Source organism: Planktotalea sp. (genome assembly GCF_050633725.1).
In the GTDB taxonomy this organism is placed as follows: Bacteria; Pseudomonadota; Alphaproteobacteria; order Rhodobacterales; family Rhodobacteraceae; genus Planktotalea.
This window is the reverse complement of the sequence record NZ_JBOEHB010000028.1, coordinates 1-93,533: the sequence shown is the minus strand read 5'-3', so window position 1 is coordinate 93,533 and position 93,533 is coordinate 1. Positions and strand designations below refer to the sequence as shown.

Annotated in this window: 78 protein-coding genes, 1 tRNA gene, 1 other RNA gene and 1 pseudogene; 16 read left to right on the top strand and 65 right to left on the bottom strand. The window is 54.0% G+C overall.

Features of this window, described 5'->3' with window-relative positions; translation table 11 throughout:
• The 16 genes and pseudogenes from ACRBCU_RS17495 to ACRBCU_RS17420 form a co-directional block, all read right to left on the bottom strand.
• Positions 1 to 3,102, bottom strand: a pseudogene (locus ACRBCU_RS17495) (hypothetical protein); the annotation flags it as partial.
• A gap of 3 nt (positions 3,103 to 3,105) precedes the next feature.
• Complete coding sequence (locus ACRBCU_RS17490; RefSeq protein WP_431366677.1) at positions 3,106 to 4,335, bottom strand: hypothetical protein; 1,230 nt, start codon at positions 4,333 to 4,335, stop codon at positions 3,106 to 3,108.
• A gap of 220 nt (positions 4,336 to 4,555) precedes the next feature.
• A complete protein-coding gene (locus ACRBCU_RS17485) occupies positions 4,556 to 5,536 on the bottom strand; it encodes a murein L,D-transpeptidase catalytic domain-containing protein (RefSeq protein ID WP_431366676.1) in 981 nt (326 codons plus the stop codon).
• A 232-nt stretch (positions 5,537 to 5,768) separates the two neighbouring features.
• Positions 5,769 to 9,476: a calcium-binding protein gene (locus ACRBCU_RS17480; protein WP_431366675.1), complete on the bottom strand. Its 3,708-nt coding sequence runs from the start codon at positions 9,474 to 9,476 to the stop codon at positions 5,769 to 5,771.
• Positions 9,477 to 9,770: 294 nt separating this feature from the next.
• The gene (locus ACRBCU_RS17475) at positions 9,771 to 11,603 is read right to left on the bottom strand and encodes a calcium-binding protein (RefSeq protein ID WP_431366674.1); all 1,833 of its coding nucleotides are present in this window, start codon (positions 11,601 to 11,603) and stop codon (positions 9,771 to 9,773) included.
• Positions 11,604 to 11,728: 125 nt separating this feature from the next.
• Positions 11,729 to 12,406: an O-methyltransferase gene (locus ACRBCU_RS17470; protein ID WP_431366673.1), complete on the bottom strand. Its 678-nt coding sequence runs from the start codon at positions 12,404 to 12,406 to the stop codon at positions 11,729 to 11,731.
• A 68-nt stretch (positions 12,407 to 12,474) separates the two neighbouring features.
• Positions 12,475 to 13,563, bottom strand: coding sequence for a calcium-binding protein (locus ACRBCU_RS17465; RefSeq protein ID WP_431366672.1), 1,089 nt, complete (start codon positions 13,561 to 13,563; stop codon positions 12,475 to 12,477).
• Positions 13,564 to 13,692: 129 nt separating this feature from the next.
• Positions 13,693 to 17,571: a hypothetical protein gene (locus tag ACRBCU_RS17460; protein WP_431366671.1), complete on the bottom strand. Its 3,879-nt coding sequence runs from the start codon at positions 17,569 to 17,571 to the stop codon at positions 13,693 to 13,695.
• 401 nt (positions 17,572 to 17,972) lie between these two features.
• On the bottom strand, positions 17,973 to 19,001 hold the full coding sequence (locus ACRBCU_RS17455; RefSeq protein WP_431366670.1) for a DUF1036 domain-containing protein: 1,029 nt from the start codon (positions 18,999 to 19,001) through the stop codon (positions 17,973 to 17,975).
• Positions 19,002 to 19,130: 129 nt separating this feature from the next.
• Positions 19,131 to 20,312 (bottom strand): mannonate dehydratase, encoded by a 1,182-nt coding sequence (gene uxuA / locus ACRBCU_RS17450; protein ID WP_431366669.1) that lies wholly within the window; start codon positions 20,310 to 20,312, stop codon positions 19,131 to 19,133.
• Between the two features lie 198 nt (positions 20,313 to 20,510).
• Positions 20,511 to 20,572, bottom strand: a tRNA-OTHER gene (locus tag ACRBCU_RS17445).
• A gap of 87 nt (positions 20,573 to 20,659) precedes the next feature.
• Complete coding sequence (locus ACRBCU_RS17440) at positions 20,660 to 21,031, bottom strand: hypothetical protein (RefSeq protein ID WP_431366668.1); 372 nt, start codon at positions 21,029 to 21,031, stop codon at positions 20,660 to 20,662.
• A 10-nt stretch (positions 21,032 to 21,041) separates the two neighbouring features.
• Complete coding sequence (locus tag ACRBCU_RS17435; RefSeq protein WP_431366667.1) at positions 21,042 to 21,770, bottom strand: alanyl-tRNA editing protein; 729 nt, start codon at positions 21,768 to 21,770, stop codon at positions 21,042 to 21,044.
• Positions 21,767 to 24,112 (bottom strand): DUF3772 domain-containing protein, encoded by a 2,346-nt coding sequence (locus ACRBCU_RS17430; protein ID WP_431366666.1) that lies wholly within the window; start codon positions 24,110 to 24,112, stop codon positions 21,767 to 21,769. The genes ACRBCU_RS17435 and ACRBCU_RS17430 overlap by 4 nt, the downstream gene beginning before the upstream one ends.
• Entirely contained in the window at positions 24,112 to 25,149 is a 1,038-nt protein-coding gene (locus tag ACRBCU_RS17425) for a cysteine synthase A (protein ID WP_431366665.1), read from the bottom strand. Before ACRBCU_RS17425 ends, ACRBCU_RS17430 begins: the two co-directional genes overlap by 1 nt.
• A gap of 68 nt (positions 25,150 to 25,217) precedes the next feature.
• Positions 25,218 to 25,958 (bottom strand): helix-turn-helix domain-containing protein, encoded by a 741-nt coding sequence (locus ACRBCU_RS17420; protein WP_431366664.1) that lies wholly within the window; start codon positions 25,956 to 25,958, stop codon positions 25,218 to 25,220.
• A gap of 112 nt (positions 25,959 to 26,070) precedes the next feature.
• Here ACRBCU_RS17420 and ACRBCU_RS17415 point away from each other — a divergent pair, with 112 nt between their 5' ends.
• Positions 26,071 to 26,409: a hypothetical protein gene (locus ACRBCU_RS17415; RefSeq protein WP_431366663.1), complete on the top strand. Its 339-nt coding sequence runs from the start codon at positions 26,071 to 26,073 to the stop codon at positions 26,407 to 26,409.
• A 72-nt stretch (positions 26,410 to 26,481) separates the two neighbouring features.
• On the opposite strand, the gene ACRBCU_RS17410 is transcribed toward ACRBCU_RS17415, so the two are convergent.
• From ACRBCU_RS17410 to ACRBCU_RS17400, 3 genes are all read right to left on the bottom strand, one after another.
• Positions 26,482 to 27,612 carry an NUDIX domain-containing protein gene (locus ACRBCU_RS17410; RefSeq protein ID WP_431366662.1) on the bottom strand — a complete coding sequence of 377 codons (1,131 nt, stop codon included), beginning with the start codon at positions 27,610 to 27,612 and terminating at the stop codon, positions 26,482 to 26,484.
• Positions 27,609 to 28,049, bottom strand: a complete 441-nt coding sequence (locus ACRBCU_RS17405; protein WP_431366661.1) for a TrgA family protein — start codon at positions 28,047 to 28,049, stop codon at positions 27,609 to 27,611. The genes ACRBCU_RS17410 and ACRBCU_RS17405 overlap by 4 nt, the downstream gene beginning before the upstream one ends.
• 177 nt (positions 28,050 to 28,226) lie before the next feature.
• Positions 28,227 to 29,447, bottom strand: coding sequence for an aminotransferase class V-fold PLP-dependent enzyme (locus ACRBCU_RS17400; RefSeq protein ID WP_431366660.1), 1,221 nt, complete (start codon positions 29,445 to 29,447; stop codon positions 28,227 to 28,229).
• A gap of 205 nt (positions 29,448 to 29,652) precedes the next feature.
• Between ACRBCU_RS17400 and ACRBCU_RS17395 the strand changes: the two genes are divergently transcribed.
• Positions 29,653 to 31,446, top strand: coding sequence for a BCCT family transporter (locus tag ACRBCU_RS17395; protein ID WP_431366659.1), 1,794 nt, complete (start codon positions 29,653 to 29,655; stop codon positions 31,444 to 31,446).
• A 92-nt stretch (positions 31,447 to 31,538) separates the two neighbouring features.
• On the opposite strand, the gene ACRBCU_RS17390 is transcribed toward ACRBCU_RS17395, so the two are convergent.
• The 7 genes from ACRBCU_RS17390 to ACRBCU_RS17360 all read right to left on the bottom strand — a co-directional run bounded on the left by ACRBCU_RS17390 (position 31,539) and on the right by ACRBCU_RS17360 (position 36,745).
• The gene (locus ACRBCU_RS17390) at positions 31,539 to 31,955 is read right to left on the bottom strand and encodes an HIT family protein (RefSeq protein ID WP_431366658.1); all 417 of its coding nucleotides are present in this window, start codon (positions 31,953 to 31,955) and stop codon (positions 31,539 to 31,541) included.
• A 36-nt stretch (positions 31,956 to 31,991) separates the two neighbouring features.
• Positions 31,992 to 32,474 carry an N-acetyltransferase family protein gene (locus ACRBCU_RS17385; protein ID WP_431366657.1) on the bottom strand — a complete coding sequence of 161 codons (483 nt, stop codon included), beginning with the start codon at positions 32,472 to 32,474 and terminating at the stop codon, positions 31,992 to 31,994.
• Between the two features lie 214 nt (positions 32,475 to 32,688).
• Complete coding sequence (acuI, locus tag ACRBCU_RS17380; RefSeq protein WP_431366656.1) at positions 32,689 to 33,672, bottom strand: acryloyl-CoA reductase; 984 nt, start codon at positions 33,670 to 33,672, stop codon at positions 32,689 to 32,691.
• 64 nt (positions 33,673 to 33,736) lie between these two features.
• Positions 33,737 to 34,840, bottom strand: a complete 1,104-nt coding sequence (locus ACRBCU_RS17375) for a dimethylsulfoniopropionate demethylase (RefSeq protein WP_431366655.1) — start codon at positions 34,838 to 34,840, stop codon at positions 33,737 to 33,739.
• A gap of 5 nt (positions 34,841 to 34,845) precedes the next feature.
• Positions 34,846 to 35,355, bottom strand: coding sequence for a DinB family protein (locus ACRBCU_RS17370; RefSeq protein ID WP_431366654.1), 510 nt, complete (start codon positions 35,353 to 35,355; stop codon positions 34,846 to 34,848).
• Complete coding sequence (locus tag ACRBCU_RS17365) at positions 35,355 to 35,993, bottom strand: DUF1326 domain-containing protein (protein WP_431366653.1); 639 nt, start codon at positions 35,991 to 35,993, stop codon at positions 35,355 to 35,357. Before ACRBCU_RS17365 ends, ACRBCU_RS17370 begins: the two co-directional genes overlap by 1 nt.
• 14 nt (positions 35,994 to 36,007) lie before the next feature.
• On the bottom strand, positions 36,008 to 36,745 hold the full coding sequence (locus ACRBCU_RS17360; protein ID WP_431366683.1) for a DUF2182 domain-containing protein: 738 nt from the start codon (positions 36,743 to 36,745) through the stop codon (positions 36,008 to 36,010).
• A gap of 84 nt (positions 36,746 to 36,829) precedes the next feature.
• Between ACRBCU_RS17360 and ACRBCU_RS17355 the strand changes: the two genes are divergently transcribed.
• Both ACRBCU_RS17355 and ssrA read left to right on the top strand, forming a co-directional pair.
• Positions 36,830 to 37,558: a FadR/GntR family transcriptional regulator gene (locus tag ACRBCU_RS17355; RefSeq protein ID WP_431366652.1), complete on the top strand. Its 729-nt coding sequence runs from the start codon at positions 36,830 to 36,832 to the stop codon at positions 37,556 to 37,558.
• Positions 37,559 to 37,608: 50 nt separating this feature from the next.
• Positions 37,609 to 37,959, top strand: a transfer-messenger RNA (tmRNA) gene (ssrA, locus tag ACRBCU_RS17350).
• Positions 37,960 to 38,049: 90 nt separating this feature from the next.
• Here ssrA and ACRBCU_RS17345 read toward each other — a convergent pair.
• The 10 genes from ACRBCU_RS17345 to ACRBCU_RS17300 all read right to left on the bottom strand — a co-directional run bounded on the left by ACRBCU_RS17345 (position 38,050) and on the right by ACRBCU_RS17300 (position 49,349).
• Positions 38,050 to 38,826: an enoyl-CoA hydratase-related protein gene (locus tag ACRBCU_RS17345; RefSeq protein ID WP_431366651.1), complete on the bottom strand. Its 777-nt coding sequence runs from the start codon at positions 38,824 to 38,826 to the stop codon at positions 38,050 to 38,052.
• Between the two features lie 31 nt (positions 38,827 to 38,857).
• Complete coding sequence (locus tag ACRBCU_RS17340) at positions 38,858 to 39,316, bottom strand: cytochrome c-type biogenesis protein (protein ID WP_431366682.1); 459 nt, start codon at positions 39,314 to 39,316, stop codon at positions 38,858 to 38,860.
• Complete coding sequence (locus tag ACRBCU_RS17335; RefSeq protein WP_431366650.1) at positions 39,316 to 41,274, bottom strand: heme lyase CcmF/NrfE family subunit; 1,959 nt, start codon at positions 41,272 to 41,274, stop codon at positions 39,316 to 39,318. The genes ACRBCU_RS17340 and ACRBCU_RS17335 overlap by 1 nt, the downstream gene beginning before the upstream one ends.
• A 75-nt stretch (positions 41,275 to 41,349) precedes the next feature.
• Positions 41,350 to 41,925 (bottom strand): holin family protein, encoded by a 576-nt coding sequence (locus ACRBCU_RS17330; protein ID WP_431366649.1) that lies wholly within the window; start codon positions 41,923 to 41,925, stop codon positions 41,350 to 41,352.
• Positions 41,916 to 42,536, bottom strand: a complete 621-nt coding sequence (locus tag ACRBCU_RS17325; RefSeq protein ID WP_431366648.1) for a holin-associated N-acetylmuramidase — start codon at positions 42,534 to 42,536, stop codon at positions 41,916 to 41,918. The genes ACRBCU_RS17330 and ACRBCU_RS17325 overlap by 10 nt, the downstream gene beginning before the upstream one ends.
• A gap of 74 nt (positions 42,537 to 42,610) precedes the next feature.
• Positions 42,611 to 43,054, bottom strand: coding sequence for a cytochrome c maturation protein CcmE (gene ccmE, locus ACRBCU_RS17320; RefSeq protein WP_431366681.1), 444 nt, complete (start codon positions 43,052 to 43,054; stop codon positions 42,611 to 42,613).
• Positions 43,055 to 43,078: 24 nt separating this feature from the next.
• The gene (argC, locus tag ACRBCU_RS17315) at positions 43,079 to 44,107 is read right to left on the bottom strand and encodes an N-acetyl-gamma-glutamyl-phosphate reductase (RefSeq protein ID WP_431366647.1); all 1,029 of its coding nucleotides are present in this window, start codon (positions 44,105 to 44,107) and stop codon (positions 43,079 to 43,081) included.
• A gap of 33 nt (positions 44,108 to 44,140) precedes the next feature.
• Positions 44,141 to 44,953, bottom strand: a complete 813-nt coding sequence (locus tag ACRBCU_RS17310) for a glutamate racemase (RefSeq protein WP_431366646.1) — start codon at positions 44,951 to 44,953, stop codon at positions 44,141 to 44,143.
• 30 nt (positions 44,954 to 44,983) lie between these two features.
• Positions 44,984 to 45,862: a lysophospholipid acyltransferase family protein gene (locus tag ACRBCU_RS17305; RefSeq protein ID WP_431366645.1), complete on the bottom strand. Its 879-nt coding sequence runs from the start codon at positions 45,860 to 45,862 to the stop codon at positions 44,984 to 44,986.
• Positions 45,863 to 45,947: 85 nt separating this feature from the next.
• Complete coding sequence (locus tag ACRBCU_RS17300) at positions 45,948 to 49,349, bottom strand: indolepyruvate ferredoxin oxidoreductase family protein (RefSeq protein WP_431366644.1); 3,402 nt, start codon at positions 49,347 to 49,349, stop codon at positions 45,948 to 45,950.
• Between the two features lie 168 nt (positions 49,350 to 49,517).
• Between ACRBCU_RS17300 and ACRBCU_RS17295 the strand changes: the two genes are divergently transcribed.
• Positions 49,518 to 50,420: a LysR family transcriptional regulator gene (locus ACRBCU_RS17295; protein WP_431366643.1), complete on the top strand. Its 903-nt coding sequence runs from the start codon at positions 49,518 to 49,520 to the stop codon at positions 50,418 to 50,420.
• 166 nt (positions 50,421 to 50,586) lie between these two features.
• On the top strand, positions 50,587 to 51,879 hold the full coding sequence (gene serS, locus ACRBCU_RS17290) for a serine--tRNA ligase (protein WP_431366642.1): 1,293 nt from the start codon (positions 50,587 to 50,589) through the stop codon (positions 51,877 to 51,879).
• Here the strand turns inward: serS and ACRBCU_RS17285 are convergent.
• The 4 genes from ACRBCU_RS17285 to ACRBCU_RS17270 form a co-directional block, all read right to left on the bottom strand.
• Positions 51,876 to 53,090 carry a DUF2235 domain-containing protein gene (locus ACRBCU_RS17285; RefSeq protein ID WP_431366641.1) on the bottom strand — a complete coding sequence of 405 codons (1,215 nt, stop codon included), beginning with the start codon at positions 53,088 to 53,090 and terminating at the stop codon, positions 51,876 to 51,878. The two genes, serS and ACRBCU_RS17285, sit on opposite strands and share 4 nt — an antisense overlap.
• A gap of 84 nt (positions 53,091 to 53,174) precedes the next feature.
• Positions 53,175 to 54,641, bottom strand: a complete 1,467-nt coding sequence (gene der, locus ACRBCU_RS17280) for a ribosome biogenesis GTPase Der (RefSeq protein ID WP_431366640.1) — start codon at positions 54,639 to 54,641, stop codon at positions 53,175 to 53,177.
• 95 nt (positions 54,642 to 54,736) lie between these two features.
• Positions 54,737 to 56,059: a PQQ-binding-like beta-propeller repeat protein gene (locus ACRBCU_RS17275; protein WP_431366639.1), complete on the bottom strand. Its 1,323-nt coding sequence runs from the start codon at positions 56,057 to 56,059 to the stop codon at positions 54,737 to 54,739.
• A 58-nt stretch (positions 56,060 to 56,117) separates the two neighbouring features.
• The gene (locus tag ACRBCU_RS17270) at positions 56,118 to 56,792 is read right to left on the bottom strand and encodes a tetratricopeptide repeat protein (RefSeq protein ID WP_431366638.1); all 675 of its coding nucleotides are present in this window, start codon (positions 56,790 to 56,792) and stop codon (positions 56,118 to 56,120) included.
• A gap of 254 nt (positions 56,793 to 57,046) precedes the next feature.
• Here ACRBCU_RS17270 and ACRBCU_RS17265 point away from each other — a divergent pair, with 254 nt between their 5' ends.
• Both ACRBCU_RS17265 and ACRBCU_RS17260 read left to right on the top strand, forming a co-directional pair.
• On the top strand, positions 57,047 to 58,282 hold the full coding sequence (locus ACRBCU_RS17265) for an efflux RND transporter periplasmic adaptor subunit (protein WP_431366637.1): 1,236 nt from the start codon (positions 57,047 to 57,049) through the stop codon (positions 58,280 to 58,282).
• Positions 58,279 to 61,878, top strand: coding sequence for an efflux RND transporter permease subunit (locus ACRBCU_RS17260; protein ID WP_431366636.1), 3,600 nt, complete (start codon positions 58,279 to 58,281; stop codon positions 61,876 to 61,878). The genes ACRBCU_RS17265 and ACRBCU_RS17260 overlap by 4 nt, the downstream gene beginning before the upstream one ends.
• A 168-nt stretch (positions 61,879 to 62,046) precedes the next feature.
• Here the strand turns inward: ACRBCU_RS17260 and ACRBCU_RS17255 are convergent, their stop codons facing one another.
• Positions 62,047 to 63,861, bottom strand: coding sequence for an ABCB family ABC transporter ATP-binding protein/permease (locus ACRBCU_RS17255; protein ID WP_431366635.1), 1,815 nt, complete (start codon positions 63,859 to 63,861; stop codon positions 62,047 to 62,049).
• Between the two features lie 64 nt (positions 63,862 to 63,925).
• Positions 63,926 to 65,152 (bottom strand): LysM peptidoglycan-binding domain-containing protein, encoded by a 1,227-nt coding sequence (locus ACRBCU_RS17250; RefSeq protein WP_431366634.1) that lies wholly within the window; start codon positions 65,150 to 65,152, stop codon positions 63,926 to 63,928.
• Between the two features lie 99 nt (positions 65,153 to 65,251).
• Between ACRBCU_RS17250 and ACRBCU_RS17245 the strand changes: the two genes are divergently transcribed.
• Positions 65,252 to 65,791: a TIGR00730 family Rossman fold protein gene (locus tag ACRBCU_RS17245; protein ID WP_431366633.1), complete on the top strand. Its 540-nt coding sequence runs from the start codon at positions 65,252 to 65,254 to the stop codon at positions 65,789 to 65,791.
• A gap of 130 nt (positions 65,792 to 65,921) precedes the next feature.
• On the opposite strand, the gene ACRBCU_RS17240 is transcribed toward ACRBCU_RS17245, so the two are convergent.
• The 5 genes from ACRBCU_RS17240 to ACRBCU_RS17220 all read right to left on the bottom strand — a co-directional run bounded on the left by ACRBCU_RS17240 (position 65,922) and on the right by ACRBCU_RS17220 (position 71,050).
• Positions 65,922 to 66,521 (bottom strand): superoxide dismutase, encoded by a 600-nt coding sequence (locus ACRBCU_RS17240; protein WP_431366632.1) that lies wholly within the window; start codon positions 66,519 to 66,521, stop codon positions 65,922 to 65,924.
• A gap of 142 nt (positions 66,522 to 66,663) precedes the next feature.
• On the bottom strand, positions 66,664 to 67,074 hold the full coding sequence (locus ACRBCU_RS17235) for a hypothetical protein (protein WP_431366631.1): 411 nt from the start codon (positions 67,072 to 67,074) through the stop codon (positions 66,664 to 66,666).
• A 73-nt stretch (positions 67,075 to 67,147) separates the two neighbouring features.
• A complete protein-coding gene (locus ACRBCU_RS17230) occupies positions 67,148 to 67,714 on the bottom strand; it encodes a sarcosine oxidase subunit gamma (protein ID WP_431366630.1) in 567 nt (188 codons plus the stop codon).
• The gene (locus ACRBCU_RS17225) at positions 67,707 to 70,724 is read right to left on the bottom strand and encodes a sarcosine oxidase subunit alpha family protein (RefSeq protein ID WP_431366629.1); all 3,018 of its coding nucleotides are present in this window, start codon (positions 70,722 to 70,724) and stop codon (positions 67,707 to 67,709) included. Before ACRBCU_RS17225 ends, ACRBCU_RS17230 begins: the two co-directional genes overlap by 8 nt.
• Positions 70,721 to 71,050 carry a sarcosine oxidase subunit delta gene (locus ACRBCU_RS17220; RefSeq protein WP_431366628.1) on the bottom strand — a complete coding sequence of 110 codons (330 nt, stop codon included), beginning with the start codon at positions 71,048 to 71,050 and terminating at the stop codon, positions 70,721 to 70,723. Before ACRBCU_RS17220 ends, ACRBCU_RS17225 begins: the two co-directional genes overlap by 4 nt.
• Before the next feature lie 336 nt (positions 71,051 to 71,386).
• On the opposite strand from ACRBCU_RS17220, the gene ACRBCU_RS17215 reads away from it, so the two are divergent.
• On the top strand, positions 71,387 to 71,596 hold the full coding sequence (locus ACRBCU_RS17215; protein WP_431366627.1) for a hypothetical protein: 210 nt from the start codon (positions 71,387 to 71,389) through the stop codon (positions 71,594 to 71,596).
• Between the two features lie 8 nt (positions 71,597 to 71,604).
• On the opposite strand, the gene ACRBCU_RS17210 is transcribed toward ACRBCU_RS17215, so the two are convergent.
• Entirely contained in the window at positions 71,605 to 72,849 is a 1,245-nt protein-coding gene (locus tag ACRBCU_RS17210; protein ID WP_431366626.1) for a sarcosine oxidase subunit beta family protein, read from the bottom strand.
• 273 nt (positions 72,850 to 73,122) lie between these two features.
• On the opposite strand from ACRBCU_RS17210, the gene ccmI reads away from it, so the two are divergent.
• Genes ccmI through ACRBCU_RS17195 form a run of 3 tightly spaced genes read left to right on the top strand, consistent with a single transcriptional unit; the run spans position 73,123 to position 75,067 of the window.
• Entirely contained in the window at positions 73,123 to 74,355 is a 1,233-nt protein-coding gene (gene ccmI, locus ACRBCU_RS17205; protein WP_431366680.1) for a c-type cytochrome biogenesis protein CcmI, read from the top strand.
• Positions 74,352 to 74,825 (top strand): Holliday junction resolvase RuvX, encoded by a 474-nt coding sequence (gene ruvX / locus ACRBCU_RS17200; RefSeq protein WP_431366625.1) that lies wholly within the window; start codon positions 74,352 to 74,354, stop codon positions 74,823 to 74,825. Before ccmI ends, ruvX begins: the two co-directional genes overlap by 4 nt.
• Before the next feature lie 11 nt (positions 74,826 to 74,836).
• A complete protein-coding gene (locus ACRBCU_RS17195) occupies positions 74,837 to 75,067 on the top strand; it encodes a DUF1289 domain-containing protein (protein ID WP_431366624.1) in 231 nt (76 codons plus the stop codon).
• 13 nt (positions 75,068 to 75,080) lie between these two features.
• Here the strand turns inward: ACRBCU_RS17195 and ACRBCU_RS17190 are convergent, their stop codons facing one another.
• From ACRBCU_RS17190 to ACRBCU_RS17160, 7 genes are all read right to left on the bottom strand, one after another.
• The gene (locus tag ACRBCU_RS17190) at positions 75,081 to 75,233 is read right to left on the bottom strand and encodes a hypothetical protein (RefSeq protein ID WP_431366623.1); all 153 of its coding nucleotides are present in this window, start codon (positions 75,231 to 75,233) and stop codon (positions 75,081 to 75,083) included.
• Between the two features lie 72 nt (positions 75,234 to 75,305).
• Positions 75,306 to 75,899 carry an SMC-Scp complex subunit ScpB gene (scpB, locus tag ACRBCU_RS17185; protein WP_431366679.1) on the bottom strand — a complete coding sequence of 198 codons (594 nt, stop codon included), beginning with the start codon at positions 75,897 to 75,899 and terminating at the stop codon, positions 75,306 to 75,308.
• Between the two features lie 46 nt (positions 75,900 to 75,945).
• Positions 75,946 to 76,764 carry a segregation and condensation protein A gene (locus tag ACRBCU_RS17180; protein WP_431366622.1) on the bottom strand — a complete coding sequence of 273 codons (819 nt, stop codon included), beginning with the start codon at positions 76,762 to 76,764 and terminating at the stop codon, positions 75,946 to 75,948.
• The gene (nagZ, locus tag ACRBCU_RS17175) at positions 76,754 to 77,761 is read right to left on the bottom strand and encodes a beta-N-acetylhexosaminidase (protein ID WP_431366621.1); all 1,008 of its coding nucleotides are present in this window, start codon (positions 77,759 to 77,761) and stop codon (positions 76,754 to 76,756) included. The genes ACRBCU_RS17180 and nagZ overlap by 11 nt, the downstream gene beginning before the upstream one ends.
• The gene (locus ACRBCU_RS17170) at positions 77,761 to 78,828 is read right to left on the bottom strand and encodes an SPOR domain-containing protein (protein ID WP_431366620.1); all 1,068 of its coding nucleotides are present in this window, start codon (positions 78,826 to 78,828) and stop codon (positions 77,761 to 77,763) included. The genes nagZ and ACRBCU_RS17170 overlap by 1 nt, the downstream gene beginning before the upstream one ends.
• An 80-nt stretch (positions 78,829 to 78,908) precedes the next feature.
• Entirely contained in the window at positions 78,909 to 80,642 is a 1,734-nt protein-coding gene (argS, locus tag ACRBCU_RS17165) for an arginine--tRNA ligase (RefSeq protein ID WP_431366619.1), read from the bottom strand.
• A gap of 74 nt (positions 80,643 to 80,716) precedes the next feature.
• Positions 80,717 to 81,853: a deoxyguanosinetriphosphate triphosphohydrolase gene (locus ACRBCU_RS17160; protein ID WP_431366618.1), complete on the bottom strand. Its 1,137-nt coding sequence runs from the start codon at positions 81,851 to 81,853 to the stop codon at positions 80,717 to 80,719.
• A gap of 79 nt (positions 81,854 to 81,932) precedes the next feature.
• On the opposite strand from ACRBCU_RS17160, the gene ACRBCU_RS17155 reads away from it, so the two are divergent.
• Positions 81,933 to 82,256, top strand: a complete 324-nt coding sequence (locus ACRBCU_RS17155) for a HesB/IscA family protein (RefSeq protein ID WP_431366617.1) — start codon at positions 81,933 to 81,935, stop codon at positions 82,254 to 82,256.
• A 14-nt stretch (positions 82,257 to 82,270) separates the two neighbouring features.
• Here the strand turns inward: ACRBCU_RS17155 and ACRBCU_RS17150 are convergent, their stop codons facing one another.
• The 4 genes from ACRBCU_RS17150 to ACRBCU_RS17135 form a co-directional block, all read right to left on the bottom strand.
• Positions 82,271 to 83,257: a DMT family transporter gene (locus ACRBCU_RS17150; RefSeq protein ID WP_431366616.1), complete on the bottom strand. Its 987-nt coding sequence runs from the start codon at positions 83,255 to 83,257 to the stop codon at positions 82,271 to 82,273.
• A 1-nt stretch (position 83,258) separates the two neighbouring features.
• Entirely contained in the window at positions 83,259 to 84,359 is a 1,101-nt protein-coding gene (locus ACRBCU_RS17145; RefSeq protein ID WP_431366615.1) for a DUF6902 family protein, read from the bottom strand.
• A 61-nt stretch (positions 84,360 to 84,420) separates the two neighbouring features.
• Positions 84,421 to 84,690 carry a hypothetical protein gene (locus tag ACRBCU_RS17140; RefSeq protein WP_431366614.1) on the bottom strand — a complete coding sequence of 90 codons (270 nt, stop codon included), beginning with the start codon at positions 84,688 to 84,690 and terminating at the stop codon, positions 84,421 to 84,423.
• Positions 84,691 to 84,952: 262 nt separating this feature from the next.
• The gene (locus ACRBCU_RS17135) at positions 84,953 to 85,258 is read right to left on the bottom strand and encodes a hypothetical protein (RefSeq protein WP_431366613.1); all 306 of its coding nucleotides are present in this window, start codon (positions 85,256 to 85,258) and stop codon (positions 84,953 to 84,955) included.
• 154 nt (positions 85,259 to 85,412) lie between these two features.
• Between ACRBCU_RS17135 and xth the strand changes: the two genes are divergently transcribed.
• Positions 85,413 to 86,192, top strand: a complete 780-nt coding sequence (gene xth / locus ACRBCU_RS17130) for an exodeoxyribonuclease III (protein WP_431366612.1) — start codon at positions 85,413 to 85,415, stop codon at positions 86,190 to 86,192.
• 32 nt (positions 86,193 to 86,224) lie between these two features.
• Here xth and ACRBCU_RS17125 read toward each other — a convergent pair whose 3' ends face one another.
• Entirely contained in the window at positions 86,225 to 87,376 is a 1,152-nt protein-coding gene (locus ACRBCU_RS17125) for a pyridoxal phosphate-dependent aminotransferase (protein WP_431366611.1), read from the bottom strand.
• Between the two features lie 171 nt (positions 87,377 to 87,547).
• Between ACRBCU_RS17125 and ACRBCU_RS17120 the strand changes: the two genes are divergently transcribed.
• A complete protein-coding gene (locus tag ACRBCU_RS17120; RefSeq protein WP_431366610.1) occupies positions 87,548 to 88,294 on the top strand; it encodes a DsbA family protein in 747 nt (248 codons plus the stop codon).
• 7 nt (positions 88,295 to 88,301) lie between these two features.
• Here ACRBCU_RS17120 and ACRBCU_RS17115 read toward each other — a convergent pair whose 3' ends face one another.
• From ACRBCU_RS17115 to hemA, 5 genes are all read right to left on the bottom strand, one after another.
• Positions 88,302 to 88,841: a GIY-YIG nuclease family protein gene (locus tag ACRBCU_RS17115; protein WP_431366609.1), complete on the bottom strand. Its 540-nt coding sequence runs from the start codon at positions 88,839 to 88,841 to the stop codon at positions 88,302 to 88,304.
• Positions 88,838 to 89,998, bottom strand: a complete 1,161-nt coding sequence (locus ACRBCU_RS17110) for a DNA cytosine methyltransferase (protein WP_431366608.1) — start codon at positions 89,996 to 89,998, stop codon at positions 88,838 to 88,840. The genes ACRBCU_RS17115 and ACRBCU_RS17110 overlap by 4 nt, the downstream gene beginning before the upstream one ends.
• Positions 89,999 to 90,040: 42 nt before the next feature.
• A complete protein-coding gene (gene ispG / locus ACRBCU_RS17105; RefSeq protein WP_431366607.1) occupies positions 90,041 to 91,174 on the bottom strand; it encodes a flavodoxin-dependent (E)-4-hydroxy-3-methylbut-2-enyl-diphosphate synthase in 1,134 nt (377 codons plus the stop codon).
• An 85-nt stretch (positions 91,175 to 91,259) separates the two neighbouring features.
• Positions 91,260 to 92,501 (bottom strand): helix-turn-helix domain-containing protein, encoded by a 1,242-nt coding sequence (locus tag ACRBCU_RS17100; protein WP_431366678.1) that lies wholly within the window; start codon positions 92,499 to 92,501, stop codon positions 91,260 to 91,262.
• A 121-nt stretch (positions 92,502 to 92,622) separates the two neighbouring features.
• The coding region (hemA, locus tag ACRBCU_RS17095; protein WP_431366606.1) for a 5-aminolevulinate synthase at positions 92,623 to 93,533 on the bottom strand (911 nt) is incomplete at its 5' end.

The following is a 93,533-nucleotide window of genomic DNA, read 5'->3' as shown; positions in this document are numbered from 1 at the left end:
GGTCTGCGACGTGCGCAGGCCACTAGCATCATAGTCACGGTCTAGCACCCGACCGTCGTCATAGTTGAAGACTTGATCGGTCCGCGTCGCGCCATCTGCTGCAAAGGTCGTTGTGTAATCCGTCCAAGCATGGGCGTTATCCACGTCGCTCATGGTTTGCGAGCTACGCAGACCACTTGCGTCGAAGTCGCGATTCAGCACCCGACCATCATCATAGTTGAAGACTTGATCAGTTCGCGTCACGCCGTCCGCTGCAAAGGTCGTTGTATAACTCTCCCAAGATCTGGTTTCGCCAGTATCCAATACGGTGAGAGCAAGCCTGACACCTGCCGCAGAATTCTGAGTGATGGAGATCGTATCGACCCCTTCGACAATCTCTGCGCTATTGCCGTCCGCATAATCGAGTTGCTCGATATTGCTTAGCGTGTCGCTCCCTTCGTCTGATCCATCATTTCCGTTGGCGTCCGCGACCATTAGAGCACCGTCGAAAGAGAAGACAAATTCGTCCGCGGCCCCGGCAAGATAAACCGTATCCACACCTTCGCCGCCGTCATAGGCGTCGTTACCAGTGCCTGCAGCAAGGTAGTCGTCGCCCAAGCCGCCCATAACCGTATCGTCGCCCGCTGTGACGACATCTCCGTCAACGTCCGTATAGCTTGCGTCGATGATGTCGGCACCATCCGTCCCTGTTACAATGCCGTCACCCGTCGCAGTTTCAGGCAGGTCATCAAGGCTTAGCGTTGTGCCATCGTAGAAGACGATGTTGGCGACTTCATCCGTGTTGCCGTCGCTATAGACCCCTTCCAAAGTGAGCGTGCTGCTCGATCCGTCCGCGTTTGCGATTGTCAAAACGAGATCATCGCCCGCTTGGGCCTGAGACACATCAGCAGGTGCGATGCCTTCGCCAAAGATCACATCGAACTGCGCCTGTGTACCAACGAGCGTGTCCAAGAGAGAGCCAAGCGTGATAGCGGGCGTCACCTCAATCGGGCCAAACGGGCCATCGACAACAACTGCTGGCACCAGCTCAAGCCCGAGGTCCATTCCTACGAGGAAGGCAAGTGCCGCCGCGCCGGACAATCCTTGATAGGCTGGCTCTACGCGGTCTCCCGTACCTGCAAAGTAGCTGACTTCACCATTGAGTGCGTTGAACGCTGTTGCCAAATCCTGAAAGGCCGCCTGTAGAGAAATCAGGTCCGTCGCATTCGTCAGATCAGGCGCGGCAAAGACTGTGTCACCAAGCTGTGTTTCGAAATAGCTGTATAGCGCGCGGGTCTCGCCGCGCGTTGCTGGCGCATCCCCCGCCAAGCCCAGTACGTCATCAAACAGCACTTCTTCGAAGTCGTCGGAAATGCCGCTGTTGTTCCATGGATCAACGCCATCCGCGCTTGTGACGCCATCAGAGGCACCACTGGCAAAGGACTGGCTCAAGACGTCCTGAACCCGCTCGGCTAGATTGCCAGTCCCGCCCGTTGACAACGAATAGGTCTCGCCGTTGTCGAGATAGACGTTCGTTGACAGAACTTGCGTGTTCGCATTTCCAGCCGCATCGCGGATGCCTTCCATAACAACGACATCAAGATCGCCGTCACCATCGACATCTCTCAGCACTGCGACCTGTGTCAGATCATCATTTGATGCCAGAACAACATCGCCGTCTTCAATCTTGGACAGGATAGAGTCGTTGTGCACACGGATTTCACCAGCAACGTAGTTGTGGTGATCTCTGACCTCGAAGTTATAGGTTGCCCAACCTTCGCTGTCTTTTGCATATGACCCTCGCGCATTGCCATTCGCAGCGCGTGCGGACACCTCTGATTGCTCAAACATCGCAGCTGTTTCAGCGGAGTATTCGATCACTTCGGCTGATGCTGTGACAACGTTTCCGTCTGTATCAACCAACCGCACTGTGCCGCCGCCCAGCTTCAATAGCTGGCCGATTTCAACATAGAGACCCGTTTCCGTCATGAAGCTGTGGCCGGGCGTTGTCACCAACGGCGCGCGCGCGCTCTCAAAAGTGACTTCAACCAATTGACGCGTGGTATTGGTGAACAGCTTGTCAACGACGCCGGGCTTGCCCGTACCATGAGCATCGAACGTCAGAACCACATCCTCGCAGGTGATATCTTCGATCGCTTTGGTTTCGCCATTCCAAAGGGTAATCGGCGTGCCTGCAACAAAACAGCTTTGCTCTAGCGCTTGGACGAGGCGTTCACGCGCCTCAGATCCAAAAGTCGCCTCAAATTCGTTCAAAAACTCGTTTCGCGCGTTGGCTCGGTCATCCGGATAAAAGACGCCGACCCCCGGAAGTGCCACATGGCCAAGCAGGATTTGGTCAAAATGATGTGCCGCAGAGTTGATCAGATTTTGAGACGGTACAGTGGTCGCTCTGAATTCACTCAGAACCGAACCAATCTCGTCAATAAGACTAAAGCTGGCGCGCTGCGCATCACGAAGGTCATCGGGACGCACAATCAGTTCAATGTCTGCTTGCATACTTGCATCAGAGAGTTGGTACAGGGTGATCAACGATTGAACTTGCTCTGCCGAAGCTGCGTAGCCCTCTGCGCCCCATTCCATAATCGCAAGGCCAAGTTCGCGGATTTGCACCTCGTACCCAACCAATCCGTCACGAATTCCGAGCGCAGAAACAGCATCCGAGAAATCAGCGTCGATCTGAGCGCGCTCAAGCAAGAACTGTCTTACGGCTTCAAGTTCGGCAACGTAGTTGCCTCCTGAAGCGGCCAAAGCGTTGGTCAGGGTCGCTGAGGCTTGGAAAATCGATAGGTCATGTGTGCGGCCGATGGCGTCGAAAACGTCGCGTGCTGACACAAGGAACTCGCTCGGCGTAAAGTCTTGGTGGTTTGAGAAACGACCCGCGCCCGTTCCCGCGCCAACCCAGTTCCCCCAGCGAAACTCGCCCGTGAAACCGGCCTCAAATCCCGGCGTCAAGGACGGCGCAGGGTTTAGAAGGTAGTCATCAATGCTTGTGTCAAAGCTTAGCCCGGGAAAGCGGGTGATGTAGTCAAATACAAGCTGCCTTTGGGCAGAATCGTCGATGTGCGAAGTGAACTCATCAAATTGTTCTTGTAGTGTCGGCATGTCTTAGTGCTCTCCCATTTTAAACACACTTACTAATCTTGGCGCTCCCCAATCGGAAAACACGAAGGCGGAAACAGAGGCATCGGCCTCTTGAACAAATAAAGCGGCACTAGAGCCGGAAACTTCAAAATCAAGCGGAACCGATGTGAGATCGGGTAGCTGGTACAGGATCTGGGTGTCTGTCGGCGTGATCGACGCCAAAGCATTTCGTACGTTTGGATCAAGACTTTGAACGATGACGAACGCGCTGTTTGATTGCGGATCAGCGGCCGCAACATGCAAGCCAAGGCGCGCGGAAAGCACGGCCGAGACCTGCGGGTACTCATCTGCAAAAACAAGACGATCCCCCTCAACAAATATCAACGTATTAGCCGTTTCCCTGTCGCGAAAATCGCGGCGCGGTTTGCTGTAAAACACACGGTCCGCTGCCTTGATCAAACGCTCATCCGCCTTTGCGGCGTTGGAGCCGAGCAAGATTGGGCGGCTTGAAGGAACTTTGATGCGCGCTTTGACAGAGAGCTTGCCATCTGAAACCGAAAGAAGATCAACGGCATTCAAGGTTCCGATAGGATCGAAGATCGCCCCGTTTTCTGCCGAATAACTGCCCGATGGAAAGACCGCTTCGCTGGCGCGTTGATCGGTAATTTTGAACACTGCGGAAGGGCTGACAAGTCGGTCAATGTCCGAGCTTATCGTAGCGGAAACACCAACATAAAACACATCGCCCGTGACATCATCATATCGTGGTGTAACGCGCATAAGGTTGGTGTCAGGCTCGCTCAGTCGCGTGGACGTGCCCGTGTTCAACGCTAATTCAAAGATGTTCCATCCCGGCGCGTCGCCAGAGCAAGGCGCACCGATTGACGGGCAAAATCCAGCATAGACCAGCGAAGACCCATCTGTGTTGAACGAAGGATCGTAGGCGCGCACGCCTTCTGGCGTTTTGACGTCCTGCAACTCAGACAACGTTTCAAGCGAGCGCAAGCTAATGCCAGAGCCGTTTGCGCCGTCACTATAGGCGATTGCCACCTGACCCGAGACGGCATGAAGACCCGCGCCTGAAAAAGTTTTAGAAATGTTAGATGAGGTATCTGCGAAAGCTCCAATCGCGAGTGTTGGGAGCAAAAGAACAGAGGCAAGGCATTTAAAAACGCGGCGCGATGCGTGCCTATGACTTGCACCCAGCGGCTTCAAAGCACCCTTAACTTCTGCACCTGAACGATACGTTCTCATAGTCAATTACACATAACACACAACTTGGTTCACACAGAACGGCATCCCCACAATACCACCCAGAAGCGAAGTTGCTACGTTTTTCGCGTCACGTCAAGCCTATGATTTCTTTGCCCTTCATTAGATTTTCGATGGCTTTAGCACTGTTTTTTTGCGCGAACGGCTGGCGCAGTTCAAGCAGAATCAAAATGAGCAAAAACGTCGCCACTCAAAACCCTTTTTATTGGCAAAGCGGCAATTCTCGCGGGACCGAAGCAGGCAGCGAGCGGCGCCATTTTCTGATGACCGGCTCTAGTTTGCGTTTTGGCCAAAACTTTGGCGCGCCGATCTGTTTCAGGCACGACGCATTCCAGTACAAACCTTGGTTTGCGGGAGAAATGCCTTTGCCCACCGCTGCGGCAACCGCCTTGATATCGCGAGATTCTGGGTAGATGTAGAGCGTAGTTCGGTTGCCATCGACAAGAGAAAGGATGCGCTGGGTAGCGTCCTGTGACCACGTCGTGCATCCATTGCTGCGCCCGCTTGTATAGTCGATCAGTTTCCCATGCCGGATAAATCCCTGGTCATCTGCATATCGGTTATTTGGCGCCAACTTGCGGCACTGCCACCGAACGAACGCAGCCATATGCCCGCCAATTGCCCTGTCCCGCGCATTCGAGGTCTCGCCCATCCCTTCAAAGACAAGGAACGTGCGATTGAACGGAACAGATTGTCCAGATTGCCGGACATACCCCTTGTGAGAGGTTCGTGGTTCGGCGGTGAGATATTCGCCGCCCATAGTGAGTTTTGAATCGAGCGCATTGCTGAAGTGCCGGGCGCATTCCCTACCGTTTGCGAAGTTTGCCTGTGGCAGTTTGCGTCCGTTTCCAAATCCCGAAGACACCGCCCAAAACGATCTCTGGTTTTCACAAATGACATAGTAGCGTTTCGCGGGCTTGCCTGAACTTGACGTGCTTGGTCGCGTTGCATCCATTGCCATGTAGCACGGATTGCGCACTCGAGATTTGCGCACCTGTCTTTGGTGATGCGCGCGCGCTCTTGCGAGCACGACAGGCGCGATCTGCCCGTCCCCTGCCCCGACGTGCCGTTGCAACCATGCGGGAATGTCTCGTGATAACGTCGCGGCGCTTAGCGGCGCGCTCAGCCCAAGAGCCAAGACGCTCAAAAGAGCGAACTTTGAAAAATCCTTCCAACGTTTCATCGAGCACCTCGTCGCAATCATTCCAAACAAACCTGCCAAAAGAAAAACAGCTATCGCATTTTCTTGCAACTGGCCATTTTCGCAACAGCAAGTCATCGCCTGTCTGTGACGTTACACACGAAACGCATGCAGGTTATTCCGCAGATCTACGATCCGCCCCACCTTTCGACACCCGCAGACGACACAAAAAAGGCCGCGCAAAAAACGCGGCCTTTCAGAGTGAGAGCCCTATTTAGAACTGAAAATCTGCATTTCCGAGATCAGCCAGAGCAACATCGAGCAGCGTGATTGTCAAATTCACACCGTCATCGATCACAACATTCGCACCATCTTGCACCATATGATTGGCAGAAAGATCCGCGAAATCAACGATCTCGGAGACTGCCGACAAATCAATATCTTCGGCATTTGCTGTCGCGTTGAAGTCCTTGATCGTGTCGTTTCCATCACCGCTGACAAAGACGAAATAGTCCGCGCCGTCGCCACCGTTCAGGAAATCATCGCCCTTACCGCCATCCAGGGTATCATCGCCATTACCGCCGATAAGCGTGTCTGCGCCTTTACCGCCAAGGAGGATGTCTTCGCCCTTTTCGCCGTAGATTTTGTCATCGCCTTTTTCGCCAGACAACTGATCAAACCCTTTGCCGCCCTTGATCCTGTCGCCATAATCGCCGCCCAACACAGTATCTTCGCCGTTTCCGCCCAAGATCGTGTCTTTCCCATTTCCACCAGACAGATGGTCGGCACCTTTTTCACCAGACAGATGGTCCTTGCCTTTTCCACCAGACAATTGGTCCGCGCCCTCGCCCGCTTCAATCGTATCCGCGCCATCATTGCCAATCAGCACGTTTGCATCATTGCCGCCGCGCAGCAGATCGTTGCCAGAGCCAGCGATTAGGCTTTCAATATTGAGAAAGTTGGTTTCGTCACCGTTTGAGTTATATTCTTGCGTGCCATCAGCGATATCAAGACGCATGTTTTCGCTCGCAGCCGATGCATTGAACGTATCAATGCCATCGCCACCATCAATGCTGTCGATTTCATCGCCTGCTGCAAAGATGAACAAATCGTCACCTTCACCGCCGTCCAGATCATCGCGCCCTGTGCCGCCTGTCAGCGTGTCGTTGCCGCCACCACCGCTTAGCGTGTCATCACCAGCCATGCCTTCTAGCACGTTTTCCGCGATGGTTGAGGTCGACGAAAGATGGTTGTCTTCGCCATCACCGCGAATATCGACATCGCCATCCCCTTCGATGCGAATGTTCTCTATGTCGATCAACGTGCCTCTTACGAATCCGGCTGAGGAAATATCTCGCGTTCTCCATGTGCCATCGGTCAAATTGACAAACCGTTCAGATTCGATGTTCGCCATGACGAAAGTATCTATGTCCGCGCCGCCGTCATTGACATCGACATCATCATCACTCGAACCGTTTCGTGAATAAAGGATCGTGTCATTACCGTCGCCGCCGCGGATCGTATCGGTTCCTACGTTAATGTTTCCAGGCGCAGCTAAGTCACCTTGTAATGTGTCATCGCCTCCGCCGCCAATCAGTGAATCGTCGCCCCCGCCGCCAAATATGATGTCTGCGTCCGTGCCGCCATCCAGCGTGTCATTCCCGCCGTCACCATCCAGCGTGTCATTGCCCGCATTGGTTGAGATAATGTTGTTCTCGCCATTGCCGCCTACCCCATCAGCGCCTTGACCGGTGGCAACATTCTCCATGTTTACAAAAGTGGCGATGATCCCATTTGCGTTATGCACATGCAGATTGCTCGTCATATCGATTACTATGTTTTCAAGAGCATTCACCGCATTGAAAGTATCAACCCCATCCCCGCCATCTATGTCGTCAATGCCATCGCCAAAGCTAAAGGTGAACAGATCGTCATTGTCACCACCAGACAGGCTGTCACGTCCTGCGTTGCCCTCAAGCGTGTCATCGCCAGCGCCGCCGCGCAATGTGTCATCGCCAGAGCCGCCATCCAGCAGATCAGCGCCGCCCTGACCGTCAATGTCTTCAGCTTCTGAATTGTTGCCTGTGATGACATCATCTTCCTGCGAGCCGATCACGGTTTCTATGCTGGTGATCGTTTGTTCAGGGCCGCGTCCGTCCCATGTGCCAGCTTGCAAATCAATCACAACCGCATCACCGGACCCATCCAGATCAGACAGATCGAGCGTGTCATCATCCGCGCCGCCGTCGATAGCGTCAATGAAATGACCATCGCGTACAATAAATGTATCATCGCCGCTCCCTCCGAGCAGCGTATCGGAACCAAAGCCACCATCAAGCGTGTCGTTGCCGATGCCGCCTTCGAGGCGCTGAGCGCCGCTTTCGCCGACCAGAGTGTCATCGCCCGAGCCACCGATAACTGTTTCAATACGGCTCACATCAGCGGTACCATCGTCAGCGATATAAGTGCCGCGGTTCAAATCCAGATCAACGCCTTGCGAGAAATCTGACAAGTCCAGTGTGTCGACCCCGCCGCCGCCGTCTACGTCGACTGCAACCTCATTTCCATTGGTGATCTTGTCAGTAATGATAATCAGATCATCATCGCCGCCCGCGTCAACTGAGTCATTCCCTTCGGCCGAAATCACATCATCGCCGTCACCGCCGCGCAGGCTATCTGCGCCGCCGGCGCCATCAATTGTGTCATCGCCGTCGCCACCGATGATCGTATCCGCGCCACTATCGCCATTGATCACAGTGCCTTCGATGCGCCCCATGATCAGATCGCCCTCGACAAAGTTCGTGGATTGCCCTGACGGGTTATAGTCGATGGTGTTAATCACCCCATCGCGCGGGTCCATGATACCAGCAAAGATATTGCCGCCATTTGTGTAGGTATAAAGCAGGCGACCATCGACAGTAACGCCCAGTTCAGGGTTGGAAATCGCGCCGCTGTGAAGTGTGGCAACCGATCCGACCTTTGCCCCGTTATTGTCAAACACCTGCGCATAAAGCCCGTTGTTGGGCGAGGTTGAATTGTCCCAAGCAATAACAAAGCCGCCACCGGGCAGCGCAATCATAGCTGCGTTGTCTTCAACATCGGAAAGCGCCGCGACATTCGCTTCACTCGTCACAGCGTTTAGATTGCTGTCATAGACGCGATACTTGATATCGTAATCACCGCCGCCAAAGTCCTCGGCCCAAGCAACAGCGATAAACCCGTTAGAGAGCGTCACAACACGCGGATCGGCATTGTCATCAAGGCCGGAATCCACATCAACTGTGTGCTGCAAAACACCCGTAGCGGAATAGACATCAAGCTGCACATCCGTTGCCGCATCAATATATACCGAAACGATTTCTCCGTTGGTATTGAAAGCGATGGAGTTCTTGTTTTCATCGTTAAACGTAGAGTTTTCACCTAGATCAACAAAGGTAGCATTATCCAAGCTGCTGTTAAATAAGCGCCCCGAAATGTCTTCATTCAGGCCACTCCCAAATAAAGAGTCCTCGAGCGTGACGGTACCCACGGTTGTTTCAAGGTTCAGGTTAAATGCGATCTGAGGATTGAAGGCATCATTGTAGGAACCGAGCAGGGTGGTTTTAAAATCAATAGACGAGCCTGCCGCATTGTAGCGCTCTACAATCGTCTTAATCGTGCCAGTGCTTACTTCAGAGCGATAGGTCATAATAAAGCCGCCATCATCCGTTGCGACGACTTCGAAATCATCCTGCTCCCCGATTGTCTCAGAAGTATTTAGCTGGAACGCACTGCCGATCTTAAAACCGAATGAATCATAAAGCTGGCCAACAATATCTTCGCCCGAAGATGTCGCAACGCCTGAGGTGCCCTCTTCAACCCATGAGACAAGAAAATTGCCATTGGCAAGCCCTGTGATCTCGGACTGTTTGGTCGTCGGCGTACTTGCCGTGCCGGTGTTTGCTTGAAATGTATTGAGCCATTGAACAGGTGTGGTGGGCATGACAGCAGTCCTTTATTTGTATTGCAATGTTTTTTCAAAATCTGAGCAACCCTAGGGCAAGGTTAACATTCTGTTAACTACTTTTGCGCGAGGATCGGAGCTGCAAAGATCTTGGACTTGGGGTGTTCTTATTCCAGAAAACGCACCCGAACTGTGAACACGATCACAGGTACGCGAAATTCTTTTATGCGCAGGACGGCCCGCTGCGCGTTGCAACCAACGAAATAAGAACGCTCGCAGGCGCTACAAAGGGGGGGCTGCTGTCCCTCCCCGCTCTTGTTTGTTTACTCGTTGTTAGAAAATGAAATCCGCATTTCCAAGATCAACCAAGTTAACATTGAGCAAAGTGATGGTTAAGTTCACCCCGTCGTCAATCACCACGTTGGCGCCAACTTGCGTCATGTGATTGGCGCTCAGGTCAGTGAAATCAACGATCTCAGTGACCGCAGAGAGCTTGATCTGTTCCGCATTATCTGCCGCGTCAAAATCTTGGATCGTGTCATTCCCGCCGCCGCTTTGGAAGACAAATTGATCCTCCTCGGCTCCACCGATCAGAATATCATCGCCTTTGCCGCCAAGCAGGGTATCCTTGCCATTGTCGCCAAACAGGACGTCAAATCCTTTGCCGCCCTTCAATTTATCTCGCCCGTCGCCACCTTCTAACGTGTCTCCGCCTTCATTGCCCTGCAGCGTGTCACGGCCAGCGCCTCCTCGAAGATGATCAAGGCTTTTGCCACCGAAAAGCTTGTCCCGCCCCGCATCGCCCCAAAGCTGATCAATCTTGCGCCCACCGTACAAAGTGTCGTTACCGTTGCCGCCAGTGATTTCGTCATACCCGTCATTGCCCTCAATGACATCATCGCCGTCGTGGCCATCAATGAAGTCATCAGCGCCCAAGCCAAAGATGCAGTCATCGTCAGAGGTGCCGGAAATGCTATTGCTCGCGCCGTCCCCCATGATCACATTGCACTCGGGTTCTGGCGTATAAATCCGGGCAAAAATCCCGTTTTGATCCCCGTCATGGTCGTTGTATTCGTCATCATAAACGATGATCAGCCGCCCATCACTCAGTGCGCTAAGGCTCGTTGCGATCTGAGAGCCGGTGGTGAAGTCATTGACCAAAATATCGTCGCTGGTAGGGACACCGTTGGCATCAAAGGTTCGCAAAATGACATCGTTATTGTCAGCATAACCGGTTCCAATCCAAATCGCGGCAAATCCACCATTGTCTAACGCGACGATTTCAACGGCGAATTCATCTTCATTTGCTATTTGATGGAGTTGAATTTCAGCGATACGTTGTGTGCCATCCGCATTGTAAATCTTGGCAAAAACGCCATCGTGCGAGCCGTTTCCCTGCATCGATGTCCACATAACGACGACGCCGCCATCGTTGAGCAACGTAGACGCAGGGTGCGCCTGAAAGTGTGCGACGTGATCGTTTACCCGAAACTCTGGTGCTGTCGCAACTCCAGCCGCGTCAAAGTGGCGGCCATAGATGTCTCGATTATCTGCGAACGATGTGTATTTGCGCCAGAACACGTAAAACGATCCATCAGGCAACACTTGAATATCGCCCTCATAGTCACCCTCAAGAGCTGAGCTACGCACCATGATTTCATTGGTGGTCCCTGTACCGGCAGCGTCAAACAGTTTGACGTGGAGAACACTATCACTAGACCCGATGTACGAGGTTTCCCATGTCGCTACAAAACCGCCATTCGGGAGCGCTTCCAGGTCGACGTTTCGTTGCGCTTCCGCTAGATTGTCGTCGAGTAAGAGCTCCCCCCCATTTAACGTGCCGTCTGAGTTATAGACTTGTGCAAATATGCTATAGTTGGTGTTGCCTTGAATAGACTCCCAAGCAATCACAAACCCGCCGCCAGCCAGCGCGACGATTGAGGGAGTTACCTGATGCAAATTCGTATAAGTATTAACCTGAAATTCGCCGCCTAACGGCGTACCATCACTAGCATATCGCTGTGCGAAGACACCGCCGTCGCTTCCGTCTTGCCGGAAGGATTGCCAAGTAATAACAAAGCTGCCGTCGTTCAAAGTCGCGACATCACCGCCATTTTGTCGCCAAACCCAATGAGTATTCACCTGAAATTCCGGTCCAAATGCCATAAAACAACTCCAACTTTGAAACTTATGAAAAAACTGCACTAATGGTGCAGAAAACGAGCATACTGGAAGCGGGCAAAATTGACAGCCACGTCAAAGGAAAATTGCCTCGGTGCCTGCGTTCAACGCTACGGCAAGTGCAAGAGCCATCCTTCTCCTGCGAACAACTCTCCGTCGATGATGCTTTTCACCTTTTCCAAACGTGCGCCTTGGTGGGTTTTTGCGTAATCTTCCATCAGGCTTTGCGCGCGGCGAACAGGTTTCGCGTTGTCATATAGCCGAAAGTCCTTATCTGAATCCGCATTGTCCAAATAGATCATTCCACCCGGTTTCATCTTTGGCAAAACCGTTTCAATACATTTCCAACGATAGGCACCGTCAACAATTGCCAGATCAAAGGGCCCCGTTTCCTTTGGCGGCGTGTAGTAGCTGGGGCCCTCGCCCCAATGGATTTGCGCGTTTTCAATTCCCTCGCGCGAAATGCGCGCGCGTGTCATCTCTAACCACGTCTGGTTTTCTTCCATAGACACAACCGAGCGGGCGCGCCGGGCCAACCAAATGGTCGAGCTGCCAGAGCCATATTCAATCACGTCATGAGAGGGTTTCAAAAACGCCTCGACCTTTGGGATCACCCGCGTTGGCCACCATGGAGAGGCGCGCCGCTTGCCCTTGTTGAAAAAGATCTTGTGATAGAGGCATTTGGGCAGATCAACGATCAACTCCGCTAAATCAACGCGTTCGTTTTGCTCGGTGTGAAAACGCGTCGTCCGCGCGGGATCGTTTCCAGAAATGACCTTTGAAAACAACGACTTTCCCTTCAAAAATGAGGCGCATCGCTAGGCGTCTTTTGCCAGCTCTTTAAGTACGCAACGTTTCAAAAAATGAAGTCATCGCTCTGTAGTTCACCAGCGTTCACTCCAATCAACGTGATAGTCAAATCTATACCATCTTCAATGATCACGTTTCCATCTATTTGATGAAGGTGATTGTCCATCAAATCCACAAAACCTGTGATCTCACTAACGGCCGAAAGATTAATGTCCTCTTTTCCGCTCGAAACCTCAAAGTCAGCAATTGTGTCATCGCCATCGCCGTCACTGAAAATGAAATCATCATACCCTAGTCCGCCTACAAGCCAGTCGTTTCCCTTTTCGCCTTCAAGCCAATCGCCACCTTTGCCTCCAAAAAGCCTGTCATCGCCTTTGCCGCCACCAAGGTTGTCACGCCCTTTTCCGCCATAGAGCTTGTCGTCGCCTTTACCTCCCAAAAGGCTATCATCCCCTTTTCCTCCTGAAAGATGATCTCTGCCGCCACCACCTTTGATCAAATCAAAGCCTTCGCTTGCCAAAACCGTGTCCTTGCCCGCTTCTCCGAATATTTGATCAGCCCCTGCGCCTCCATCAAAGCGGTCGTTTCCGTCACCTCCGATAAGCGTGTCGTGACCTTCCGCGCCTGAGAGGCTGTCGTTCCATATGCTGCCGAGAATACTATCTGCAGCCTCGGTTCCAGTGGAGTAAACAGGTGAACTTGCCGAAACATCAACAAATCCCAAATTGAGATAGTTGTAATAGCCTGTCAGATTGGATGGAGGGCCAATAAGGTCGACAAAAGTTAAGGACGTTAAGGCCCCTCCCGTGTTCGACATGCCATGAAGGGTTCCATAACTATTTGTAAAAAGCACATAGTGTGTCGCATCAAGCTGCAAACCCGACCAAAACGTCGTGTTTTCAACAGTATTTTGCTGCTGGATTTTATAGATGATGGTGACCCAATTCCCATTTCCAATTGAGATATCAACATCTCCGGACGCGAAATTGATTACACCTTGAGACGGCTCATCTGTTGGAAGCACATCCCCAACATACAAATCTTCGTCGATGACTGTCATGGTTTCGATCTGCCATGTGTCAGAGGCAGTATCAAATACGACAACTGTAGATTCTAATACTTTCAATCTAGGCATATGCGTTCTCAGCTATTTTAAAATAAATTGATCCTGCAATAATAGCTAAATAAAATAGTCCAGCAAGTTGGTTAACCTTGCTGGACCGATCTTGCGTCGCGCGTTAGCGGACATTCGAATTCTTCTAAACTAGAAAGTGAAATCAGCCGCGTCGAGTTCTTCTTCGCTTTGGATGATAAGTTGAAGTTGATCCACTTCCGTGATGTCGAAGGTCAGCGTTGATGTGCCATCGCCTTGCAACAGGAAATCAGCCAAATCATCAAAATCACTCACGCCCGAGATCGAGCTCAGATCAATCTGATCCGCACCTTTGACAAAATCGCTCACTTCGACGTTGCCCGCGGCTGCGCTCATGGTGAAGGTGTCATCCCCCTCGCCGCCCGTCAGCGTGTCATCGCCACCGCCGCCATTCAGCGTATCGTCTCCTGCGCCGCCATGAAGAACGTTGTCAGCCGCTCCGCCAAAGATCATGTCATCGCCCGATCCGGCATTCACATTCTCAACGCCAAAGCTGGTGTTGCCTTGGTTGTCGGTGCCCTCTTCCAGATCAATTACGAAATCAACGTCATCTTCTGTCGATCCAGCAATCTGGTAGGTATCAATACCGTTGCCACCAAAGAAGCTATTGGCCCCTTCATTGGCGATAAAGACGTCATTGCCATTGCCGCCATTGTGGAAATCATTGCCGCCGCCGCCATTGATCGTGTCGTCACCATCATTGCCTTGCAGCTGATTGTCTGCGCCATCACCAAAGAGATTGTCATCCCCATCGCCGGTATTGACGTTCTCGATGTTCGCATAAGTATTGCCATACTGATCCTGACCAACCGCGAGATCGATATTGTAATCCGCCGTGCCAGCGCTTGAGCCACCGATATCCATTGTATCAATGCCTGCGCCACCATCGTAGCTGTCAACGCCATAGCTGCCGAAGAGAACGTCATTGCCTGCACCGCCATTTAGCGCATCATTGCCAAGCCCCCCTGCAAGAGAGTCATTTCCAGCGCCGCCATTCACAACATCGTCGCCAACAGACCCGTCCAGAATATTGGCGTCCGCGTTGCCTGTGAGCGTGTCATCGCCCCAGCCACCATTGATGTTCTCAATGCCGCTATAGCTATTGCCCTGATTGTCGGTGCCTGTTTCGAGGTTGAGATCATAGTCGGTCTCGTAGTCCTCGGACACATCGATATCAAAGGTATCGACGCCCTCGCCTCCGTTGAAGGTATCATTGCCAACACTCGCAATCAGAAGATCGTCGCCGCCACCTGCGTTGTGTTCATCATCCCCTTCGCCGCCGCTCAGAACGTCGCCGCCAAGACCGCCGTTAAGGGTATCATCGCCAAGACGACCAAGCAGGACATTGGCCAGATCAGACCCAGTCAGGCTGTCATCACCATTGCCGCCGTCGATGTTTTCAACGCCTGTATAGGTGTTGCCAAAGTTGTCGGTGCCCGCTTGCAAATCAATGTTGAAATCAAGGTTCTGCACGGTTGAGCTGTTGATAATGATCGCATCATCGCCCGCGCCGCCGTCAAAGACGTTGGTGCCTTCGTTGGCAATCAAGATATCATCACCTTCTGCACCGATATGGGTGTCATCGCCCAACCCGCCGAGCAGAACATCTTCCCCCGCAAGGCCAAAGAGCGCGTCATTGCCCGCGCCCCCGCTCAGAAGATTGTCTCCTGTTGTTGCGCTGATCGTGTCATCACCATCGCCTCCTAGCACGTTTTCAATGCTTATGAGTGTGTTTTCCTGATCATTGCCAGCGGCGAGATCGACATCATAGTCTGCTGTATTTGCAGTAGAATTTGCGATGTCGTAGGTATCTGTGCCTGCACCGCCGTCCAGCGTATCAACGCCAGCCCCTGCGCGCAGAATGTCGTTTCCTGCAACGCCGTTCAACACATCATTACCTGCGCCGCCGTCCAACGTGTCATCGTCCGCGGTGCCTGTGAAGGTCTCATCAATATCCGTGCCGAGGAACAGCGTCCCTGGAATGCCTTCTGGCTCAGGCTCAGGTGTTGGCCGTGTCGGCAGATCAGGAGATTCCAGAGTTTCCGAACTCAGATCAGGACGCAGCGCCAAGGCGCTTGCATCAGGTGAAGCGCTGGTAAGGCTTACGTTATCGATAAACGGACCTGTTCCATCGCTTTCTGCCGCAAGTTCGCGGAATTCGAGACGATCAATCCCGCCGCTTCCTGTAACCGTGTAGGTATAGGTATCCCACTGCTCACTACTGGTCGGAGTGACAGTGTCGATCAATTCACCGCGGTAATAGACTTCGATGCTTTCGCTTTCGCCAAAGCGCTGCGCGCCGTTGAAGCTAAGCTGCATTTCATCGTCTTCAAGCGTGAGAACATCTTGGAAAGCCGTATCAACAGCGCCCGTTTCAGAGCCGTCAAGCTCGATGAAGTTTCCACTGTCGGGCGTATTTACGCCGTAGAAGCCATCTCCCCAAACCTCAAGCGTTCCGTCTTGGCTATCCCAGCCAGCAACCTCGGCATCGGTATCATTGCCGCCAATCGCAACGCCGCCTTCTAGCAAACCATTGCTCAAAAGCTCTGTTGCAAGCACAGGCTCGACGGGCTCTGGATCAGGAATGACCAGCGGCGCAGGAACATCCCAAGTGAGTGTGCCGTCGGCATTTACCGTAAGGCTGCTAGCCGTTTCTGTGACTGTGCCATCAGGGTCGGTTTGCACAACGTTAAAGTTGTAAACACCGTCTTCGCCCACATCGAATGGGTCCAAAGGATCAGGCGTAAACCAGCTTTGCAACGATACGGCGCCTGTTGCTTCGTCAATCTCGAACATGACCGTATCTGTGCCAGTCAAAGTGAAATAGGTTGTATCGCTTGGTGGAGTTGGATCGACGGGATCAACCGGATCCACTGGATCGACAGGGTCCACGGGATCAACCGTATCTGGCAACACCTCAATGTCGGCAATGCTAAAGGTCTGGGTGCCATCGGCCGCAACGGTAAATGTTCCGGGGATCGTTGTGACGGTTCCATCAGGCTCTGTCGCAACAACGGAAAACTCATAGGTGCCGTTTTCATCAGCGTCCCAGTGATCATCCGCATCTGGTGCAAACCAATCATGCGGCGTCACATCGCCCGTGGCCTCATCAATTTCAAACACAACCGCGTCTGGACCTGTGATCGTAAAGAGCGTTCCAAATTCAAGCGGATCAACCGGAGTTGGCGTCGGATCATCTTCAACGGTTACAGTCGGGACATTCCAGTCGAGCGTGCCATCCGCATTCACCATCAAGCTGCTCGGGATACGCGTCACAGTGCCGTCAGGGGCCGTTGCGAGCAGATTAAACTCGTAGATGCCGTTTTCATCCGCATCCCAGTTATCCCGCGGGTCTGGGGTAAACCAGTCATTCACGCTCACAGCGCCCGTCGTTTCGTCAACGGAAAAGACCACCGCGTCAGGACCATCAAGGCTAAACACAGTGCCAAAAGGTACCGGATCAGGATCAACTGGAACAGGTTCAGGGTCGGGCAATACGATCGGGTCAGGAACATCCCACACATAGGTTCCTTCTGCACCTATCGTGAGGCTGCTTGGCGTGGTCGTGATAGTGCCGTCAGGCGCCGTTGCGGTAATCGTAAATTCGTAAACCCCGTTTTCATCAGCATCCCAGTTGTCGCCCGCATCTGGGGCAAACCAGTCCTTTACGGTGACCTCCCCCGTATAGGCGTTGATGTCGAACATCACTGTGTCGGGACCAGAAATTGCAAACTCGGTCAAAACTGGCGACGCGCCAGCAGCAACAAAGGCGCTGTCATTCGGGGTGACGCGAAACTCAAAGTTGCTGGTGCCTGTCGCGGGATCGCTCGCTTCGGTATCCGTTACGCTAAATTCGTAAACGTTATCTTCGTTCACATCCCATGCATCATTAAAATCTGCGATAAACCAGGGCTTTTGCGTTACGACCCCAGTTGCGGCATCGACGTCAAACAAAAAGGCATCAGGGCCTTGCAGGATAAAATTTGGCACTTTTGACTCCCCAGTCTTCACAAATGCAGCTGCCTTGAATTCAAGGCGAAAAATGTTCGCTCGCTGTGTCGGCGATGCGATGCTCTCTTAGCTCAAAGGCTCATTCTAAAGATGCGCATGCATCTTCATGTTTTGATTTCGAAAAAAGGCGCACGTCCCCCCTTCGCGCGTGGGCTAGCAGATGCGAGTCTGAGGTGAATTGAAATGCTGCCTGTGTAAAAACACTGTTTCGATACGCGACACAATGCAGATAACCCTCTGACAAATAAACACAATTCACTAATTCGCGACGTCTCACCAACATGCCCTAAATCGAATTTACCAGAAACACAGCACCTTGTCGTCATAATCTCGCCATTTTTTGCGCGTGCGCAGTGGCAAATTTGGCCCCTTTAGGCGGGTTATCGCCTGTAGCTCGGACCCTGCAACATGCCCATCTCGGTATAGCTAAACCCATCTGTTCCAACATAGTTTAAGATTGCGCAGTTGGACCAACCACTTTCAGGTTCTGAAAGCATCAAGGCTGGCCCCGTTTGCGGCGTGCCATCGCAGTTATCGGCAACGTGAAAGCGGTAGGCGGAGACCTGAGTATCGTCATAAAGCTCGAACAACGTGTTTCCGATGACCTCTGCGCGCCCGCGAGCGTCCTTTGGATCAGTGAACCGGCCTTGGAGCGCAAAATAAATTCGGTCCAAATCGTTAGCTTGGGTTATTGCTTCGATCCGAGACACCGCAATTTCAACAGAAGCGTCATTGAAATTGATAATATCCGCTTTCAGATTGACCCGTTGACCAGGTGTTAAAAGCGAAATTGCAGTGAAGGTTTCTGAATAGTTCGCATCTGAAGGGTAAACCAGCCAATCCACCCCATCGGCGCTAAAGCGACAAAATTCGCTGTCGCCGTCATCATGACATCCGATAAAGCGCGCAATTGTATCCGACGGCTCCCCTAGTGAACCCGCCTGAAACGCGCCATGATAGTCAATGTAGTCCAACTCTGGTGATGGTAACGAAAGTGACGTGGACGCAGGCTGATCAACAGGCGCGCCGCTTAAGGTGATTGTCCAAGAGGTTTGCGTTGGCCCTGTGTCTTCGACCAAGAACATCTCGCGCTGAAACCCGCGCTCTTCACACTTGGTATCGCCAAGAATTTTGAACGGACTTTTTCCAGTGCAAAACCCGTATTTACCTTTGTAGTCATGGCCCTCGGCATGAACCTTGTAGTAATAGTTCTTGCGATCAAGCGGGTCAGACATAACCGTGCCGCACTCGCCTGCCTTGAAAGTCCACCAGCCCTCCGAGACCCAGGTTTTCTGGCTCTCATAGCTGATTGCGACGCGGTGCAGCACGTCCGTTTCGTTACACACCTTTAGCTGCGCCAGCGCAGGAACAGGCAAGAAAATCAACAAAGCAAGTATAAGGGCACGCATGGGGATCATCTCCTTGGCTTGAACGTCGCCGACACCTTGGCGCTGATCCAAGATGTTGGCAAGCAACCCCTGCGCGATCTCGTGACCCTTTTCGAAAGAGGCAATTTACATCAACGCAGGTTCACTCAATCACGCACACGCGGCAATAATGCCGCGTAACTCCGCCAAGCCGCGCATACGTCCGATGAGCGGAGAACCGGCACTATGCGGCCTGCCCAAATCGCTCAGCAATTCCTGCCCGTGATCAGCGCACATCGGAATAACCCAATCATCGCGCCCCGCTTCCTTGCGCCGCCTTTGTTCATCCATCAAAGCACGCACGGTCCCGACAATATCTGTGTTGCCCTCAAGATGGGCTGCTTCATAAAAATCTGGCTTGGTTGCGTCCGCGCTATCCAATCGCGTCGTATTGCGCAGATGGGCAAAATGTATCCTTGCTCCATGACGACGCACAAAGGCGGGGCCGTCAAAGTCGGCGCAGACGCCAAGCGCACCGGTGCAAAGAACCGCCCCGTTGGCAGGTATATCGACAGCCCCAAAGATCGCCGCATAATCGGCATATGAGGAGACAACTTTTGGCAGGCCAAGCAACGAAAAGGGTGGATCATCTGGATGACAGCCTAGATTAACGCCAAATTCCTGCGCGATCGGCGCGACCTCTGACAAGAAATCTATGAGATTGGCGCGCAGCTTTTCTGGCGTGATCGTAGCATAGGTTTCAATCAGCGCGCGCAGCTCGTCAAGGTTCGCGCCCTGATAGGCGTGGGGCAGCCCCGCAAGAACACTGGATTGCAGGCTGGATTTCTCTTCCTCGCTCATCGCGTCGAAACGCGCTTGTGCTTGCGCGATACAGCCCTCTGAATACGCCTCGCACGCGCCATCGCGTTTAAGAATGAACAGGTCAAAGACTGCAAACTCGACCATCTGGAACAGCATCGACGTGCCGCCGTGGGTATGCTGCGCACGCAGGTTTGTGCGGGTCCAATCGAAAACTGGCGAAAAACTGTAACACACAGTCGAGATACCCTGCCCTGCAATCGCTTTGAGGCTCTGCTTGTAAGCTTCTATATGCGCCGCCATATCGCCCGTTTGGGTTTTGATCGCCTCGGAAACGGGTAAGCAATCGACAACATCCCAAGCATATCCATGCGCGCGCAGCATATCTTGGGTCGGCAAAAGATTTTGACGCCCCCACGCGATGCCCGCAGGCAAATCGTATAGCGCTGTTGCAATGCCCTCGACGCCAGCTTGATGCAATTCTGTTAAAGTAATCGCATCGTTCGGCCCAAACCATCTCCAGCATTGCTTCATGAAACTGCCCCCAATGAGTTTGCTCGCTCAGGCAAAGCGCCCGTATCAATAGAGTGTCGAGATTAAACAAGAAACTGGCAAAGACCACCCTTAAGGCGAATTCTGACCCGCTAATTTCAGCCCTGACGCGAAATGCAGTTATGTTGACGGCAAAGGCCCAAAGTAAGGTGCCATTTCACGCTGCTACAAAAAGGGTAATGGCGGATCGACAGGGATTCGAACCCTGGAGACGNNGCCTTCGACCACTCGGCCACCGATCCATTGCGCGGGGTTTAGCGTTAAGATGCAGGCGAGCGCAAGAGCAAAAAACCGCTTTTTGTTGCTTGCCTTGAGCGCGTGGTTTTTTGTTACGATCCGCGCATCGATAGACGCGCGAACGAGACCGCAAAATAGATCTCAAACACAATCGCAACCGCGATGCCGACCCCGACAGAGCCGCGCAGAAATTCAACGCAGCCAAGAACGGCAAGCAATGCCATTGAAATCGCAAAACCCCTGAACAAAATTTGAAGCGCGCGCGAAGATGCAAGGTCTTTAACGCCCCAAGCCATATACGCCAGCCCCGCAAATAGCATGGCTGCGCGGCGCGCGATAATTTCCCCGCCCGCATCTGGCGTCATATTGAAGAGCCAAAAGATAATTGATGGTGCAAAGAGCAGAACACCGCAGAGCAAGGCGCAAACGAGCGCGGCAAAGCTGCACAGGCGTTCTTGTGACATCCAGCCCATCCTAAACATCCAAGTGCAAATAGACACGGCGGTTCTGTTTGCCCTTTTTCTCGATCTTACCAATGCGCACGCGCCCTATTTCTGAGGTGCGTGCGACGTGAGTGCCACCGCAAGGCTGTAGGTCAATCTGGCGCGTCACATCGCCAATGCGAACCAAACGCACCTGCCCTGCCCCTGTGGGCGGCTGAACGGACATTGTTTTCACTAGATGTGGATTTGCGCGCAGCTCGTCATCGCTAATCCAGCTTTCGGACACGACGTAATCAAGCTCGATCAGCGCGTTCAAGGAACGATCCAACGCCTCTTTGTCTTCGGGGGCGTCGGGCATATCGAAATCAAGCCGCCCTTTGCCCGCAGAAATCGAACCGCCACTAACGGGCAGTGGAATCACAACAGAGAGCAAATGCAGCGCGGTGTGGACGCGCATATGCGAATGGCGCCGCTCCCAATCAAGGTTTTGCGTCACAGTGCTGCCAACGGGCGGTAAAGACGCTGGCTCGGCCGGAACCAAAGCCGTGTGCGCTTCGGGGCTCCCATCCACCTTAACGCAGGTGGCAATTTTGAGCGTATTTCCACTCCAAGCCAGAGTTCCACTGTCTCCGGGTTGCCCGCCACCCGTTGCGTAAAAGATAGAGTCATCCAAGATGACCCCGCCTTCAGGCGTGTGACCAAGAACCTGTGCTTGAGCGCTCCGCATATAAGCGTCTTGCAAGAATAGCGCACGTGTCATTCGCGTGTCTCCTCATCAGCGGTCTGCGCAGCTAAGCCAGCTGGACCAGCCTGCGCAAGTGTTTCAGGGTTTCGGATCCAAACATCGCGCTGTGCGAATGGAATTTCGATCCCCTCTTCGGCAAAGCGAGCAGCGATAAGATGGTTCATATCAGATTTGACGCTTAGCACATAATTCACATCCCGCAGAATTGCGCGGATCTCAAAGTCCATTGAATCGGCGCCAAACCCTTGGAACACAATTGACGGCTCTGGGTTTAGCAGAACCATCGGATGCTCGCGCGCGATTTTGAGCAAGACATCCTCTACTTTGCGCGTATCTGTGCCATAGGCCACGCCAACGGGCACGATCACACGGCCCACTGTTTTGCCGCGCGTCCAGTTTGTCACCATACCAGAAACAAGGTCCGCATTCGGTACAATGACGTCCGTGCGGTCAAAGGTTTCAATCCGCGTCGAGCGCACAGAAATGCCGCGCACATAGCCCATCTTGCCGCCGACTTCGATCCAATCGCCCTCGGCAATTGGACGTTCAATCAGCAAGATAATGCCCGATACAAAATTGGAAACGATGTTTTGCAGGCCAAAACCAATGCCAACAGAAAGCGCGCCAGCAACAATCGCAAGGCTGCTTAGGTCAATGCCAGCAGAGCTGATCGCAATCAAAGCAGCAAGAAAGATACCCACATAGCCAATGCCCGATACGATGGCATTGCGCCCGCCCGCATCCAATTTAGTCCGCGGCAGGATCGTTGTGCGCATCGCCCCTTGCAGCAGACGCGTTGCGGTATAGCCAATCGCAAAAATGACCGCGAAGGTTATGAAATCAATTGGCGAGATACGACTATCGCCAATCGCAAATCCTTCTTGGAAACGGGTCCAAACTTCGGTGATATCAGCCCAACGCGCGCCCCAAATCAACGCGAGGATTGGCAGCGATGCAATGACCAGCAGAAACCCGAGTAACACAGGGATAAGTGAATCGTCGTCCCGACCGCTTTTACGTGTCAGGAAAGCAAAGACATCTTCGATAAACCCCTGCACAACCAACAAAAGCCCAAAGAGCATGAGCGTTGCGATTGAAGAAAACATCAGGCGCGCAGCGGCCGTTCCATAGCCAAGCGCTGCGATAATCGGGCCAACAATGGCGACAACTATAGCCGCTTGCCCAAGCAGTTTCGCCATGCGCACCCTGTATTGACGGCCTTCGTCGTCGTCCAGCTGATCAACTGTCGCGCCGCGCAAAAGCGTGCCCAATCGGAACAGCACGATCCCGGTCAACACCAACAAGGGCAAACCTAGCACTGCGCGGGTGGCATCACTCCAATCGTCGTAGATCGCCATAACCTGCAAAACTTGCGCCGCAATCAGGATCAAAGCACTTGCAGCAATGAACCATCGCGCACCGGCCCTATGAGACTGCCCAATTGGTAAAACCGCATCGTCATCGGTTTTCGGGAAAAGCTGCCCAGCAACCCACCAAAAGGCCAAAAACAGCAATCCATAATTCGTAACCTGATCAAGCAGAAGTGTTCCGCGAAGCCCGATCAATCCTGTCTCGAATGCCCCTTCCACAAGGAATGCGAGCCCGAACAACGGCAGCACAATTTGCAACAATGAGGCAATGAACCGCCAAACCCCAGAGCCGCGGTTGGTATAGCGTCGAAGAACGTCAACAATCTTAAGCGACCAACGGCGCCCTCGTAAAACCAGGACCAGACCGATCACCAGCAGAATAACGACTTCGGGGAAATCGCGCCAAAGGGTTTTGCGCTGCGCATCTGATTGAAACGCGCTACTGATTTCAGCCCCGATCGCAAAAGTGGATTTACTGAAATCCTCAATTGCGGGTGCCCAATATGCTGGATTTAAGGGGCTTGGCCCTCCGCTCAGCAATTCTTCCGTTTGGCGCTCGCGGATCAGATTGTCGATCTCTTTGATCACCCCGTCCGCACGATTATAGGCTTCTTCTGCTGCCACAATCGGTGTGCGCAATCGCAAAAGCTGCTCATCAAGCTCAACGCGCCGCGCCGCGATGTCGCTTGCTTCGTCGACCCCTTCTACCGGGGTTCCAAGCGCAGCAACCTGCGATTCAAGTGTCGTGATGCGCGCTTGGTTTGTTTGCTGTGCATCTAGAAACTGCTCACGCCAATCGGCAATTTGCGAACGCAAGGTCTCTAGCGCACTAGAAGACGCACGTCCGTTTTCAACTGCGTTTTCAGCGCGTTGCGCAACACTCTGCCAAGCATCGTAATCCAGTGTCGTGTTTTGCGCAAAACTTGCAATTGGCAGAGAAAGAAAAACAGCAACGCAAAAAGCGCGCAAAACAGACCAAAATGTCATCAAACGTCCTCGAAAACACCCGGAATATGTGCAGGCTCTTTGTCAAGCCATTCTGGCACAGGCAGGCCTTTTTCGCGCAGGAATTCAGGGTTGAACAACTTGGATTGATAGCGCGTGCCAAAGTCACACAGGATCGTCACGATAGTATGCCCCGGGCCCATCTCGCGCGCCATGCGGATCGCACCAGCCACATTCACACCGGAAGACGCACCAAGGCAAAGACCTTCGGTCTCCAGCATATCGAAGACTTGCGGCAGGGCTTCACTGTCATGGATGTTGTAGGACATGTCCGGCGTGAACCCTTCAAGGTTCTTGGTGATACGCACCTGTCCAATGCCCTCCGCGATGGAGCCGCCTTCGCTCATCGCCAATTCGCCGGTGGTATAATAACTGTGCAGCGCCGCGCCGTCAGGATCAGCAATACCGATTTTTACACCCTTTGGCTGCAAGACCATGCCGATACCCGCCAATGTACCACCAGAGCCAACGGCGCAGATAAAGCCATCAACTTTGCCGCCTGTTTGCTCCCAAATCTCAGGGCCAGTGGTGTCAATATGCGCTTGGCGATTTGCGACATTGTCGAACTGATTGGCCCAGATCACGCCTTCATTCGTTGTGCGAGCCAGCTCTTTTGCAAGGCGTTCTGAATAGCGCACAAAATTGTTCGGATTGCGATAGGGCGCGGCGGGCACTTGTACCAGTTCCGCCCCTGCCAGCCGCAGCATGTCTTTCTTTTCCTGACTTTGCGTCTCTGGGATCACGATAACGGTTTTGAAACCCATCGACGCGCCCACCAGCGCAAGGCCAATGCCTGTATTGCCTGCGGTGCCCTCAACAATCGTGCCGCCCGGCTTCAAGGCTCCGCTCGCTACAGCATCCTGGATGATCGACAGCGCGGCGCGATCCTTAACCGATTGACCGGGGTTCATGAACTCAGCCTTGCCTAAGATCTCGCACCCCGTCGCTTCGGATGCGGCCTTGAGCTTGATAAGCGGTGTATTTCCAATGGCCTGAGCCAGATCCTGCGCAACGATCATGAGCGTCTCTCCTAAATGCCTCTCCTACCTAAGCGGGGCGCAGCGCTAACTCAAGCGTTGCAAGAGGGTTAAGCGCTCAATATCGCGTCACTTTGTTCATCGGCAGGAAAGAACAACTCGATCTTCAAATCTGCAAGCGCAAGATCATTGGGGGTTCCGATTTGCGCCACGGTTGAAAACAAGCTCAATCGCACCTCGCCTAGCTTGAACACGGTTGGGATAACAGGCGTGTTTGAGGCGATCGTACTCGGCGGCTCTAAACTCAGTTTTGCGGCGGCCCTCTCGAGGTCGTCAACGCCCCCCAAAGCTGCGCTTTCGGTTCGCAAACGCTGCGCTGCATGAAATGCAAACTCATCCCAATTCTCGATCGCCGCGCGCATTTGCGGAGCGTCAATCATATCAAGCAAAGAGATACCTTTGCCAACGCCAAGCGCGCCAAACAGCCGCTTTGCGGGGTCATTCAAATCCACAATACGCCACACCCGATCGACCACATACGCAGGGTACGGCGCATGAGACGTCATCATATATTCCAATGACTTACGCACCGAAGCTAATTCTGGCGCGCTCCAATCCCGACCATGGTAAGCAGGGGCAAATCCAGCGCTTAGCATCATTGCATTGCACCCCTCAAGCGGTACGCGCAACACCTGCGAGAGCCGCAAAATCATCTCGGCGCTCGGCCGCGCGCGACCCGTCTCCAAAAAGGAGACATGGCGCGACGAGACATCGGCCTCAAGGCTAAGGGCCAACTGACTTAGCCGCCGCGACTTGCGCCAGAATTTCAGGTGTTCGGGAAAGCTTTCCATTCTTTGAGGTTACCCTAGTTTCAATCCTGTTGTCAGTTACCTTTGAGGTAATTGTTTTACTGCAGGCGATGAAACTAGGCTGGCTGAAGCAACAGCAAACAAGGAACCCAGCATGTCTCTCTTTCGCACTTTCGTCGCCTTTATCACGCTCACAATGGCACTTTATACCGTCATTGCGCTCAAAAACGACGGTATCGACTTCATGACACCCTATTTCATCGGGCTGTTCTCGCTCACGTGGCAAGGTCATATCAACGCAGATTTCAGCTTCTTTCTCTCGCTCAGTGCCCTGTGGATTGCATGGCGCGAGAGGTTTTCCCCGATCGCTTTGATCAAAGCCGTTGTTATCGGCGTCCTTGGCATGGTGCTGTTCGCGCCCTACCTTCTGCACGCCCTATCGAAAAGCAAGGGCGATCCAAAAACACTCTTGCTCGGACAACAAAGGCTTTAAAGCGCCTCACATCTTCTTTGGTCTAAAAATATCTTGGGGAGCGCGAGGGGCTAGCCCCTCGCCCCGGTCCGATCACGCAAGTGATCGGATTTCATCGCGTTTACGCGCCAGCCAAAGCAACATCATCACTGTAGGCCCCACCGTAATCTCACCGCTGTCCAACAACTCCATGGCACGCTCGAAGCTTACGATATGGGTGCGAATATCCTCGTTTTCAGAAGCAAGCCCGTGAACCCCCTCTTTGACATTCTCAAGATTGCAAAGCCCCAAAAAGCAATGAAAATATTCGCTCGAATAACCAGGGGCCGCATAGACGTTTAGCATCGGCTCGATGCGCTCCAATGTAAGCCCAGCCTCTTCTACGGTTTCGCGAAACGCTGTGTCGATGGGCGCTTCGCCAGCGTCGACCAATCCCGCAGGCGCTTCCAAACACCACGGCAAAGGATCGCCGCGCAAAATCGGGCCAAACCGCAATTGTTCGACCAACATTATCAAATCCCGCTCGGGATCATATGGCAGAACAAACGCCGCATCATAGGCGACAAAAGCTGCGCGCTCGAGCGTTGCGCTTTGCGTGCCATCAAAACGTGGATAACGAATATCAAAAGTATCAAGGCGGAAAAAACCAGCATAGCCATCGCCGCGCATGTTTACGCTAATCTCTTCACTGCGGGTATTTCGGCGCAGCGTGGTGGGCGCGCCCTCTTTCGCCAGAGCTTTGGCCCATGCGCGCGCGCGAAAGAACGGCAGCAAATGGGTCATCTTATGGGCTGGCGTCCTGCCAAAATGGCCCATGACTTCGCGCGCAGCGTTCAGGCTGATCTCTCCCCAATCGCTCACCCAATCCTCCAGAGACCAAGGCGCGCCAGCCGTCCAAAGGCCAGCTTCGGGAAAAAACACATCTGCGTCCTGTAGGCCAAGACTGGTTTCTACGCGAAGTGACGTCAGATCATAGTCAAATCCGCCCTCGTAAAAGCGAAGCCGTGCAACATCTTCGCGGCTAAGATCCTGCACCAAAACCCCTTCCGCGCGCGCGCCTTCTTCAAAGGCAATCATCGGGAACGGCTCGCCTTCGACCCAGCTCACCAGATGATCTTGCAAATGCGCAGGCCGTATCGAAATTTCGCTCCGAGCGCGCCCTAGCACGATTTCCAAAAGCGGCACATGGCACAGCGAGCCATAAAAAAACAGCGATTGGGTCATGACGCGCGGCGCGATGTCATTTCAGCGAAGAGGCCCGTTACGGACGCGCCAACAATCAAAGTTGTAAGGATCAACGGTGTTCCGATCAAAATCGCGCTTTCGTACATCATGTCAAACACCGCAAGGAAGGCGTCGAAAAAACCGTCGTAGCGTCCGCGCATCGACAATTCGAACATCTTTATGGCCGAGTGTAACAACAGCCCCCAAAACAACAGCAAAACGCCGCCCGTCAACCCGTTGTTTATCGCCGCGCCCATACCGCGCCCTGCGCGGCTCCCGATGACTTGCCATCCAAGAACAAAGCCAAGGCCCAGATTGATTAGGTTAAAGAAACCAAAGTTTTTATCCTCATCGAACAAGGGCTTGATCATATCGGAAACCAACCACGCGAGAGCAGCGAGGCATAAGGCAGCGATCAAGCGTGCGGCTGTTGGCATAGTGTCGAGCTTTCTTGCTTAGGCGGTCTCGCCTGAGGGAAATTGTCTTAACGCGCAGTTTCCTCTGAGAATTACGATAGCGCAAGAGGCGAGATTGAAGTTCAGCTTTGAGGTGCAAAACGATGCAGGCTTCCCACTTTCACGAATGCGTTTTTGGCACAGTCTAATTCACACAGGTCACAAAACCGCGTCCAACGCTTTGATCAACTGGTCGACTTCGCCCGAAGATGTGTAATGGGTGAAACTGACCCGCAACACGCCTTTGCTCATATCAACGCCCATAGCCTCCAACGGGCGTTGCGCATAAAAATCGCCGCCCCCCGCCATGATTTTGTGCTCCACCAGCTTCTCCGCCAACCCCTCAGCATCTTGCTCTGACGCCAAAGCGAGCGTCGGCGCACGCCGCGCCGCATCCGCAGGGCCGATTAATCTGACTGAATTTTTTGCGGACACATAATCGAGCAAGGGTTGCAAAAGCGCCTCTTCATGCGCGCGCATCAAGTCATGCACACCAGCACCGCGTTCTGCTGCATCGCCTTTGATATTGTGATGATCGGCCAATGCGTCGAAGTAGTCAGCCATGCCAGCACTGGCTGCAACCTGCGCATGATCCGGCCCTGCAGGTGTAAAGCGCTGATAGAGAGTATCACCGTTGAAGTGATGTCCTTGGTTTGGAAGCGTCATACCCAAAGCGCGCCGCATCACCATAATGCCCTGATGCGGTCCATATGTTTTATAGGCCGAGAACAAATAGATGTCCGGACCCAACTCGCCCACATTTGGAATACCATGCGGCGCATAAGAGACGCCGTCGACACAAACAAACGCACCAGCGGCATGCGCCATTGCTGTGATCTCCGTCACCGGATTGATTTCACCAACGACATTTGAGCAATGAGGAAAGCACACGAGGCGAACTTTTTCGTCGAGCAGGTCTTCGAGCTTTTCCGGGTCAAGATGCCCCGTTTCGGGATCAATTTGCCATTCGCGCACTTCAATGCCGCGTTCAGCCAACCGACGCCACGGGCCTGAATTGGCTTCGTGGTCCTGGTTGGTAACGATGATCGCCTCACCTTGAGACATGAACCCGGCAAAGGCCTGAGCAAGCACATAGGTATTCTGGGTCGTAGACGGGCCAAAAGAGACTTCATCCGTCTCAACCCCCATAAGCGCAGCGAGGCGCGTGCGCGCTTCATCCATTTCTTCGCCCGCCAAACGGCTGGCGTCATAGGGCGCATAGGGCTGCACTTTGCGCTGAGTATAGTAGCGCACCAAGCGATCTATCACAGGAGCGCAGGTGTAACTTCCCCCCGCATTTTCAAAGAAGGCTTGTCCCTGCAAAGACGCTTCTGAAAACGCAGGGAATTGGGCGCGCACAAAGTTCAAATCAAGTGTCATCATCGGGTCCTATTGCCTGTTCGCCTCACAAAAACTGAAAATCAAATCATGTGCAAGACGCCGTTTTTTCACCATTGCACACGGTTTCGTGTCGCGGATGGGCTTAGAAATGACGGGCAAACGCCACCCCTCCTTTTCAAAACTGCCACTATTTCAAGCAGGGTGATCAAAAAATCACCACTCACAACAACGGAGGAGGCGTCCAATGCGACCGCCATTTACCGAACTCGACATCAAAAAAGCCGACGGTGGCTTTTACCATGGAAATAGCCTGCCCATTGCCCTGATATCCAAAAGCGTCATGGTGGCGCTGGTTCTTTGGGCCTTGGTATTTCCTGCCAATGCAAATAGCACCCTTGGCAGCTTAAATTCACTGCTGCTGAAAGGGTTCAACAGCTTTTATATCGTCATTGTTGGCCTTTTCTTTTTCTTTCTGGCGATCGTCGCCATTCTTCCCTCTACTGGACGCCGCATCATGGGCACCCCTGGAGAGCGGCCAGAGTTTTCAAACTTCTCTTGGTTCTCGATGATGTTCGGCGCAGGCCTTGGCGTCGGATTGATGGTCTTTGCGACGGCTGAACCGCTTGGCCTTTGGGGCTCTAATCCAGTCGTGGTGTCCGGCGCAGTCGCAGGAAACACCGAAGAGGCGCTTCAATCAGCTTATCGCTACACCTATCTGCACTATGGGTTTCACGCTTGGGCGATTTACGTCGTAACCGGTCTCAGCCTTGCCTATTACGCCTACACCCGCGACATGCCCCTTACGATCCGCTCTGCTTTGACGCCGCTCTTTGGCTCTGCAATGAACGGCTTTCTTGGCCATGTGGTTGACGTGCTTGGCGTGGTTGCCACGATCTTGGGCGTTTCGGTGACCATCGGATTTGGTGTCAGTCAGTTCATTGACGGCGTCTACGCGATCACTGGTATGGAATGGATGATGGACATGAGCGGTGACGCACCTGCCCCCGGCAAGGTGGGCCTGATTGCAGGGCTTCTGGTCATCATGTCGCTGTCGATCATTTCGGCGGTTTCAGGCGTTGGGCGCGGGGTAAAATATCTCTCCAACCTGAACTTGGTCCTGTCTTTGATCCTGCTTATGACCTTTGTGATCTTTGGCTCGTTTGTCTTTGCGATGTCCACATATGTCTCGGCGTTTATCGACTATGTGCTTAACTTCGTTCAAATGAGCTTTGGCGCTTATAGCCCGCAATCGGCAACAGCCTTCGCAGCGAACCTGCCAGAAGCAGCAGCGCCTTTTGCAGATGCTCTGCACAGCGGCGCAACCAATGCATGGGGCTCTTTTGACGGCTTCAAATCAGGTTTGGATGGTGACGCGGCTGCATTGCCTGACGAGGTGTTGCAAGCCGCCTATGCAGCAGGTGAGCAAGGCCGACAGTTTGGCTGGCAATCAGGCTGGACGACCTTTTACTGGGCGTGGTGGATCGCATTCTCACCTTTCGTTGGATTGTTCCTCGCCCGTATCTCCAAGGGTCGCTCGGTGCGCGAATTCATCATCGGCTGCGTCTTTGCACCTGCCTTGGTCTGCTTCGCATGGATGACCATCCTTGGGGGAACCGCAATCGATCTAGAGCTTACGGGCGGCGCAGAGGGCGCAATCATCGGCGCATCTAATACCGCCAAGCTCTTTGTCACACTGGGTGAAATGATCTCAGGTGGTTTCTTGTCGGCAATTACGATCATGTGCGTTGTACTGATTATGACCTTCCTTGTGACATCCGCGGATTCCGGCATTTTGGTGATGAACACCATTATGTCTGGCGGCTCTCAAGAAACAGGCATCAAGCATCGCATTGTCTGGGGGATTATCTTGACGCTTGTGATTGGCGCATTGCTGCTCGCGGCAGGAGATAACAACCCGATGGATGCATTGCGCAATGCGATGATCATCGGTGCCTTGCCGTTCACCATGGTCATGGGCCTGATGATGATCGCCCTTAGCAAAGCGCTTTACCGCGACAGCAAACGCGACAAAGCCTAACAAACAAAACGGGGCGCGGTATATATGCGCGCCCCGTTCTTTTCTTTGGTCTTCAAATATCTCGGAGTCTGAGGCAGAGCCTCAGTCCCACATCAGCCAATCGCCGCAGAAATGGCCTCGGCATGCGCTTTGATCTGCTCCATATCCCCCATCACGCCGGGCGCACGCAAAGAAACGCCTTCATGGCGCGGGTGAACATGAAAATGCAGATGGAACACCTCTTGCCCACCTGCGGTTTCGGAAAACTGCTGCAATGTGATCCCATCCGCGCCAAAAGCAGTTTTGGCCGCATTCGCAACTTTCTTGACCGTCGCCATACAGGCCGCCAGCTGCGCCTCGCTTGCATCTAGAATATTGCGGCACGGGGTTTTCGGGATAACCAGACAATGCCCATCGCTGCGCGGCATGATATCCATGAAACAATAGGTTTCATCGTCCTCATAGACTTTGAAACTGGGGATCTCCCCACGCAGGATTTTCGCAAAAATATTGTCTGGATCGTAACTCATAGTGGGCCTCATTGGGATTTATCTGTTGGGTGAACTTTAAGGTGCAGCGCCAGCGCTCTGCAAGCCCAAGGCACGCACCAATTTCACAGCATTCGAGCGCTGGCGCGGCTCAAAGCCTAGAGCGCGGTAGAAGGCTTGTGCCTCTGCGTTTTGCGCCATTACGCCCAGCGACAGCCCCACGCAGCGATGCAAGGCCGCATGGCTGTCAGCCGCATCCATTAAGGCCCGCCCGACCCCCATCCTACGCGCATCTTGCGCAACATAAAGATGCTGCACGTCTAGAAAACGCCGCGCAAATTGAAGCTGGACCCCGCGTTGCACCGCTGCGTATCCGCGAAGTACGCCGTCGTTTTCAGCGACAATCAAGGTGAGCCATGGCGCAGGGCCAAAGCAAAGAAACACCAAATCTTCCGTCGTTATTTCGGCAATGTCATTATGAATAGCGGCAAGCTCTGAAATCATCTTCGTGATGTCAGGTGCGTCCTGCGCACGCGCAATTCGGGTGGTAATATGACTCATTTCATCTCTCTCAGTTTTCCCAAGAGCCGCGTCATTCACACATAAAAAAACCGCCCCTTGGGGCGGTTTCAAACATGTTCAAATGCAAATGATCCGCCCTGCTATAAAGCAAAGCGATAAAACGAATTCATTTTGTGCATCTGTACCATGGCGCTTGTTTAGGGCAATCGCAGGCACCGCGCAAGGTCGGTGCCTGCGATCTTGCGATCCTGCCTTAAGCGTTTACGTCGACCACAACGCGTCCTTTGACTTGCCCCTTAAGGATATCGCGACCCAACTGTGGCAGGTCAGACAAGACAGCCGGTTGCACCATTGCATCAAGCTTATCCATCGGCAGATCTTTCGCGATCCGCTCCCAAGCGCGTAGGCGATTGTCATAGGGCTGCATCACACTGTCGATCCCCAAAAGGTTAACTCCGCGCAACAGGAACGGAATGACCGTCGCAGGCAATCCAGCGCCGCCAGCGAGGCCGACCGCAGAAACGGACGCGCCGTATTCCATCTGACCCAGAACGCGCGCCAACATCTCACCGCCGACCGCATCAACGCAGCCACCCCATGTTTCCCCCTCAAGCGGGCGTTTCACAGTTTCATTCAGCTCTTCTCGCGCAACAATCTGGCTCGCGCCAAGCGATGTGAGATAGTCTGCCGTTTCAGGGCGCCCTGTAACAGCGGCAACTTTATGACCGAGATGGGCCAAAATCGCCGTTGCGACAGAACCAACGCCGCCCGCCGCGCCTGTCACCAAGACAGGCCCGTCTTTGATCCCGTGATCCTCTAGCGCCATGACCGCAAGCATCGCGGTAAAACCTGCAGTGCCAACAGCCATGGCTTGGCGCGTATCAAGTCCTTTTGGAAGCGGCACCAACCAATCGGCTTTCACCCGCGCCTTTTGGGAATACCCGCCCCAATGCGCCTCGCCCACGCGCCAGCCGGTCAAAACAACTTTGTCGCCCGCTTTGTATCGCGGATCGTCCGATGCCTCGACAGTGCCCGCAAAATCAATGCCCGGCACATGTGGATACTTGCGCACCAAACCGCCGCCCGGCCCGATGCACAGCCCGTCTTTGTAGTTCACCGTGGAATATTCCACCGCAACTGTCACATCGCCCGCTGGTAGATCATCCAGACCGATTTGCGTGACCGCCGCGCTGGTTTTTCCTTCATCATCCTTGTTCACAACAAGTGCATTAAACATCTCTTCGTCCTTCATTTTCCTAAGTAAACTTCGGGGGTCTGGGGGCTGGTCCCCAGCCTCACCATCAAATCCAAAACGTCTCCCAAACCGTGACGGGCTGTACACCCTTTGGCGTTACGACATCCAACTCGCTCCCTGCATCCCAATGGGTCATGCGCACCATGCCAATCGCAACATTCGTTGCAAAATCAGGGCTATAGGCGGCAGAGCTAACCGTTCCCACTTGGCGATCCCCGTCCATCAACGGCCAGAGCTGGTCACAGGGCGGCACCGCATCGCCGTGTATTTCAATCGGGCGCAACTGTTTGACGGGTCCCTCTTTGGCCACCCGCAAGAGCGCATCACGGCCAACACAGCCGATGGCGGTGTTAGTGTTGCAAAACTTGCCAAGCCCACATTCATGCGGCGTGTTGTCGTCATTCATGTCATTGCCGTAGCTGAGCAACCCGCCTTCGATCCGCTCGATCAGGTTGGGGCATCCAGCATGAACGTCCAAGTCCTTGCCCGCTTCCATCAGTGCATTCCACAGCGGCATGCCAAGACTTCCGTCCTCAACGTAAATCTCAAAGCCTCCCTGTTTGGAATATCCCGAACGCGCCACTACCAGTTGACGACCCAGAAATTCAAACAGGCCATAGCGAAAGAATTTGATCTCTTTCACACCATCTCCGAAGACGCGCGCCATCAACTCCTCAGCTTTTGGCCCTTGCACCGCCAAAGGGGAAACATCTGGCTCATCCACAAGCACGTCCAAGCGATACCCATAGGCGATGCCCTTGACCCAAAGCAGCAAATCACTGTCAGCAATCGAAATCCACCAGCGATCTTCAGCCAGCTTCACCGCCACAGGATCGTTCAACATGCCGCCCGTTTCATCCACGATCGGCACGTAATAGCATTGACCGGTGTTCATCTTGCGCAGATCGCGCGGCGTCAGCATTTGCATCAAGCGCCCCGCATCAGGGCCGCGCAATTCAACCTGCCGCTCAACCGCCACATCCCAAACCTGCACCGCCGATTTTAGGTGGTGGTAATCCTCTTGAACCGAGCGGAAAACCGTCGGCAAGAGCATACGATTGTAAACCGTGTAAGCTTTGACGCCCGCGGCTTCGACACCGTCGGAAAAGGGAGTTCGGCGCAGGCGGCGTGAAGGAGAGATAAGAGCCATCGGCGTTACTCCGGCAAAAAAGGAACGTCAGTTGTATACATCGGCGCGCCAGCCGCGCCGAGCATGGCGTGGACCTGCCCACGGTGATGGGTTTGATGATTGAAAAACTGCACAATGCACATGGCGCGCGGCTTGCTGATTTCGCTTTGAATGGACCCCGAATACCAAGTCAAATCACCCGAGAGATCTTCTGGCTTAGTCGAGTTTGCCCAATCCAAGATGCGCCGATCCATAGCGCCCCGCGCCAAAGTCCATTCGGCGAGGGTCGCAGTTGTATCTGTTGTATCAGTTTTGCTCAGATCAGTTTCCGCAGGTCCCTGCCCGCCGTCAAAACGTGAAATCCAAAGCGTATCACCCCAGAGCAAATGATTAATTGTCCTGAATATCGAGCCAAAGAAAGCACCGCGATCAGCCCGCAGGTCTGCGTCGCTTAAGTTCTCCAAGGACGTGCTCAGCTCCGCGTTTTGCCAAGAATTATAGCGCGCCATCAAGGCACAATATTCAGGAGTTATCATCACTTGGGTCCCTTCCAGTCAATTTGGCAGATTTCCGCAGAGCGTCCATCAAAGTCCCAAACACGGCCAAAGGCGCGCACACGGCCTTGGATGGCTTTTGCAACGGTGATGTCTGGACCCATCCAGTATTCGGTATTGGTGACAACGATGTCCTTGCCGTCTTTACCTTCGACTGGAACAACGGAGCCTTTGATTTTCTTGCCAACCATCAAGCGGCGTTCTTTGCCTTCGGTTTCAAAGACCACAGGCGCACGTTCAGCGCCAAGGAATTCACCAACGAGCAAGCCAAAGAGGCCCGTCGTTCCACGCGCCGCACCTGAGAAGATGTTAACCAGCGCTTCGTATTGATCATCGTCCGCGCGCTCATCAATAAAGGCCGCTGCTTTCCAGTTTCCGCGTCCCATATTGCCCGGGATTTCAAGGAAAAGCCCAACGTTAAGACCTGAGAGGCTCGTGCCGCCGTATTCACCTTCATCAATGCGAATGCCAGACCACGCTTGGCAATGCCCTTCGGTGGGAGGATGTTGACCAAGGCTCACAACACAGGGGCAAAACACTGTGCAGTTACAGTTCAAAATGAGTTCACCTTTGATGTTCCAAGGTATCGTTCCAACTTGTGAGTTTGCGTCCAGTGCCATGAGCGTCTCCTGTGTTAAAATGTCATGATCAAGAGCGTTAGGCCTGCGAGGCAGAGCAAAACGCCAAGGGGGCGAGTGATAAAGCGTCCCAGTTCGGGCAGCTTTTCGAAAACCATGATAAGGGTTGCGAGCCCCATGAAGGCGATGTTCATCACGCCGCCGACAAAGGCCAAAAGCATCAGCGCCCAGCAACAGCCGATGCAAACCGCTCCGAGGCGCAACCCATTGCGCAGCGCTCCTTCATCCCAGTGCTGCATGAAGAACGTAAAGGGCCTGCGGCATTTGCTCAGACAGGCCTCTTTCATTGGCGAAAACTGATAGAGCCCTGCCCCGATCAAAAGCAGGCCCGAGAGCGCGCCGGACAGGCTTTGGCCCAGTGGATCGAGTAATCCAGCTTGAAACAGCGCCATTTGCGCGCCAGCAGCGATGATCGAAAACCCTATCCAAACAATAAGGTAGCCAGAAACAAGCCCTGAAAACCTTGTTTCGGCCTGCGATTTCGCCAAATCATCATAGGTCGCAAAGGCAGGAAGCGCAGTCGGCGCCATCATTGCTGCGGACATCAACACCCACATCAACGTGATCCGCGCGAAACCTGCCGCATCTGGTGTTACCACGCACAAAGACGCCCAAAATTCTGCACCATAAAGACGGCTCATACTGCGTAGCTCTGCTGGCAACGCCATCGCATAGAGGACAGACCACGCAGCAAGGATCAACGCGAACAGCGCGATCCAATGTGGCGGGGCCATTGCCCTGATGCGATCAAAGAACATGTTGCAAACTTTCGACTCAAAGGTTGCAAAATTAATGTCAGACATTTAAACGTCTGACAAATGAAAATTGATCCAAAGTCCAAAGCCGACCTCTCCGCACAGATCGCTAAAGCAATCCGCGATGCGATCGTCAGCGGTGCGTTGATCGTAGATGAACGCCTCCCCTCAGAAGCCGAGCTTTCCGAGCAATTCGAAGTCTCGCGTGCGACGGTCCGCGAAGCCCTGAAACGCCTCGCCGCGCAAAGCCTGATCCGAACCCAGCGAGGGGCTTTTGGCGGCGCTTTTGTCAATCGCCTCAGTTTTGAAGAGGCCTATGGGCAGCAAATAACCACCTCGACACTATTGCTCTCGATGAATGCAGTCAGCTTTGAAACCGCCTGTGAAGCGCGCTTTGCTCTTGAGCGCGCCTGTGCTCCGTTGGCGGCCCAGCGAAGAACTGCGGATCATTTGGCAACGATGCGAACAGAGATTTTCCGACAATCACAGCCCGGGCTATCGGACGAAGGTTGGTGCGCAAGTGACGTTGCGTTCCATCGCGCATTGGTCGATGGGGCGGGAAATCCTGTGTTGTCTTATCAACTTGCTGGCGCGGTAGAAGCGATGCAGCCGTTGATGAACATGATCACCTTTACTGCCCGTTCGCGCGAGACGATCATCGCGTTGCATGAGCAAATCGCCGACTTTTGCGAAGCAGGCGACGGCGCTGGCATTGAAAACATCCTCGGTGAGCTCGCGGAATACACAGTATCCCTCGCCAAACAAATAGCGACCCAAAAGGATGCTGGATAAAATTCTTCTGCGAAGAATTTTTTCTTCATTTTCTTCGCAGAAGAAAATGGCACCTTGGCAAAGTATCACAGCCTTCCTATATTAAGCCTGTTCGCAAGAACTATGGACATAAACGCGCTCGTAATAAGCGGTTCGGACCCGGGGGCGGTACCCGGCGACTCCACCAAACACCCGTTCATTTGACGGCGGAGGGGGTCGAAATAGGATCGACGAACGTCTAAAGGGGTTAGCTTTGTTTCGGCTGTCTGCCACCGTTATCGGCGAAACTTGTACAATTGCAAATGACAATCGTGCTCCAGTAGCGATGGCTGCGTAAGCAGTTTCAGCTTCTGAAACTTAACTCCCTAGGTTTAGCGACTTAGGGCGGGGTTCGCAGGTACCTGGCAACAGAAACCTGCACTTCCACTTCTTTTGCATTTTCGTTTGGGGCTTTGCCCCCGTCTCGGCATGCCGAGCCTCCCCCAAGATATTTAGGGACCAAAGAAGGGCGGTTACCGCCCCTCAAAATCAGCTGTGCGTTTATCAAGGAACGCAAGCACGCCCTCTTTGAAGTCGCGGGTTTTGCCGCATTTACCTTGCAGTTTGGCTTCCAGCGCGAGTTGATCTTCCAGTGAGTTCTCGAAAGATGCGCGAATGGCAGCTTTCGCTTCTGCAAATGCAACTGTTGGTCCGTTTGCTAAATGTGCAGCGCGGGCTTTCCAAGTATCTGCGAAGTCATCATCAGCGACCACTTCCCAGATCATACCCCATTTTTCTGCCTGCGTTGCGGTGATCTTATCCGCAAAGAGCGCGGCTCCCATCGCTTTGGCCATGCCCATTTGGCGCGGCATGAAATATGTGCCACCTGCATCGGGGATAAGGCCGATCTTCGTGAAGGCTTGCATAAAGAACGCGCTTTCGGTGGCAATGACCACATCCGCGCCAAGTGCGAGATTTGCGCCAGCCCCCGCAGCCGCGCCATTCACTGCGCTGATCGTGGGTACAGGGCAATCTGTAATCGCGTTCAGCATGGGTTGATATTCGTCCCGCAACGTGCGCTCCAGATCTATATTTGCAGCGCTTGCACGATCACCGAGATCCTGCCCAGAACAGAAGGCGCGCCCTGCCCCTGTGAGCACGACGCAGCGCGCTTCGCGTCCACCTGTAATCACCGCGTCCGTGATTTCTGCGCGCATTTGCGTGCTAAGCGCATTCATAACGTCGGGTCGGTTCAAGGTGATGGTCGCGATATTGTCCGCCAAGCGGTACGTGATGGTTTGATAGTCCATGAATATCCCCGTGTCTCAATTCGGCGCGCGTTTACTTATCTCCAAGCAACTCTGCCAATCTATTCTTTTCTGTTTCGCTAAGCGCGTCGACCTTGCTTTCAGGCAGTCTCGCGCGGCGGCGAAGGTAGCTGTACCCAACACCGCCAGCCAAGAGCAACATGAGCGGACCCGCCGCCCAAAGCAACCAATTGGAACCTGTGACGGTGGGTCGAAGCAGTACATATTCGCCATATCTGTCGACGATAAAAGCAATCGCTTCGTCATCGCTATCACCAGCGAGCAATCTTGCGCGCACCAGAATGCGCAGATCGCGCGCAAGCGCCGCGTTACTTTCATCAATAGATTCGTTTTGGCACACGAGGCATCGCAGCCCTTTTGACAGCTCGCGCGCGCGCGCTTCAAGCGCTGGATCACTCAGGATTTCATCTGGCTCCACAGCCGCGACGGGCAATGCCAACACGAGCATTAAAGCAAAGAACGCTTTTCTCATCATTCCGCAGCTACCACCTGTTTGCGACGTTTGCTCGCGCCCGCTGCGACGCGAAAACGGCGATCAGAGAGACTAAACAATCCACCAAGGGCCATCAGCAACACCCCAGCCCAAATCCAATTGGCCAGCGGCTTGATATAGGTGCGCAGCGTCCAGCCGCCCCCTTCTTGCGGATCGCCAATCACCACATAGACATCGCGCAAGAAACGGTAATCGATAGCGGCTTCGGTCGTTGGCATTTTCGCAACCGGATAATTGCGTTTTTCCGGATTAAGAACCGCGATTTCTTTGCCTTTGGAGCGCAAAATCACGTCGCCCATGGTCGAGAAATAGTTCGGTCCCTGCACCCGGTTCACACCCGTCAGTTCAATTTCAAAGGCGCCGACAGTGAAAGGCTCGTTCAGTTTTGCGACGCGAATATCTTCGACTTCCCATGCCATTAGGCCTGCGATCCCGAACATCGTCACGCCAAGGCCCGCATGCGCGATAGATTTGCCCCAGTCTGCACGCGGAAGGCGGAAAACCCGTGCCCAAGTGCGCTGCGCGCGCATCCAGATATCCACGATAGCGCCAAACACCATCCAAGCGCCGAGAAACAGGCCAACAGGACCAAGCAAACTACGGCCCGTTTGCATTGCCCAGACCAGAAGTGCCAAGGCAAGCGCCAAAACAAAGGCATAGCGCATTTGATAGGCAGCGCGTCCGAGTTTGCCACGTTTCCATGCCAAGACCGATCCAACAGGCATGATCAGCCCCAAGATCACCATGAAGGGGGTAAAGGCCATGTTAAAGAATGGCGCACCGACGGAGAGTTTTCTATCCCAGAACATCTCTGCAAACATGGGCCAAAGCGTACCGACAAAGACAACGAAACAGGCCACTGCAAGCAATACGTTGTTGGCCACAAGCGCGCTTTCACGGCTGACCACGCTAAAGACACCTTTGGCTTCCATGCTTGATGCACGCGCAGCGAAGAGCGTGAGCGCCCCGCCTGTAAAGAACGCGAGGATCATCAGGATGAAAACGCCGCGCTCTGGATCGTTGGCAAAAGCATGGACCGAGGTCAGCAATCCCGATCGCACGATGAATGTGCCGATCAACGAAAAGCCAAACGCTAGAATTGCGAGCAGGATTGTCCAGCTTTTCAGGCTTTCGCGTTTTTCGACAACAATTGCGGAATGGAGCAAAGCCGCGGCCAAGAGCCAAGGCATGAAGGATGCATTTTCAACCGGATCCCAGAACCAGAATCCCCCCCAGCCAAGCTCATAATAAGCCCACCATGACCCCAGACCGATACCGATGGATAAGAAAATCCACGCGGCCAACGTCCAAGGACGCACCCAGCGCGCCCACGCGGCATCAACGCGCCCTTCAAGCAGGGCAGCTACAGCGAAAGAAAACGCCATCGATAAGCCAACATAGCCGAGATACAAGAACGGAGGGTGAAAGGCCAAACCCGGGTCTTGCAACAGCGGGTTCAAATCTTGCCCATCAAAGGGCGGAACCGCGAGGCGCAAAAACGGGTTGGAGGTGAAGAGGATAAAGGCGAAGAAGGCCACAGCGATTGAGGCTTGAACCCCTAAAACGCGCGCGCGCAAGGTTGGGGGAAGGTTGCCGCCGAACCAAGCGGCGCAAGCCCCGAACAGTGTCACGATCAATACCCAAAGCAACATCGAGCCTTCGTGATTGCCCCAAACGCCGCTTATTTTATAGAGCATCGGCTTGGCCGAATGCGAGTTGAGCCAGACAAGACGCAACGAGAAATCAGAGGTTACGAACGCATAGGTGAGCGCGGCAAAGGCAAATGCGGTAAACAGGAATTGCATCTTGGCCGCAGGTTCTGCCACGGCCATCCAGCCGTACCAATGTTTATGCGCGCCAATGAGCGGCACCACTGTTTGCACAATGGCGATCAGAAAGGCGAGGATGAGAGCGAAATGTCCGAGTTCTGTAATCATGAAGTCGGGTATAGTCTGCGCCCTGCCCGCCGCCAATGGTTTTCACACACGGCGACGGTTCACATTGTCGCGGGGTTAGTGCTGGCTTTGCGCCCAATCTTGCAACGCTGCGTTCTGTGGAAAGGACAGCTCGGGCTTTGTGAGCGCGGGCTCAACACGTTTTGCTTGTTTCTGACCGGAAACAGGCTTCATCGCGTTTAACGCTTCAAGATTGCGCATAACCGTTGGCGTGATGGCCAAGGACGCGGCCACTTGCTTTTGAAATTGCTGGTTCTTCAACTGATGCCGCGCCCCGAAATAAAACGACACAATAGCACCTAAAAGCCACCAAAGCGGCTCTGGCACCAGCGCAATCCCCTGCATCCGCGCCGCAAACCAAATGGGATCAATCATCGCAGCGGCAAATAGGCCAAGCGTTCCAAGCGCCATCGCAGGGCGTGGCAGACGATTCACAGCATCCATCAAACGATCAAAAAGGCCACGCCGTTGCAACGCAAATTCTTGCGCATATTGCGCCAAGGCGTCGCTGCGCATAGCAACCTCGCGCACAGCGCTTTTTTCAGCGTTCTCTCGAAAGACTTCAGCGGTTTGCGCAACCAGGTTGCCACCGTTGCCAAACACCATACCGAAAAGGCGATCTATCAAGCCCATTGTGCGATCCTTTGTTGAAACTGCTTCGATGTGAGGTGGTACTTTTTCGACATGAAGGCCTCTGCCCGGCGAATCCAGCCGCCTTTTCCCCCTGCCCGCGTGCGCGCGTACTTGCGGCTTGCGGCGCGCTTATCTGCGAGGCGAAAATAGTAATTGCGCCGCTCAATCGCATAGGCATCTGCCAGATGGTGCGGAGCCACATCAAACGCGCGCGCAACAGCCGCAATAGTCATCGGGCCGATTGCCCCATCCGCGCGACACTCAAATCCCATTTTAGAGACAAGGCGTTGCAGAATTTTAACTCCGTTGCTGCCCGCATTTACATTCATGTCAAACACGCTGGCGTGCAACGCTTCGGGCAGTTGGGAAATTTTGGGTTTTTCAAAATAGTGCGCGATGAAGATGTCTATGGCCTGCGCGCGGCTCAATTGGCGCACATCCGCGTTATTGACGCGGCCATCTTCGTTCAAATCAAGCCCAAGTCGGCGCATCGTGTGGATCGTCACGCCATGATTGGTCGCGCCGCCCGGATCGTCGGGATCGTTTACATATCCGCCCTCGCGCTGTACGATTTCTTCAGCAATTGCACGCACATCTTCACTGATCAGCATCCCAAGCACCCCGTTTTGGTTATGCGAGGCAGAGTGGCGCTCTGTGGTTAATGAAGGCTTAGAGCTGCGTGCGTTTAGGCGTCGGGGTCTTGGTAAACGCCCTGCTCTTTCAAAGCATCCACAACTTCCTTCGGCATGTAGGTTTCGTCGTGTTTCGCCAATATTTCAGAGGCTTGAAAGACACCATCAATGTAACGACCCGTGCCGACCATGCCCTGATTTTCTTCAAACAGGTCCGGTAGAACACCAGTGAAAGAAACGGGAATTGTCGCGCCGCCATCGGTTACGGAAAAGCGAATTTCTTCACCGACTCCGCGCTCGATAGACCCCTCGGAAACCAAACCGCCAATGCGAAAGACTTCTGTTGGGCCGGGAGGTTCGGCAATGATCTGGCTCGGTGCGCGAAAGAAATTAATCCCGTCGCGCATCGCATAGCCAATCAGTGCCGTTGAAAGTGCCAATGCAACAACGGCTACAGCAACCACTTGGATGCGGCGCTTTTTCTTTAGTCCTGTCATTGCCATTGGAACGTCTCCAGCTGCTTAAGGGAAACAAGGGGCCAACATGAGCCCCGTTGTTTCAGGTAGACCTAACATCAGATTGGCGTTCTGCAAGGCTTGCCCGCTGCTACCTTTTGTCAGGTTATCCAGCGCAGCCACCACGATGGCGCGCCCGTCGATACGATCCCCTGTCACTCCGATATGGCAAAAGTTCGATCCGCGCACGTGATGCGTGCTTGGCGTTTCACCAAAGGGCAGAACCTCGATGAAAGGCTCATCCTTGTACTGCGCCACGAGCGTCTCATGGATCGCTTGCGCATCGCCCGATACATAACCCGTCGCCAGAATACCGCGGTTCGCGGGGATCAAATGCGGGGTGAACTGGATTTTGACCTCCCGCCCTGCGATCGCTGAAAATTCCTGGTCAAACTCGCCCAAATGGCGGTGCGTGCCGCCAACGGCATAGGCATTGGTGCCCTCGGACAGCTCTGCATGCAGCAGGTTTTCTTTCAGGCTCCGCCCCGCGCCAGAAACAGCGCATTTCAGATCAAGAATGATATCATCAAGCCCGATCACACCGGCCGCAATCAGCGGACGCAGCAAGAATTGCCCCGTCGCCGCATTGCAGCCCGTGCCAGCGACTAGCCGCGCATTTGCAATTTCATCGCGGTAAAATTCGGTCAGACCATAGACGGCCTCGCCTTGAATATCGACGGCGCTATGGGGGTTGCCGTACCACTCGGCATAAGCCTCTGGATCGCGCAAACGAAAATCTGCGGAAAGGTCCACAACCTTCAGATCACGCGGTAACGCAGAGATCACCTCTTGGCTGGTCTTATGCGGCAACGCGCAAAACGCCAGATCAATGTCGGCGAAATCAATATCCGCGATCTTTACCAAATCTGGCAAATCCAAGTGGCGCAAGTGCGGGAACACGGTGCCAAGCGGTTGACCTGCTTTACGCTCACCCGAAAGCGCTTTGATCTGCATGCTCGGGTGGGTGGCAATCAGCCGGATAAGCTCCGCGCCCGTATAACCGGACGCACCTAGGATTGCGATATTCTGTGTCATGTCATTTTTCTTTCTTAAGAAATGTCTTTTGAGTTAGATTTTTTCAAAAGAGATTTCTCGTCGCATAAATTGGGTTGCCCGATCGCTCACACGGGCAGGATCACCGCTGGTGAAATAGCGATGGGTCTTGCCCGATCCAATCAAACTTGGTCGTCGAATGATGTAATCCGCAAGGCTCTCCGCGACAAGATTGGCTTGAGAATAAACGCTTACGTCTTGTCCCAGCGCTTCTTGGAACTGCGTTTGCATAAGCGGGTAATGAGTGCAGCCCAAAATTGCCGCTTGCGGCTTTGGCATCTTGCGTTTGAGCGCCTCGACATGGCTGCGCACAAGAGCTTCGGCCAAAATCATATCCCCATCTTCAATCGCATCGACAACGCCGCCGCAGGCCTGCGCTTCGACGTCGACACCGATCGCGCGAAAGGCAAGCTCGCGCTGGAACGCGCGGCTTGCAACAGTTGCGGGGGTTGCAAACAACGCCACCTCTTTCACATTCACTTCGCGCGGTGGAGAGTTGTCGCCCCATTCGCGTTCTGTCAGCGCTTCAATCAGAGGCACGAAAACACCAAGCACGCGTTTGCCTTCGGGCACGCCTGCTTCTTGCATACGGCGCAAAGCGGCAGCAGACGCCGTATTGCAGGCCAAGATCACCAAATCGCAACCGTTGTTCCACAGATACTCTACAGCGGATTTGGTAAGCTGATAAATATCCTCGGAATCGCGTACACCGTAGGGTGCATGCGCACTGTCTGCGAAATACACAAAAGGCATGTCAGGCAAACGTGCGCGCGCGGCATCCAGGACGGTTAATCCGCCTAAACCACTGTCAAAAATACCGATTGCCATCTCAATTCCTCCGCCACTTGGACGCAGAATTTATCGCTGCGCTTTGTGGTTTTCTTCAAACTCATGCCCAAGGCGCGTTGCGTCAAGGGGCTTTGGTGACAGCTCATACGTGGATCGTCGCAGGAAATCCATCATTTCGCGCGCGTCTTTTGAACGCGCGTCCAATTCGCTGCGATCTATTGGTTTTCCTATGACCAAACGTACAGGGCTATCGACCCGTTTTTTGAACTCTTTAATCAACAGTCCAAGCCGCAAAGTCGCATGTAAATGACTTGCGATTTGAAACATTCGACTGGTGTGTCCGTCAAAATAGATCGGAACAACCGTCGCATTCGACTTGCTCACCATACGGGCCGTAAACGCGCGCCAGCTAGGGTCTAGCGGCAGACCCATTGGTTTTGCAGCCGTCGACACCGTGCCCCCTGGAAAAATGCCGATTGCTCCGTCATTGCCCAGATACTCGAGCGCCGTTTTGCGCGTTTGCAGATTTTGCCGCACCGCCTCTTTGTCCTGATCAAAGGAAATCGGCAGGATGATGCGGTTCAGGGCCTCGGCTTTTTGAAACACATTATTCGCCATAATACGAAAATCACCGCGGGTGCGTGCGAGGATCAACCCCATCACAAGCCCATCCAAAATACCATAGGGATGGTTGGCAATCAGGATCAAAGGCCCCTTTTGGGGAATATTATCCAGCGATCCCGCAATTATATCGAGCGAAAGCCCGTATCTTTGCGCCATGATCTCCCAAAAATCACCCCCATTGGCGACTTCGGTTTCATAGCCTTTGGCGCGTTTGATCAAGCCGATGCGACCTGTTGAATTTTCCATCGCGCGGATCATCGCCCGCCCCGTCCGAGTTTGAGCGGAATGGGAATATGAGATTTCTCTAGCAAGGTTCTGGCGCATAGCTTCGCTCTTGGATTCGCAGTGTTGATACGACCTACTACGCCAGAATTGTTAAAACCAGACGACACTCTTCCCTTGGGTCAACTTACTCCGCAGCCTGCGCCATATCAGGCCCACCAGCTTTGATCACGCTCAACAATTCTTCGCGCCGTTTCGCCGCCTTTTGCTCATTAGCCAGCTTAACAGGACCAAAACCGCGAATTGCCAAGGGCAGTTCAGCCAAAGCAACAATGGCATCTTCTGTATTTTCATCCAGATTTGCCAAGACGGTTTTCATATCGCGTTCATATTGCTTGATCAGCGCACGCTCCATCTTGCGCTCAGCCGTATATCCAAATGGATCAAACGGCGTTCCGCGAAGGCGTTTCATCTTTGCCAACACTCGAAAGCCGCGCTGCATGCCTGCCCCATATTGCTTTTTCATCGGACGCCCGTTTGCACCCATTTTGCTCAGCATCGGCGGCGCAAGATGATAGCTTAATTTCAGCTCGCCCTCGAACTGCTCCGCAGCTTTTTCAGCCGTGTCCAAATGCAGCCGAGCAACCTCATATTCATCCTTGTAAGCGAGCAGCTTGTGGTAGCCTTTCGCTGCAGCGCCCTTAACTTTTGGGCTTTCAATGCGATCAAGCAATTTACGATAGCGCTTCGCCAACCCTTTGCCCTGATATTTAATCAGGTGATCGGCGCGAAACGTGATTTTGTCCTCTAGTGTTTTTGGCAATTGCACCACTTTTGGCGCACTCATTTGCGCGGCATCTTCAGGATAAAGCACCGCCCAACGCCCGACTTCAAAGGCCCGCAGGTTCTTTTCAACCGCTGCACCATTCAAGCGGATCGCTTCTTGCATGGCTTCCAGCGAGAGCGGAACAAGGCCGCGCTGCCAAGCGGCCCCGAAGACCAACATGTTTGAAAAAATCGCATCTCCCATCACAATGCGCGCAAGCTCTGATGCGTCAAAGAGATCAACGCGGTCCCGCAAACGCGCACTCAGTGCAAGCGAGAGTTGCTCGGACGGGATTTTGAATTCCGTGTTGCGGGTGAAATCGCCCGTGATGATCTCGTGACTGTTCACCACTGCGCCCGTTTGATCCGTTTTGGTTAATCCGAGCGTTGCCGCCCCTGCGCTTACCACCAGATCGCCGCCGATCAGCGCATGGGCCTCGCCCGTTGCAACGCGAATGGCTGAAATATCTTCAGGTTTGTTTGCAAGGCGGCAGTGAATATGCACCGCCCCGCCCTTTTGCGCGAGGCCGGCCATTTCCATCATGCCAGCGCCCTTGCCATCCAACTGCGCCGCTTGCGCCAGCAGCGCGCCGATGGTGACAACCCCCGTGCCGCCAACACCGGTGATGACGACGTTATGGGTTCCGTTGATGACAGGCAGCTCCGGCATTGGCAGATCAGGCAGCGTCAGCTCCGCCGTGGCCGCCTTGCGCGGCGCCCCGCCTTCAACGGTCACAAAGGACGGACAGAAGCCGTTCACACAAGAAAAATCCTTGTTGCAGCTTGATTGATCAATGGCGCGTTTACGGCCCAATTCCGTCTCATGGGGCACGATAGACACACAGTTGCTTTGCACACCGCAATCGCCGCAACCCTCGCAAACATCGGGGTTGATGAACACGCGCTTGTCGGGATCAGGGAACAATCCGCGCTTGCGACGGCGGCGCTTTTCGGCGGCGCAGGTCTGGATGTAGAGAATCACAGAGACGCCCTTGGTCTTGGCCATCTCTTCCTGAACACGCGGCATTTCTGCGCGCTCGAACATTTTGAACCCCTTGGGGAAGGCGCTTTCCTGCACGTCTTCTTTTTCGTCGTAAACCACCACAAGGTTCTCGACACCCATCGCTGCGATCTCACGTGCAATGCGCGGGGCGTCAAGACCGCCCTCATTGCTCTGCCCGCCTGTCATCGCAACTGCATCATTATAAAGGATTTTATAGGTCATCGTCGTGCCCGCCGCGACGGCGGCGCGGATGGCTTGGATGCCCGAATGGTTATAGGTGCCATCGCCGAGGTTCTGGAACACATGCTCGCGCTTCGAAAACGGGGCCTCGCCGATCCAGTTCGCGCCCTCACCGCCCATATGGGTAAATCCAAGCGTATCGCGGTCCATCCATTGCACCATAAAATGACAACCAATGCCCGCATAGGCGCGGCTGCCCTCTGGCACTTTGGTCGAGGAGTTATGCGGGCAGCCCGAGCAGAAATACGGCAAACGCGCTGCAAGCTGGGGCGCATTATCAGCGCGGCGCGCTTCATCGAGCGTGGCAAGCCCCGCTTTGATCCCATCCGTGCCGCAGCCCTCATCCGTCAGGATTGAGCCGAGGTTTTCCGCAATCATAATCGGCTCTAGCGCGCCGCGCACCGGGAACATTTCAACGCCTTCGCGCTTTTCACCATAAACGCGGCGACCACGGCGATCATCAAAGATCGCTTCTTTGATTTGCACCTCAATCAGTTTGCGCTTTTCTTCAACGACAACAATCAGGTCCAGCCCTTCGGACCACGCGCGAAAGCCCTTCATATCCATCGGCCAGGTCTGCCCGACTTTATACGTGGTCAAGCCGATGCGCTCTGCCTCGGCCTCGTCAATGTTGAGCAAGGAAAGCGCATGGGTGAGGTCCAGCCAGTTCTTGCCAGCGGCAACAAAGCCGATCTTGGCCCCCGCTTTGCCCCAAACCCGTTTGTCCATCTTATTGGCATGGCTAAAGGCCTCAGCCGCGTTGCGTTTGTAATCCAAGAGGCGCGCCTCTTGCAGGTGGCGATCATCCACGAGGCGGATGTTCAAACCACCCTCAGGCGCGTCAAACTCGGGCTCGACAAAGCTCAAGCGATGCGGATCACCATTGACGACCGAGGTGACCTCAACCGTGTCTTTCATCGTCTTGAGACCAACCCAGACCCCCGCGAACCGCGACAGCGCATAGCCATAGAGACCGTAATCCATCATTTCCTGCACGCCAGCAGGGCTGACCACAGGCATGTAGGAATCGATCATTGCGAATTCGGATTGGTGCAGCACGGTGCTGGATTCACCCGTGTGATCATCACCCATGGCCATCAGCACACCGCCGTTCGCCGAAGTGCCCGCCATGTTGGCGTGGCGCATCACATCTCCTGTGCGATCCACGCCCGGACCTTTGCCGTACCAGAGCCCGAAAACCCCGTCGAACTTGCCTTCACCGCGTAGCTCGGCCTGCTGCGATCCCCAAAGCGCGGTCGCCGCGAGATCCTCATTGAGGCCCTCTTCAAACTTCACATCCGCGTCGCCAAGGAACTTGGCTGCGCGCGTCATTTGGAAATCCACAGCGCCAAGCGGCGAGCCACGATAGCCCGTCACATAACCCGCAGTATTGAGCCCCGCTTTAACATCGCGCGCCTTCTGCATCAGCATCAGGCGCACCAAAGCCTGCGTGCCGTTCATCAGCACCTGATCTTTTTCCAGATCAAACTTATCGTTCAAAGAAGTTTTCTGCAGGCTCATGTGTGTCCCTCCCAAGGCGCACGTTGACTTAGCTTAGCATCAAATATAGGTCACAAAAGCTGACCTGTATATCAATTTATTCCCCGTAACGTTACGTTGATGTGTTATCTGGGCTCAGCTACAAGTGATTGCGCAAACACCAACTCGCTCGATAGGAAAATTCCGAAAATGGACTGGGATAAGCTACGAATATTTCATGCCGTCGCCGATGTCGGCAGCTTGACCCATGCTGGTGACACTCTGCATTTGTCCCAATCTGCCGTTTCACGTCAGGTGCGCAGCCTTGAGGAAAGCCTGAACACGACCTTGTTTCACCGTCATGCGCGTGGGCTGATTCTCACCGAGCAAGGCGAGCTGTTGTTCGATGCGACCACATCCATGATCAAACGCCTTGATGCGGCAGAAGCGCGGATCAAGGACAGCGAAGAAGAAGTCTTTGGTGAATTGCGCGTCACGACGACAACCGGTTTTGGATCACTGTGGTTGGCCCCGCGTTTGCCGCATCTTTACGAAAAATACCCCGACCTCAAAATTGATCTGATGCTCGAGGAAAAAGTTCTCGATCTGCCGATGCGCGAAGCAGACGTTGCCATTCGCATGAAAGAGCCAAGCCAAGCCGACCTCATTCGCAAGCGCTTGATGACCGTTCATATGCAGCTTTATGCATCGCCAGAATATGTCGAAAAACATGGCATGCCGACAGATGTCGAAGATATGGGGAACCGCCGCCTGATTTGTCAAAACCCACGCTCTGCGCAGGTCGGTGCAGGTTTGCGGCTTATTCAGCATATTATGGCATATGATGTCCCGTCCATGCTGACCGTCAACAACTACTTTGGCGTGTTGCAATCGGTTTTGCACGGCCTCGGCATCGGTGTGCTACCAGATTACGTAACGCAAGATTTCCCCGAGTTGGTGCGCGTATTGCCTGACCTAAGCTCGAACGAAGTGCCTGTATTTCTCGCGTATCCAGAAGAACTGCGTCAATCCAAACGCATCCACGTCTTCCGCGACTTCGTTCAGGATGAAATCATTGCCTATCGCAAGCAACAAAAAGAAAGCGGTGCCTAAGCACTTTAGGCCGCCCCCCCTTTGGGTCGCGCGCTGATAGCGCCTTCGTTTTCCCTTGGCCTTTGCGCGAGAGCTATATCTTTTGCCTTTCGCTGCGATCTGACTTCACCCTCCCCCACGGCTCGGGTAAACAAGCGCAAACACACACTGGCCAAGGACAGATTCCATGCATGACATTCGTGCCATCCGCGATACCCCAGATGCTTTTGACGCAGCCCTCGCGCGGCGCGGCGATGCCCCTTTGTCGGCCCAGTTGATCGAAATCGACGCAGCGCGACGCGGTAAAATCCAAGCCGCCGAGGAAGCGCAAGCAGAGCAAAACAAAGCCTCAAAGCTTGTTGGTGCAGCAAAAGCTGCTGGCGATGAAGCAGAATTCGAACGCCTGCGCGCTCTTGTGGCTGAAAAGAAAGCTGCGGTTGCGGCGCTCAACGAAGACGCCAAAGTCGAAGCCGCACGCCTGACCGATATGCTTGCCCGTATCCCGAATTCTCCTGCAGATGACGTGCCGATGGGCGAAGACGAAAACGACAACCTTGAGGTTAAACTTTGGGGCGAGGTTCCAGATTTCGACTTTGAGGCCAAAGAACATTTTGAATTGGCTGGTGTTGCTGCCTCAATGGATTTTGACACCGCCGCCAAAATCTCCGGTGCGCGTTTTGTGATGCTCAAGGGCGCGGTTGCCCGTATCCACCGCGCTTTGGCGCAATTCATGATCGACACCCATGTGGACAAGAATGATCTGCTTGAGGTCAACAGCCCAGTTCTGGTGCGCGACGAAGCCATGTATGGCACGGACAAACTCCCCAAGTTTGGTGATGACAGCTATCAGACCACTAACGGTTGGTGGCTTGTGCCAACATCCGAAGTGCCGCTTACCTTTTCTGTTGCGGGCGACGTTCTGGCGCAAAAGGATCTTCCGATCCGCATGACCGCGCACACGCTTTGCTTCCGCTCTGAAGCAGGCAGCGCAGGGCGTGACACATCTGGCATGTTGCGTCAGCACCAGTTTGAAAAGGTTGAGATGGTCTCTGTCACCCATCCTGACGAAAGCGACGCAGAACAAAAACGTATGCTCGCCTGCGCAGAAAGCCTTTTGGAAGCGCTTGGCGTTCCGTATCGCACCGTCCTGCTCTGCACAGGTGATATGGGCTTTGGTGCGCGCCGAACGTTTGACATCGAAGCATGGCTGCCCGGCCAGAACACATACCGCGAAATCAGTTCGGTTTCCACGACAGGCGACTTTCAGGCGCGCCGCATGAATGCACGCTTTAAGCCGGATGATGGCGGCAAACCCCAGTTTGTTCATACCCTGAACGGTTCTGGCCTTGCGGTTGGACGTTGCCTGATCGCGGTGTTGGAAAACGGTCAACAGAGCGATGGCTCTGTCAAATTGCCGGACGTTCTGGCCCCCTACCTTGGCGGTAAAACCACCCTTGGCGCTGACGGAAAGCTGTCCTAAGGCGAAAACGTCTGCGGCGCTACTTTGCCTTCGTCATCTTCACTTTGGGAAGGTGACGAAGCAGCGTTAGGATGTGGCGGCAATAATCCCGGCAAGTCGTTCCACACTTTGGCAAGACTACCGGGACAATACGGCCCTTCGCGATTGTCTGCTCCAAGATGAATCTTGGCAAGAACGCTTTCATGCACTTGCTCTGGCTTGCTCGGTCCGCCGCGATCTTTTAGAAAAAGTGTTACTTTCGACATCAAACCCTGCTTCTTTTTGTAGAGTGTGTCTCCGGCATAACGTTCCGACTTCACCTCATCCAAGATGTCTTGCCGCATCTCCAACCCCTGCGCGGCAGCGCCTTTAGCGATCCAGCCAAACGTATAAGCAGACAAGCCTCGCGCCAAACCACCGCCGCCGACTGCCCCATGATCCCCTGCAAACCAAAGCTGTCGATAAGGGCGCTCGCCTTGTTGCGCGCGCGCGTTCAAACGGTCCAAGTTCCCCCACAAAGACGCAGGATAGGCCTTGCGACGTTCATCAAGCGCCACGGCGTGATACGCTGACTTCACCGATGAACTTAGCTCTGTGTCATGGAACGCATATTTCTGATTGTTCAACTTGGAAATGAACCCGAACAGCCCGGGCAAACCAAGACTACCCACAGTGTCCCAAACGCCCAAAAAGGAAATCTCCAACAGTTTTGGGTTATCTCCGCGTTTGATATATTCTGTCATCGAGGTCGCAACATCGGGTGACAAGGCTTCACGCTCTTTCAAAACATCCTCAGCATCAGGACGCCCCTCTTCGCCGCGTGTGCGATAAAGATGCATAGCTTCGCCCACGCGATCCACATTGGCGCGGCGCAAAATGCCCGCCTTGCGCAATAGCCCCGCAAGCGAGCGCGCTGTATACGCTCCGCGTGAGAAGCCAAAGATGTAAATCTCGTCACCCGGCTCATAAAGCCAAATCAACTGACGGTAGGCCGTTTCAATGTTGCGCTCCAAGCCCCAACCGAAAGCACCGCCAAACCACTTGTCGCTGGTGCGCGCGAACCAGTTTGACCCGCTTCCCGTTCCGACACCGCGAATATACAAGGGAACCTGTTTGACGCCATCAGACGCAGTCGTCTCCACGGCCTGCGCCAGGCGCACAACATTTGTCTGCTGATCCTTTAGATCCGCGAGATTCCAAGTGCCATCACAAAAGATCGCAATCCGCTTCATTCATCTACCCGCTCTTTAACGACCAGATACAGTCTAGCGAGTCAGACGAAAGAAACCAGAAGAAGTGCAATCAGTAGATGCACATCAATCAGGTTTACGTGATCTCATATGCTTGCGCAATTTCGACGGTGCAGCCTTTTTGCGGCCCTTGAACGGGTTCGCATCGTTCTGCGAGCGCATATACAGTCGGATCGGAGTGCCGGGCATATCAAAATCAACGCGCAACCCGTTCACCAGATAGCGAGAATAGCTTTCGTTCATCTTGTCTGGCAACGAGCACATCACAACAAACCCGGGCGGGCGCGACTTTGCTTGCGTCATATACCGTAGCTTAATGCGTTTACCTGCTGGCGCGGGGGGCGGATGCGCTTCGACCATACCCGCGAGCCAGCGGTTAAGAGCGGCCGTTGGAATACGCCGGTTCCAAGTTTCATAAGCGCGCATGATGGCATCGTGCAAACGATCCAGCCCACGCCCAGTTTTCGCAGAGACCGTAATCAGCGGCGCACCGCGAAGCTGCGGCAATAGCCGCTCAAAACTCTCGCGCAAATCACGCAGCTTATCTTGTTTGTCTTCTTCGATGTCCCATTTGTTCACCGCAACAACAACCGCGCGCCCCTCGCGCTCGGCAAGATCGGCGATGCGCAGGTCTTGTTGCTCAAACGGAATCGCGGCGTCCAAAAGCACAACGACCACTTCGGCAAATTTTACCGCGCGCAGGCCGTCCGAAACGGAAAGTTTTTCAAGCTTATCCTGAACCTTCGCTTTTTTGCGCATCCCTGCGGTATCAAAAATGCGAATATGCGTACCGTTCCATTCCGTGCGCAGGGAAATCGCATCGCGCGTGATGCCCGCTTCTGGGCCCGTCAGCAAACGTTCATCGCCCATAATTTTGTTGATCAGAGTTGATTTACCCGCATTCGGGCGACCGACCACAGCAATTTGCATAGGCTTCTTTGCGGTCGGCATGATAAAGGGCGCATCTTCGTCCCAATCTTCATCCTCATCCAATGTCACATCGGTTTCGGGTGCCAGATCCGCGGCACGTTCCGCGAAACTATCGGAAATTGGCATCAGCTGAGAATAAAGATCATTCAACCCTTCGCCATGTTCAGCCGACAAGCGAATTGGCTCTCCAAGGCCCAACGAATACGCCTCGATGACGCCTGCATCCGCTGCTGCACCTTCGCCCTTGTTCGCGGCAAGAACCACGTGGGCGGAACGCTTGCGCAGAATCTCGGCAAAGACCTGATCGGCGGGCGTGACGCCTTGGCGCGCATCAATCATGAAAAGGCAGACATCCGCCATATCAACTGCGCGCTCGGTCAGTCGGCGCATGCGCCCTTGCAAGCTTTCGTCCGTCGCTTCTTCCAGACCTGCCGTGTCGATGACGGTAAAACGCAAGTCTGCAAGGCGCGCTTCGCCCTCGCGCAGATCACGCGTGACGCCCGGTTGGTCATCAACCAAAGCCAGCCGTTTGCCGACGAGGCGATTGAAAAGCGTGGATTTGCCCACATTCGGGCGGCCCACGATGGCAAGGGTAAAGCTCATTTCAAGCTCCAAAATAGGATCAGATGGCCGCTCTACCCCAAAACGCATCTACGCGAAAGAGGTCATGTGGGTGCGCGAAACCACGCACCCTACGTTTAGCGCAGCGCGTGTAGCACGCCAGAGCGCGAGACCACATAGAGGGTATTTCCTGCAACAACAGGATTGGTAGAGGCACCACCAGGCACTTCAACCGCGCTGACCTGCGCGCCTGTGACGGGATCAAAACTGCGGATCAAGCCATCGTTAGAGCCGACGATAACGCGCCCACCGGCAATGATCGGTCCATAGTGCGCAACAATTTCGACGCGGCGACGACGATCTTCTTTAACAAAGAACGGCAAACGCGTGCCCCAAATCCGCTCGCCGGTTTCGCCATCAAGGCGAACCAATTCATTGCGATCTGTCACAGCAAAAATCGAACCGCCCGCAGGCCAAACTGGCCCAAGTGCACCGTCTTTTGCTGTCCACAAACGCGCGCCGCTGTCAGCGTTTAGCGCGACGATGCGACCAGAGTAGCTTCCGGCATAGATCGTGTTGCCAGCGATAACAGGATCGCCTGTGATGTCGCTGATCGTGCTTGCAGCAATGCCGCGACGTTGACCTGCGACCGTTGCATCCCAGCGGCGCAAGCCACCTTTGCGGAACGCCGCTTGCATTTCGCCAGAGCCAAAGGCGAAGACAACAAGGTCATCCCCAACAGCAGGTGCAGGACCACCCGATACGTTTGAGACATCCGACGCACCATCAAGCTGCCATTCGACACGGCCCGTGTCGGCGTTAACAGCCCAAGCAATGTTGTCACCAGAGACCACATACACCAATCCGCGAGAAATACTTGGAGTGCCTGTTGCAGGTGCATCCAAGTCTTGCAACCAGAGTTCTGCACCGCTTGCAGGATCGAGCGCGCGCAGCTTACCGAAACCGGAGGAAACTATAAGCTTGCCATCTCCATAGGCCAAACCACCGCCGCCTGCGTCATTCTCTTTGTCGCGTGCTGGCGTTAAGTTCACAGACCAAAGCGGCTCGCCGCTGAGCGCGACTGCAGTCACCGTGCTTTTCGCATCCATCACAAAGATGCGCCCGTCTGCAACAATAGGATCTGCCGTTATACGGTGGCGGCGACTATCGCCTTCCCCGATCGGCGTTGACCATTGAACACCTGTCAGTTGCGACGCCAACGCAGGGTGCGCCGTGCGCGTCGCTGGACTGCCGATGCGATGGGTCCAGTTGGCGTTGCTCTTTTGCTTTGGAAGCGAAATCTTCTGTGCGACGTTTTCCGTCTTCACAATGTCATTCGAAACCTCACCAAACGGCGCGCGCAAATCTTCGCGCTTACCCGGCAAGATGATGTCTTCTTCAGCGCAGCCAATCAGCATTGATGCTGTCAAACCCGCTGTTATCCACTTTACTGTCGTCACTGCTCAAAGCCCCCTTTGATAGTGCAGCCCATCTCATGCGGGCCTTTGTTGATGCGCTCTAACCTTGTTGTGCTAGAGTATCCGGCTCTGCGCCTAGCGCAATAATGAGTTGCGTTGCGCGTTGACGCAAGCCGTCTGTCACTTCGGCGTCCACCATGATGCCTTGCAGCTTTTCAAGCGCAGCTTCGGTGTCACCCTCTTCGATATCGATCAGTGCCAGTTGCTCAACCGCCAATAAGCGCAGTGCATTGCCCGGAGCGCTTAGCGCGTCAAAACGAATGCGGCGATCTTGCGCACTCAAAGTGCCATCCGCTTGGCTGGCCGCTTTGAACGATGCAATCTGGCGATAGATTTCAGGCAAACTGCCATCAACCGCAATGCTTTCCAGCGCCGCTTGCGCACCTGCAGGATCGCCATCCGCACCCTGCTCTGCCGCTTGCAGCAATGCAACAACAGCTTTGGCACCTTGTGTAATGTCTTGCTTGCCAAGCGCATCCAAGGCCTCAACGCGGGCAGAAGGTTCATCGGCTTCAAGAGCAGAAAGAATTGAATCCCCGGCCGATTCCGCTGCGTTGCGTGCTTGAGATTTGCTATAAGCGTCGTAGGCGGTGCCCCCGACCAATGCCAAAACAGCAACGATCGCAATCCAGCCATAACGGCGCATCAGTCCGAACAAGCGGTCTCTGCGGACCTCTTCGGACACTTCTTCAATAAAACTGTCGGTATCGCTCACGCTTTAGCCCCTACTTTTTGCCTCTCATATCGCGATGTCACAGCCCTGCCAAGGGCTCGTCACACCCTTGCCATGTGATGCGCGCACTTTAGCGCACATTGTTCGATTGCTGTTATAGTTTCAAAACGCTATTTTGAACTCGTGAGTTCAGATTTTTGAACTAAGATGATTGCACTTTGATGCAGGATGCTTATGTCGAGCAAAGACGTTTTTATTGGTCAATTCAATTGACCTAATTGAGGAAAGACACTTAGATGAAAATCATTCCCCTGATCACCGCAGTTTTGGTGACGGCTTTTCTCTACGCTTTGGTCTTCGAACGCGATGCTCTTTTGGCGTTTGCACAAGGCACCGATAGTGAAAACGTTCAAACGGAAGACGCAAAAGACAGTAGCGAAGCTGGCGAAGAAGTAGAAAAAGCAATTCGCGTGGTCGCAATCAAATCCGAAGCGCAACAAATCGACAGTGCCGTTGTCTTGCGCGGCCAGACAGAGGCGGCGCGGATGGTTGAAGTTCGTGCAGAAACCTCGGGCCAAGTGATTTCAGAACCCTTGCGCAAAGGAAGCTTTGTCAATCAAGGGCAACTCCTGTGCCAGCTCGATCCGGGTACGCGCGATGCGTCCCTTGCGGAAGCGCAGGCGCGTCTTGCCGAAGCAAAGGCACGTGTTCCAGAAACTCAAGCACGCCTTGATGAAGCCATGGCGCGTCTTGATGAGGCCAAAATCAACGACAACGCCGCATCCAAACTCAGCCAAGGCGGCTTTGCATCCGAAACGCGCGTTGCATCCACCCAAGCGGCAGTGCGCGCGGCTGAAGCTTCTGTCGCCGCTGCAAAAAGTGGATTGCAAACCACCGGCGCAGGAATCCAAAGCGCTGAAGCCGCAATAGCAGCTGTCGAAAAAGACATAGAACGTCTTCAAATCACGGCACCTTTTGAGGGATTACTGGAAACTGATACTTCGGAACTGGGCAGCTTGCTCCAACCGGGTGGGCTTTGCGCGACGATCCTTCAGCTAGACCCGATCAAAGTAGTTGGCTTCGTTCCAGAAACCGAAGTGGACCGCGTTGAGATTGGTGCTTTGGCAAGCGCACGCCTTTCAGGTGGACGCGAAATTCAGGGGCGCGTGACGTTCCTATCACGCGCTGCCGATACAACGACGCGCACTTTCCGCGTGGAAATCAACGTAGCAAACGCAGATTTAGCGATCCGAGACGGCCAAACCGCAGAAATCATTATTGCAGCAGACGGTGCCAAGGCACATCTGCTTCCGCAATCCGCCCTCACACTGAACGACGATGGCGATCTTGGCGTGCGAACGGTTGATGAAAATTCCAAGTCGAAATTCGTTAATCTGAAACTATTGCGCGATACTGCCGAAGGCGTTTGGGTCGAAGGCCTGCCAGAACAGGCAAACGTCATATCAATCGGACAAGAATACGTCATCGACGGCGTCCCAGTCGACGCGACTTACAAGGAGCCTGATCAATGACCGGTATCGTCGATTGGGCCGCCGAACGCGCCCGAATGGTCCTCGCCTTTATTGCCCTCACCCTTTTGGTTGGGGGTTTTGCCTATTGGAGCCTTCCCAAAGAAGGTGAGCCGGATATCGAAATTCCAGCGCTCTTTGTCTCGGTGCCCTTCCCCGGAATTTCTGCGGCGGACAGCGAAACATTGCTGGTTAAACCGATGGAAACAGAACTGGCCGATCTTGATGGCTTGAAATCCATCTCAGGCACTGCTGCCGAAGGTTATGCAGGAATCGCACTGGAGTTCGAATTTGGTTGGGACAAAACCAAAGTCATGGCGGATGTGCGCGATTCTATGAATGCGGCAGAGGGAAAGTTTCCGACAGGTGCCGAGAACTATTCGATTAATGAAATCAATTTCTCTGAATTCCCAATCATCATTGTTAATCTGACAGGCAAAGTGCCAGAGCGAACGATGTCCATCGTTGCCAAAGATTTGCAAGATCGCATTGAAGCGCTCGATGCGGTTCTCGAAGCTGGCATCGCTGGTATTCGCGACGAAATGGTCGAGGTACTGATCGATCCTTTGCGCCTAGAATCCTACAATGTGACCGCGGGTGAGTTGATCAATGTGGTGCAAAACAACAACCAATTGATCGCGGCAGGTGAAGTTGAAACAGCGCAGGGGTCTTTCGCGGTTAAGATCCCCTCTTCCTTTGATGATGAACGCGATATCTATGCATTGCCGGTTAAAAGAAACGGCGATCGCGTTGTAACTTTGGGTGATCTTGCAGAAATCAGTCTGACCTTTGAAGATCGCAAAGGCACCGCGCGCTTCAACGGCGAAACATCGGTTGCTTTGCAAGTCGTTAAGCGCAAAGGCTTTAACCTCATTGATACAGCGGCCTTGGTCAAAGCAACGGTTGAAGAGGCCCGCGCAGAGTGGCCCGATGCGCTGCAAGCCTCTGTCGATGTTGGAACCTCAAACGATCAATCGCGCACAGTTGGCTCGATGGTAAGCCAGCTCGAAGGCTCTGTTCTAACGGCGATCGCGCTTGTGATGATCGTTGTCCTCGCCGCGCTAGGTACGCGCCCTGCGTTGCTTGTCGGCTTTGCGATTCCAACGTCGTTCCTGTTGTGCTTTGCATTCCTCGCTGTCATGGGCGTCACCATCTCGAACATCGTTATGTTCGGCTTAATTCTGGCTGTCGGCATGTTGGTCGATGGCGCGATCGTGGTTGTAGAATACGCGGACAAACGGATCTCGCAGGGCTCTGGCCCGATGCATGCCTATGTCGAAGCCGCCAAGCGGATGTTCTGGCCAATCGTGTCCTCAACAGCAACGACGCTTTGTGCCTTTTTGCCAATGCTGTTCTGGCCCGGCGTCCCTGGCCAATTCATGGGCATGTTACCGATCACACTGATCTTTGTTCTGTCGGCATCTCTGATTGTGGCACTTGTTTATTTGCCAGTCATGGGCGGCGTTACTGGCCGCCTGAGCCGGCTCTTTGGCAACACATCTGATGCCTTGCGCGCAAGCACGCCTTGGTTCGTGCGCGCTCTGCTCGTCCCAATCGCGCTTTATGGCGTGTTCTTAGGCGCAATGCAGACCTTGAACCCTGGCTACCTGTTTGGCGGCACACCTATCGCCGATGGTTTCGTCGGTGCTTTGCCTGGCATTGCACTGTTTCTCTTTGCCGCCTTTGCGGCCTCTGTCACGCTCGGCGCGGCGAAAATAGAGCGACGCAAACGCAAGATCAAAGCGGGCCACAGGCGGACGCTCTTTGGTATGTTCATCAAACTGGTCACGGGCAATCCGATCATGCCAATCGTGACCATTGGCGCGGTTGGTCTCTTCGTGATGAGCACCTTTAGTTATTTTGGCGAGAACAATAACGGCGTTGAGTTCTTTGTCGAAAGCGAACCAGAACAAGGAATCGTATACGTTCTTGCGCGCGGCAATCTTTCGCTTGATGAAAAGGACGTGCTTGTGGCGCAAGCCGAAGAAATCGTGCTGCAACACCCCGGCGTGAAAAGCGCATTTGCCTTTGCGGGCGAAGGCGGGCTGAACACCGATGCCTCTGGTGCCTCGGTGCCAAAGGATACAATCGGGCAAGTTCAGTTCGAGACAATCGCGTGGGAAGACCGACGCGATCAGCCTGAACTCGACGGTGATCTGGTTCTTGCCGAACTCACAGAGCAGCTTTCACTGATCCCGGGGATCGAAATCGAAATTCTCGCGCAGGAACGTGGCCCTGCCTCGGGCAAACCTGTGCATCTGCGCCTAAAAGGCGAAAACTGGGATGATCTGCTGAACGCAACCGCGATCGCGCGCAATAAGTTCGATAGCACCGAAGGGCTAACGCTTATCGAAGATACACGCCCCCTGCCCGGCATTGATTGGCAGATCGACGTGGATGTCGAAAAGGCAGGCCGCTATGGCGCGGACGTCGCAACTGTTGGCGGCATGGTGCAGCTTGTGACCCGTGGCATTCTGCTTGATACGATGCGGGTTGATAGCTCTGACGAAGAAATCGAAATTCGCGTGCGCTTGCCGGAAGAAGATCGCGTGCTCAGCACACTGGATTCTCTCAAAGTGCGCACACAAGACGGCTTGGTTCCTTTAAGCAATTTCATCACGCGCAAACCTGTGAAAAAGCTCGCCGAAATCAATCGCATTGATCAAAAACGCTATTTCGATGTGAAGGCCGCAGTCAAAGACGGGCTCACAAAGACCGAGATTACCGAAGATGGCACCGAGAAAAGCATCGCCATCAACGCAAATGAGCGCCGCGCGGCGCTCACAGAATGGCTGGAAACCGATCCGCTACCTACTGGTATCGATTGGGAATGGTCCGGTGATCAGGAAGAAGAAGCTGAAAGCCAGCAATTCTTGTCCTCCGCCTTTGCAGGCGCGCTCGGGTTGATGTTCATCATTCTTTTGGCGCAGTTCAACAGTTTCTATAACTCGGTTCTTGTTCTGCTTGCTGTGGTTCTGTCCACCGCTGGTGTACTGATCGGGATGCTGGTTATGGATCAAGCCTTTTCGATCATTATGACGGGCACAGGCATCGTTGCACTGGCAGGAATCGTGGTGAACAACAACATTGTTCTGATCGACACCTACCAAGACTATTCACGCTACATGCCACGGATAGAAGCCATTGTGCGCACCGCAGAAGATCGCATTCGCCCTGTTCTTCTCACAACGATCACAACAATGGCGGGTCTCGCCCCCATGATGTTCGGCCTTAGCCTTGACTTTATCGCGGGGGGCTATTCGGTTGATAGCCCGACATCGCTTTGGTGGAAGCAACTGGCAACTGCGGTCGTCTTTGGCCTTGGGATTGCGACAGTGCTGACATTGGTCTTCACCCCCTCAATGCTTGCACTACGTGTTTGGGCGACAACATATCTGCATTGGCTTGCGCGTCTTCTTGCTAAGCTGTCACTGGGGCGATCAAGCGTCGCTGCACGTGACTGGGCTCTTCAACGTGAGGCGCGCAGGATCAAATCGCCAACGATTTTGTGGGAAGAAGACATCGATCCCGAACGAGAATATGCGCCGGAAGCAGAACTGTCCCCTAGTATGGTGTCCGCGCTTAAGGCCGCAGAATGACGTCAAAGTAGGGTGCGTGATACCACGCACCATACGGCAAATGCCCCTTTGCCCGTAATAGAGATCCACTCTGAGAGCTGACGTTCGCACGCCAAAAGACACAAAAGTAAGGTGCGTGATATCACGCACCCTACACCAGAGCACCGAACAAAACTGCGAAAGTGTGTCTTAAGCCGCGTCTTCGGATTGCTGGCGATGCCACAGCGCCGCGTAGCGTCCTGAGCGGCTTAAAAGCTCTGAATGACTGCCCTGCTCTGCGACGATCCCATCAGCCAAGACAACAATGCGATCCGCCTCCGCAATCGTCGACAGACGGTGCGCAATGGTAATCACTGTGCGCCCTTCGGCAGCCAGTGCCAATGCGTCTTGAATTTCATGCTCTGTTTCACTGTCCAGCGCAGAAGTCGCTTCATCCAGCAACAAAATCGGCGGATTCTTTAGCAAAGTCCGGGCAATCCCAACGCGCTGCTTTTCGCCTCCAGATAGCTTTAGTCCGCGCTCGCCCACTGTGGTCTCATAGCCATCCGGAAGCCCCATAATGAAGTCATGAATTTGCGCCGCGCGCGCAGCCTCTTCAATTTCAGAATGGCTGGCTCCATCTTTGCCATAAGCGATGTTGTAGCGGATCGTGTCGTTAAACAGCACCGTATCCTGAGGAACAACGCCGATTGCATCATGCAAACTACTTTGCGTCACATCACGCACATCTTGCCCGTCAATGGACAAAGCCCCATCATTCACGTCATAGAAACGGAACAAGAGCCGCCCAATGGTGGATTTTCCCGAACCAGATGGACCAACAATCGCAACGTTCTGCCCTGCAGGTACATCCAGATCTACGCCCTTCAGAATAGCGCGCTCCGCATCATAGCCAAAGTGAACCCCCTTGAGCGAAACATGCCCGCCCTTAACTCTTAAATCTTTTGCACCGATTTTATTTGCGACCTCAGGGGGCTGTTCCAGTAGATCGAACATCTCGCCCATATCCACCAAAGCTTGGCGAATTTCGCGATAGACGGTGCCAAGGAAATTCAGAGGCATTGTGATCTGGATCATATAAGCATTCACCATAACAAAGTCGCCAACTGTCAAAGTGCCGGCCTGCACCCCCATCGCCGCGAGAACCATCACCGCAACCAACCCCGTGGTTATCAAAAAGGACTGACCAAAGTTTAGAAACGCCAGTGAATAGGATGTTTTTAGCGCCGCAACTTGATAAAGCTCCATCGCGCTGTCGTATCGACGCGCTTCACGCGCTTCCGCGCCAAAATACTTGACCGTTTCAAAATTGAGCAGACTGTCGATCGCTTTCTGATTGGCGTCGGTATCCTGATCATTCATCTGTTTGCGAAGCTTTACCCGCCATTCCGTGACTGCAAACGTAAACCAAACATAGAGCGCGATTGTGACAAAGACCGCAGCCAAATACCAAACGTCAAACAAGAAAAACAAAATGGCGGCGATCATCAACAACTCAAGCACCAATGGACCGATCGAAAAGAGCAAGAAGCGCAACAGGAATTCAACGCCTTTCACGCCCCGCTCAATGATACGGCTAAGCCCGCCAGTCTTGCGGCCAATGTGATAGCGCATCGAAAGCCGGTGAATGTGCTCAAAGGTCTCCAGCGCAAGCGCGCGCAAGGCGCTTTGTCCAACCTTCGCGAAGACTGCATCGCGCAGCTGTTGAAAGCCATTGGACATCAATCGCGCCAGACCATAGGCCACTGTCAATCCAACAGCGCCAATCGCAAGATCAGGCGCGCCCGCCTCTGACAACGCATCAACCGCCCGTTTGTACAATAGCGGGGTCAACACCGCGACGACTTTTGCGATCAAAAGCATCGCCATTGCCAGCACAACACGCTGTTTCACCCAAAGCTTGTCTGCGGGCCACAGGTAGGGCGCGACGCGGCGAATAGTGCGCCAGCCCGATATCTTGTGATCTTTTGAAAGAGCAGCGTCCGTTGGTGAAAGTCGTCTCATATTTGCGGCGTCCTTTGAGTCAGACACAACAAATAGTCACGCCGCCGCAAAATGACCAGTCGCGCTATTCCGGTACAGTAAAAACCTGTCCTGGATAGATCAAATCTGGATCGCGGATTGCGTCACGATTGGCCTCAACAACACGCGCGTACAAAGTACCGCTGCCATAACGCTCTTGGGCGATGGCCCAAAGCGTCGCCCCCGGCTGCACGGTGATCGCCTGAACGGTCTTTTCTGGTTGAACCGCCGCAGCGAGGACCTCTGGCGCTTCGCGCTTAAAGGGCGTCTCGATACGTGCAAGCACATCGCCCGCTTCATTCAACTCATCCACGCGCAGCGTATATATGCCAGTGTCAACCGCAGGTAAATCTGCTTGCCAATCTCCAGAGGTCGCGATCTGCGAGGTCGTAATCGGGCGGTTGTCCAGATAAACCCGAACAAAGCTGCCCTCACCGCGACCGGTCAACGCAACATCGCCTAAATCGTCATACGCAATTGAAGCGAGCAATGCTGTCAGTGCATCGGGTTTTGGCGCATCGGGCGCTTGTAAAACGCGCACACCGTCGTTGGTAGACAAGAGGATCGCAGGTGCTTTTGGTTCTCGCGCAGGCTCGTCAGGCTCTTGCACAGAGGGTTTAACTTGCGGCTCGACCTCCGCTGCTTGAACAGGTGCATCGATTGAGGGGGCTGCTGCGCGAGCCGCGACCTCTACAGGTGCAACAAAGCTCGTTTGATCAACATTCGGCGTACTCATATCTGCGTCATCGCCCACACTTAACGCGACTTGCCGCGCAGCGGTGACAGGCGCGATGATCACGCGCTCGGGCGCAGGTTCACCCTGCCCGTCGTCCAACGTCAAAACTCTTGCATCGGCCGCATCAGGCAACGTTACAAAGCTTGCAAATTTTCCGCGCGCATCGGCCTTCACTTCAGCAACGATTTCATCATCAAGACGAATAGAAATGCGGCTCCCGGCTTCAGCGCTACCAGCAATCATCGCATCACCGCGCGTATCGACGCGCACAACATCAAAACTCGGCGATGGGCTTTGTTTTTGTACATCCTCAGTTAGTTCGCGTGCGACGCTTTTTTCCGCCTCTGGCGCATCCGCCTGCTCAACAGGCGCAGCGACAACCGGTGCAAGCGCAGCTTCAACAACAGTTGGCTTATCAGTTGGTTTATCAAAAAACACGCCGCCAACATATCCAGCGACAGTCAATGCCCCGACAAGGGCCGTACCGGCACCAACCGTCACACCAGTTCCAGAGGAAAGGAATGCAAATTTACTCATCGTAACCCGTCTCCAGTTTGCCTACTTTAGCTGTCGGCAATGCCCGTATATAGCAAACACAGGCCATACGGTCAAAACACGTAAAATAAGGACGAATTGATGCAACAACGATCAATCTGTGTCTTTTGTGGCGCATCTGACGGGGTCAAGGACAGCTATGGCGCTGCGGCAGATCGCTTGGGCACGCTGCTCGCAGAGAATAACCTGCGCTTGGTCTATGGGGCTGGTGATGTCGGTTTGATGGGCCGCGTTGCGCGCGCAGCGCAAATGGCAAAGGGCACGACTTTCGGCGTGATCCCTCAGCACTTGGTCGATTGGGAGGTCGGAAAAACGGATCTCACAACTTATGTGGTCACCGAAACCATGCATGAACGAAAGAAGGTCATGTTCATGAATGCCGATGCCATCGCACTCTTGCCAGGCGGCGCAGGCTCGCTCGATGAGTTTTTCGAAGTGCTCACGTGGGCCCAGCTTGGCCTGCACAAAAAGCCAATCGTTTTGATCAATACCCTAGGATACTGGGATCCCCTGCTCGCACTTGTTGATCATGTTATCGCCGAGGGGTTCGCCAAAGGAAGCCTAAAAAACTTCTTCAAGATCGCAGCATCGCCAGACGAAGCCCTGTCCCTTTTGCGATAACGCCGCTTCATTTTCCAAGAAAAACTCCCCGCGGAGCGTCCCGCACCCACAAAAAACGCGCCACTTGGTCAAAGCGGCGCGTTTCAAAAATCAAACAAAAGAGCGCGCGAAAGCGCTCAATAAGAGTAGATTACATACGGGATGCAACATTTTCCCAGTTCACGAGGTTGTCCATGAAGTTGGACAAATACGCTGGGCGCTTGTTGCGGAAATCGATGTAGTAGGAATGCTCCCAAACGTCACAGCCCAAAAGCGCTGTTTGACCAAAGCAAAGCGGGTTCACACCGTTTTCGGTCTTTGTGACAGCCAATGAGCCATCCGCGTTTTTAACCAGCCAGCACCAGCCAGAACCGAACTGACCTGCACCCGCTGCCGCGAAGGCTTCTTTGAACGCATCAACAGAGCCAAAGCTCTCTTTCAGCGCCGCTTCCAGCTCGGACGGCATTGCAGATTTGCCAGGGCCCATCATTTCCCAGAACTGGTTGTGGTTCCAAAGCTGAGAGATGTTGTTGAAGATACCATTTTGCGCAACCGCAGAGGCGTCATATGTGCCTGTGATGATCTCTTCGAGGGATTTATCCGCCCACTCTGTGCCCTCAATCAGCTTGTTGCCGTTGGTGACATAAGCGTTGTGGTGCAGGTCGTGGTGATACTCCAGCGTCTCTTTGGACATGCCGAGATCGGCCAAAGCGTCATGTGCGTAGGGAAGATTTGGAAGTTCGAATGCCATTGTGTCAGGCCTCTCTGTTGAAGTGTCTTATGCCAGATAGAAAGCCCCCAGCCCCCAAGGTCAAGGGCTGGCAGGTGGTTTTCAGTGAAAAAACAACTATGATTTTGTGCGGCTCACTAAGACGCAGATCAAGGCTATCAGGTTATTTTGTGCGCTTACATTTTCCCGTAGCGCCCAAGGTATTATCTGCAATCGGCGCGGACAGGTGATAGGTAACAATGCCTTTTTTCTTGAGCAGCGTGGCGGAATAGCGCAATTCTGGAATTAAAGTGCCTTTGGAGGTCTTGATCTTTTTCAACTTCCACCATGCGCGCATGACTTGGTCCGTATTCTTGCCCATCCGAACCTGTAGCGGCGCTCTATAAATTGCCATAATCATCGGGTTATGGACCGCAACACTCATTTCAGCATGATTCAGGTCGAAAATCAGTGGCCCAGCTAGGAAATGCGTCGGTTTCTTCGCAGGCATTTCACATTCCCATACCTCGCCAGCGAAACCTGCGCCGCCCAGAATGCCCAACACTATGGCGAAACCCAAACACTTCATACGCATGTCGCAATCACTCTTACTTTGTTGACTGCGACACTTATGCCTTTCATCCAAGAATAGATGCAACCTCTGACGGTTAATACGCATCCACTTCAGAGCCAGCCTGCGCCGCGATGCTGAGAAGGTCGAACATATACTCAGCGACAGATCGGAAACACACGATGGTAAAGCTATCCTCGCCGTTCATCCAGAAGGCAGCCGGCACCTGCGCCATGCGCGAGCGGCGGAACATGCCCTTTTTGAACGCATCCGGCGCAAAATCGACAGGTGCAAGCTTTGCCATGACTTCGCGCGCCTTTGGGCCCGAGACCTCGAACACAGCGCGTGCATCAGAGACGTTTGCAGCCAAAAAATGCGTCCCCTTCAAAGCCTTGTTCACCGCTTCAATAGCGTCTGAAACCTTAGCGTAGGGCACCATGATCAGCAGCTCGTCGGGGCTCATCCACGCCGCGCTACTGTCGCCCTTTTGTGCAATCGCGCGAACAACGGGCATCGCGCCAGCAATCCCCTTGATCGCCTTGATCAGCTTTTTGTCCGCAAAATCACCGCGCAGGGTGATCATCCCTTGCAGGCCCATCTCGCGCACGTCAGCGATACCATCGTTGAAAGCAGCACCTTGCAACGCACTCACAGCATTAGACATTTTGCTTCTCCCCGTCCTTATCATAGATCACTGGGTCGATAATTTTCGCTTTAACAATTGTCCCGTCCGTCTTAGGGAAATCAATCACTTCACCCATACGATCAGGTCCGTTTTTCACCAGCCCCATCGCAATGCCACGCTCAAGATTGGCGCTATAATAGGTCGAGGTCACGCGACCGAACATATTGCGCTGGCCGTTAGCATTGACGCCCTCTTCAACCGCATAAGCGCCATCAGGCAGCACCGATTTATCAAGCGTTTCAAGTCCGACCAACTTCCAACGTTCAGGATCGGCCATATGGCTACGCTCATGCGCGCGTTTACCGAGATAGTCCTCTTTCTTCTTCGACAGCGCCCATTGCAGGTTGAGATCCAGAGGGATCACCGTCCCGTCGGTCTCATCCCCAATCATGATAAAACCCTTCTCGGCGCGCAGAATATGCAGCGTTTCGGTGCCGTAAGGCATCGCGCCGTATTCCTCGCCCGCCTCCATCAAGGCCTCCCAGAACGCCAGTCCTTGGCTTGCAGGCACCGCAATTTCATAGCTCAACTCACCCGAGAAAGAGATCCTGAACACGCGCGCATCAAAGCCGCCAATCGTGCCATCGGCCCATTCCATAAAGCCAAGCGCCTCTTTGGAGACATCCAAGCCGCCCAGCTTTTCCAGCACCTTGCGTGCGTTCGGGCCAACAACGGCAATCTGCGCGAATTGCTCGGTGACATTGGCAACATAAACGTTCCAATCCCACCACTCGGTTTGCAGCCATTCTTCCATGTGACCGTGGATCGTCTCAGCCCCGCCCGTCGTTGTGTGGCACAGGAACGTATCCTCGTCGAGCCGCGCTACAACGCCGTCGTCAATCAGAAAGCCGTTCTCAGAACACATCAAGCCATAGCGGCATTTGCCCGGCTTCAACGTGCTCATCATATTCGTGTAGAGCATGTCGAGGAACTTGCCCGCGTCTGGCCCTTTGACAATAATCTTGCCGAGCGTTGAGGCATCCAGCAAGCCAAGGTTCTCACGCGTATTCTTCACCTCGCGGTTTACCGCGTCGTGTACGCTCTCGCCTGGCTGCAAATATGCAAAAGGGCGACGCCAAGCACCAACAGGTTCCCAATCCGCGCCATGCGTGTCGTTCCACTCATAAAGAGGTGTTTTGCGCAAAGGCTGGAAGGTTTTGCCACGTGCTTCACCGCCAATCGCGCCCATAGAAATCGGCGTATATGGTGGTCGAAACGTGGTCGTACCTGTCTGCGGAATAGGTTGACCCAATGCATCAGAAAGTATCGCGAGACCGTTGATATTACTCAACTTACCCTGATCCGTCGCCATGCCGATTGTGGTATAGCGCTTGGCGTGTTCGACGCTTTCATAGCCCTCGCGTGCAGCAAGCTGGATATCGGAGACTTTCACGTCGTTCTGATAATCGAGCCATGTTTTGGAGCGTAGTTTATAACCTGCGCCCTGGGGCATAAGCCAAACAGGTTCAATCGGATTTTCCGAGGTCGGCGTGCCATCTGGGATCTTCGACTTCGCAGCGTTGCCACCTGCCGCTTTACCAGCGGCAAGCCCCGCACCATGCGCATCGCCAATGAGTTCGGCCAATTGCAAATGTCCATTCGCAGAGCCTGCGACGCTCACAAAGCACTCACCGCTCGCGCCCAAAGGCGGGCGTTCACTGTCGGGCCTGAAATGCGACTGGGCATCGTCCCAAACCAGCTTGCCACCGCAATGGGACCACAAATGCACCACAGGTGACCAACCGCCAGACATGGCAACCGCATCGCAAGGAATGACCTCAAGAACACCGCCCTCGCCAGCTTGGCTACAAAGCTCAACCGCTTCAACGCGCTTGCCGCCTTTGACCATGCCAATCGCCTTGCCCGTCTCAACGCGAATGCCAAGCGCTTTGGCCTCATCCGCCAAAACGCCTGCGCCGCCGGTGCGCGCATCAATGATGCACGGTACATCAAGGCCAAGTCCTTTTAGCGTGATCGCCGTGCGATAGGCATCATCATTGTTGGTCACAACGACCGTGCGATCGCCAACAGAAACACCGTAATTCACCGCATAATCGCGCACAGCGCCAGCGAGCATAACGCCCGGAACATCGTTGCCAGCAAAGCTCAGCGGGCGTTCAATCGCCCCCGTCGCTGTGATGATCTGGCGCGCGCGAATGCGCCACAAACGGTGGCGCGGCCCCGCCATATCAGGCGCGTGATCGGTTAGACGTTCATAGCCCAGCACATAACCGTGATCATAGACACCAGCGCCCATATGGCGCGTGCGCATGGTCACGTTTTCCATAGCCGCGAGTTCTGAAACCAACGCATCGATATAGGCGCTTACGTCCTGCCCATCGACCTCGCCGCCATCCACGGGCGCGCGGCCACCCCAGTGGGCGGTTTGCTCGACCAGCAGAACCTTCACACCAGTGAGCGCCGCCGCTTTGGCCGCTTGCAAACCAGCGATACCGCCGCCGATCACCATCACGTCTGTGAAGTGATAGAAATGCTCGTAAGTATCCTTGTCGCGATCCTCTGCGCGCGGCGCTTTGCCAAGACCCGCAGACTGGCGAATGAAAGGCTCATAAATATGCTTCCACAGGGGGCGCGGATGGATGAACATCTTGTAATAAAAACCCGCAGGCAGGAAGCGCGAGAGATGCTTGTTGATCGCGCCAATGTCGAACTCAAGGCTCGGCCAGTGGTTTTGTGAGGTGATCTGCAAACCATCAAACAGCTCTGTCACTGTTGCACGCTGGTTCGGCTCAAAATCATCGGTATAGCCCATGTTAAAGAGCGCGTTTGGCTCTTCACCGCCGCTGGCCACAATACCGCGTGGGCGGTGGTATTTGAACGAACGCCCGATCATCATCTGATCGTTCGCAAGCAAGGCAGAGGCAAGCGTGTCGCCCTCAACGCCCTTTAGTTTCTTACCGTTGAAATCAAAGGAAAGCTGCGCGCCGCCGCTCGTGAAACGGCCCGCTGTCTTTAAGCGTGTGCTCATGAGAAGTTCCTCCATGACCAACCGGGTCGTTTGGCGCTGATTGCGTCCCTTATCTCTTGCGGTGGCTCTGTCGTTTGCGCGCTATAGGTGCCAAAGACCTCAAGCGTCGTCGTGCAGCGAGCCGCGTGAAACCACTTGCCGCAGCCATTGTTGTGCCGCCAGCGTTCCAGATGAACCCCGTGTGGGTTTTCGCGCATGAACAGATATTCTTCGAATTGCTCATCTGTGGAGCCGACCGAGTGCCGCTTCAAATGCGCCTCGCCGCCCGCATGGAATTCCGTTTCTTCGCCTGTGACGCCACAGACGGGACATTTAAGAATGAGCATAAATAGAACTCCCGCTCAAAAGTATCGTAGCGCCCGTTCCGAGGGTGGGCGTAAAGCGCCCGCCCGTGGGGGCGGATCGGGCGCTGCGCGGCATAGCCGCGCTTGTGTTTCGCAAGCTAAATACTACGACCATAAGTTTGTGGATATGCCGAGAACATCTTTTTCCCAGATCAAAAACCAACATCATGCAGCCTCGCAATCACGAACCAGCACTACATGATGTGGATAATTATCCACAGGCCAGTTATCCACAAAAACATACAATTTGCACTTTTTTAAATTAGTGTTGTAGTTTCGTTCTACGGGCCCGAAAAGTGCGAACATAGAAAGAACACCATGATACTGAGTAACTATGAAATTGACCGCAAATGGAGCCTTGAACAATATAAAGAAGCGCTTAATGCAATTAGACCTCTTTATGAAATCAAGGAACGAAATTATAAGATTGCCAATGAAGAGCTTAGAGAAGTTCATTTTGCTCATTGCGAAATTGTTTCTCGCATAGCGGAACTTTCCGAGGATTTGCACGATGGCCTTGGAACCTGAATCTAACATCAATGAGCCACCCCCGCGGCAACGCTCTCGTCGATGAACTTGCCCTCTTTGAAACGCCACATGGAGAACTCATCGGTCAGTGGAGACTCCCCCTTCGCCATAAGTTCTGCCATGGCCCAGCCTGACCCCGGAATGGCCTTGAAACCACCGGTGCCCCAGCCACAGTTCATGAACATGCCTACAACGGGTGTTTTGCTCAGAATAGGCGAGCGATCCCCTGTCACATCCACAATCCCGCCCCACTGACGCAGCATCTTCAAACGAGACAGCATCGGGAAGGTCTCGATCAGCGCGCGCACGGTTTCTTCTACGTGATGGAATGATCCCCGCTGGGTGTAGTTGTTGTAACCATCCGTGCCGCCGCCAATGACCATTTCGCCCTTGTCGGATTGCGACAGGTAGCCGTGAACGGTGTTGGCCATAACCACGATATCCATCGCGGGTTTGATTGGCTCGGACACCAGCGCTTGCAGCGCGACACTTTCCATCGGCAAACGGAAACCCGCCATATCGGCCAGCACAGAGGAATGTCCTGCGACGATCCCGCCGAGCTTGTCGCAATCAATCGCGCCTTTGGTGGTGTCGACGCCAACAACTTTGCCGCCGATCGTGCGCACATTGGTCACTTCGCATTTCTGGATGATGTCCATGCCCATGTCAGAGCAGGCGCGCGCATAGCCCCAAGCCACCGCATCGTGACGCGCCGTGCCGCCGCGCGCTTGCCAGAGGCCACCGAGAACAGGATAGCGCGGACCGTTCAGCTCAATGATCGGGCAAAGCTCTTTCACGCGGCCCGGTCCGATCCACTCGGTCTGAACACCTTGCAAGGCATTGGCATGGGCCGTGCGCTGATAGCCGCGAATTTCATGTTGGGTTTGCGCCAGCATCAATACACCGCGCGGGGAGAACATGACGTTATAGTTCAAGTCCTGTGAAAGCGTCTCGTAAAGCGAGCGCGCCTTTTCATAGATCGCGGCGCTCGGGTCTTGCAGATAGTTCGAGCGAATGATCGTGGTGTTGCGCCCCGTGTTGCCGCCCCCAAGCCAACCTTTTTCCAAAACCGCGACATTGGTGATGCCAAAGTTCTTACCCAGATAATAGGCCGTCGCCAAACCATGCCCGCCTGCCCCAACAATGATCACATCGTATTTTGACTTGGGCTGCGGCGAGCGCCAAGCGCGCTCCCATCCTGCGTGATGACGCAAAGCTTCTCGCGCGACGGCAAAGGCTGAATAACGTTTCATGAGTGGCCCCCGAAAATTAAATGCGCGGCGAAAGTAGAGTCGCCTTTGGATTTGGTTGTGCGCTTGATGGCAAAAAAGAGGATACTCTGAGCGACAAGAACTGACCAGTTCACGACACAGCGGCGGAAAAGCGACATCAAACCTTCCCAATTGAGGACCAAGAATTCACGAGAAGTTCAACCCAAAATACACCCCGCGACATGAGGTTGCAGCTTGGGCTCTTTTTTTCGGGCGCGAAGCAGGTTACGTGAGGCAGGACTTAAAGGGAGTTTCATAGTGTTTTGGCTGATCACTACCGTTTTGGCGGTTGGAACCTGCGCGTTACTCGCTTTGGCGCTTTGGCGCGGGCATGATGGCGCGCGCCCTGCGGCCGAGTTCGATCTGCAAGTCTATCGCGATCAACTTGCCGAAGTTGAACGCGACCGCGATCGCGACGTAATTGCCGAAGAAGACGCAGAGCGTTTGATCACAGAGATTTCGCGCCGAATTTTGGCGGCGGACAAAGCCATGCAGACCGAGAAAACCAATGTGCGCAGCCCCCAAGCGTTGCGGTATGGGGTGATTGCAGCTCTGTTGCTTGCGCTGGTTGGTGGATCGCTCACGCTTTATCGGGGCTTAGGTGCGCCGGGATATGGCGATCTTGCCCTTGCGACGCGGATTGAACGCTCTGACGAAGCGCGCAAAAACCGCCCCGACCAAGCAACGGCCGAAGCCTCTTTGCCTGCTCCTGTCGATAGCCCCGATGCACCTGCTGAATACCTGGAATTGGTTAAGAAGTTGCGCCAAGCCGTTGCAACGCGCCCCAATGACCTTCAGGGGGCAAGTTTGCTTGCCACCCATGAGATGCGCCTTGGCAATGCCGCGCGCGCGCATGCTGCGCAAGCTCAGGTTCTACGCCTCAAAGGCGGCGATGCAACAGCAGAAGACTTTGCCAGCTATGGCGATATGTTAGTGATCGCAGCAGGTGGATATGTGTCCCCACAAGCAGAAGGCGCACTGGCCGCGGCCTTGAAAAAAGACCCCAAAAACGGCGTAGCGCGCTATTATTCGGGCCTGATGATGTTGCAGGTTGGCCGCCCGGATGTGGCCTTTCGTGCATGGGCAACTTTGCTGCAAGACAGCCCAGATGATGCCGGCTGGGTTGGACCGATCCGCGAGCAGATCGAAGAACTCGCCTTTCGCGCAGGCGTAGATTACGAGCTGCCCGCCCTCAAAGGCGATGCATTGGCTGGCCCGAGTGCAGAAGACATTGAAAACGCAGCCGATATGGACGCAGAAGATCGCAGCGAGATGATCAAAGGCATGGTTGCGCGGCTCTCGGACAGGCTGGCGACCCAAGGCGGAAGCCCCGAAGAATGGGCGCGTTTGATTTCCGCGCTTGGCGTGCTGGGCGAGCAAGATCGCGCAGCTCTGATTTGGCAGAACGCCAAGGACGTATTTGGCGACAGACCAGAGGCGCTGGATGTTGTAAGAAACGCAGCCCGCGAATTGGGCATGACCCAATGATCTTTGAAAGCGTCGAAGACTTTTCCGATGTGCTGCCGAGCATGCGCGCGCTTGTTGGATTAGACCTTGGAACAAAGACCATTGGCGTTGCAGTAAGCGACAGCCTTTTGTCCTCGGCAACCCCTCTGGAAACGATCAAACGCAGCAAATACACTGCTGATGCAGCCCGGCTGGAAGAGATCATCAAAGAGCGCGACATCGCGGGAATAGTGCTTGGTTTGCCGTTCAATATGGACGGCTCTGAGGGGCCTCGTTGCCAATCTACGCGGGCGTTTGCCCGCAATTTTGCCCGCCAAAACGATCTGCCGATCACCTATTGGGATGAACGCCTTTCGACAGTCGCCGCCGAGCGCGCACTCTTAGAGGCGGATACATCGCGAAAGCGTCGCGCAGAGGTGATTGATCATGTGGCCGCCGCCTATATCTTGCAAGGCGCGTTAGATCGTTTGACGCATTTGCGACGTGGATAAAGGGAAGCAAGATGAGCAATGATGTTTGGAGCCGCGATGAAATTGAAAGCCCCTGCATTCAGATTTGCCTAGTGCACCCTGAAACGCGCCTATGCACCGGCTGCAATCGCTCGATTGACGAGATTACGAACTGGTCAAAGATGGATGCAGAAGCACGGCGTTTGATCATGAGCGACTTGCCGAGCCGACAGGCCAACCCCAAGACCCGCCGCGGAGGGCGCGCTGCGCGTTTGAAACGGTGATCAAGTAGCGCGCTTAGCTTAGTCGATTTGTGTCTTGCTGCTGGGTCTGAGCTGTTTTTCGGGTTTTGCGTTTAGATAATTGATCCGCGCCGGCATTGATGCCTTTGTTGATCGCAATGCTCATCACACGGCGGATCACCATATTTATGATTTGGTTTACGTTCACCAGTCTGCTCCTTTTTGCCTTTTGCGTCACCCTAACCGCTGAATGTGCAATTTTCAGGGCAAAAGCGTCTGTCTATTCTTCAAACATCTGTGTTTGGTTTTCGTCTTCATCGCCTTCGGTTTCGCCAATCTCCATACTTGGTGGTGGACGGTTCTCCAAGAGCCCCGCAGAGCGGAGTTCTTTCAAACCAGGCAAATCGCGCGCGCTTTCGAGGCCGAAATGATCAAGGAAATCTTGCGTTACGACAAACGTCACTGGCCGACCCGGGGTCATGCGCCGACGGCCAAAGCGGATCCATTCCATTTCCAGCAGTTGATCCACCGTGCCACGAGACACGGAAACGCCGCGAATTTCTTCTATCTCTGCGCGCGTGACCGGCTGATGGTAGGCGATGATCGCTAGTGTTTCGATTGCCGCACGGCTTAGCTTGCGCGTTTCAATCGTTTCTTTTTGCATCAAAAAGCTGAGATCAGACGCCGTGCGCATGGCCCAAGCGTTACCCGTTTTAACAATATGGACACCCCTACCCTCATAGCGTTTTTGCAGGTGTGCGATGGCTTCGGCGCTATTGCAGCCATGTGGCATACGCGCATTTAGCTCTGCGACGCTTACAGGTTCGGCGCTGGCAAAAAGCACAGCCTCGACCATGCGTTCTTGTTCTGCCATTGGCGGCGCTTCGAAAAGGCTTTGCTCTTCATGTGGGGCGTCGTCGTTACTCACGCGGCTCTCTCCGTCGTAGCTGTATCGGGGCGAATGTGTCTGATTGACGAATTTCGGCTTTGCCTTCCTTGACCAGTTCAAGTGATGCCGCAAAGGTCGAGGCCGTCGCCGAGCGTCGTTTCACCGGATCGTTGCCCCACCCCTCTGGCAAATAGCTTGAGATATCTGTCCAAGAACCTGCAAACCCAAGTAAACCGCGCAAGCGAACCAAGGCTTCCTCCATTGTGTAAACCGCATCACGATCCATCACAAACGGGCGGAATTCATCGCGCGTTCGGATCCGCGCGTAGCCTTGCATCAAATCGAGCAAGGTCGCTGAATAGGTGGTTTTCTTGACCCTTTCGATCATTTCAGGTGCGCCGCGCGCAAAGAAATCGCGCCCGAGACGGTCGCGCGCCATCAAGCGGGCCGCCGCATCGCGCATCGCTTGCAATCGTTCGAGTTGAAAGGCCAAATGCGCGGCGAGTTCTTCGCCTGTGGGGCCTTCTTCGCTGGGGTCAGGTGGCAGGAGCAAACGCGATTTTAGAAAAGCGAGCCAAGCTGCCATAACCAGATAATCAGCCGCGAGTTCGAGGCGTAGCTCTTTTGCGCGCTCTACGAACAGCAAATATTGCTGGGCCAATTGCAGCACCGAAATCTTGCGCAGATCAACCTTTTGCGTGCGCGACAAGGTTAGCAAAACATCAAGTGGGCCCTCATAGCCTTCAACGTCAATGATCAGCGCTTCGGCCGCAAGGCGATCTTGCACCGACAAGCGCTCTTGCCCTTCGGTGTCCCAATCTGTCGCGTTTTGTGGCGTTTCAGGCGTCATTCACCGTCCCATTTACAAGCGCTTCAAGCTGCGCATGTAGTTGGGAAATGTCAACAGGATCAGGGGTTCGGCGGCAATCTAGCGCCGCTACTGCGCGATTTTGAGCCAACTCGCCCATTGTGCCCGAAGCATCGACCACATCTTCCATTTCGGCCATTTTTCCATTGCAGTGCAACACGACATCGCATCCCGCATCCAGAGAAAGGCGCGAAAGTTCCGCCAAAGACCCCGTAAGGGCCTTCATCGAGATATCATCGGTCATGATCAAGCCGCCAAAACCTATTTCGCTGCGGATCAGACCCATCATTTTAGGCGAAAGAGTTGCGGGACGGTCGTCAAGCGCGCTGTAGGTTATGTGCGCAGTCATCCCCATTGGCAGGTCATTGAGACCTTTAAACGCGGCGAAATCACTGTTGCGGAGAACCTCGCTGTCTGTGTCCACGATTGGCAAGTCTAAATGACTGTCTGCAACAGCGCGGCCATGTCCAGGGACATGCTTAAGGACAGGGAGAACACCGCCATCAAGCAAGCCACCAGAGACTGCTTGACCAACTTTGACCACTGTCTCCAAATCCGTGCCATAGCAGCGGTTTTTCAAAAATTCGTGGGTGTTGGCGGTTGCGATATCAACCATAGGCGCGCAATTGGCGTCGATACCAACACCGATCATTTCTGCGGCGATTATTCTGTAGCGCAGATACATCGCGCGTGGAGCGTTGGCGCCAAAACGCGCAACATCTTCGAGCGGGGGCAACCACTGATGCGCCAATGGAGGGCGCAAACGTTGAACCCGCCCACCTTCTTGATCAATCAAGATCGGTGCATCGCGCCCGACGCAATCACGCAAGGAATCGCACAGGCTTCGTATTTGGGCTTCGTCCTCAAGATTGCGATCAAACAGAATGAAACCAAACGGATTAGCTTCCCGAAAAAAGCTCACTTCGCGCGCTGAAAGCGATGGCCCCGCGCAGCCTAAGATCGTCGCACCAAACGTCATTACCGTGTAACCACGGGAATGCAGTCGGTGTTTTGCGCCGTCAACTCAGAGCAGAAACGACGCGCATCTGCGAGATCGGTAAAGCCCATTGCGCGCAGACGATAGAAGACACGCCCACCGCTTGTTGCGCGCTGAACCACGCGATCTTTGCCGTCCATGTAATCTGCGAACCGCGTTGAAAAGCGCACCCATTCTTTGCGCGCGATCTCAGGGCTTTCATAGGCACCAAGCTGCACGAGACGCGTACCTGCGGGGATCGTGGATGGATCGATTTCACGCGCGCCGCCCGCGGTCGTGGTCGCTGAAAGCGAAGCAGTGCGCACACCAGCGGGCCGCAGTTTTGGCCGCAAGGAAATAGAAACACCTGGAACGCTTCTCGCGATTGCCGTTGGGCTTACGGAAAGCGTTTCCGCTTCGCTCGCGGCGGGTGCCGTCTCGACCTTAACGTCCGCGACCGACGTTTGCACTGGCGCTGTGACCACCTGACCTTGCGTGGTCAATGGCGTCGCCCCTGCTGCGATCTGAGCGGCGAGCGCTTCAATAGACGCCATTTTCGGGTCTTGCTCGCTCGCGACCATTTCAGGCGCTGGATCGGATAACGAAAGGCTCGCAGCTTCACCGGTTTGCTGGGCATATCGAGGTTGCGCCGCAACGAGCTGATCTATCAACGGCGTCTCTTCACTGGCCAGATCGATCGGTTCGGGCGCAAGCACGATACGCTCCGACGGCCCTGCCGTGCCACCAGCAGCGGCCACATCGTTCACTGAAAGGCCCTGATGAAGCGCTTGCGCCCCTCCGGGATCAGCGGGACGAATGCGCATCTCACCCTGAACGGCGCGCACAACGGGCACACCAGCAACATCGCGCACGATCAACTGGTAACTCCAGACGCCAACACCGATCAGCAACGCGAGCGAGAGGCCCGCGCCGGTCAATGCCGCGACAGCCTTTACAGGATTGCCAGATGGCTTGGACTCATGCGTTTGGGGTTGCTGATAGCCCTGATACGCTTGATACGATCCAGCCTGAGGCGCATATCCGCGCCCGTTCATTGGAAAATCTGCCATTTTGCCTCACATATGTGCGGGCGATACGGTGCCGCCAGCATCATTTTCGAACTACTCTAGTCCGGCATGAGGAATGTCATTCAGCGCATTTCTTCAACCGGTTCAACGCCCAAGATACCGAGCCCCGCGCAAATCACAACCGACACGGAACGTGCGAGGGCAATTTTTGCAACAGATGTGTCTTCTGAGTCGTCCTGAAGAAATCTAAGCTCTGGCAGATCGTTGCCGCGATTCCATAGAGCATGAAATTCGCTTGCTAAATCATAGAGATAGAAGGCAATGCGATGTGGCTCGTTGGTACGTGCGGCCAAAGCCACATGGCGTGGCCATTCGGCCAGCTTCTTGGCAACAGAGATCTCGGCGTCGTGGTTGAGTTTGGTCAAATCAGGTGCCGCATCGAGGTCGATCCCCGCATCGCGCGCTTTGCGCAGCACGGAATGCACCCGTGCATTGGCGTATTGAACATAGAACACCGGATTGTCTTTGGACTGCTCCAGCACTTTGTCAAAATCAAAATCGAGCGGCGCATCGTTTTTACGTGTTAGCATGTGAAACCGCGTCGCGCCGGGGCCAACTTGCTCCACGACATCGCGCAGCGTTACGAACGTCCCTGCCCGTTTGGACATTTTGAACGGCTCGCCGTTTTTGAACAGCTTAACCAATTGAGTAAGCTTGATATCAAGTGGCACCTTACCATCGGACAATGCAGACACAGCGGCCTTCATTCGCTTCACATAGCCACCATGATCCGCTCCAAAAATGTCTATGAGCATATCAAAGCCACGTGTGACCTTGTCATAGTGATAAGCAATGTCAGGCGCGAAATAGGTCCAAGCCCCGTCAGACTTTTGCACAGGGCGATCAACATCATCGCCGTGCTCTGTTGATTTGAACAGAGTTTGCTCCCTTGGCTCCCAGTCTTCAGGTTTTTTACCCTTGGGAGGTTCAAGCACCCCCTCATAGATCAACCCTTTATCCTTCAAAGCGTCGATCGCAGCCTCAATCCGGCCAGTGCCGTAGAGCGATTTCTCTGAATAGAAGACATCCATTTCAATCCCGAGAGAGGCCAGATCAGAGCGGATCAAGTCCATCATCTTTTCCGTTGAAAACTCGCGCACCTCGATCAACCAGTCACCTTCTGGCTTGCCGACATAGGCGTCCCCGACCTTGTCTTTCAGCGCTGCGCCAACAGGGATCAGGTAATCACCAGGATAGGTGCCATCCTCAAACGCAACCTCTTGGCCATGCGCTTCAAGGTAGCGTAAATACACTGAGCGCGCGAGCACATCGACCTGCGCGCCGCCGTCATTGATGTAATATTCGCGCGTGACGTCATAGCCTGCGTAATCCAGCAAACTTGCCAACGCATCGCCAAAGACTGCACCGCGCGTGTGGCCCACGTGCAAAGGCCCCGTCGGGTTGGCCGACACATATTCCACGTTAACCTTTTTGCCCTGCCCCATATCAGAACGGCCGAATGCATTGCCCTGCTCAAGCACCGCGCCAACGACGCCCTGCCAAAGCGACACAGAAAGACGCATGTTCAAAAAGCCAGGTCCAGCCACATCGGCGCTTTCGATGCGCGCATCTGCGGTCAGATGGGCCGCGAGGGCGTCGGCAATATCACGTGGTTTCATTTTGGCAGGCTTGGCCAAAACCATTGCAGCATTGGTCGCCATATCACCATGCGCCGCATCGCGTGGCGGCTCAACCGCGACGTTTGCGAAATCAAGTCCTGCGGGCAGCGTGCCTTCGGATTGCATAACTTCAAGCGCCGTTATGACAGCTGCGCGAATATCGGAGAAAAGGTTCATCAAACACATCCCTTGCAGGTTTACCCTAGTAGGTTTGCGCGCGTCTTATCACGCATGGCGCGACATTCAACGCCTTAGCCAAGAAGGCGCTTATGTTCTTGAAGCGCAAAACGGTCTGTCATGCCGGAAATGTAGTCCGCAACGATGCGCGCGAGCGCGGTTTGATCCTGCGCTCTGCGCACATCTTGTTGCCACTCTGGCGGCAAAAGATCGCTATTTTGCAGAAATAGCGGAAATAGATCCTCGACGACTTTCGTCACCTGCGTGCGCATTTCAACGACGGAAGGCGCGCGGTACATGCGGGTAAAAAGAAACTCACGTATCACTTTAAGATCAGACCATAAGCCGCTGGAAAACATAACAACAGGCGAACCTAGGTCGCGAATATCCTGAGCGGAACTTGCACCACTTTCCGCCAGTTTGGCGCGGCTGACTTTGATAACGTCCGTGACCATCACACCAAACACACGGCGCAAGGCTTCGTGCATGCGTCTGCTGGGATCAAGCGCGGGATAAAGGCGATCGACCTCGGCGAAAGCTTCGCCAACGATGGGCAAATCACAAATGTCGTCCTGAGTGAACAGTCCAGCCCGCAGACCATCGTGCAAATCGTGATTGTTATAAGCAACATCATCGGAAAGTGCCGCGATCTGCGCCTCGGCGCTGGCGTGGGTGTGCAATTCCAAATCGTGACGTGCATTATAATCGGCCAAGGCATGTGGAAGCTCGCCGACAACGGGACCGTTGTGTTTGGCCAGACCTTCGAGCGTTTCCCACGTCAGATTCAACCCATCGAAGTCGGCGTAATGGCGCTCTAACGACGTCACAATCTTCACCGCTTGTGCATTGTGATCATACCCGCCGTAGGGAGTCATTAAAGCGTCCAGCGCATCTTCGCCCGTATGCCCGAAAGGTGTGTGACCCAAATCATGCGCCAAAGCGATGGCTTCGGTCAGCTCTTCATTCAAGCCCAATGCCCCTGCCATTGTGCGCGCAACTTGGGCAACTTCGATTGAATGCGTCAGCCGCGTGCGAAAATAATCGCCCTCATGCTCAACGAAGACTTGGGTTTTATGTTTCAAGCGGCGAAAGGCGCTGGAATGAATGATGCGATCACGGTCGCGCTGAAAACACGTTCGATGCGCGCTTTCTTCTTCCACGACCAATCGCCCGCGCGTTTGCTGCGGATCACAAGAATATGTTGCGCGCATGAAGTCCCATCCTTGCCGCCTGTCCCACTGCTCCTTATATTGGGGCGAGATCAAAGAGCCAACAGGCGGACTTAAAGCAATGAACATCCCTCCGACCGTTACGCCGCGCGCGTTTGAGCGCCTTTCCGAAATCGGCGCTGCCGAGCAAGGACAAGCTTTGCGCGTTGCCGTAGAAGGCGGCGGATGCTCTGGCTTTCAGTATGAGATCAAACTCGATACGCCAGCCAATGACGATCTGATCCTGGAAGGAGCTGGCGAGAAAGTTGTCGTAGATTCCGTTTCCCTGCCCTTCCTTGAAAACGCAGTGATTGATTTTTCCGAAGAACTGATTGGCGCACGCTTCACCATCGAAAACCCGAATGCCACCAGTTCTTGTGGCTGCGGCACCAGCTTTTCGATGTAAACTCTCAAGTTGCTCTAAGCGATCTGACCTTTCTGAGGCTTTCGGCGTGTCACAAAACGCTCGTCCAAGTGGGTGAATTTGGACATGGCCTTAGCGCGGCCAGCAAAACGATCCGCCAACCATTCATCAAGCACCAGATATGCGCCCGCAAAGATTATGACCAAAGCTCCGGCGATCAAGTTCACCGTTGGAGATTCTCCAAAGATCAACGCGCCAACAAGCACCATGATGACGAACTGAAAGTTGATCAAAAGCGTAACGACGTAGGCTTTCATGTGAGACAAAGCCAGAACCAAGACCCAGCGCGCAAGAAACAAAAGGCTGGCGTAGCTGATGACCATCAACACATCCAATAAACTCATCGGCTTGTAAACAAACGGTAAAATGCAGGCCATAACCAAGCAGATCGCAATATTTGGATACAAAACCTGCAACAAGGCGTTCTTGTCATCCTTGCTGATATGACGCGCCAGAACCATGGCCGTTGCCCCAGTGAGCGCGCCAAGGAACGCGCAAAGATGCGCCCACGTAAACGCGGCAAGCCCCTCTGGATACAGCAGAACCATCCCGCCCGCGCCTGCGATCAAAGCAATCCAGCTTTGCCACCGCACTGGCTCCCCCAAGATCGGATAGCTCAGCAGCGCTGCAAAAATCGGAACGAAAGCAATGAAAACAAACACTTCTGCGAATGGCAGCGCGCGAAATGCAGCGAAGTAAAACAGCGAACACAGGATGAAAAACAGCGATCTTAGCGCCATTGTGCGCGGCCTAAGAGTGCGGAATTTTCGGGTAGAATTCGTTCTTAACACTGACAGCGCGCTCAATGCCGCAACAATTGCGCCAGAAAAACAAAAGAGTTGTGGCGCTTCAAAGCCATGTGAAAAGGTGCGCGTGATCGCATCTGCTCCCGTCGCAAGAACGCAATAAATCAGGACTAAATACAGCCCTCCGAAAGCGCCGATAGTTTTGCCTGAAAAACTGGGGAATCTCTGGTTCTTCACCTCAACGGCCTCCTACAAAATCAGGTTTTGTTGGCAGTGCCTTGGCAGAAATTTGGGCCGCGCGCGCGAAATGCTCGAAGAACGCATCAAATTTGGGCGTAGCCCCAGCGACGGTATCAATATGTGCGGCAACGTCCAGCGGCAGGCGATCAAAAAGCTGCCCCTTCATACCCGCCCAATCAGAACGTCGCGCCGCCGCGCTATCATGTAAAGCCTCAGACAGACTACGCATCGCACCAAGTGGCATAACAGGGCTATAAAAGCTTTGCCCCTTAGGGGAATACGAGCCGTTAAAGGATGCCTCTCCCATCGCAGCACAGGCCCAATTTGCAACGAGATACTCATGATAATGGTCAGACGCGCCGCCAGTGTCGCCAGAGCGGTCAAACCCACGAACTACCTGTTTCAACCATGTCTCCCACACCTTGGGAGGAACCTGCCCGGCGAAACGTAAAGCAACGCACACTTCGGACAAAATGTCGGCATTTTGCTCCATATGGGCAAGGATACCTGCGAAAATCAGACTATCAATCGCCGCTTTGCCAATCTCAGGATCTTTGCGGCCATATTCAGAAAGGTAAAAAACGATATGTGTGAGCTCATAGGCAGCTTTGCGATTAGGGATCGCGAAAGTCGCGCTATGATTGATAAAGTGATGCAAACGCTCTGTGAGAGCATCGCCGTCTTCAAGATGAATGCCGCGCCGCGCAAGCAAACGCATTGCTTCGCCTCGCTGCAAATCGGAAAGCTCACCTTTGGCCAAGCCCGACAGATGCGCAAACACGCAAAGCTCCTCCGCGACCGTGCCTGTCATGCCCAATGCTTCCAAATCGAGCGCTAAAGAAAGCATGAAACGATAATACTGCGGAAAGAACCTTAGACGCTCGGGCAAGTCGCTATAAAAGGTAGCATAGGTTTGAAGGTCTAAACCCGCTCGATCCACATTCGTGCACTCAAAAATATTGAGCAGTTCTGCGTTCTCTTTCAGCCAGAACACGTCTTCCTGATGTCTGCGTGAGGTCGAAAAACTTTGCGTCAAACATCCTAACGAATTGGTTTTTATCGGTTTTCGCTGGGACAACTGTATCACGTTATCGGACATAAGGGTCTCCTAAGAAGTGATGGCGCAGCCCCAGCTGGCCACTAAAGTAGCCGGAATTTAGTTACGAACCTGATGTGAACAATTCACACAAAGAGCCGCTCATTTGCGTCGTGTCACGTGATGGTGCAGAACCTGACGTGAAGAGCTCTGTGTGCGCTCCGTCAAAGCTGGAAGATGCGCCAGCCGTGAATGCGCCGACCGCTTCACCGTTAAGCATATCGCTCTGCATGGACGGCGCAGAGCCAGATGAGAACAGCTCAGTGGCTACGCCGCTGTGCAGATCGGTTGCTCGTGTTTCGAAGGTCAGTGTGGTCTTGCGAAGTGCAGACATCGTCGTTCTCCCTTTGGGTGTTTCGATGTCTAAAACGCTTGCACGTATAACGTGTGCAGAAAAGCAAAATGAATCCTGCGCGTGTCGTCCTGAGAAGTTATCCACATAAGGTCAACGCGGCAATAAATTGACAAACTGGCTTTTTCCAAGTTGTCCCCAACGCGAAAAAAATCCGAATTCCACCTCGAATTCAGGCCATAAATGCAAAAGGCTTGATCCGTGTTTCACGAACCAAGCCTTGAAAATTCCCGTCAAAGGCGAATCAAGCGGCGGATTTCTCGTCGCTTTCTGCTGTGGTTTCGTCTTCTGTTTGATCAGAGGTCTCGGCAATCTCTTGCGATGTTTCTTCGACCTCAGGGGCTGGCAATGCCAAAGCTTCGTCTGAAAACTGTTCAGGCGCAGTCATATCGATGCGGCGGGCAGCCGCGTCAATCGTCAGAACCGGCATTTCATCCAAAGTAGCGAGAACCGCATTCATTTCATCAAGCGCCATCGTGTAACGCGCGCGCATTGTCAGAATTTCAGCTTCACCCTTATCGGTTTTAAAGAACTTGAATAGTTTAAGCATACTACCCTCATAAATGGCGTGCCCCAATTTGGCGCACTCTTGCAGGGGTCGCACGGGGGAAAATCCAAAGGAAAACCGCGTTTTCCAGAGGCCATCGCTTGCACGGCTGCGCTGCATGGGGGATAGCTAGGGTGATCTAAGGGAGCGCGCGAGTATGAAAATTGCCACATTCAACATCAACGGCATAAAAGCGCGCATCGCCGCCCTGCCCATGTGGCTCGAGTCGGCGCAGCCCGATGTCGCCCTGCTACAAGAGATTAAGTCTGTTGACGAAAACTTCCCACGCGAGATTTTCGAAGATATGGGGTATAACGTTGAAACACATGGACAAAAGTCCTTCAACGGCGTTGCGATCCTGTCCAAACTGCCATTGGAAGACGTAAGCCGAGGCCTGCCCGGCGATGACAGCGATGAGCAAGCCCGCTGGATCGAGGCGACGGTTGTAGGCAAGCAAGCCATTCGTGTTTGCGGTCTCTACCTTCCCAACGGAAATCCGGTTCCCGGCCCAAAATACGATTACAAACTTGCATGGATGGAGCGTTTGCAAAGGCGCGCAGAAGCTCTGCTCGCCAGCGAAATGCCTTTTTTAATGGCAGGTGATTATAACATCATCCCTCAAGACGAAGATGCGCGCCGCCCCGAAGTTTGGCAAAGTGATGCGCTGGCTCTGCCAGAAAGCCGCGCAGCGTTCCGTCGTTTGGTGAATCTTGGCCTTACCGAAGCCTTCCGCGCGCGCGTGCATGGGCCTGAACATTACAGCTTTTGGGACTACCAAGCAGGAGCATGGAACAAAGACGACGGCATTCGCATTGATCACTTCCTGCTTAGCCCTGCGGTTGCTGATATCTTGCTAGATTGCCAGATTGATAAGCATGTGCGCGCTGGGGATAAGCCTTCGGACCACGTGCCGGTGTGGGTCGAGCTGGATAACTAACGGCAAAATCCCGCCTTGCTCTCAGCCTATGATCACGTCGATCCACGCTCTGCCATAAAGGCGTTTAGTCGAGAAAGACCTTCTTTGATATCGGCGGTGCTGCGTGCATAGGATAGGCGCAGCGTTTGGTGCCCGCGTTTTTCGTCAAAATCTAGCCCCGGTGTAACGGCAACCCCTGCTTTTTCGAGGATTTCAGCCGCAAAAGCGCGGCTATCATTGGTGAACGCGCTGACATCCGCATAGACATAGAAACCACCATCAGGCGGCGCGAATTGATCAAGCCCTGCTTTTGGCAGCTCTTCGAGCATCAGCTTTCGGTTCTCGGTGTAAACGGCCATGTTGCTTTGCAGTTCCTCATGGCAATCCATTGCGGCCAAGGCGGTGACTTGGCTGATATGCGGTGCGCAAATGAACATGTTTTGCGCCAAACGTTCGATGATACGGACGTGATCTTCGGGAACCACCATCCAGCCCACACGATATCCTGTCATCGAGAAATACTTTGAGAAGGAATTGATTACATAGGCATCATCGGTGAGCTCCAACGCCGTTACCGCTTTGGCCTCATATTCAATGCCGTGATAGATTTCATCGGAGATAAAGCTGGCGCCTGCGCCGTGCGCGGCATCAATCAGTGATGACATCGCGGATCTATCGAGCATTGTTCCCGTTGGGTTGGCGGGAGATGCGACCATCAAGCCCTTTGCGTTCAGCCCTTTCAAATCATCCGCAACAGGCTGCAGGCGGTTTTCGGGGCGGGCCTCGATAAGGACAGGCTCCAAGCTGAGCGCTTTAAGAATTTGACGATAGCTCGGGTATCCCGGAGCGCCAATGGCCACACGATCGCCAGCCTCAAAGAGCGCCGTAAAGGCAAGCAGAAAAGCCGAAGACGAGCCAGAGGTGACGATCACGCGGTTTGGGTCAAGATCAACGCCATACCATTCACCATAAAGCTGCGCGATCCGAGCGCGCAAAGCAGGAAGTCCGAGCGCAACCGTATAGCCAAGCGCATCCTGCTCAAGCGCCGTTGCCGCCGCGCGGCGCGCTCCCTTTGGTGCAGCAGTGCCTGGCTGGCCCACTTCCATATGAATAATGTGACGCCCCGCCGCTTCGGCGCGGCGCGCAGCCTCCATCACATCCATCACAATAAAGGGATCGACCATTCCACGGCTTGAGTTTCGCATCTACCTCTCCCATTCTGTGCTGCACTAGGGTTTCAACGCGAATTCAAAGCACAGTCAATGTGCTTAGAGCGCTCTTTGTTGATCTCCCTGAAAATACTGGTCCTTGGCAATGCCACCAAGATATGGTCAGTGCTTAACAAAGATAAGAATATCCAGTTGGGAGAGCTTTTGATGAAACAACTTTTAGCAACGACGAGCCTTTGCTTTGCGGCCCTCAGCGCACCTGCTTTTGCGCTTGATTTACATGCGATGTCAGCTGAAGAGCGCAATTTGTTCCGCGCGGAAGTGCGTGCGTTTTTGATGGAAAATCCAGAAGTGATCATCGAAGCGGTCAATCAAATGGAAGAACGTCAGGCCGAGCAGCAAACCAAAGATGACCAAGCTATGGTCGCAACCAACCTTGAAGCCCTTCACAGCGACGGGTTTTCATGGGTCGGCGGCAATCCGGACGGCGATATCACTGTTGTTGAATTCCTCGACTATCGTTGCGGGTATTGCCGCAAAGCGCACACCGAAGTTGAACAACTGTTAAAAAGCGACGGGAACATCCGCCTTATCGTAAAAGAACTGCCAATCCTTGGAGATGCTTCGACTGCCTCTTCGCGCTTTGCGATCGCAACCAAGCAGATAGCTGGTGGTGAAGCCTATGAAGCGGTACACAACGCGTTGATTACCTTCTCGGGTGAGCCCTCCGATGCGGCTTTCAAGCGTTTAGCAGATGGTCTGGGTTTGGACGGCGATGCGATTATTGCTCATCTCGACAGCGACGAGGTCACCCATGAAATTGCCCAAACCCGCGCACTGGCGCAGCGTCTGCAAATTCGGGGCACGCCAACCTTCGTGATGGGCGATCAACTGGTGCGTGGCTACGTGCCGCTTGATGGAATGCAGCAAATCATCGCGCAAGAGCGCGGCTAGATCCAACTCAAAGGAACGTTTTGTGATAGCTCACAAGGCGCTCAAAATGAGCATCCAAAGCGCGCTTCAAGTGAGGCGCGCTTTTTACGGTTTGGATATAATCGACAAGAATTCCATATTGCCTGATTTGCCGCTCTAGCCGCTGGTCAGGGCGCAAACGACGCTGGCGCTCGGGTTCTTCAATCACCTGTACGGACTGCTTGCTTGGCTCGCTCACAGGGAACGCAGGGTTTGGCAGGACCTTCCCATTCATCAGCGGTTTTTGCGCATCGAAGCGTTGAAACAACGCGGCTTCAAGCGGTTCAATCTCTGCGCGATCGGCAACGGGCCATGCCCAAACATAGGCGATTTCCCAAACATCCACCTGTCGATTGGCGATGATATCAGAGCGCGCCGAGGTCAAATGCCTGCGCACCCGCGAGCGTATGCCATCAACCGATTGCCCCACGTAGATTGGCACCCCGTCCAAATCGCACAGCGCGTAAACACCGATGTCATCGCTCAACTCAGCGAGCGCAGATTTGCGAAAATCCTGAGCTGTGCTCATGCGACCGCCACAGCGTTTTGCCTCGCTTGCTTAAGCATCGGTGTGAAAAGCTGTTGATCCAGATAGCTGACAATCGGAACAACAACGCCGTCGCCTGCCACCTTATAGGCGCTGTTGTAATGCGACGGCATTTTGTAGCCTTCAGGCAACCCCATCAGGCGGCTTGCTTCTTTGCTGGAGAGCAGCCTCGCCTTCACAGAGTTGCCTTTCACAAACACAATCGTTTGACGAGACGAGCCACCTGCGGGTGTTCTGAGGCATCCCGCGATGCCGTCAAAGCGCACCTCGGCGCGTTGGCGGATTTTACCGTTTTCATCTGGGCGTCCACGTTTGTAGAGCATACCGATTTCGCGCCTCCCTGTGCGCCGCGCCTGAGCGATGCGGGTGGCGCTTGGGTCGGACATCATGTCCAAAAGCTTGTCGATCTGCTCATCGCTGTACCATTTGGTATCCGGTTTGCGATCCACAATGTCTGGCATACTAACTGCGCTTTGCGGCGGCGCAGTGTGGGCCCACCACGCAAAATCGCCCTTTAGCTCATGCGAGGCGGCATTAACAAAGCGGCGAAGTTTTTCTGTATGAAACACTCCGGAGGGCGCAGGCGCTTGCAGGTTTTTGCCTGAAATGTCCTTGCGTAGCGCGATGACAAACAGTCGTGGCCGACTTTGCGGAACAAAGTGACGGGCATCAATTTCCAGCGCCCCGACACGATAGCCAAGCGCGGAAATGGAATTGAGCACATGGATGAAATCGCGCCCTCTTGCCCGTGTCATCAAGCCTGTCACATTTTCAAAGGCAATGATGCGCGGCGCGAATCCTGCCTTCACAGCGTGAGAAAGCTGCTTCATCCAATGATAAAACACACCGCTACGCAGACCCTTTAGTCCCTTGCCCTGCCCTGCAAGGCTGAAATCCTGACATGGGCTTGACGCCCAAACCAAATCAAGCGGCTGATGCAGCCTGTTGTGATCAAGAGTCGCGATATCCCCTTCAACCAAGTGATCGCTGCCCCAGTTCTCGCGATACACTGCGCATTTCATCGGGTCGATATCATTGGCAAGCGCGCAATTCCACGTCTCTCCAAGGGCGGCATGCACCATGCCCCCGCCAGAAAAAAACTCTGCAAATCTTGGCTTTTGTGTAGAAGACGACACCATAGCTATGGGTACTCTGCGCAGGTTAGTCTGTCGAGCGACATCCTACTCTGCCGCAAGCGCCTCTGCTGCCAGTTCAGCATCGATGACCGCTGCGCGCTTTTCAACTTGCTCGACGATATGATCGACCATTTGATCATTAGAGAGCTTATGGCTTTGCTTTCCAGCAAGATAAACCATGCCCGCGCCCGCACCGCCGCCAGTGAAACCCACGTCTGTCATAAGCGCTTCGCCGGGACCATTTACAACGCAGCCGATAATGCTCAAGCTCATTGGAGTTTTGATATGCTCAAGGCGCTTTTCGAGCGCTTCAACCGTTTTGATCACATCAAAGCCCTGCCGCGCACAAGACGGGCACGAAATGATGTTCACGCCGCGATGACGCAGCCCAAGGGATTTGAGAATTTCAAAACCAACTTTAACCTCTTCCACTGGATCGGCCGAAAGCGAAACCCGGATCGTATCACCAATGCCCATCCAAAGCAGGTTGCCTAGGCCAATCGCGGATTTGATTGTACCGCTGACCAAACCCCCAGCCTCAGTTATGCCAAGGTGGATTGGCGCATCCGTGGCTTCTGCCAATTTCTGATAGGCTGCTGCTGACATGAACACATCTGAGGCTTTGCAGCTAATTTTGTATTCCTGAAAATCATTGTCTTCCAGAATGCGGATATGTTCGAGGCCGCTTTCAACCATGGCGTCAGGGCACGGTTCGCCATATTTTTCAAGCAAGTGTTTTTCCAGCGATCCCGCGTTCACGCCGATCCGGATAGAGCACCCGTGATCTTTGGCCGCTTGAATTACTTCCTTAACCCGCTTTTCATCCCCAATGTTTCCGGGATTGATACGCAGACAAGCCGCGCCCGCCTCTGCCGCTTCGATCGCGCGTTTGTAGTGGAAATGAATATCCGCAACGATCGGAACGCTGCTTTCGCGCACAATTTCTTTCAAGGCTCTGGTGGAGGATTCATCTGGCGTTGAGACCCGAACAATGTCTGCGCCCGCCTCTGCTGCCGCTTGAACCTGCGCGATGGTCGCAGCCACATCCGAAGTATCTGTGTTGGTCATGGTCTGCACCGCAATCGGGGCATCGCCACCCACTGGCACGTTTCCAACCATGATCTGACGCGAGGTGCGACGATAGATGTTTTTCCAAGGGCGGACGTGGTTCAGCGACATTGGGTTTCCCTTTTTGCGCACAGATTTTGCTACACCCTACATAGGGTGCAGATAGGATTGGGGCAATGCATAGGAGTGTGACGTGTTACTCAGTCGCGGCTGGAAGGCCCTGAACCTCGGCAACAACGCGCGCCAGATCTTTGTCTTGGCTTATGTCTGCAACGGCATATTTCGCCGAAAGCGAATCCGAGGTTAATTCAATCTTCGACGTCACTTGGCCGCGTGGACCAGCAGGACCGAAATGCTGACCGTTTACCGCGAAGTAAATCGCACCGGATTCACCAACGCGCAATGTCGCAGCAGTTTCTGTCATTGGGATCGGATAGGTATCACCAGCATCCATCACACCCTCAAAAACGGACGTGCCATCAGCGGCGCTGACGCGCACCCAGGCAGGGCGTACGGCAACCAATTGAACCTGATCTGGAATTTGCTCAACCACCTGAGGAACCTGAACACCGAGCGGCCCAATCTGAACTGCGTCCTGAATCGTACCATCCGCAAGGAGCGTCGGCTCGGATTGCGCTGGCTCGCTGCCGAAGCTCGTGCCAGCAAAGGCGCCGTTGTCCATCGGGTTGATCATCGAAATTGGCGCATCTCGCGCAACCAATACAGGCGTGTCTAGTGCTTTGGGACGATACAAGCGGTCAAGCCCGTCTGTATCAACCCGCGCCAGCCCCGCATTCATCGGAGCCGCATCATCACGCGGCGCCGTTGCGCGCGTCACTGGGTCCAAATCGGTCAATACGATTGGCGTTTCATCAACAGGCGCGACGCGCACTTGCTGCACTTCGTTCAAGACGGTCCAGCCGCCAAATCCGATTGCACCAAGCAAAGTGACCAAAACCAAAGTCGAGCCAACTGCGCCCGGCTCTACGCGAGACAGGAAAGCATCGTTTGTCGGAATAAACGGCGTGCTCGGTTGCGCAAAAGGATCGCGGCCCGCAGGCGAGGAAGCAATAATTTCAGCGGCGCGGGATTTCTTGATGCTCGATGCTTCATCGGACATGCCGTGCGCAGTAGAGAAACCGCTTTCTTTGCAGAAAATCTCAAATGCTTGCTCTGGATTCATTCCAAGGTATCGCGCGTAAGAGCGCACATAACCTGCGATAAAACCCGGTGTTTCAAATACACTTGGATCAGCGTTTTCAATGGCAGAGATATAGGAGGCTTTGATCTTGAGTTCGCGCTGAACGTCGAGCAAGGACTTACCGAGCGTCGCACGTTCACCGCGCATCATATCACCGAGACGAAGATCAAAGTCGTCGAACCCTTTGGGTGCGACGTCAACATCTTCAGTTTTGCGCGATTTTCTGCGCCCGATCATACGCCCTGCCCCATGCCTATTGCCACTGCTTTGCCCAAACTTATCCACAAGTCCGATTCGTTGGTCGGTGTTATTGGGCTTTATATAGCACGGCGCAACGCAAATTGCACCACTCTTACGGCTAAGCCGTTAATTCGGCACGATTCAGCGCACAATGAGACCAAAGTGAATCCATGGCTTCAACCAGCTGGTTCATCTCGTTCGGACCATGCACAGGCGATGGCGTAAAGCGCAGACGTTCTGTCCCTCTTGGAACCGTCGGGAAGTTGATCGGTTGCACGTAAATGCCAAAGTCATCGAGCAGCATATCTGACAGCTTTTTCGTATGAACAGGATCGCCAACCATGACAGGCACAATATGGCTGCCGTGATCAATGATCGGCAATCCAAGCCCTTTCAGGCGCAGCTTTAGGATTTTTGCCTGTGTTTGATGCTGCTCACGCAGCTCTGGTGTACGCTTCAAGTACGCAACAGAGGCCGCAGCGCCCGCCGCAACTGCGGGTGGCACAGATGTCGTAAAGATAAAGCCCGGCGCATAAGAGCGGATCGCATCGCACATCTTAAAGGATGCAGCGATGTAGCCGCCCATAACTCCGTAGGCCTTAGCCAAAGTTCCGTTAATGATATCTAGGCGGTGCATCAGGCGATCACGCTCTGCAACCCCAGCGCCACGCGCGCCGTACATGCCCACTGCGTGCACTTCGTCGATGTAGGTGAGCGCCCCAAATTCATCCGCAAGATCGCAGATTGCTTCGATTGGACCAAAATCGCCGTCCATAGAATAGATCGATTCGAAGGCAATCAGCTTGGGCGCGTTCGAATCGTCGGCTTCCAGCAGCTCGCGCAAATGTTCTACGTCATTGTGACGGAAGATGCGTTTGTTGCCACCGTTGCGGCGCACACCTTCGATCATCGAAGCGTGGTTCAACTCATCTGAATAGATGATCAGACCAGGGAACAATTTAGGCAACGTCGAAAGAGTCGCGTCATTTGCGATATAAGCAGACGTGAACAAAAGCGCCGCTTCTTTGC

Coding starts and splice junctions, on each gene's coding strand:
- ACRBCU_RS17410 (WP_431366662.1), bottom strand. CDS start 27,612: ATGACCCAATCGCTGTTTTTTTATGGCTCGCTGTGCCATGTGCCGCTT.
- ACRBCU_RS17235 (WP_431366631.1), bottom strand. CDS start 67,074: ATGCGTATGAAGTGTTTGGGTTTCGCCATAGTGTTGGGCATTCTGGGC.
- ACRBCU_RS17365 (WP_431366653.1), bottom strand. CDS start 35,993: ATGGCACTGGACGCAAACTCACAAGTTGGAACGATACCTTGGAACATC.
- ACRBCU_RS17310 (WP_431366646.1), bottom strand. CDS start 44,953: ATGGCAATCGGTATTTTTGACAGTGGTTTAGGCGGATTAACCGTCCTG.
- ACRBCU_RS17155 (WP_431366617.1), top strand. CDS start 81,933: ATGAACATCCCTCCGACCGTTACGCCGCGCGCGTTTGAGCGCCTTTCC.
- ACRBCU_RS17330 (WP_431366649.1), bottom strand. CDS start 41,925: ATGGGCTTGATAGATCGCCTTTTCGGTATGGTGTTTGGCAACGGTGGC.
- ACRBCU_RS17110 (WP_431366608.1), bottom strand. CDS start 89,998: ATGGTGTCGTCTTCTACACAAAAGCCAAGATTTGCAGAGTTTTTTTCT.
- ACRBCU_RS17345 (WP_431366651.1), bottom strand. CDS start 38,826: ATGGACTATCAAACCATCACGTACCGCTTGGCGGACAATATCGCGACC.
- argS (WP_431366619.1), bottom strand. CDS start 80,642: ATGAACCTTTTCTCCGATATTCGCGCAGCTGTCATAACGGCGCTTGAA.
- ACRBCU_RS17455 (WP_431366670.1), bottom strand. CDS start 19,001: ATGCGTGCCCTTATACTTGCTTTGTTGATTTTCTTGCCTGTTCCTGCG.
- ACRBCU_RS17115 (WP_431366609.1), bottom strand. CDS start 88,841: ATGAGCACAGCTCAGGATTTTCGCAAATCTGCGCTCGCTGAGTTGAGC.
- ACRBCU_RS17485 (WP_431366676.1), bottom strand. CDS start 5,536: ATGAAACGTTGGAAGGATTTTTCAAAGTTCGCTCTTTTGAGCGTCTTG.
- ACRBCU_RS17250 (WP_431366634.1), bottom strand. CDS start 65,152: ATGAGTAAATTTGCATTCCTTTCCTCTGGAACTGGTGTGACGGTTGGT.
- acuI (WP_431366656.1), bottom strand. CDS start 33,672: ATGTTTAATGCACTTGTTGTGAACAAGGATGATGAAGGAAAAACCAGC.
- ACRBCU_RS17390 (WP_431366658.1), bottom strand. CDS start 31,955: ATGAGTTACGATCCAGACAATATTTTTGCGAAAATCCTGCGTGGGGAG.
- ACRBCU_RS17420 (WP_431366664.1), bottom strand. CDS start 25,958: ATGGAAAGCTTTCCCGAACACCTGAAATTCTGGCGCAAGTCGCGGCGG.
- ACRBCU_RS17145 (WP_431366615.1), bottom strand. CDS start 84,359: ATGTCCGATAACGTGATACAGTTGTCCCAGCGAAAACCGATAAAAACC.
- ACRBCU_RS17385 (WP_431366657.1), bottom strand. CDS start 32,474: ATGAGTCATATTACCACCCGAATTGCGCGTGCGCAGGACGCACCTGAC.
- ACRBCU_RS17475 (WP_431366674.1), bottom strand. CDS start 11,603: ATGGCATTTGGACCGGAATTTCAGGTGAATACTCATTGGGTTTGGCGA.
- ACRBCU_RS17245 (WP_431366633.1), top strand. CDS start 65,252: ATGCAACAACGATCAATCTGTGTCTTTTGTGGCGCATCTGACGGGGTC.
- ACRBCU_RS17135 (WP_431366613.1), bottom strand. CDS start 85,258: ATGCTTAAACTATTCAAGTTCTTTAAAACCGATAAGGGTGAAGCTGAA.
- ACRBCU_RS17400 (WP_431366660.1), bottom strand. CDS start 29,447: ATGACACTTGATTTGAACTTTGTGCGCGCCCAATTCCCTGCGTTTTCA.
- xth (WP_431366612.1), top strand. CDS start 85,413: ATGAAAATTGCCACATTCAACATCAACGGCATAAAAGCGCGCATCGCC.
- ACRBCU_RS17140 (WP_431366614.1), bottom strand. CDS start 84,690: ATGTCTGCACTTCGCAAGACCACACTGACCTTCGAAACACGAGCAACC.
- ruvX (WP_431366625.1), top strand. CDS start 74,352: ATGATCTTTGAAAGCGTCGAAGACTTTTCCGATGTGCTGCCGAGCATG.
- ACRBCU_RS17355 (WP_431366652.1), top strand. CDS start 36,830: ATGAAAATTGATCCAAAGTCCAAAGCCGACCTCTCCGCACAGATCGCT.
- ACRBCU_RS17375 (WP_431366655.1), bottom strand. CDS start 34,840: ATGGCTCTTATCTCTCCTTCACGCCGCCTGCGCCGAACTCCCTTTTCC.
- ACRBCU_RS17215 (WP_431366627.1), top strand. CDS start 71,387: ATGATACTGAGTAACTATGAAATTGACCGCAAATGGAGCCTTGAACAA.
- ACRBCU_RS17285 (WP_431366641.1), bottom strand. CDS start 53,090: ATGAAGCGGATTGCGATCTTTTGTGATGGCACTTGGAATCTCGCGGAT.
- ACRBCU_RS17480 (WP_431366675.1), bottom strand. CDS start 9,476: ATGCCCACCACACCTGTTCAATGGCTCAATACATTTCAAGCAAACACC.
- ACRBCU_RS17335 (WP_431366650.1), bottom strand. CDS start 41,274: ATGATTACAGAACTCGGACATTTCGCTCTCATCCTCGCCTTTCTGATC.
- ACRBCU_RS17440 (WP_431366668.1), bottom strand. CDS start 21,031: ATGTCACAAGAACGCCTGTGCAGCTTTGCCGCGCTCGTTTGCGCCTTG.
- ACRBCU_RS17415 (WP_431366663.1), top strand. CDS start 26,071: ATGTCTCTCTTTCGCACTTTCGTCGCCTTTATCACGCTCACAATGGCA.
- ACRBCU_RS17405 (WP_431366661.1), bottom strand. CDS start 28,049: ATGCCAACAGCCGCACGCTTGATCGCTGCCTTATGCCTCGCTGCTCTC.
- ACRBCU_RS17220 (WP_431366628.1), bottom strand. CDS start 71,050: ATGCTCATTCTTAAATGTCCCGTCTGTGGCGTCACAGGCGAAGAAACG.
- ACRBCU_RS17160 (WP_431366618.1), bottom strand. CDS start 81,853: ATGCGCGCAACATATTCTTGTGATCCGCAGCAAACGCGCGGGCGATTG.
- ACRBCU_RS17325 (WP_431366648.1), bottom strand. CDS start 42,536: ATGCTGATCAGTGAAGATGTGCGTGCAATTGCTGAAGAAATCGTACAG.
- serS (WP_431366642.1), top strand. CDS start 50,587: ATGCATGACATTCGTGCCATCCGCGATACCCCAGATGCTTTTGACGCA.
- uxuA (WP_431366669.1), bottom strand. CDS start 20,312: ATGAAGCAATGCTGGAGATGGTTTGGGCCGAACGATGCGATTACTTTA.
- ACRBCU_RS17180 (WP_431366622.1), bottom strand. CDS start 76,764: ATGACGCCTGAAACGCCACAAAACGCGACAGATTGGGACACCGAAGGG.
- ACRBCU_RS17340 (WP_431366682.1), bottom strand. CDS start 39,316: ATGAGAAAAGCGTTCTTTGCTTTAATGCTCGTGTTGGCATTGCCCGTC.
- ACRBCU_RS17370 (WP_431366654.1), bottom strand. CDS start 35,355: ATGATAACTCCTGAATATTGTGCCTTGATGGCGCGCTATAATTCTTGG.
- ACRBCU_RS17170 (WP_431366620.1), bottom strand. CDS start 78,828: ATGGCAGATTTTCCAATGAACGGGCGCGGATATGCGCCTCAGGCTGGA.
- ACRBCU_RS17125 (WP_431366611.1), bottom strand. CDS start 87,376: ATGCGAAACTCAAGCCGTGGAATGGTCGATCCCTTTATTGTGATGGAT.
- ispG (WP_431366607.1), bottom strand. CDS start 91,174: ATGTCGCTGAACCACGTCCGCCCTTGGAAAAACATCTATCGTCGCACC.
- ACRBCU_RS17195 (WP_431366624.1), top strand. CDS start 74,837: ATGAGCAATGATGTTTGGAGCCGCGATGAAATTGAAAGCCCCTGCATT.
- nagZ (WP_431366621.1), bottom strand. CDS start 77,761: ATGACGTTTGGTGCGACGATCTTAGGCTGCGCGGGGCCATCGCTTTCA.
- argC (WP_431366647.1), bottom strand. CDS start 44,107: ATGACACAGAATATCGCAATCCTAGGTGCGTCCGGTTATACGGGCGCG.
- ACRBCU_RS17240 (WP_431366632.1), bottom strand. CDS start 66,521: ATGGCATTCGAACTTCCAAATCTTCCCTACGCACATGACGCTTTGGCC.
- ACRBCU_RS17490 (WP_431366677.1), bottom strand. CDS start 4,335: ATGAGAACGTATCGTTCAGGTGCAGAAGTTAAGGGTGCTTTGAAGCCG.
- ACRBCU_RS17225 (WP_431366629.1), bottom strand. CDS start 70,724: ATGAGCACACGCTTAAAGACAGCGGGCCGTTTCACGAGCGGCGGCGCG.
- ACRBCU_RS17230 (WP_431366630.1), bottom strand. CDS start 67,714: ATGTCTAATGCTGTGAGTGCGTTGCAAGGTGCTGCTTTCAACGATGGT.
- ACRBCU_RS17395 (WP_431366659.1), top strand. CDS start 29,653: ATGCGACCGCCATTTACCGAACTCGACATCAAAAAAGCCGACGGTGGC.
- scpB (WP_431366679.1), bottom strand. CDS start 75,899: ATGGCAGAACAAGAACGCATGGTCGAGGCTGTGCTTTTTGCCAGCGCC.
- der (WP_431366640.1), bottom strand. CDS start 54,641: ATGAGCTTTACCCTTGCCATCGTGGGCCGCCCGAATGTGGGCAAATCC.
- ACRBCU_RS17210 (WP_431366626.1), bottom strand. CDS start 72,849: ATGAAACGTTATTCAGCCTTTGCCGTCGCGCGAGAAGCTTTGCGTCAT.
- ACRBCU_RS17300 (WP_431366644.1), bottom strand. CDS start 49,349: ATGAGCCTGCAGAAAACTTCTTTGAACGATAAGTTTGATCTGGAAAAA.
- ACRBCU_RS17100 (WP_431366678.1), bottom strand. CDS start 92,501: ATGATCGGGCGCAGAAAATCGCGCAAAACTGAAGATGTTGACGTCGCA.
- ACRBCU_RS17425 (WP_431366665.1), bottom strand. CDS start 25,149: ATGATCGTTGCGCAGGATCTGGCTCAGGCCATTGGAAATACACCGCTT.
- ACRBCU_RS17305 (WP_431366645.1), bottom strand. CDS start 45,862: ATGCGCCAGAACCTTGCTAGAGAAATCTCATATTCCCATTCCGCTCAA.
- ACRBCU_RS17255 (WP_431366635.1), bottom strand. CDS start 63,861: ATGAGACGACTTTCACCAACGGACGCTGCTCTTTCAAAAGATCACAAG.
- ACRBCU_RS17435 (WP_431366667.1), bottom strand. CDS start 21,770: ATGACACGTGCGCTATTCTTGCAAGACGCTTATATGCGGAGCGCTCAA.
- ACRBCU_RS17360 (WP_431366683.1), bottom strand. CDS start 36,745: ATGGCCCCGCCACATTGGATCGCGCTGTTCGCGTTGATCCTTGCTGCG.
- ACRBCU_RS17295 (WP_431366643.1), top strand. CDS start 49,518: ATGGACTGGGATAAGCTACGAATATTTCATGCCGTCGCCGATGTCGGC.
- ccmE (WP_431366681.1), bottom strand. CDS start 43,054: ATGACAGGACTAAAGAAAAAGCGCCGCATCCAAGTGGTTGCTGTAGCC.
- ACRBCU_RS17265 (WP_431366637.1), top strand. CDS start 57,047: ATGAAAATCATTCCCCTGATCACCGCAGTTTTGGTGACGGCTTTTCTC.
- ACRBCU_RS17430 (WP_431366666.1), bottom strand. CDS start 24,112: ATGACATTTTGGTCTGTTTTGCGCGCTTTTTGCGTTGCTGTTTTTCTT.
- ACRBCU_RS17465 (WP_431366672.1), bottom strand. CDS start 13,563: ATGCCTAGATTGAAAGTATTAGAATCTACAGTTGTCGTATTTGATACT.
- ACRBCU_RS17260 (WP_431366636.1), top strand. CDS start 58,279: ATGACCGGTATCGTCGATTGGGCCGCCGAACGCGCCCGAATGGTCCTC.
- ACRBCU_RS17120 (WP_431366610.1), top strand. CDS start 87,548: ATGAAACAACTTTTAGCAACGACGAGCCTTTGCTTTGCGGCCCTCAGC.